Annotated in this window: 116 protein-coding genes and 2 pseudogenes (2 of these 118 cut by a window edge); 44 read left to right on the top strand and 74 right to left on the bottom strand. The window is 62.4% G+C overall.

All coding sequences use genetic code 11. From position 1 onward, the window contains the following. From BN2694_RS16630 to BN2694_RS16620, 3 genes are all read right to left on the bottom strand, one after another. Positions 1-1,211: the 5' portion of a signal recognition particle protein Srp54 gene (locus tag BN2694_RS16630; RefSeq protein ID WP_135667668.1), read on the bottom strand. It extends 181 nt beyond the left edge of the window; only the first 1,211 of its 1,392 coding nucleotides appear in the window; it begins with the start codon at positions 1,209-1,211; its stop codon lies off the left edge, out of view. Between the two features lie 90 nt (positions 1,212-1,301). After that, positions 1,302-2,372 (bottom strand): threonine synthase, encoded by a 1,071-nt coding sequence (locus BN2694_RS16625; RefSeq protein ID WP_135667666.1) that lies wholly within the window; start codon positions 2,370-2,372, stop codon positions 1,302-1,304. 44 nt (positions 2,373-2,416) lie between these two features. Beyond that, positions 2,417-3,520: a DoxX family protein gene (locus BN2694_RS16620; RefSeq protein ID WP_167880076.1), complete on the bottom strand. Its 1,104-nt coding sequence runs from the start codon at positions 3,518-3,520 to the stop codon at positions 2,417-2,419. A 384-nt stretch (positions 3,521-3,904) separates the two neighbouring features. On the opposite strand from BN2694_RS16620, the gene BN2694_RS16615 reads away from it, so the two are divergent. Next, a complete protein-coding gene (locus BN2694_RS16615) occupies positions 3,905-5,164 on the top strand; it encodes an ABC transporter substrate-binding protein (protein WP_135667662.1) in 1,260 nt (419 codons plus the stop codon). Further along, positions 5,161-6,948, top strand: coding sequence for a PDC sensor domain-containing protein (locus BN2694_RS16610; RefSeq protein WP_135667660.1), 1,788 nt, complete (start codon positions 5,161-5,163; stop codon positions 6,946-6,948). Before BN2694_RS16615 ends, BN2694_RS16610 begins: the two co-directional genes overlap by 4 nt. Positions 6,949-7,036: 88 nt before the next feature. On the opposite strand, the gene BN2694_RS16605 is transcribed toward BN2694_RS16610, so the two are convergent. Next, positions 7,037-7,993: a succinylglutamate desuccinylase/aspartoacylase family protein gene (locus BN2694_RS16605; protein WP_135667658.1), complete on the bottom strand. Its 957-nt coding sequence runs from the start codon at positions 7,991-7,993 to the stop codon at positions 7,037-7,039. A 100-nt stretch (positions 7,994-8,093) separates the two neighbouring features. Here BN2694_RS16605 and BN2694_RS16600 point away from each other — a divergent pair, with 100 nt between their 5' ends. Beyond that, positions 8,094-8,360, top strand: a complete 267-nt coding sequence (locus BN2694_RS16600) for a DUF7536 family protein (protein WP_135667656.1) — start codon at positions 8,094-8,096, stop codon at positions 8,358-8,360. Positions 8,361-8,394: 34 nt separating this feature from the next. Here BN2694_RS16600 and BN2694_RS16595 read toward each other — a convergent pair whose 3' ends face one another. Continuing rightward, on the bottom strand, positions 8,395-9,609 hold the full coding sequence (locus BN2694_RS16595) for a potassium channel family protein (protein ID WP_135667654.1): 1,215 nt from the start codon (positions 9,607-9,609) through the stop codon (positions 8,395-8,397). A 214-nt stretch (positions 9,610-9,823) separates the two neighbouring features. Here BN2694_RS16595 and citZ point away from each other — a divergent pair, with 214 nt between their 5' ends. Both citZ and BN2694_RS16585 read left to right on the top strand, forming a co-directional pair. Then, positions 9,824-10,963, top strand: a complete 1,140-nt coding sequence (citZ, locus tag BN2694_RS16590) for a citrate synthase (RefSeq protein WP_135667652.1) — start codon at positions 9,824-9,826, stop codon at positions 10,961-10,963. Positions 10,964-11,234: 271 nt separating this feature from the next. Next, complete coding sequence (locus BN2694_RS16585) at positions 11,235-11,732, top strand: hypothetical protein (protein ID WP_135667650.1); 498 nt, start codon at positions 11,235-11,237, stop codon at positions 11,730-11,732. Positions 11,733-11,754: 22 nt separating this feature from the next. On the opposite strand, the gene BN2694_RS16580 is transcribed toward BN2694_RS16585, so the two are convergent. Then, the gene (locus BN2694_RS16580) at positions 11,755-12,618 is read right to left on the bottom strand and encodes an aldo/keto reductase (protein WP_135667648.1); all 864 of its coding nucleotides are present in this window, start codon (positions 12,616-12,618) and stop codon (positions 11,755-11,757) included. A gap of 111 nt (positions 12,619-12,729) precedes the next feature. Between BN2694_RS16580 and ilvA the strand changes: the two genes are divergently transcribed. Further along, entirely contained in the window at positions 12,730-13,941 is a 1,212-nt protein-coding gene (ilvA, locus tag BN2694_RS16575; RefSeq protein WP_135667783.1) for a threonine ammonia-lyase, read from the top strand. Between the two features lie 47 nt (positions 13,942-13,988). Here the strand turns inward: ilvA and BN2694_RS16570 are convergent, their stop codons facing one another. The 3 genes from BN2694_RS16570 to BN2694_RS16560 all read right to left on the bottom strand — a co-directional run bounded on the left by BN2694_RS16570 (position 13,989) and on the right by BN2694_RS16560 (position 17,241). After that, positions 13,989-15,278 carry a response regulator gene (locus BN2694_RS16570; RefSeq protein WP_135667645.1) on the bottom strand — a complete coding sequence of 430 codons (1,290 nt, stop codon included), beginning with the start codon at positions 15,276-15,278 and terminating at the stop codon, positions 13,989-13,991. Positions 15,279-15,358: 80 nt separating this feature from the next. After that, complete coding sequence (locus tag BN2694_RS16565) at positions 15,359-15,706, bottom strand: hypothetical protein (protein ID WP_135667643.1); 348 nt, start codon at positions 15,704-15,706, stop codon at positions 15,359-15,361. A 332-nt stretch (positions 15,707-16,038) separates the two neighbouring features. Further along, complete coding sequence (locus BN2694_RS16560; protein WP_135667641.1) at positions 16,039-17,241, bottom strand: twin-arginine translocation signal domain-containing protein; 1,203 nt, start codon at positions 17,239-17,241, stop codon at positions 16,039-16,041. Positions 17,242-17,650: 409 nt separating this feature from the next. Between BN2694_RS16560 and BN2694_RS16555 the strand changes: the two genes are divergently transcribed. Then, entirely contained in the window at positions 17,651-18,766 is a 1,116-nt protein-coding gene (locus BN2694_RS16555) for a tRNA (guanine(26)-N(2))-dimethyltransferase (RefSeq protein ID WP_135667639.1), read from the top strand. 64 nt (positions 18,767-18,830) lie between these two features. Here BN2694_RS16555 and BN2694_RS16550 read toward each other — a convergent pair whose 3' ends face one another. Next, the gene (locus tag BN2694_RS16550) at positions 18,831-19,220 is read right to left on the bottom strand and encodes a hypothetical protein (protein WP_135667637.1); all 390 of its coding nucleotides are present in this window, start codon (positions 19,218-19,220) and stop codon (positions 18,831-18,833) included. 197 nt (positions 19,221-19,417) lie between these two features. On the opposite strand from BN2694_RS16550, the gene BN2694_RS16545 reads away from it, so the two are divergent. Next, positions 19,418-20,749, top strand: a complete 1,332-nt coding sequence (locus BN2694_RS16545) for a YhjD/YihY/BrkB family envelope integrity protein (RefSeq protein ID WP_135667635.1) — start codon at positions 19,418-19,420, stop codon at positions 20,747-20,749. After that, positions 20,746-21,600: a phosphatase PAP2 family protein gene (locus tag BN2694_RS16540; RefSeq protein ID WP_135667633.1), complete on the top strand. Its 855-nt coding sequence runs from the start codon at positions 20,746-20,748 to the stop codon at positions 21,598-21,600. Before BN2694_RS16545 ends, BN2694_RS16540 begins: the two co-directional genes overlap by 4 nt. Positions 21,601-21,624: 24 nt before the next feature. On the opposite strand, the gene glnA is transcribed toward BN2694_RS16540, so the two are convergent. Beyond that, positions 21,625-22,995 (bottom strand): type I glutamate--ammonia ligase, encoded by a 1,371-nt coding sequence (glnA, locus tag BN2694_RS16535; protein ID WP_135667631.1) that lies wholly within the window; start codon positions 22,993-22,995, stop codon positions 21,625-21,627. Positions 22,996-23,121: 126 nt separating this feature from the next. Between glnA and lrp the strand changes: the two genes are divergently transcribed. Continuing rightward, entirely contained in the window at positions 23,122-23,580 is a 459-nt protein-coding gene (gene lrp / locus BN2694_RS16530) for an HTH-type transcriptional regulator Lrp (RefSeq protein ID WP_135667629.1), read from the top strand. Between the two features lie 19 nt (positions 23,581-23,599). On the opposite strand, the gene BN2694_RS16525 is transcribed toward lrp, so the two are convergent. The 5 genes from BN2694_RS16525 to BN2694_RS16510 form a co-directional block, all read right to left on the bottom strand. Then, positions 23,600-24,067, bottom strand: a complete 468-nt coding sequence (locus tag BN2694_RS16525; protein ID WP_135667627.1) for a DUF7384 family protein — start codon at positions 24,065-24,067, stop codon at positions 23,600-23,602. Continuing rightward, complete coding sequence (locus BN2694_RS17295; RefSeq protein WP_167880074.1) at positions 24,054-24,230, bottom strand: hypothetical protein; 177 nt, start codon at positions 24,228-24,230, stop codon at positions 24,054-24,056. Before BN2694_RS17295 ends, BN2694_RS16525 begins: the two co-directional genes overlap by 14 nt. Positions 24,231-24,463: 233 nt before the next feature. After that, positions 24,464-25,147 carry a potassium channel family protein gene (locus BN2694_RS16520; protein ID WP_280176691.1) on the bottom strand — a complete coding sequence of 228 codons (684 nt, stop codon included), beginning with the start codon at positions 25,145-25,147 and terminating at the stop codon, positions 24,464-24,466. Between the two features lie 478 nt (positions 25,148-25,625). Beyond that, positions 25,626-25,772, bottom strand: a complete 147-nt coding sequence (locus BN2694_RS16515) for a rubrerythrin-like domain-containing protein (RefSeq protein WP_135667623.1) — start codon at positions 25,770-25,772, stop codon at positions 25,626-25,628. Positions 25,773-25,979: 207 nt separating this feature from the next. Then, positions 25,980-26,522, bottom strand: a complete 543-nt coding sequence (locus tag BN2694_RS16510) for a sensor histidine kinase (protein WP_167880073.1) — start codon at positions 26,520-26,522, stop codon at positions 25,980-25,982. A gap of 79 nt (positions 26,523-26,601) precedes the next feature. Between BN2694_RS16510 and BN2694_RS17290 the strand changes: the two genes are divergently transcribed. The 9 genes from BN2694_RS17290 (at position 26,602) to BN2694_RS16470 (ending at position 34,509) form a co-directional block, all read left to right on the top strand. After that, positions 26,602-26,739: a hypothetical protein gene (locus BN2694_RS17290; RefSeq protein WP_167880072.1), complete on the top strand. Its 138-nt coding sequence runs from the start codon at positions 26,602-26,604 to the stop codon at positions 26,737-26,739. 225 nt (positions 26,740-26,964) lie between these two features. Then, positions 26,965-27,891 carry a ribonuclease Z gene (rnz, locus tag BN2694_RS16505; protein WP_135667618.1) on the top strand — a complete coding sequence of 309 codons (927 nt, stop codon included), beginning with the start codon at positions 26,965-26,967 and terminating at the stop codon, positions 27,889-27,891. Between the two features lie 61 nt (positions 27,892-27,952). After that, positions 27,953-29,104 carry a sensor histidine kinase gene (locus BN2694_RS16500; protein ID WP_135667616.1) on the top strand — a complete coding sequence of 384 codons (1,152 nt, stop codon included), beginning with the start codon at positions 27,953-27,955 and terminating at the stop codon, positions 29,102-29,104. A gap of 59 nt (positions 29,105-29,163) precedes the next feature. Next, positions 29,164-29,544 (top strand): VOC family protein, encoded by a 381-nt coding sequence (locus tag BN2694_RS16495; protein ID WP_135667615.1) that lies wholly within the window; start codon positions 29,164-29,166, stop codon positions 29,542-29,544. A 145-nt stretch (positions 29,545-29,689) separates the two neighbouring features. Continuing rightward, positions 29,690-30,712, top strand: a complete 1,023-nt coding sequence (locus tag BN2694_RS16490) for a hypothetical protein (protein ID WP_135667613.1) — start codon at positions 29,690-29,692, stop codon at positions 30,710-30,712. After that, on the top strand, positions 30,709-31,080 hold the full coding sequence (locus tag BN2694_RS16485) for a type II toxin-antitoxin system PemK/MazF family toxin (protein WP_135667610.1): 372 nt from the start codon (positions 30,709-30,711) through the stop codon (positions 31,078-31,080). Before BN2694_RS16490 ends, BN2694_RS16485 begins: the two co-directional genes overlap by 4 nt. 148 nt (positions 31,081-31,228) lie before the next feature. Beyond that, positions 31,229-33,208, top strand: a complete 1,980-nt coding sequence (locus BN2694_RS16480; protein WP_210409009.1) for a DUF460 domain-containing protein — start codon at positions 31,229-31,231, stop codon at positions 33,206-33,208. A gap of 52 nt (positions 33,209-33,260) precedes the next feature. Further along, a complete protein-coding gene (locus tag BN2694_RS16475) occupies positions 33,261-33,896 on the top strand; it encodes an alpha/beta hydrolase (protein WP_135667606.1) in 636 nt (211 codons plus the stop codon). An 88-nt stretch (positions 33,897-33,984) separates the two neighbouring features. Beyond that, on the top strand, positions 33,985-34,509 hold the full coding sequence (locus BN2694_RS16470) for a hypothetical protein (protein ID WP_135667604.1): 525 nt from the start codon (positions 33,985-33,987) through the stop codon (positions 34,507-34,509). A gap of 4 nt (positions 34,510-34,513) precedes the next feature. Here BN2694_RS16470 and BN2694_RS17285 read toward each other — a convergent pair whose 3' ends face one another. Both BN2694_RS17285 and BN2694_RS16465 read right to left on the bottom strand, forming a co-directional pair. Further along, entirely contained in the window at positions 34,514-34,657 is a 144-nt protein-coding gene (locus tag BN2694_RS17285; protein ID WP_167880071.1) for a hypothetical protein, read from the bottom strand. A 316-nt stretch (positions 34,658-34,973) separates the two neighbouring features. Beyond that, positions 34,974-36,845 carry a S8 family serine peptidase gene (locus BN2694_RS16465; RefSeq protein WP_167880070.1) on the bottom strand — a complete coding sequence of 624 codons (1,872 nt, stop codon included), beginning with the start codon at positions 36,843-36,845 and terminating at the stop codon, positions 34,974-34,976. 273 nt (positions 36,846-37,118) lie between these two features. On the opposite strand from BN2694_RS16465, the gene BN2694_RS16460 reads away from it, so the two are divergent. The 3 genes from BN2694_RS16460 (at position 37,119) to rio1 (ending at position 38,823) form a co-directional block, all read left to right on the top strand. Next, positions 37,119-37,454 carry a hypothetical protein gene (locus BN2694_RS16460; protein WP_135667602.1) on the top strand — a complete coding sequence of 112 codons (336 nt, stop codon included), beginning with the start codon at positions 37,119-37,121 and terminating at the stop codon, positions 37,452-37,454. A 56-nt stretch (positions 37,455-37,510) separates the two neighbouring features. After that, the gene (gene eif1A / locus BN2694_RS16455; protein ID WP_135667600.1) at positions 37,511-37,798 is read left to right on the top strand and encodes a translation initiation factor eIF-1A; all 288 of its coding nucleotides are present in this window, start codon (positions 37,511-37,513) and stop codon (positions 37,796-37,798) included. Between the two features lie 86 nt (positions 37,799-37,884). Further along, entirely contained in the window at positions 37,885-38,823 is a 939-nt protein-coding gene (gene rio1, locus BN2694_RS16450; RefSeq protein ID WP_135667598.1) for a serine/threonine-protein kinase Rio1, read from the top strand. 174 nt (positions 38,824-38,997) lie between these two features. On the opposite strand, the gene BN2694_RS16445 is transcribed toward rio1, so the two are convergent. Continuing rightward, positions 38,998-39,828 carry a TrmB family transcriptional regulator gene (locus BN2694_RS16445; protein ID WP_135667596.1) on the bottom strand — a complete coding sequence of 277 codons (831 nt, stop codon included), beginning with the start codon at positions 39,826-39,828 and terminating at the stop codon, positions 38,998-39,000. Positions 39,829-40,095: 267 nt separating this feature from the next. Between BN2694_RS16445 and BN2694_RS16440 the strand changes: the two genes are divergently transcribed. Then, positions 40,096-41,103, top strand: coding sequence for a transcription initiation factor IIB (locus tag BN2694_RS16440; protein ID WP_135667594.1), 1,008 nt, complete (start codon positions 40,096-40,098; stop codon positions 41,101-41,103). Positions 41,104-41,184: 81 nt separating this feature from the next. After that, entirely contained in the window at positions 41,185-42,345 is a 1,161-nt protein-coding gene (gene nagA / locus BN2694_RS16435) for an N-acetylglucosamine-6-phosphate deacetylase (protein WP_135667592.1), read from the top strand. Between the two features lie 16 nt (positions 42,346-42,361). Here the strand turns inward: nagA and BN2694_RS16430 are convergent, their stop codons facing one another. Beyond that, the gene (locus BN2694_RS16430) at positions 42,362-43,636 is read right to left on the bottom strand and encodes an MBL fold metallo-hydrolase (protein WP_135667590.1); all 1,275 of its coding nucleotides are present in this window, start codon (positions 43,634-43,636) and stop codon (positions 42,362-42,364) included. A 142-nt stretch (positions 43,637-43,778) separates the two neighbouring features. Between BN2694_RS16430 and BN2694_RS16425 the strand changes: the two genes are divergently transcribed. From BN2694_RS16425 to BN2694_RS16415, 3 genes are all read left to right on the top strand, one after another. Beyond that, positions 43,779-44,465, top strand: coding sequence for a DUF502 domain-containing protein (locus BN2694_RS16425; RefSeq protein ID WP_135667587.1), 687 nt, complete (start codon positions 43,779-43,781; stop codon positions 44,463-44,465). 81 nt (positions 44,466-44,546) lie between these two features. Next, positions 44,547-45,713, top strand: a complete 1,167-nt coding sequence (locus BN2694_RS16420) for an alpha-1 4-glucan-protein synthase (protein WP_135667585.1) — start codon at positions 44,547-44,549, stop codon at positions 45,711-45,713. A gap of 143 nt (positions 45,714-45,856) precedes the next feature. Continuing rightward, a complete protein-coding gene (locus BN2694_RS16415; protein WP_135667583.1) occupies positions 45,857-46,078 on the top strand; it encodes a hypothetical protein in 222 nt (73 codons plus the stop codon). Here BN2694_RS16415 and BN2694_RS16410 read toward each other — a convergent pair. The 3 genes from BN2694_RS16410 to BN2694_RS16400 form a co-directional block, all read right to left on the bottom strand. Continuing rightward, entirely contained in the window at positions 46,032-47,012 is a 981-nt protein-coding gene (locus tag BN2694_RS16410; RefSeq protein WP_135667581.1) for a 5,10-methylenetetrahydromethanopterin reductase, read from the bottom strand. The genes BN2694_RS16415 and BN2694_RS16410 overlap by 47 nt on opposite strands. Further along, positions 47,009-47,761 (bottom strand): coenzyme F420-0:L-glutamate ligase, encoded by a 753-nt coding sequence (locus tag BN2694_RS16405; protein WP_135667580.1) that lies wholly within the window; start codon positions 47,759-47,761, stop codon positions 47,009-47,011. Before BN2694_RS16405 ends, BN2694_RS16410 begins: the two co-directional genes overlap by 4 nt. Before the next feature lie 333 nt (positions 47,762-48,094). Further along, a complete protein-coding gene (locus BN2694_RS16400; protein WP_135667578.1) occupies positions 48,095-48,589 on the bottom strand; it encodes a metallophosphoesterase family protein in 495 nt (164 codons plus the stop codon). Between the two features lie 100 nt (positions 48,590-48,689). Between BN2694_RS16400 and BN2694_RS16395 the strand changes: the two genes are divergently transcribed. Next, positions 48,690-49,931 (top strand): NUDIX domain-containing protein, encoded by a 1,242-nt coding sequence (locus BN2694_RS16395; RefSeq protein ID WP_135667576.1) that lies wholly within the window; start codon positions 48,690-48,692, stop codon positions 49,929-49,931. A gap of 139 nt (positions 49,932-50,070) precedes the next feature. Next, positions 50,071-50,415, top strand: a complete 345-nt coding sequence (locus BN2694_RS17475) for a hypothetical protein (RefSeq protein WP_210409008.1) — start codon at positions 50,071-50,073, stop codon at positions 50,413-50,415. Between the two features lie 48 nt (positions 50,416-50,463). Here BN2694_RS17475 and BN2694_RS16385 read toward each other — a convergent pair whose 3' ends face one another. From BN2694_RS16385 to BN2694_RS16360, 6 genes are all read right to left on the bottom strand, one after another. Next, complete coding sequence (locus tag BN2694_RS16385) at positions 50,464-51,015, bottom strand: DUF7342 family protein (protein WP_135667572.1); 552 nt, start codon at positions 51,013-51,015, stop codon at positions 50,464-50,466. Between the two features lie 416 nt (positions 51,016-51,431). After that, positions 51,432-51,725 (bottom strand): stress response translation initiation inhibitor YciH, encoded by a 294-nt coding sequence (gene yciH, locus BN2694_RS16380; RefSeq protein WP_135667570.1) that lies wholly within the window; start codon positions 51,723-51,725, stop codon positions 51,432-51,434. 152 nt (positions 51,726-51,877) lie between these two features. Beyond that, on the bottom strand, positions 51,878-54,091 hold the full coding sequence (locus BN2694_RS16375) for a transglutaminase-like domain-containing protein (protein WP_244605491.1): 2,214 nt from the start codon (positions 54,089-54,091) through the stop codon (positions 51,878-51,880). Positions 54,092-54,093: 2 nt separating this feature from the next. Next, positions 54,094-55,119, bottom strand: a complete 1,026-nt coding sequence (locus BN2694_RS16370) for a DUF58 domain-containing protein (RefSeq protein ID WP_135667565.1) — start codon at positions 55,117-55,119, stop codon at positions 54,094-54,096. Between the two features lie 3 nt (positions 55,120-55,122). Then, positions 55,123-56,085 (bottom strand): AAA family ATPase, encoded by a 963-nt coding sequence (locus tag BN2694_RS16365; protein WP_135667563.1) that lies wholly within the window; start codon positions 56,083-56,085, stop codon positions 55,123-55,125. Positions 56,086-56,256: 171 nt separating this feature from the next. Then, entirely contained in the window at positions 56,257-56,481 is a 225-nt protein-coding gene (locus tag BN2694_RS16360) for a hypothetical protein (RefSeq protein ID WP_135667561.1), read from the bottom strand. A gap of 34 nt (positions 56,482-56,515) precedes the next feature. Between BN2694_RS16360 and gfo6 the strand changes: the two genes are divergently transcribed. Next, positions 56,516-57,595: a D-xylose 1-dehydrogenase Gfo6 gene (gfo6, locus tag BN2694_RS16355; RefSeq protein WP_135667559.1), complete on the top strand. Its 1,080-nt coding sequence runs from the start codon at positions 56,516-56,518 to the stop codon at positions 57,593-57,595. Between the two features lie 145 nt (positions 57,596-57,740). Here the strand turns inward: gfo6 and BN2694_RS16350 are convergent, their stop codons facing one another. Genes BN2694_RS16350 through BN2694_RS16335 form a run of 4 tightly spaced genes read right to left on the bottom strand, consistent with a single transcriptional unit; the run spans position 57,741 to position 60,186 of the window. After that, the gene (locus BN2694_RS16350) at positions 57,741-58,364 is read right to left on the bottom strand and encodes a DUF1641 domain-containing protein (protein WP_135667779.1); all 624 of its coding nucleotides are present in this window, start codon (positions 58,362-58,364) and stop codon (positions 57,741-57,743) included. A gap of 34 nt (positions 58,365-58,398) precedes the next feature. After that, entirely contained in the window at positions 58,399-59,538 is a 1,140-nt protein-coding gene (locus BN2694_RS16345; RefSeq protein ID WP_135667557.1) for an NAD(P)/FAD-dependent oxidoreductase, read from the bottom strand. Then, positions 59,535-59,774, bottom strand: a complete 240-nt coding sequence (locus tag BN2694_RS16340; RefSeq protein ID WP_135667556.1) for a sulfurtransferase TusA family protein — start codon at positions 59,772-59,774, stop codon at positions 59,535-59,537. The genes BN2694_RS16345 and BN2694_RS16340 overlap by 4 nt, the downstream gene beginning before the upstream one ends. A gap of 10 nt (positions 59,775-59,784) precedes the next feature. Continuing rightward, positions 59,785-60,186: a hypothetical protein gene (locus BN2694_RS16335; RefSeq protein ID WP_135667554.1), complete on the bottom strand. Its 402-nt coding sequence runs from the start codon at positions 60,184-60,186 to the stop codon at positions 59,785-59,787. Between the two features lie 164 nt (positions 60,187-60,350). On the opposite strand from BN2694_RS16335, the gene BN2694_RS16330 reads away from it, so the two are divergent. Beyond that, positions 60,351-60,926 (top strand): magnesium transporter, encoded by a 576-nt coding sequence (locus BN2694_RS16330; RefSeq protein ID WP_135667552.1) that lies wholly within the window; start codon positions 60,351-60,353, stop codon positions 60,924-60,926. A gap of 1 nt (position 60,927) precedes the next feature. Beyond that, positions 60,928-61,488, top strand: coding sequence for a magnesium transporter (locus BN2694_RS16325; protein ID WP_135667550.1), 561 nt, complete (start codon positions 60,928-60,930; stop codon positions 61,486-61,488). 13 nt (positions 61,489-61,501) lie between these two features. Here the strand turns inward: BN2694_RS16325 and BN2694_RS16320 are convergent, their stop codons facing one another. The 12 genes and pseudogenes from BN2694_RS16320 to BN2694_RS17855 form a co-directional block, all read right to left on the bottom strand. Further along, the gene (locus BN2694_RS16320; protein ID WP_135667548.1) at positions 61,502-62,116 is read right to left on the bottom strand and encodes an HAD family hydrolase; all 615 of its coding nucleotides are present in this window, start codon (positions 62,114-62,116) and stop codon (positions 61,502-61,504) included. Next, positions 62,117-62,542, bottom strand: a complete 426-nt coding sequence (locus BN2694_RS16315; RefSeq protein WP_135667545.1) for an RNA-binding domain-containing protein — start codon at positions 62,540-62,542, stop codon at positions 62,117-62,119. Then, on the bottom strand, positions 62,539-63,135 hold the full coding sequence (locus BN2694_RS16310) for an AAA family ATPase (RefSeq protein WP_135667543.1): 597 nt from the start codon (positions 63,133-63,135) through the stop codon (positions 62,539-62,541). The genes BN2694_RS16315 and BN2694_RS16310 overlap by 4 nt, the downstream gene beginning before the upstream one ends. A gap of 668 nt (positions 63,136-63,803) precedes the next feature. After that, on the bottom strand, positions 63,804-65,084 hold the full coding sequence (gene nreA, locus BN2694_RS16305; RefSeq protein ID WP_135667541.1) for a DNA repair protein NreA: 1,281 nt from the start codon (positions 65,082-65,084) through the stop codon (positions 63,804-63,806). A gap of 145 nt (positions 65,085-65,229) precedes the next feature. Next, positions 65,230-66,220 (bottom strand): annotated as a pseudogene (locus BN2694_RS16300) (transposase). Between the two features lie 279 nt (positions 66,221-66,499). After that, entirely contained in the window at positions 66,500-67,012 is a 513-nt protein-coding gene (locus tag BN2694_RS16295; protein WP_135667539.1) for a hydrogenase maturation protease, read from the bottom strand. Beyond that, the gene (locus BN2694_RS16290; protein ID WP_135667537.1) at positions 67,009-68,628 is read right to left on the bottom strand and encodes a nickel-dependent hydrogenase large subunit; all 1,620 of its coding nucleotides are present in this window, start codon (positions 68,626-68,628) and stop codon (positions 67,009-67,011) included. The genes BN2694_RS16295 and BN2694_RS16290 overlap by 4 nt, the downstream gene beginning before the upstream one ends. Before the next feature lie 6 nt (positions 68,629-68,634). After that, a complete protein-coding gene (locus BN2694_RS16285; RefSeq protein ID WP_135667535.1) occupies positions 68,635-69,630 on the bottom strand; it encodes an NADH-quinone oxidoreductase subunit B family protein in 996 nt (331 codons plus the stop codon). A 312-nt stretch (positions 69,631-69,942) separates the two neighbouring features. Further along, complete coding sequence (twy1, locus tag BN2694_RS16280; RefSeq protein ID WP_135667533.1) at positions 69,943-70,935, bottom strand: 4-demethylwyosine synthase TYW1; 993 nt, start codon at positions 70,933-70,935, stop codon at positions 69,943-69,945. Between the two features lie 81 nt (positions 70,936-71,016). Next, a pseudogene (locus tag BN2694_RS16275) lies at positions 71,017-71,369 on the bottom strand (type II toxin-antitoxin system PemK/MazF family toxin). Further along, complete coding sequence (locus tag BN2694_RS16270; protein ID WP_135667529.1) at positions 71,366-71,737, bottom strand: MarR family transcriptional regulator; 372 nt, start codon at positions 71,735-71,737, stop codon at positions 71,366-71,368. The pseudogene BN2694_RS16275 and the gene BN2694_RS16270 overlap by 4 nt, the downstream one beginning before the upstream one ends. Before the next feature lie 13 nt (positions 71,738-71,750). Further along, on the bottom strand, positions 71,751-71,942 hold the full coding sequence (locus BN2694_RS17855; protein WP_244605487.1) for a hypothetical protein: 192 nt from the start codon (positions 71,940-71,942) through the stop codon (positions 71,751-71,753). A 101-nt stretch (positions 71,943-72,043) separates the two neighbouring features. On the opposite strand from BN2694_RS17855, the gene argS reads away from it, so the two are divergent. Next, positions 72,044-73,795: an arginine--tRNA ligase gene (gene argS / locus BN2694_RS16260; RefSeq protein ID WP_135667526.1), complete on the top strand. Its 1,752-nt coding sequence runs from the start codon at positions 72,044-72,046 to the stop codon at positions 73,793-73,795. 78 nt (positions 73,796-73,873) lie between these two features. On the opposite strand, the gene BN2694_RS16255 is transcribed toward argS, so the two are convergent. Continuing rightward, positions 73,874-74,698 (bottom strand): MinD/ParA family ATP-binding protein, encoded by an 825-nt coding sequence (locus BN2694_RS16255; protein ID WP_135667524.1) that lies wholly within the window; start codon positions 74,696-74,698, stop codon positions 73,874-73,876. Positions 74,699-74,822: 124 nt separating this feature from the next. Here BN2694_RS16255 and prf1 point away from each other — a divergent pair, with 124 nt between their 5' ends. Continuing rightward, the gene (gene prf1, locus BN2694_RS16250) at positions 74,823-76,076 is read left to right on the top strand and encodes a peptide chain release factor aRF-1 (protein WP_135667521.1); all 1,254 of its coding nucleotides are present in this window, start codon (positions 74,823-74,825) and stop codon (positions 76,074-76,076) included. Between the two features lie 266 nt (positions 76,077-76,342). Here the strand turns inward: prf1 and BN2694_RS16245 are convergent, their stop codons facing one another. Continuing rightward, a complete protein-coding gene (locus tag BN2694_RS16245; protein ID WP_135667518.1) occupies positions 76,343-76,735 on the bottom strand; it encodes a DUF6276 family protein in 393 nt (130 codons plus the stop codon). A gap of 200 nt (positions 76,736-76,935) precedes the next feature. On the opposite strand from BN2694_RS16245, the gene BN2694_RS16240 reads away from it, so the two are divergent. From BN2694_RS16240 to BN2694_RS16230, 3 genes are all read left to right on the top strand, one after another. Then, the gene (locus tag BN2694_RS16240) at positions 76,936-77,469 is read left to right on the top strand and encodes a GNAT family N-acetyltransferase (RefSeq protein WP_135667516.1); all 534 of its coding nucleotides are present in this window, start codon (positions 76,936-76,938) and stop codon (positions 77,467-77,469) included. After that, positions 77,469-78,053 carry a GNAT family N-acetyltransferase gene (locus BN2694_RS16235; protein WP_135667513.1) on the top strand — a complete coding sequence of 195 codons (585 nt, stop codon included), beginning with the start codon at positions 77,469-77,471 and terminating at the stop codon, positions 78,051-78,053. The genes BN2694_RS16240 and BN2694_RS16235 overlap by 1 nt, the downstream gene beginning before the upstream one ends. A gap of 132 nt (positions 78,054-78,185) precedes the next feature. Beyond that, entirely contained in the window at positions 78,186-79,463 is a 1,278-nt protein-coding gene (locus BN2694_RS16230; RefSeq protein WP_135667511.1) for an MFS transporter, read from the top strand. Positions 79,464-79,527: 64 nt separating this feature from the next. Here BN2694_RS16230 and BN2694_RS16225 read toward each other — a convergent pair whose 3' ends face one another. The 11 genes from BN2694_RS16225 to ahaH form a co-directional block, all read right to left on the bottom strand. Beyond that, the gene (locus BN2694_RS16225) at positions 79,528-80,199 is read right to left on the bottom strand and encodes a V-type ATP synthase subunit D (protein ID WP_135667506.1); all 672 of its coding nucleotides are present in this window, start codon (positions 80,197-80,199) and stop codon (positions 79,528-79,530) included. Positions 80,200-80,356: 157 nt separating this feature from the next. After that, positions 80,357-81,394 carry a Brp/Blh family beta-carotene 15,15'-dioxygenase gene (locus BN2694_RS16220; RefSeq protein ID WP_135667504.1) on the bottom strand — a complete coding sequence of 346 codons (1,038 nt, stop codon included), beginning with the start codon at positions 81,392-81,394 and terminating at the stop codon, positions 80,357-80,359. A 76-nt stretch (positions 81,395-81,470) separates the two neighbouring features. Then, a complete protein-coding gene (locus BN2694_RS16215; RefSeq protein WP_135667502.1) occupies positions 81,471-81,695 on the bottom strand; it encodes a hypothetical protein in 225 nt (74 codons plus the stop codon). Positions 81,696-81,741: 46 nt separating this feature from the next. Continuing rightward, positions 81,742-83,160, bottom strand: coding sequence for a V-type ATP synthase subunit B (locus BN2694_RS16210; protein ID WP_135667499.1), 1,419 nt, complete (start codon positions 83,158-83,160; stop codon positions 81,742-81,744). Next, positions 83,157-84,920, bottom strand: a complete 1,764-nt coding sequence (locus tag BN2694_RS16205) for an ATP synthase subunit A (protein ID WP_135667497.1) — start codon at positions 84,918-84,920, stop codon at positions 83,157-83,159. The genes BN2694_RS16210 and BN2694_RS16205 overlap by 4 nt, the downstream gene beginning before the upstream one ends. 2 nt (positions 84,921-84,922) lie before the next feature. Further along, a complete protein-coding gene (locus tag BN2694_RS16200) occupies positions 84,923-85,246 on the bottom strand; it encodes a V-type ATP synthase subunit F (protein ID WP_135667495.1) in 324 nt (107 codons plus the stop codon). After that, positions 85,243-86,316: a V-type ATP synthase subunit C gene (locus tag BN2694_RS16195; protein WP_135667493.1), complete on the bottom strand. Its 1,074-nt coding sequence runs from the start codon at positions 86,314-86,316 to the stop codon at positions 85,243-85,245. The genes BN2694_RS16200 and BN2694_RS16195 overlap by 4 nt, the downstream gene beginning before the upstream one ends. Then, the gene (locus BN2694_RS16190) at positions 86,313-86,909 is read right to left on the bottom strand and encodes a V-type ATP synthase subunit E (protein ID WP_135667491.1); all 597 of its coding nucleotides are present in this window, start codon (positions 86,907-86,909) and stop codon (positions 86,313-86,315) included. Before BN2694_RS16190 ends, BN2694_RS16195 begins: the two co-directional genes overlap by 4 nt. A gap of 17 nt (positions 86,910-86,926) precedes the next feature. After that, entirely contained in the window at positions 86,927-87,181 is a 255-nt protein-coding gene (locus BN2694_RS16185; RefSeq protein WP_135667489.1) for a hypothetical protein, read from the bottom strand. Between the two features lie 219 nt (positions 87,182-87,400). Next, entirely contained in the window at positions 87,401-89,575 is a 2,175-nt protein-coding gene (locus tag BN2694_RS16180) for a V-type ATP synthase subunit I (protein WP_135667487.1), read from the bottom strand. Next, entirely contained in the window at positions 89,562-89,894 is a 333-nt protein-coding gene (gene ahaH / locus BN2694_RS16175; protein ID WP_135667485.1) for an ATP synthase archaeal subunit H, read from the bottom strand. Before ahaH ends, BN2694_RS16180 begins: the two co-directional genes overlap by 14 nt. 169 nt (positions 89,895-90,063) lie before the next feature. Here ahaH and BN2694_RS16170 point away from each other — a divergent pair, with 169 nt between their 5' ends. Next, positions 90,064-90,684, top strand: coding sequence for a methyltransferase domain-containing protein (locus tag BN2694_RS16170; protein WP_135667483.1), 621 nt, complete (start codon positions 90,064-90,066; stop codon positions 90,682-90,684). Positions 90,685-90,701: 17 nt separating this feature from the next. Here BN2694_RS16170 and BN2694_RS16165 read toward each other — a convergent pair whose 3' ends face one another. Together BN2694_RS16165 and BN2694_RS16160 are read right to left on the bottom strand one after the other, a co-directional pair. Next, positions 90,702-91,166 carry a type IV pilin N-terminal domain-containing protein gene (locus BN2694_RS16165; RefSeq protein WP_135667481.1) on the bottom strand — a complete coding sequence of 155 codons (465 nt, stop codon included), beginning with the start codon at positions 91,164-91,166 and terminating at the stop codon, positions 90,702-90,704. Positions 91,167-91,321: 155 nt separating this feature from the next. Further along, entirely contained in the window at positions 91,322-92,527 is a 1,206-nt protein-coding gene (locus BN2694_RS16160; RefSeq protein WP_135667479.1) for a DUF7094 domain-containing protein, read from the bottom strand. 280 nt (positions 92,528-92,807) lie between these two features. On the opposite strand from BN2694_RS16160, the gene BN2694_RS16155 reads away from it, so the two are divergent. Then, positions 92,808-93,965 carry a helix-turn-helix transcriptional regulator gene (locus BN2694_RS16155; protein ID WP_135667477.1) on the top strand — a complete coding sequence of 386 codons (1,158 nt, stop codon included), beginning with the start codon at positions 92,808-92,810 and terminating at the stop codon, positions 93,963-93,965. A 94-nt stretch (positions 93,966-94,059) separates the two neighbouring features. After that, positions 94,060-94,902, top strand: a complete 843-nt coding sequence (locus tag BN2694_RS16150; RefSeq protein WP_135667475.1) for a polyprenyl synthetase family protein — start codon at positions 94,060-94,062, stop codon at positions 94,900-94,902. A gap of 114 nt (positions 94,903-95,016) precedes the next feature. Here BN2694_RS16150 and BN2694_RS16145 read toward each other — a convergent pair whose 3' ends face one another. Further along, the gene (locus BN2694_RS16145; RefSeq protein WP_135667473.1) at positions 95,017-96,366 is read right to left on the bottom strand and encodes an FAD-dependent oxidoreductase; all 1,350 of its coding nucleotides are present in this window, start codon (positions 96,364-96,366) and stop codon (positions 95,017-95,019) included. 179 nt (positions 96,367-96,545) lie between these two features. Further along, on the bottom strand, positions 96,546-96,713 hold the full coding sequence (locus BN2694_RS16140; RefSeq protein WP_135667471.1) for a ferredoxin: 168 nt from the start codon (positions 96,711-96,713) through the stop codon (positions 96,546-96,548). 439 nt (positions 96,714-97,152) lie between these two features. Here BN2694_RS16140 and BN2694_RS16135 point away from each other — a divergent pair, with 439 nt between their 5' ends. Together BN2694_RS16135 and BN2694_RS16130 are read left to right on the top strand one after the other, a co-directional pair. Next, positions 97,153-98,160, top strand: coding sequence for a sugar phosphate nucleotidyltransferase (locus BN2694_RS16135; protein ID WP_135667469.1), 1,008 nt, complete (start codon positions 97,153-97,155; stop codon positions 98,158-98,160). Positions 98,161-98,290: 130 nt separating this feature from the next. Continuing rightward, complete coding sequence (locus BN2694_RS16130; protein ID WP_135667467.1) at positions 98,291-99,340, top strand: glycosyltransferase family 4 protein; 1,050 nt, start codon at positions 98,291-98,293, stop codon at positions 99,338-99,340. Positions 99,341-99,443: 103 nt separating this feature from the next. Here BN2694_RS16130 and BN2694_RS16125 read toward each other — a convergent pair whose 3' ends face one another. The 10 genes from BN2694_RS16125 to BN2694_RS16080 form a co-directional block, all read right to left on the bottom strand. After that, the gene (locus BN2694_RS16125) at positions 99,444-99,947 is read right to left on the bottom strand and encodes a DUF7510 family protein (RefSeq protein ID WP_135667465.1); all 504 of its coding nucleotides are present in this window, start codon (positions 99,945-99,947) and stop codon (positions 99,444-99,446) included. Positions 99,948-100,010: 63 nt separating this feature from the next. Beyond that, positions 100,011-100,334, bottom strand: a complete 324-nt coding sequence (locus BN2694_RS16120) for a hypothetical protein (RefSeq protein ID WP_135667463.1) — start codon at positions 100,332-100,334, stop codon at positions 100,011-100,013. A gap of 84 nt (positions 100,335-100,418) precedes the next feature. Continuing rightward, positions 100,419-100,979, bottom strand: coding sequence for a DUF1684 domain-containing protein (locus tag BN2694_RS16115; protein ID WP_135667461.1), 561 nt, complete (start codon positions 100,977-100,979; stop codon positions 100,419-100,421). Between the two features lie 87 nt (positions 100,980-101,066). Further along, a complete protein-coding gene (locus tag BN2694_RS16110) occupies positions 101,067-102,311 on the bottom strand; it encodes an ABC transporter permease (protein ID WP_135667459.1) in 1,245 nt (414 codons plus the stop codon). Further along, entirely contained in the window at positions 102,308-103,024 is a 717-nt protein-coding gene (locus tag BN2694_RS16105) for an ABC transporter ATP-binding protein (protein ID WP_135667457.1), read from the bottom strand. Before BN2694_RS16105 ends, BN2694_RS16110 begins: the two co-directional genes overlap by 4 nt. A gap of 61 nt (positions 103,025-103,085) precedes the next feature. Next, positions 103,086-103,721, bottom strand: coding sequence for an IS6 family transposase (locus tag BN2694_RS16100; protein ID WP_135662690.1), 636 nt, complete (start codon positions 103,719-103,721; stop codon positions 103,086-103,088). Positions 103,722-103,793: 72 nt separating this feature from the next. Continuing rightward, the gene (locus BN2694_RS16095) at positions 103,794-104,771 is read right to left on the bottom strand and encodes a ParB/RepB/Spo0J family partition protein (RefSeq protein WP_135667455.1); all 978 of its coding nucleotides are present in this window, start codon (positions 104,769-104,771) and stop codon (positions 103,794-103,796) included. A gap of 6 nt (positions 104,772-104,777) precedes the next feature. After that, positions 104,778-105,680, bottom strand: a complete 903-nt coding sequence (locus BN2694_RS16090; protein WP_135667453.1) for a hypothetical protein — start codon at positions 105,678-105,680, stop codon at positions 104,778-104,780. A gap of 68 nt (positions 105,681-105,748) precedes the next feature. After that, on the bottom strand, positions 105,749-106,603 hold the full coding sequence (locus BN2694_RS16085; RefSeq protein ID WP_135667451.1) for a ParB/RepB/Spo0J family partition protein: 855 nt from the start codon (positions 106,601-106,603) through the stop codon (positions 105,749-105,751). Between the two features lie 3 nt (positions 106,604-106,606). Beyond that, complete coding sequence (locus tag BN2694_RS16080) at positions 106,607-106,831, bottom strand: hypothetical protein (protein ID WP_135667449.1); 225 nt, start codon at positions 106,829-106,831, stop codon at positions 106,607-106,609. A gap of 78 nt (positions 106,832-106,909) precedes the next feature. Between BN2694_RS16080 and BN2694_RS16075 the strand changes: the two genes are divergently transcribed. Further along, a complete protein-coding gene (locus BN2694_RS16075) occupies positions 106,910-107,866 on the top strand; it encodes a DNA-methyltransferase (protein WP_135667447.1) in 957 nt (318 codons plus the stop codon). Between the two features lie 31 nt (positions 107,867-107,897). Here the strand turns inward: BN2694_RS16075 and BN2694_RS16070 are convergent, their stop codons facing one another. Next, positions 107,898-108,392 (bottom strand): hypothetical protein, encoded by a 495-nt coding sequence (locus BN2694_RS16070; RefSeq protein ID WP_135667445.1) that lies wholly within the window; start codon positions 108,390-108,392, stop codon positions 107,898-107,900. Positions 108,393-108,560: 168 nt separating this feature from the next. Between BN2694_RS16070 and BN2694_RS16065 the strand changes: the two genes are divergently transcribed. Then, positions 108,561-108,782 (top strand): hypothetical protein, encoded by a 222-nt coding sequence (locus BN2694_RS16065; protein ID WP_135667443.1) that lies wholly within the window; start codon positions 108,561-108,563, stop codon positions 108,780-108,782. Between the two features lie 569 nt (positions 108,783-109,351). Here the strand turns inward: BN2694_RS16065 and BN2694_RS16060 are convergent. Next, positions 109,352-109,443, bottom strand: partial view of a hypothetical protein gene (locus BN2694_RS16060; RefSeq protein WP_135667441.1) — the end only. 1,831 nt of this gene lie beyond the right edge of the window; the window shows 92 of its 1,923 coding nt (coding positions 1,832-1,923); the start codon falls outside the window, past its right edge — the gene reads right to left on this strand; it ends in the stop codon at positions 109,352-109,354.

Below are 109,443 nucleotides of genomic sequence, written 5' to 3'. Positions count from 1 at the left end.
CCACGGGCGATGCGTTCGGTCCGGCTGCGACCGATCTGTCGGGGGTTCTCGAGTTCGTTCTCGGTCATCGAGTCCATGATGACCTCGAAGTCCCGCATTCGTTCCTCGGTGACGTCCATGGCGTCGTCGGGCAACTGATCCATCATGCCGCCGCCCAGCCCGGGGATCATGTCCATCACCTGATCGAGAGGACCCATCTTGTTCATCGCCTCCATCTGCTTGCGCATGTCTTTGAGGGTGAACTCCCCCTTCATCAGGTCCTCTGGTTCCCAGTCGTCTTCCTCCTGGGTCTCCTCCATCGCGCGTTCGACGCGTTCGGTGAGTTGCTGGAGGTCGCCCATGCCGAGCAACCGGGAGATAAAGCCCGATGGCTCGAAGCGTTCGACGTCCTTGACGGTCTCGCCCGTCCCGAGGAACGCGATGGTCGAGTCGGTCTCGTTGACGGCCACCAGTGCGCCGCCACCTTTGGCCGTCCCGTCGAGTTTGGTGATCACGACGCCATTGATCCCGACGGCGCCCTCGAAACGCCGGGCCTGTTCTTTGGCTTCTTGGCCGATCGCCGCGTCCAGTACCAGCAGATTCCGATCCGGGTCGACGACCGACTCGATCTCCTCCAGTTCGTCGATGAGATCGTCTTCGAGGGCGTGGCGACCGGCAGTGTCGACGATCCTGACGTCGGCGTCTTCGGTGGCTTCCAGGCCATCACGGGCGATCTGGACCGCGTCGTCGCTGTCCGGGTCGCCGTAGAAGTCGACTTCGGCGCGTTCGGCCATCTGCTCGGCCTGCTCGTAGGCACCGGGTCGCCAGGTGTCGGTCTGAATGACTGCCGGGCGTAGACCCTTCTTCGAAAACCACCAGGCGATCTTCGCCGCAGTGGTGGTCTTCCCGGCCCCCTGCAGCCCCGCCAGCACGATCGTCTGGGGTTCGAGCGGGATCTCAGTCGAATCGCCGACGAGTTCGACCAGTTCCTCGTAGACGATGCGTAGCACCCAGTCCCGGGCGGAGGTTCCCGAGGGCGGTTCCTCCTCTACGGCCCGGGACTCGATGTTGTCCGACAGTTCCATCACGAGGTCGACGTCGGCGTCGGCCTGGAGCAGCGAGCGCTGGATCTCCTTGACGACCGCCTGGACGTCTTCCTCGCTGATGCGGGATTTCCCCCGGAGGCCGTCGAGGGCCCCCCGCAGGGAGGATCCCAGATCGTCGAGTACCATTTGACCGCGGCTACGCTGTGGCGGCGGTAAAGGCTTTCCGTCGGGGGCTGACTCGAACGATTCGCCATCTCACACAGCTTTCATCCCGTCTCACGCCGACCGGTTCCGACCAGTCAGGGGAACGACCACGTCGGCGTCGTCGCCGATCACGCCACCCTCGACCAACCGGTCGAGTCCCGCGAGTGCCGTCGCGCTCGTCGGATCGAGATCCAGCCCCTCGCCGAGCAATCGATCGTGAGCGCGCTCGGTTTCCGCCGCCGTGACGGCCACCGCGTCGCCGTCGGTCGCGTCAGTGGCTTCCAGAATCCCCGTTTGCCGTACTGGATCGGCGATCTGAATGCCATCGGCAACGTCGTTTCGTAGGGCGTCCCGGTCGTTCCCGCGAGCGGCGGCGATCGGCGCGACGCCGCTGGCCTGCACGCCGCACAACCGCGGCACGTCGTCGATCCAGCCCGCCCGGTGGAGACGCTCGAACCCGCGGTAGGCACCCAGAAATAGCGTCCCGTGGCCCAGCGGCGTCACCACGGCGTCGGGTGCCTGCCAGCCACGCTGTGCAGCGACCTCCAAGGCGAACGTCGCCGTGCCCGACAGAAACAGGGGTTCCCAGGCGTGACTGGCGTAGTACCCCTCACTGTCTTCGACCGCGTCGATACACGCTTCGGTCACATCCTCACGCGTGCCCTCGATTCGCCGCAGATCCGCTCCAGTCCGCTCGATCGCCCGGAGCTTGCCCGGCTTGGCATCGTCAGGGACGAATATCTCGGCGTCGATACCGGCCCTGGCGGCGTAGGTTGCGATCGCCAGTCCGGCATTTCCCGAGGAATCTTCGAGGACTCGATCAGCGCCGCGTTCGAGGGCGTGAGAGACGACGACCGCCGCCCCGCGGTCCTTGAAACTCCCCGTCGGAAACAGGTGTTCGAGTTTGTACTGGAGGCCGTCGACTGCCCCCTCGATCAGCGGCGTCCACCCCTCGCCAAGTGTGACCCGCGGCTCGACGGGCAGGAAGTCCCCACAGGCCCAGAGGCCGTTCTCGCGGTCGAGAGCGGGCGGTTCTGCGGGCAGTGTGGGACGGTCTCGCAAGTCAAGCGGGTGGCCACAGTCACACCGCCATGGACCGTCGACCGGGTACGTCCGTCCGCAGTCAGCACAGACGCGTTCCATATCCCTGGTTCGGCGGCCAGACTCACGGATCTATCGCTCGTGAGTCAGTCGGCCGGGGTTTCGTGGCCTGCGGCGGGCTCGAACTCCGGATCGAGCCGACGGCGGAGAGCCGGTAGCAGTGACGCGTCGAGTGAATACCGACCGGCCCCGATCACCAGCAGTGCCGAGAGGAGCCCGAACAGCGTGATGTGAGCGAGTACCGGATCGTCGGGCAGCCCGAACAGCGTCGTCGTCAACATAAGAAAGCCAACCGCAGCACTCCCACGGGTGAACAGCCCAAGCAGGAATGCAACGCCGACGCCGGCTTCGACCAGGCCGGCACCGAACACCCACAGTTCCGGCGCCACTGGGACCACTGCCGTGAGGTTGTACTTCTCGACGACAGCCAGCCCGCCTGCCGGGTTGAGCCACTTCTGGGTGACGCCGAGATACAGGAAGTTCACTCCGACGAACAGCCGGAGGAGGGGTGCGACCGGCAATCGGTCGATGCCCGCCTTCGAGAACAGTTCGGCCGGCGTCGCCAGGCTGCGTGCGCGACTGGCGAGTGTGCCCTGGGTGACCACCAGGCGCCGGAGGAGCATGTCCGCACTCGGCTGGCCAGCCCCGACGATCATGATGCCCAGGAAGCCAGCGACGTACTCACTGGCCAGCAAGAGTGTGCTGTCAGTGGCCAGGAGACCGAGATAGACGACCAGCCCGACCGTCGCAACCACTCGCGTCGCCAGCCCGAACAGTAACAGAAAGCCGATGCCGACCTGCAGGAGCCGTGCCTCGACCGGGAGACTCGGCGTGAACAGGTAGCCGGCGAAACCGGCACCCACCAGCGGAAGCCCCACCGTCAGTCGCAACATCCAGGGCAGGTACGGCCGATAGGACTGCAACGTTCGGCTGGCGACAGCGAAGTCCGGGATCGAGCCCGCAAACCGGAGATAGCCCACTGCAAGTACGAGCACACCGATTGCACCGGCACCCAGCAGCGCGACACTCGCCGGGTCAGTGAACACAGCAGTGAAAAGCTCGGCCACGCTACCGGTGCTTTCCTCGTCAGTGACGTACTTGACGTGAGCGCTTGCCGACCCAGTGAAAATCACCGAAGCGAGAGCAGCCAGCAGGAAGGTCCCAAACGGGCGTTTTGAAGGTGTTCGCATAGGACTGATATGGCTGCAACGAACAATACGGTTGGCTTCCCGGAAGGACATGTCGTGGCCGAAACGAGCAATGAGTACTCGATGACACCTTTCGCCCCGATGTTCTGACACTAAAGCGACAATACAGTCCGGCAAGCTCGATCAGCCGATCGCACGCCCCGTGACGAACGTGAGGATCGCGGCGAGGATACCCGGTGTGAAACCCGTAGCTGGCGATCGGATCTGTGGGCAATCACGACGTACAGAGAGTCCTCGCGGCCCCGCTGTGATGTGAACTGACGGCGCTTGGCGGCCTCAAGTTCCGGGGACATGTGAAAGTTAATAATTATTTGAAAGTTAAACTACATCGACACACTCATATACCGGTGTAAGGCAGCAGAACATATGGGCGCTAGACCGACCCGTAGACAGCTCCTCTCGGGAATCTGTGGTGGCGGGGTAGCCGCTTTGAGCGGTTGCGCCGGTTCCATTCCTGGGTTCAGCTCGGGTGGGAGTGACGGACGCGACGGAATCGATCGGACAATCAAAATCGGGACGATGCTTCCGCTGAGTGGTCCTCGAAGTGCAATCGGGGAATCCGTTCGGGAGGCCGCCGTGCTACCGATCGATCAAGTTCGAGACGAAGTTGCTCTCACATTCAAGCAGCGATCTGTCGATACGGAGAGTGATCCGACTACGGCCGCCCGGAAAGCCAAATCGCTGGTCGAAGAGGGGTACCCGATGGTTACTGGTCCGCTCGATTCGGATATCGTCTTGCAAGCGACCCAGCAGGTGTTGATTCCATACAAAACCGTCTGCTGTTCTCCGGGAGCGACCACACCGACGCTCACAACGCTCAACGACCTCGGGTACGTCTTCCGGACCGCTATCTCCGATAGGATTCAGGGGAGCCTTCTGGCCGACACCGTGGCCAGGAGACTCGATTACGACACTGCGGGTACTCTCTACGTGAATAACGATTACGGATGGCAGCTAAGTCAGGCGTTTAGCCAATCCTTTCGCCGAGATTACGGCAGCACGATAACCGACCAGGTCCCCATCGAAAATACGTCAAATTCCTACATTGAGGCGATCGAACAGGCCACGGAGGGTGATCCCGACGCGCTCGTCCTCGTTGCGTATCCGGAGATGGGCGAGTCACTGTTGTCCGATGTGCTGTCTCGAACCGACGCAGATATTCTCTGTACTGACAGCCTACGGACCGGCGAGATGCACGACCGAGTCGAACGCTCACTCGATGGGGTCCGTGGGCTTGCACCCCTCGTCGACGGTCCGGGAAGCGAGACTTTCGCCAATCTCTACATGGAGGCGACCGGCAACGAGCCGGGTGTCTTCGAGTCGTATGCCTACGATGGGACGGCAGTGTTGTTGCTCGCAAACGCATATGCCGGGAAAAACGACGCCAAATCGATCCAGCATGCTATTCGACGTGTCACGAGTTCGGGTGGAACTGAGATTACGCCCGATACACTTGCCGACGGCCTCCGCCGTGCAGCACGGGGCCAATCCATCGAATATCGGGGAGCGTCTAACGAAACGCGGTTCGACGAAAACGGCGACCCGACGGATACGACCTTCGAGTATTGGGCGTACGACAACAGTGCTGATAGTGGAATTACGGAACTCGATCGAATCAAACCATGAATCTGTCTTCGATCCCATCGATGCTCGTTCCGGGGTTCATCAGACGCCGGTACCTCGCAAAGTTCGTCCTCGCCATCCTGTCGGTTGTCCTCGTGATTGCTGCGGTGGGAGCAGTCAGTTACGTAGAAATCAACGGGACGGTTCGGGCAGACGCCAATGCGCAGCTTGAAACGACTGCGGAAATGCAGGCCGAGCAAATCAGCTCCTGGGTCGAGTCTCTGACTGTCCAGACCCGCACAGCGTCTGCGTCTCCTGTCCTACGGGAAGGCAATACACAGGAGGTCCAAGGCCACCTCGTCGAAGAACAGGCCCGGATGGGCGTCAACGTCCGGGCGATACACTACATCGATGCCGCTACTGGGAAGATTGTCACGAGTACGAACCCGGTCTATCGAGACACGACACTGGAGAGTCTCGAAGAACCCTGGGCCGACAAAGAGTTCCGGAGTGGGTTCGATCTTGACGAGGAAGTGTGGACATCCCCGCAGGCCTACGAGTCACCGACGCTGGACGACCAAGTCATGGCCTTTGCCAGCCCGGTCCCGGATCGGCCCGACCGTGTCGTCGTGGTCATCGGGACACTGGAGTACCGTATCGAACAGTTACAACAAGAGAACACCTCACAGTCGACAGTCATCCTCGACGCAGAGGGGAACGACGTTTTCCAATCGGCCAACACATCGATCGACAGCGGTGGCGATGCACTCGAAGCCGCACTCGGTGGACGAGTGACCCGGACAAGCAACGGCGGGACCGTCCAGGCGTACGTTCCAGTCAGCAATACCCCTTGGGTCGCTGTCTCTAGAGTTCCCGCTGAGGAAGCCTACGGGGTGGCGACCAACGTTGGACACAACGTCATCTTAATGGTGTTGCTGAGCCTTGGAGCGCTGGGTATCGTCGCAGTCGTGCTCGGCCGTCAGACTGTCGCACCACTGACAACACTACGCGATCGGGCAGCAAAGATGGAAGCTGGTGATCTCGAGGTCGAGCTGGAGACAGACCGCATCGACGAGATCGGTCGCCTATACGATGGATTTGACAGTATGCGTAACTCGTTGCGCGAACAGATAACCGAGGCCGAGCAAGCTCGCAAGCAGGCGGAGGTTTCCCGGGCAGAAGCGATGGAGATGAACGAGTACCTCCAGGATAAAGCCGAGGAATACAGCCAGATCATGGGCGAGTGTGCAAGCGGCGATCTCACTCAACGGATGGAAACCGACGGCGAGAACGACGCGATGGACCGGATCGCCACCGACTTCAACGAGATGATCGAGGAACTGGAGAACACGACCGGCCAGCTCAGGCACTTCGCCAAGGAAGTCGAGCAGGCCGGTGAAAGTGTCGAAAGCTCGGCTGAAAGTCTTCGAGGTGCCTCAGAGCAGGTCGCAGAATCGATCCAACGTATCTCCGACGATGCCTACAAGCAGCGTGAACGACTCGACGATCTCTCGACGACAATCGAGAATATCGTCGATCAGCTCGAACCGATCGCACGGGAGACCGATGTCGACGTTCAGACGTCGCTCGACCAGCTCAGAGACGTGACTGAAACGGTCGAGGAACTCGCTGAGGCAGTCGAAGTGACCATGGCCGAATCCGAAAACGTCGCTGGTGCTGCAGAGGAGCAGACAGCTGAACTCTCGGAAGTATCACAGCGGGCACAGGACTTGACCCGGTATGCCGGACCGCTCAAGGACGTTCTCGATAGTTTCGAAACTGAATCGAAACACGAGTTCTACTTCCCGACTGGAGCGGGTTCGCCAACAGTAAACGAAGAAGAGTAACTCAGCCAACTGTCTCTCGGTGTAGGCTCGCAGAGATATTTTTCATTTCAAAGTGACAAAACGCGGTCGTTCGTTGGCGGTGGCGCTCTCAGTACGAATCCACGTCGGTTCCGACAGAGCAGACGTACTCGCCGGTCCCCACCTGCGGGAGTCGACGCGTTCGCCAAAAGATTCCCGAAGAGTCGGCACTGACCCGCTCTTTGACCGAGCCGAACACGTCGGTGACGGTAAACAGCGTCTCGCCCGATTCGACGCGGTCGCCGAGGTCGGGTTCGAACCTGATCAGCCCGCCAGCCGGCGCGCCGTACTGGTCGAACCCGCCCGCCCGTGTCTGGGCAGCCATCGTCGCCTGCTCGGCGAGGAAGTCGTAGTGTTTGAGTACGTTCCATACGCCGTCGAGTCCGGCCTGAATCGAGGATTCGTCCCAGCCAACTGCCCCGCCGAGTTCGGGGTCGATCGTCGGGATGCCCTCGTCGGGGGCCGCCCGCGCCAGCTGGCCGTCTGGTCCTTTCTGGTCGAGGACGTACCCGCAGCCGAAGGCCTTCGCGAGTTCGAGGCAGTCGTCGTGCAGGCGGTGGCGCGACCCACATCGGACGCGCGTCTCGTCGATCATCCGACTGGTCGACCCTTGGTGGAGATCCAAAATGAGGTCCGCCCGGGTGGCCGCCTCGAAGGTCGCCGCGGCGATGCGTTCGCTGGTCGTCCCGGTTTCCTCGCCCGGAAAAGCCCGGTTGAGCTTCGTATCGTCCAGCGGGTTGCGGTGTTCGGCCACCTGGAACCCGTGGTAGTTGACGATCCCGACGAGCAGGATCGTCCCTCGGAGCTGCTGGGGATCGAGTTCGGGGACGAGGCGGTTGAGGACGCCAACGCCGTTGAGTTCGTCGCCGTCGCTGGCCGCCTGGAGATAAAGTGTGTCACCGTCGTCGCGCCCGTTGACGACCGCGACCGGCAGGCCGACCGGGCTCCCGTCGCGCGTCTCGCCGACCTGTAGCCGTCCGGTGTCGATCTCGCCGGGATCGGCACTGGCCGTGCCCAGACTCGTCATTGTGGATGGTGGATAGGGCCATCACCTTGAGCGGTTCGATGTCTCCGAGCGTTGCCGGAAGGCCGGGACGTTCTTGACCCGGGCCCATCAACTGAATGCCGTGTCCGGACAATCAGACGGTAAAGCCCGGTTGCTCGACGCCCTCGATGTCCGGGGGCATCTCCGTCGGGGGATCGCGGTCGGGATCGTCGTCGCCGTGGCAACGTACCTGCTGTTCGTCGCGGGGAGCGGCCCGCTCGGGACGCAGGTACTGTACCTCTCGCTGACAGTCGTCCTCGCGCTGACCACGTCGGCCGTCGTGGCGACGATTCTGGTCGGGGCCGAGGCGTACAAACTCGCCCGCGAGGAGCAACCAGCCGAGTCGTAATTCAACGGACGGCCCGTGAGAAGTCGGGGCGACGTCACTCACCAGCCATCGCGGCCAGTCGTTCGGCCCCGCTACGAGTTCCCTTGGCGATCAGTACGTCGCCGGCCTCGATCCCGGTCTCGGGACCGGGCGAAAGTTCCCAGTCCGTCCGATGCTTGCCGGTCGGCTGATCGCTCGGTCGCCGGACTGCGATGACGCGCATCCCCGTCTCGGTCTTCACCTCGAGATCGCCCAGCGTCGATCCGGCGAGGGGACTCCCCGCAGCGACGCGCTCACGGACGATCACCTCGTCGCTTTCCTCGACCGCGGCCGCGACCACAGGGTGAGTGCCGAGCCCGCGGAGGACGCCTTCGCTGATCTCGAGAGCAGCGTCGGAGATAACCTCCGTCGAGCGCGCCAGGTGGACCAGCCCGCGCAACTGCACCGGCTCCTCGACCCGCCCGGCCGCCCGGAGCGTCCAGGCCTCGAAACGCGACTGCAGCGCGTCGACTTCGGCCTCCAGTTCCAGGACCTCCTCGGCGACGGCCTCGCTGTCGAACAGTACGGCGCCGTAGGCGAGATCGACAGCGAGTTCGCTCATATTCTTCATCAGGACGATCGAATCGACCGCGCGCTCTAGGTCCTCGATACCGCTTTCGGGCGGCGACGGTGGCTCGTACTCCTTGCCCGTCGTCGCCGCGAAGACCGCCGCGATACCGTCCTCTGGACCACGTGCCAGGAGCACGTCGTCCGTCCGTAGCGTCGTCCCGGCCGTCGGGTTGAGAAGCCACTCGCCAGCCCGCCGGATCGCAATGATTCGAACTCCCGTCGCGGTCTCGAGGTTGAGGTCGCCGAGCGTCTCCCCGGCGTACGCCGAGTCCGGCCCGACGGTGGTCCTGACGAGGGTCTCGATGGCCTCCGGGAGCGTCGCTCGCATCGCGGATGGAAGGCCGATGTCCTCGAGGACGACCTTGGCGATGTCGCCTGCCGCGTCGGAGATCTTCTCCGCCGCCCCGACCATCCCCAGGACCGGCGCCAGCGCCTCGGCGTCCTCCGGATTGCGGGCGGCCATCAGCAGGCTCATACGGGCCTGGAGATGGAGAACGTCCATGCGTTCCTCCAGAACGAGGACCTCCTCTGCGATCTCGTCGCTGCTCAACAGCACCGCCGAGTACGACAAGTCGATCAACAACTCGGCGGTGTCTTTCATCTCGGCCAGCACGTCTTTGACGCTGACCGGCTCGTAGCTGACGTCCTCGCCTGCGACCATCGGTTCCGGCTTCATCGCCGCGGGTCAAAAGCGTTGCCCGGCAGTTGACACGGGTCGTTTATGCCATGACTGTGAGACGACCCGGACTGGACGGATGGTCAACCGTGGCCGTCTATCGGCCTAAAACGGCTAACGAAGACCGCTTGAAGAGAACGACCGCGGCAGAGACGCCGGGAACGATAATATTTTTCCCCGACGGACTGGAGTTTACGGTATGTCTGAGCAGCTCCAGAAGGGACTGGAAGGTGTACTCGTCGGCGAGTCGTCGTTGAGCGACATCGACGGCGACGCGGGGCGGCTCGTCTACCGGGGGTACGCGATCGAGGACCTCGCCAGGAACGCCAGTTTCGAGGAAGTGCTGTATCTCCTCTGGGAGGGGCACCTCCCGACGACGGCGGAACTCGAGACCTTCAGCGAGCGGATGGCAAGCGAACGCGAACTCACCGACGCGGTACTCTCGACCGTCCGGGAACTGGCCGCGGCCGAAGAGAACCCGATGGCCGCACTCCGGACTGCCGTCTCGATGCTGTCGGCCTACGACCCAGACGATTCGACGGGAGAGGCCGGCGACGGCGAGATAGTCCGGCGGAAAGGGCGGCGAGTGACGGCGAAGATGCCGACGATCGTCGCTGCCTACAAGCGCATCCGGGACGGCGAGGAACCGATCGAGCCGCGCTCCGACCTCGCCCACGCCGAGAACTTCCTGTACATGCTCAACGGCGAGGTTCCCGAAGAGACCCTCGCGGACGTCTTCGACATGGCCCTAGTCGTTCACGCCGACCACGGTATCAACGCCTCGACGTTCGCGGCAATGGTCACGGCTTCGACGCTGTCTGATCTGCACAGTTCGGTCACCAGCGCCATCGGCGCGCTGAAAGGGGATCTCCACGGCGGCGCGAACCAGAACGTAATGCGCACCTTGCTGGAGATCGACGAGAGCGATCTCACCGCCGTCGAGTGGGCTCGAGACGCCCTCGAGTCCGGTGAGCGCATTCCCGGGTTCGGCCACCGCGTCTACAACGTCAAGGACCCACGCGCGAAGATCCTCGGCGCGAAGTCCAAGGCGCTTGGCAAGGCTGCCGACGAGTTCAAGTGGTACTCCTACAGCCGCGCCATCGAGGAGTTCATGAAAAAGGAGACTGGCATCGCCCCGAACGTCGACTTCTATTCGGCGTCGATGTACTACCAGATGGGGATCCCGATCGACCTCTATACGCCCATCTTCGCGATGAGTCGCGTCGGCGGCTGGGTCGCCCACGTGCTCGAATACCAGGACGACAACCGCCTCATCCGTCCCCGTGCTCGCTACGTCGGTCCCGACGATCGGGAGTTCGTCCGGATCGACCGGCGTTGATGGGTCGCCGGGCGGTGCCAGACTCGGCGAGAGAGCGTGCCGAACCACCGCGACGAAGAGGGTCCTCCCAGGCCTGTCGCATGCACGTCCACGGACGGCATCCGGTCGAAGACGCACCTCCTCTGAATCGGTCGCCAGGGAGTTCGTGATCGGCGCTTCGGTGATAGTGGTCGTCATCTACCCCGTAGGTTTCGGGTCGGTCTCGATGCCGGTGTGAAAACCGTCCTGTCAGCCCAAAACGTATGCCATCTCGACGAGCAGTGCTCGCCATATGAGCCGTCCGATCCCCATCCTCCTGGTCGTCGCCATCGTCGCGGTGGCGGGCTGTACGGCGACCCCTGCACCCGCCGAAACACGGACGCCGACCGTTACTGAAACCGCGACACCGACGGCGACTGCGGCAAGCCCGACGGCGACGACCCCGACCGAGACCCCATCGCCGACGCCTACGACGACGAGCGATCCCACGACGGTTCCGGATGGAGACGACGTCCCGGTCGTCATCAGCAGTATCGACGACAAGCGTCACACACTCCACGTTTCGATCACGAACGAATCGGCCGTCCTCTTCAACGAGACGGTCACGGTCAACGCCGAAGCAGAGCGGACGATCACGACACTCCGGGGACCGGACACTACCTACCGAATACAGGCGACGATGGACGGCAAGTCGATCGACGAGAACGTGACGCTGTATCCGGGCTATCTCGAGAGCCAGATCAGGATCAACGACGCCAGCGGACTCGAATACGCCAGTTTAGTCAACTAGGCCGGCGCCCGTCGCCGTCCGGCTACTGGGGATCGATCGCGTCCAGCGCAGCCCGATCCTCGTCGGTCAACTCGATCTGCGTGGCGGCGACGTTCGATTCGAGGTGCTCGACGCTCGACGTGCCAGGGATCGGCAGCGTCACGTCGGAGTGATCCAGCAGCCACGCCAGTGCGATCTGTCGCCGGGTCGCGTCGTGATTCGCGGCGACGTCGTCGAGCACGCCCGCCACGCCCTCGTCGTCGACGGTGTACATCGGCCCCCAGGGGATGAAGCCGACATGGTGTGCTTCGCAAGCTTCCAGAACTGCCTCATCGTCGCGGTTGCCGACGTTGTAGCGGTTCTGGACCGTCGCAATGTCGACGATGTCCATCGCCGTTTCGAGTTGCTCGACGGTGACATTCGAGAGGCCGAGGAGTTCGATCTGGCCGGCGTCTTTCATCTCGGCGAACGCCTGGACCGACTCCTCGAAGTCAGTATCGGGGTCCGGACGGTGGAACTGATAAAGGTCGATCTGATCGGTCCGCAGTCGATCGAGGCTGGCCAGCACCTGGTTGTGGAGGTACTCGGGATCGCCGTGTGGCGTCCACTCGCCGTCGCGGTGGCGCAGCAGGCCGGCCTTCGAGGCGACGAGGACATCGTCGTCCTCGGTGAGAGCTTTGCCGAGCAATCGCTCGCTGACGCCCGGCCCGTAGGAGTCAGCAGTGTCGATGAAGTCCACACCGAGCTCGACCGCGCGGCGGATCACGTCTGTGGCCGCGTCTTCGTCGGCGGGCGGGCCGATGATGTCCTCGCCGGTAAGCCGCATTGCGCCGAACCCGAGTCGGTGGACGGTCTTCTCGCCGCCGATATCGAAGGTACTGCTTTCGTTCGTCAGGTCGCTCGTCATACGTACAATAGGGAGGGGCGCCTGTCTCAAAGGTGTGGGGGGTCGGTTCCGGCAGTGGCAGGGTTCGCCGTCGTCCCGCAAAGTTACCACCGTCCGGTCGCAACTGCCGACATGCTCACGCGCGAGGATGTCCTGGCCGCTCGCGACCGCGTCACCGAGACGGCCAGACATACGCCCCTGGAGCGCTCGTACTCCCTCTCTGCGATGACTAGCGCGGATGTCCACCTCAAGTACGAGACCGTCCAGCGGACGGGGTCGTTCAAGATTCGCGGGGCGACCAACCGGATCTCGACGCTCACCGACGACCAGCAGGCGGCCGGCGTCGTGACGGCCAGTGCCGGCAACCACGCCCAGGGCGTGGCCCTCGCAGCCAGTCGCATGGGAGTCGATTCGACGATCGTCATGCCCGAGCGCGCGCCCGTCGCGAAGGTCAAGGCGACCCGGAGCTACGGCGGTCGTGTCGTCCTCCACGGCGAGGACTACGACGTTGCGGCCGAGCGCGCTCACGAGATCGCCGAGCAAGAGGGACGAACCTACGTCCCGGCGTTCGACGACGAGGCCGTGATGGCCGGCCAGGGAACGCTCGGCCTGGAGATCGCCGCGGACTGTCCCGAGGTTGACACAGTGGTCGTCGCGGTCGGCGGCGGCGGTCTGATAAGCGGCGTCGCCACGGCGCTGAAGGGGTGGAACGAAGACGTCCGCGTGATCGGCGTCCAGGCCGAGGGCGCGGCGAGTCTCCCCCAGTCGCTCGAACGCGGCGAGATCGTCGAGCGCGAGGGCGTCGAGACGATCGCCGACGGCATCGCAACGCGGAAAGTCGGCGATCAGACGTTTGACGTGATTCGAGACCGGGTCGACGAAGTCGTCACGGTCCCGGACTCGGCGATCGCCGTCGCGGTGACGACGCTGCTCGAACGCACCAAGACGCTCGTCGAAGGGGCTGGCGCGGTGCCCGTCGCTGCACTGCTGGAAGGGGCCTTCGAGTACGAGGACGGCGAAACGGTCGTGCCCGTGCTCAGCGGGGGAAACATTGACCTCAACGTGCTGACGACGGTCATCATGCGCGGGTTGATCGAGACGGGGCGGTATCTCCGGATCCGAACCGTCCTCGAGGATCGGCCCGGTGCGCTGGAGGAACTCGTCGAGGTGATCTCACGGGAGCGGGGCAACATCTACGCGATCGAGCACGACCGCGCCTCGCGGGACATTGCGATGGACGATACCGTGGTCGATCTGGACATCGAGACCCGTGGCCCCGAACACGTCGAGTCGTTGCTCGATGCACTCCGTAGCAGTGGGTACGAGGTCGACGTGCTGGTATAGGGCGGGCGACTATGAAGGAGACACCTGGCCTCCTTTGGTACCGTCGTCTACTGCTCCCGGCATTTCCGCCCGGTGATGTCTCGCATCGAACCGACGACGCCCAGGATCGTTCCCTCCTCGTCCCGCAACGGGTAGTCACGGACCGAAAACGTCCGTATCTCGCCGTCGGGCGCCGCCCGCGTCACCTCGTAGCTGAGGATTTCCCCCTCGAAGACGCGTCTCTCGCGAGCAGCCATCTCCGCATCCCACGTCTCACCCAGGACCTCCGGCAGCGATACCGCTCCCACGTCGCATCCGTCGATCCCGTGAAACTCGCGGTAGCGCTCGTTAGCAAACACGAGCGTGTAGTCGGTGTCGATGGCGGCTATCAGGTCGCTAGCTGACTCGACGGCCCGCTCGTACACCCGGAGGTCCGCCCGCTGTTCGCGCAGGCGCCGCTCGCTCTCGGCCCGGTGGATCGCGTGGGCGACATCCTCTGCCACCTCGATCAGCAAGTCGCGTTCGCGCTCGTCCAGAAATTCCGCACGCTCGCTGGCGACGCCCACCACCCCGTAGCAGAGGTCATCGTAGTTCAGTGGGGCGGCCGCGATTCCGTGGATTCCGTGGGTGCGGGCCGGGACACGCCACGATCCGGTCCCGTCCTCGCAGATTGACTCGACCGCAGTCAGTTCCCCATCTCGAAGCGCCCGGGCGGTCGGCTCGTCGCTGTCGGTTCTGACCGTCACCGCATCGAGATACCCCTCGGCCCCTCCGGCACTCGCCCGCGGCTGGACGGTCTCGCCCTCGCGTTCTCCCAGCCAGACCAGTCGGTAGGGCGCCTCGCGGCTGAGCACTGTACAGACACCCCGGTCGATCTCCGGACGACTCTCGGCGCGCACCAGTCGCTGATTGACGGCCCGTAGCACCCGCTGAATACGCTGCATGATGCGTGCGTGTTCCTGACTGTGATAGGTGGTGACCGCATTGGTCACCCGGTTGGCCAGCACTGCGTACTGGCTGGAGCCGGTACCCTTCTGGAGGTAGTCGGTCACACCGCAGGCGATCGCCTCGCTCGCGATTTCTTCAGAGCCCCTGCCAGTATAGAGGACAAACGGTAGTTCCGGGTCCATCTCGCGGACGGCCTCGAGAAAATCGATCCCGTCCATCCCCGGCATCTCGTAGTCGCTGACGATGCAGTCGACTGCTGAATCGTCGAGTATCTCCAGTGCCGTCTCAGCACTCGCTGCGGTGTCGACGGTCAACTGCTGATCCTCGCGTTCGAGGAGTATCGCGACCGTCTCCCGGATGGCGGGCTCGTCGTCGACGTGCAACACGACGATCTCATCACCCATTTCCATGTGTGTCGTTCACATTCAACACGAAGGGAAATAAAATACCTGCACGATTTACCGTTTGGGAAGGGGCAAGCCGCGATCCGCTACAGAAAGTCCCGGACCTCGCTGTAGTACATGTCGTGGTGGTCGACGGCGTCGATCTCGCGAGCGATCTTGACTGCGAGGACGTGCCAGCACAGGGTCGTGGGATCGTCGGGATCGAGGTTGTAGGCGGCGTCCTCGCAGGTACAGCCCTCCCCTTCGATGACGTACTCATCGCTGTGGCCGACGACTACCGTGAAGTCCTGATACTCTTTAACGCGGTTCTCGCCGACGGCTTCGATGGCTCGCACCCCGCGGGATCCGTGGACGGTTGTGATACGGTCGACTACGTCGGAGGTGAGTTCACCAGCCTCGGACAGGGCCGCCTGCCACTTTTCGACTGCCGTCACTGTCCGGGATTGGACGGCGGGCGCCTAAACAGTTCTGTGCGAAACCCGCCGACGCGACCCACAGGCCAGGGGGCCATAGTTCGATAGGGCCAACAGACACTTATATATGTATTTCAATATAAATGATCTTCGCTCATCTCGCCAGTAGGGAGGATAGTGAGAGACGAGCCGTCGTCGGTCGACGGCTCGGGGCTGGAGCGAAGACGGGGGAATCAGTATCTCAGCGGACGGTTGTGGACCCGACCGGAGTCAGCGGGTTAGTCGCCGTCCTCACCAGCCGGGTTGGATCGAAGGAGCGACAACAGTTCGCTGACGGCGGCCGACTTGGATGGTTAGCTGTTGAGCTCCGCCCAGACCATCCGGTGGTCGGATGCAGCCCGGACAGTCTCAATACGATCATCGCCCGGTCTGGGCCACACGACACCACTGTCCTCATAAGAGAGCGACGGCGACGGAAGGACTCGATCTAGCTGTGCGACGACTGTTTCACCATCACCGGACTGACCCGGCCTGGGCCCACGAATTCGGGTGGCATGTGGTTTGCCGAGGTTCTCGGCACCCGGACTACTCGGGAGTTCACCGGTGTAGAAGTCGTCGTTTTCGCGGAAGAAGGTCTGTCCCGGTTTCAGGATTCGGGCGGTCGATATCGCAGCGTTCTGGTCGCCCATGAGCACGTACTGGTCGTCCCAGAGGCCACCCTCGGTACCGTCGTCATCGTAGATGTAGTCGGCGTTGGCCACGTAGTCGGCCCAGAAGCGGACTTCGTCGTGATTCCAACGACCGTTGAAGTTGTTCGGTCCGTCGTACTGAGGCGGCGTTGGGTGTGAAGTGAGGATGTGAACGGATTCGCCGTCCATCCGAACCGGGACGTCGGCATGCGTCTTCGAGGAGAGACGGAACACCTCCGTCTCGTCAGGGTTAATGTAGCGCCCGTTCTTGTTGAGGTTCATCGAACCGTCGTTGATCGGCATCAAGTTGCCCGGCATATCCGCCCACTTGAACGTCTGGAAGGTCCGGATATCGTCCTCCATAATCGGGTTCTGGCTCGCAACAGCCAGCCCGTACTGTCCGGGGTAGACCCCGAAGCCATAGGCGTCACCGGGAGCCTCACCCGCAGATCCATCCTTGTTGAAGTCGTAGTCCTTTTCGGGGAGTACGCCAGTGTTGACGGGCGGCTGAAACGTGTACGGGAACGCGATCGGCTCCAGATCAGGCCGCTGGGGTTCCCGAAGATAGTTATCGATGAACGCCCGGATGTTGGTCGTGCCTGTCCGCTTGCCCTCCTGAATGTTGTTCGTCAACTCGTTGACTACCAGGACGTCCGGGCGCATCTCCTGGATGAGTTCTGCGGCGGCGCCAGCTTGGTCGTCTCCGGTCTTCTGGACCTGGGACGTTTGGAGGTCCTCGATATTGAACTGCGCAAAGCGCGTCGCGGAGCGATCCTCATATGCGCTTGCTGTGCCGATGATACCCGCAGTCGCTGCTGTCGCGCCAATCCCCTTCAAGAACGTCCGCCTGGTCGTATCGTGCAACATCGTTTATTTATATGCGTCTTTTATTTATAAATGACCGGGGTACCTAATGATATTTAAAGAAGATTGTTACGGGCGTCACTGGCGTGGCAGCGGCGAATCGTCACAACCGGCTGGCGCATTAATTCTCGTGAGACACCGGTGAAAAGTGAATTCAGACGCCGTCATCGCTGATTTCGTACTATCGATCGGATATTGGCCGTCGCGGATGCCGTGACGGCACAGTACTTGCGTCCCCGATATTTTTATAGAAGAAGTGATCGTCTGAAACGACCGCTTCCAGACTCGTTTATATAATCAAAGTATTAAGATATGAAAGGGGACGAGAGGACCTTTCAACAACCCTCACTGGTCATTCCGTCCGGGAGCCCGAGAGCGAGGGGCTTTTGCTCGCGGCTATCGCAGCGGAGATATGCGCGAACGTGAGGGCCGGGTCACGGTTGAGGTCCCCGAACAGTCCGGAGAGGGGATCGGTGACGACGTCTTCTTCAATCCCGTCCAAGAGCTGAACCGCGACCTGACCATCGCGACGATCCGGGCGTATCGCGAGCGGATCGACGACCGTGGCGAGCACCCGGTCGAAACCTACCTGGACGCGACCGCAGCTACCGGGATCCGCGGCGTGCGTGCGGCAGCCAACGGGTTCGACACGACGCTCTGTGACGTCGATAGTGACGCTGTTGAACGCTGTCGGGCCAATCTCGAGGCGAACGCTCTCGATGGAGAGGTGATCCACCGGGATGTAAACGCCCTCATGCACGAGAGACAGTTCGATGTCGTGGATCTGGACCCTTTCGGGACGCCGATCCCCTTCGCCGACGCTGCCATCCAGAGTGCGAGTCGCCTGCTCGCCGTGACAGCGACCGACCTCGCGCCGCTGTGTGGCGCGCACTTTCAAAGCGGTGTGCGCTCGTACAGTGCCGTCCCGCGCAACACCGAGTACCACGGAGAGATGGGCGTCCGTATCCTCCTAGGGTCGCTGGTCCGGACTGCCGCTCGCTACGACGTGGCCGCCGAGCCCATCCTCACCCACGCCACCGACCACTACGTCCGGACGTACCTCGAATTCGACTACGGCGCACAGGTGGCCGACGACGCTATCGGGGAACTCGGGTACGCCCACCACTGTCAGCACTGTCTCCATCGCTCGACGGAAGTGGGATTGATTGCCAATCCACCCGAGGCCTGTCCCCACTGTGGCGAACACCTCCAGACGGCCGGCCCCCTGTGGCTCGGACGGACCCACGAGAGGGCGTTTCTCGATCGAGTCGGGGATCACGTCGACGACGATATGGGGACGGCGGAGAACGCTTGCGAGTTGCTGGAGACGCTGGCGGCAGAACTCGACGAGCCGACGCACTACGATCAACACCGTCTGTGTAAGCGCTGGGAGCGCTCGGCCGCGTCAATGGCGGACTTCCTTGCGGAGCTACGGGCGGCGGGCTACGAAGCCAGTCGAACGCACTACGGCGGGACGACGTTCAAGACCGACGCCGATGTCCCCGAGATCCGCGAGGCGACGGCCTGACGCGTCGCTACAGAAGCTCACCCCTTCAGAGGAGGGAAGAAGTCAAGCGACACGGCAAGACGACTCACGCGAACGCGCTCGCCAGTCGCGAGACGACGTAGTTCCCGAACGCGTATACAGGCCGGAACAGGTGGTTGAGGAGCGCCAGCAGTCCGAGGACGCCGCCAAGCGTCTGGAGTTCGCCGGGCGATGCTCCGAGGAACAGTACCAAGACGACCCCGGCCAGCAACGGTCCCAGCGGGACCGACGCCAGATAGGTCGCGAACGCGGGGTGGTCGATCCACTCACGGAGCGTCTGGCGGGTGGCGATCCCCGCCACACCGATGGCGAAGACGCCCACCGCGAGGAGGGGCGTGGCCGACTGGCTCACAACCCCGAGAGCGATCAACAGCACGGCTGCGGTGAACCCCCCACCGGTCATCTGCCGGATCCAGCCGACCAGTCGCTGGTCCATGCACACCACTGTGGTGTGCTGACCTAATCAGTTTTCGTTCCGGGCACGGACGACGGTACCTCGGGAGATCGACACGTGACCGTCCCTCGCCGTCAAGAGTGGTGATGATTGGCGCTCTCCTTCGACGGCCTGTCGAGCAGTTCTGTCCGTGCGACGACCGGCCAAGCGGTTTTGTCGCCGGCACCCGGAACTCGGGCATGGCTTCGACCGCACGGACAGTTCTGGGGACCGGGCGCGAGATCGTCGGTCTGGCGCAGTCTTCCCGACTCTCCTTTCTCGCTGCCGCCACGGCCTACTACGCGTTCGTGTCGGTATTTCCCCTGGTTCTGCTGATCATCGCCGTCGGATCGCTCCTCGGCGGCGACGCGCTGGCAGGACAGGTCGTCGCCACGGTCGGTGGCGCCCTTTCACCAAGCGGGCGAGCGTTGCTCCGCGAGGCGCTCGTGAGCGGGGCCGGCCGAGGCGGGGCGACCCTCGTGGGCGTCGGCGTACTGCTCTGGAGCGGGTTACGCGTCTTCCGCGGCCTCACACTCGCGTTCGCGACAGTCTACGGTACCGACGACGAGACGACGTTCCTCGGGCAGATTGCGAGCGCCGCCCTCGCCCTTTTCGCGCTCGGCGTGGCAATCTTCGCAGTCGTGGCTGGGGCCGTTGCCCTCTCCCAGACGGGCGTCGTGCTAGTTGGCCTGGTGGGAACGATCGTGATTATCCTGTCGCTGTCGATCGTTCTGCTCCCGCTGTACGTCGTCTTTCCCGACGTTCGCGTCGAGTTTCGCGAAGCCGTGCCCGGGGCGATCACCGCGGCCGTCGGCTGGACGCTGTTGAGCGTTCTCTTTCGATTCTACGCCGCCAACGCGGGTCAGTTCGACGTCTACGGCGTCGTCGGGGGTGTGTTGCTGTTCGTCACCTGGCTGTACTTCGGCGCGAGCATCCTCCTGCTGGGGGCGGTCGTCAACGCCACCCTGGCCGGACGAGACCGGCAACTACAACTTGAGGGCGATCACAGAGAGAGCCAACCACTGACAATGACCGGGACGGACGGCACGGCCGGGGACGGGCCGGACGAGAGGGATGGGACCGAACGACCGGACGCCCCGGACGCCGGCGTGGACTCGGCGACTACCGAACGGGGTGACGTCACCGACTCACGAAACGGCGAACGCCGAACTGATGATACGGACGCGGACATCGGGGAGCTACGCGCGGAGATCGACCGCCTTGAAGCGGAGATTGACGACCGGACCGTCCACCGCGAGGATGTCGAGGGCGACCTCCGACGGTACGTCCGCCGTCGCGTCCGGCGCGGGCACGCCCACAGCTGGGGTCCCTACCTCGTGCTCCTCTACGGGACGGTCATGACGCTCGGGGCGTTTTACTTTCTTGGGGGCGGCTGGGCCGTCCTCGCGATGCTCGTGATCTGGCTGTCGACGCTCGGGCTGTACGCACTCATGGTCGTCGTCGGGGTGACGGTCAAACTCGTCGGCGCGCCGGGACGAGCGCTCGATCGCTTGCGGGACTGGCGGTCGTGACCGCGACAGCCGTCGAGGCAGCTGGCTGGTTCGGCGTCTCGCTGGTGTCGCTGCTCGGCGATCCGCTGGTGATCGTCGGCCTCGGGATCGTCGTCTACTTCTTCGGGGATTGGTTGCCAGTGATCGGCGACCGACTCGACGCCGACCGCGGTGCCCTGCTGTTCGCGTCGATCGTCGGCGCGATGGCGCTGTCGATCACGCTGAAAACGGGGTTCGCACTCGAGCGACCGCCGGGCGCGGCCGACTTGCCCGGCGCTTCGGGAATGCCCGAGTTCATCGAGGGACTGTACACCCGGATCGTCGGGCCGGGGGGTTACGCCTTCCCGAGTGGCCACGCCACGGCGGCGGCGGTCGGCTGGCTCGGCCTCGCGTTGGCGTTTCGAAAGCAGAAGCGTAACCGGCCACTTGTGCTCGCCGGAGGTATAGTCGCCGCGATCGCCGCCTCGCGGGTCGCACTCGGCGTCCACCGACCGATCGAAGTCGTTGTCGGGACCGCCGTCGGGCTGGCATACCTCCTGGTCGTGTTCGAGGTTCTGGAACGCCCCCGAGGCGCGTTCGGTCTTGCGGGCTTGATCGGCACATTCAGCCCCGTCGTGATCGAATTGTCCGGCGACGGTCTGCTGGCCGTGGGCGTCGCCCTCGGTACAGCTATCGGAGCGGCGGGAATCCGACAGCGTGATGGGGGAAGATGGATGCAGGCAGGCCTAGCAACCGCGGCGGTCGTGGTGGTGACCGCCGCCACGTTCGTCCGAACCGGCGGCAGCGAGACACTGGTCGCCCTCGTCGGGCTCGTCGCCGGCGCGCTTGTCGTGACTGTTCGTCGGTCAATACACGGCGTCGAAAACGAGTGAGTCGCGATCCGGATCCACGCGGCGTTAGTACTTCTCGAGGTACCGATCGAGCTCCCACTCCGAGACGTCGACCAGGTACTCCATGTGTTCCTGGCGTTTGGCCTGGACGAACTTCTCGCCGGTGTGGGGACCGAGAGCGTCGAGAATGACTTCGTCCTCCTCCAAGGCGTCGACGGCCTCGCCGAGGTTCTCCGGCAGCGTGTCGATGCCGTACTCCTCGCGTTTGGCCTCGTCAAATTCGTAGATGTTCTCTCTGACTGGGTCGGGACTGTCCAGGCCCTTCTCGATCCCGTCGAGACCGGCGTGGATGAGCGTCGCGAAGGCGAGATACGGGTTACACGACGGATCCGGGAAGCGAGCCTCGATCCGGCTGGCGGCGGGAACGCGGGCCGCGGGCTTGCGGATCAGTGCCGAACGGTTGCGGTCCGACCACGCGATGTAGACGGGTGCCTCGTAGCCCGGGACCAGGCGCTTGTAGCTGTTGACTGTCGGGTTTGTGACGGCAGTGATTGCGGGGGCGTGGTCAAGAATGCCCGCGAGGAACTGCTTTGCAGTCTCCGAGAGGTCGAACTCGTCGTTCTCGTCGTGGAAGACGTTCTCGCCGTCGTCGGTAAACAGCGAGATGTGAGTATGCATGCCCGATCCGTTGATTTTCGGGATCGGTTTTGGCATGAACGTCGCATGAAGGTCGTGTTCGGCCGCGATGGCGCGGACGACCGACCGGAAGGTAGCGACGTTATCCGCCGTCGAGAGGGCATCGTCGTAGGTGAAGTTGATCTCGTGTTGGCCCTCGGCGACCTCGTGGTGTGAGGCCTCGATGTCGAAGCCCATGTCCTCTAAGCCGAAGATGATGTCACGCCGGACGTCGCTGGCGAGGTCCTTCGGCGCGAGGTCGAAGTACCCACCGTGGTCGCCAGTCTCGGTCGTCGCGCGCCCCTCGTCGTCTTCCTCGAAGAGGAAGAACTCGGGCTCGGGGGCCATGTTGACCTCGTAGCCCATCTCGTTGGCCCGATCGATGGCGTTCTTCAGAATGCCCCGCGGATCGCCCTCGAAGGGCTCGCCAGTGGAAGTGTTGATCACGTCACAGATCAGTCGGGCCGCCGCACTCTCCTCACTCTGGCGCCACGGGAGCAACGCAAACGTCGACGGGTCGGGATCCAGGCGCATGTCCGATTCCTGGATACGGACGAATCCGTCGATGGAGGACCCGTCGAAATAGATCCCCTCGGTGAACGCCTTCTCGGCCTGATCGGCCGTGATGGAGACGTTCTTGACGGTCCCCAAGATGTCCGTGAACTGCAGTCGCAGGAAGTCGACGTTCTGTTCGTCGATCTCTTCGAGTACCGCCTCCGCCTCGGCGGAAAGCCCGCCATCAGTGAGCTGATCGTTTGTCATTTTTCACGTCACTCTGGAGGTGAACCCCTATTATAAAAACCCTGCCGTTCTGCGCAAATCTTCCGGTTGTGATCGAGAATTGGATGTTCGTAAAATTCTAATGGGAGGAACCCATCTTCGGTGGCAATGACGTACGAAAATCTCGATCGCAAACTCATCAACGAACTGCTCGACGACGGTCGTGCCAGCCTCCGCAGCCTTGCCGACGACCTGGACGTCTCGGTGACAACTGTCTCGAATCACCTTTCGGATCTGGAGGAACAGGGGATCATCAGCGGGTATACACCAAAGGTCGACTACGACCAGATCGGCTACGACGTCACTGCCATCCTCCAACTCAAAGTAGAGGGCAACGCCCTGCCAGAAGTGACTGATCGCCTGCGTGAACAGGAACAGATGATCAGCGTCTACGAGGTCACTGGCGACCACGACATTATCGCGATCGGGAAGTTCAACGACACTGACGACATGAACGCCCAGATCAAGAGTCTGCTCACAGATCCGGAGATCAAAGAGTCCAACACGAGCGTCGTCCTCAACGCCGCCGTCGAGCACGAGCAGTTCGGACTCGAACTCGAGGAGTGAGCCACTGGGCCGTCGAATCCTATTCTCGCGGATCGGCGTCCGGGCCAGGATACCTGTCGCCGACAAACCCCTCGTAGACCGCGGCCGGATCGAAGACGGTCGCGAACGCTGCCGGCGTGCGCACGCTGATCGCGTACTGCTGGAGAGAGACACCGGCTTTCGGACCCGTCAATCGGTCGTCGAACGTCAGGACGTGGCCCGCGTCGCCGGCGATGGCGGACGCAAGTGCCGGATGGTCGCCCGGAGGGTGTTCGACCCGGCACCGTTCGTCCTCGAAGCGCGCCCGCCAGGCCGCCGCGAGGTCAGTCTCGGCAAGCGTCCCGATGACGGCCTCCGCGTCAGCGACGAGCGGATCACTGGCCACAAGCATCAGCCAGTCGTGGCCCCGCACATGGTCGAGTGCTTCCCGGGCCGGGCCACCAACCAACAGGTCCGCCGCCAGCACGTCGGCGTCGGCGACGACTCGCGTGGGTTCACTCGTCGTCATCGTCCTGATATCCGCTGTCATCCCGGTTGCCGCTCTTGCTCCGATCGGGTCCCCCGTCAGGCTCACCCTCGTCGCCCCTTTGGGCGGCGAGTCGGTCGCGGATCGCCGGCACGTCGGTCTCGACAGTCACCGCGCGTTCGAAGAGAGTGCCCCAGGAGTCCATGAGTTCCGATCGGCTCGGCGGGAGAAAAGCGCTCGGATCACGCTGCAGTCATGCAGTTGTCTGACGCAATTTTATGTGTCAGCACGGGCATTTTCCATACGGGCGCGCACAGACGGCCTCGTCGTCTTTCCCATCCTCCCACAGCGCGCCCGGGCACCCACTTTCCTTCCGGGCCGAGTGACCACCGGCCCGGTTTCCAACAACTAGCGGCGTCACTGTCATCGCCACCGTCCTCAGGCAGGTTCTTCGGGCATGAGACTCGTCCGGATGTCCTCGATGGCTTCGGGCGGGGCGGTGACCGCGATCCGGTCGCCCGCCGCGATCGTATCGCGGGGCAGTGGAATCGACATCGGATCGTCGTCACGGCCGTGGGCGTACACCTGCGCATCCCCCGGCAGGTCCAACGTGACGACGCGCGTTCCGACTACCGGCGAGCCCTCGGGGATCCGGATCGAGGTGACCGTCAGGTTCTCCGTCAGGTCCGCGAGGACGTCGAAGTCGCCGCCGAGCATGGCCGTTTTCGCCCCAGCAGCACCCAGTCGCTCGGGATAGACCACTTCGTCGACCTCGCTGGCGTAGTTCTCGTACAGTTCCTCGCGGTAGTCCTCGTCGATGCGCAACACCGTCCGGCAACCGTGTTCGTTGCCGATCATGCAGGCCGCGAAGTTAGTGTTGAGGTCGCCGGTCAGCCCGGCGACGGCATCGGCCTCGGCGATGCCCGCCGCTTCGAGTATCGTCTCGTCGTTGCAGTCCCCCAGCACCGACTGAAACCCCTCCTCGCGGGAGCGCTCGATCTTCTCAGCGTCGCTGTCGACGATCGTGACGTCGTGGCCCTCCTCCTTGAGAACTCGTGCGGTCCGCATCCCGACGCGGCCGAACCCGACGATGACGAACTTCATACCTGTGAGATGTGCCACCACACCTAAAAACACTCCCCTCGCTGCAACATGGGTTCGTCGGTCACCCGAGAGATCACTCTGGCGGAACGGTACCGGTGACTCCTCTCTACCGACAACAAAACGCTGTACACATCAACGGCCGCAAAAAGCGTGATCGTCGGTGGACAGACGATCAGGTCCAGGCTGTGGCAGGTATCTGACAGGCTCTCGGCCTCGGTGGACAGCCACCCACGACGCTCGCCGCGGGAGACGGTGCGTCTTCTGGTCGGGACTGGACGAAATCATGTGGCGTGTTCACATCACCTCTGCCGATGCTCACTTTCGGCGGGATGGTAAAATAGTTTTGGTATGGTGCCATACTTGCACTCCAAAACCTGGATATGTATTTGATTAGTATCCATGTGCCAATACATATGTTTTGATATTTGACTAAAACAGCTATTTATTGATCTGAAGATTGCAGTTCCGGAGAGGTGAGACGTACCTCCCGCCAGTCTCACTCGCGTGGGACGGAGACGTTCTTCATTCGGCCGCCACACTCCGGACAGGTGCTGACGCGTTCCTCGGCGGTCACGACAGTCAAGCAGGACCGGCACTCGAATCGCCGGGACGTCGAACGTGGGTACGGATCAGTACGGACCATGCGAAATAATAACTCGGTATCCGGCTTATCGGTTACCCTAATATTCGCTAGAGAATATATACATTCTCACTACAATATAACGTGTGCCCGGAAAATAAGTCAAAGATGTGCTGTTATTTTCATCTACAGTGAACGCATACCCGTACTGTCGCCGCCGAAAGACGGGCGGGACCCCTGGCGAAGCATAGCCCCACAGGCCATCGGATCTCAGGATGGATCACGTACCGCACAGAGGCCTGACAGACACGATCGTTGTCCGCCCCGGCGTTCGTACCCGAGTCGGCCCCCGAACCCCTCGACGAGCCACTTCGCCAGCCATAGGCCCAGTCCGCTGTTGTACGAGAGCTGTGAGATGGGTCGGTCGTCGAAGACCGCGGCGCGCGCGTACTCCGGGATGCCCGGTCCGCCGTCAGTGATCGTGGCCACTCCCTCCTCGGCGTCGACCTGTGCCGCGACGCTCACCGTCACGCGGTCGTCGTCCGCGTCCGCAGAGCCGTGCTCGACGGCGTTCTCGACGAGCGCGTCCAGCGCGTCGAACAGCCGGCGGTCGCCGACCACCGGGAAGTCGGTCTCGAACCGCACCCTGTCAGTGCCCCGATGTCGACCGATCACGTCCCGGAGTGTCCGGCCAGGTCGACACCGTTTGTCCATCGGCGAGACCACGCATGACGTCGCTGACCGGTCGAGGAGCGTCCCCTCCCTCGTGTGGTCGTCCGGAACGAGGAACGCGTTGAGCGACTCGCCGCGCATCGAGGGGCCGAGTGGAGATAAACGGAAACTATCTCCGTCAACAACACTCATTTGTGTCGAGCTAGACCGTGAGAGTAAGATGGGTGACGAGGAGTCAGCCGACGATCGGCCCTACACCTTCGAGTGTGCCAAGTGCGGCTGGGAGACGACAGCCAATCGCCGCCCAGTAGCCTGTTCGGTCTGTGGCGGTCGGATGCTGGCGACACCCTCGGGGTGACTGGTAGTCCGGGGTGCTCCCGAGCCGACTCCATCATGCCTGAGTGCACTTTCGCTGATCCCGGTGGACGTTCGATCGGTTTTCCTGGCATGTCTTCGGCAGACTGTCAACGAGCAGTGGTGGAGGCAGATCCAGCCGCGTCTGCCGTCCCTGGCGTCAGCGTTGTTTCGTCGTCGGACGGACGATCCGAAGGGCGTTTAGCCGTCGGCGAGCGAGCGGGAGGTAATGCGCGTGACGTTTCTCGGGACGAGCGGCGCGGTGCCGACGACCGAACGCAATCCATCGGCCGTGATGGTCCGGCGGGACGGCGAGCGGCTGCTCTTTGACTGTGGCGAGGGGACCCAGCGCCAGATGATGCGCTTTGGCACTGGCTTCGACGTGGCACACATCTTCGTGACGCACTTGCACGGCGATCACGTCCTGGGGATCCCCGGCCTCCTGCAGACGATGGACTTCAACGACCGCGAGGCCCCGCTGGCGATCCACGCTCCCCACGGGACGCGGTCGCGACTGGAAGACCTCATCGGTGCGACCGGCGACCGGCCGTCCTTTCCGTTACGGATCACACAGAACACCCCGGGCGACGTGGTGCTTGCGGGAGAGGACTACGAGGTCCAGGCGATCGAGACCGAACACCGGACGCGCTCGGTAGGGTACGTTCTCGAAGAGGACGACCGGAAGGGCCGTTTCGATCGGCAAAAGGCCGAAGAAGAACTGGGCATCCCGCCGGGACCCAAGTACTCGAAACTCCACGAGGGCGAACCTGTCGAGCACGACGGCCGGACGGTCAGGCCCGAGGAAGTGGTCGGTCCGCCACGCCCGGGGCGGACCGTCGTCTACAGCGGCGACACGCGACCCACCGATGCCGTGCGCCGGGCCAGCGAAGGCGCAGACCTGTTGATCCACGAGGGGACGTTCGCCGAGGACCGCGCCGAACGGGCCGAACAGACGGGCCACTCGACGACACGGGAGGCCGCCGAGCTGGCGGCGGCGGCGGGAGCGAAGCGACTCGCACTGACGCACGTCTCGACACGCTACGCCGGGCAAGCCGACAGACTACAGCGGCAGGCCCGTGAGGCGTTCGGCGACGCCGCGTTCGTCGCCGCCGACGGTCAGACAATCGACGTTCCGTACCCCGACGCTACCACGTGATCTATCCCCACGCGAGTCGGATCCCAGAAAAGTTACCCCGCTGTGGGCAAACACAGACTCAATGGCGAAACAGCGGGCCGACGCGGCCGTAGCACGAGCGGTCGCCGGCATCTCGTCGTCGAGCGTCCGGGCCATCTGTGGCGGCCTCGTTGCAGCGACCGGCCTGGCTGGCATCCTCGTCCCAGTGGTTCGACTGTTCGGTGTCCCTGGTGGGATCTCGGGACCCGTCATCGGGGCGTTGGTCCCGGCGCTGTTCGGGCTTGTCGTCCTCGCGAGTGGTCTCTGGCTCGGCAGTAGTTCCCTCGAGGGTGCGTTCGCCGTTGCCGTCGTCGTGTGGTGGTTCCTCGGGACGGCCTTCGGCGGCTTCGCGGCGCTGGGACTCGTCGGCTATCAGATCGCTGCCGGCGTCAACGTGGCCGACGCCGCGATCGTGCTCTGCGGGATGGCGTCGATCGGCGGCGTCGGCGGGCTTCTGGTCGGCCGCTACGACGCCCGGAGTCAGCGCCGTCGGGAGGAACTCGAACGCGAACGCGAGCGACTCGCCGACGAGCGCGAGAAACTCGCGTTGCTCAACCGGATCGTCCGTCACGACATCGGCAACGATCTCCAGATCATCAGCGGCATGAGCGGGCACCTCGAAAATTACGTCGACACGGAGGGAACAGAATATCTCGACCGCGTCCAGCGAACGACCGAAGAAGCGATCCAATTGACCGAACAGGTCCGGGCGTTCGTCGCGTCGCTGGGCGAGAACGACTCGTCCGAACTGCGTCGGATCTCGTTACAGCGAATGCTCGAAACCCAAATCGAGAACACGCGAGAGGTCTATCGTGAGGCAACGGTCTCCCTCGAAGGGGAAATCCCGGACGTGGCAGTTCATGCCGACGAGCTTCTCTCGCCAGTCTTTCACAATCTACTGTCGAACGCTGTCGAACACAATGATCGGGACCATCCGCTCGTCGAAGTGGCGGTCGAACGCGACGACGAGACGGTCACTATCTCGGTGGCCGACGACGGCCCCGGCATTCCACCGACGGAGCGCGAACGGATTCAGAACATTGAGGACGGTCCGGACGCGCGAAACGGTTCCGGCCTCGGGCTGTACATCGTGGGGATGCTCGTGGACCGGTACGACGGGACAGTCTCGGTCGACGATCGGGAGCCGCGGGGAACGGTCGTCACTGTCGAGTTGCCGATCGCAGACGGTGAATGAGACGTCAACCCGGGTGTGTTTGTCGATGCCGTAAACTGTGACGCTCCCAAAAGGGAACTATGGACCTGGCACACGTCGCCCTCTGGGTGTCGGACCTCGATCGGTCACTCGCGTTCTACAACGCACTCGGTTTCGAACGGACGTGGTCGTTCACCGCCGACGGCGTCGAGAACGTTTACGTCGCTGCCGACGCGGGCGAACTCCAGTTACGGCACGATCCCGACCGGACGACGCCGATCGCCCCCTCGCGGGCCGATACGGACCACGTCGCCTTCGTCGTCGAGGACGTCGATGCAGTCCTCGAACGAGCCAGGGAGGCAGGGGGGTCAGTCGTCGCTGAGCCCCACGTCGTCGAGGCGGCCGATGCCTACGCCGGGTTCCTCGAAGATCCGGACGGGCACACCCTCGAGTTCCTCAGCCCGCTGGACGGAGAGTCGTGAGCGACGCGATCGCGAACGCCGCCGTCCGGTCGGTGCCGAACCCGCCGGGCACCGAACCGACGAACTCTATGTAGCCAGACACGATTGACGCCTAAGCTAAATACCATGAAAGAAATAAAGTGGTCCGGTGCGTAGATACACGCATATGCTTACTCCTGGGGACGAGGAATCCCTCCTTATGGATATAAAAGAGGGAATCCAACATGCGCTCTATCTCGGTAAGCAGGAGGGGCGATTTACCGAGGACGAAATTCACCTCGACAAGATTCGTCTGAACAAGCTCCAGTATATTGTTAACGAGGAACGCAACTTGGGACTGACCTTTGGCTGGTTTAAATATGGTCCCGCCCCTGAGGATGTTACCACAGACACCGAAGTACTGCTGGGCCCCCAACCGGGAGATGAAATTACACACTTGGACGAGAGTAGACTGCCAAGCAAAGACCACCTTTCGACAGAAGCATTTGCGTACTATTTTCTCAGAGAACTTGGTGACGAATTTGATAGAATCGTGACCGCAGAGGAGACGAAAGTCTACTTAGGAGAGTTCTACGACGAATATGCGCCAAAGGATAAACATGCCGCTCAATTTGCTGATTTGTATAAGGCCAGCGCTCGCCTTCAACAAACGCTCGACGAAATCGGTGACGGCCAAGAGTGGCATCAGAACTCGACAGAATTCTATTACGAACTGGACAAGAGATTCATCCCCGTGAGTGACGAAATAGCGAACCTTGTGTCACTGGAATACACTCTAGAACCACTTGAAGAGTACCGGAAGTTACTGACTAGTATTATTTCGGAAGCTGACACAGAGGATGAGCTGACATCAGGTCAGCAGGCATTCATTAATAATGCTGTTCGGAAGTTCTATAATACGGTTTGGGACTTTGTGGGTCAAGAGATCTCTCTCGAGACGATGCGAGGTGAGAACGTGAGTGAGCTTCGTCCCACAGTCGAAGCTAATGCCAAAAAATATCGGGAGGGATCGTGGAAACCCGAATTAGGATCTCTCGCAGAGAGAAGAAAGTCGGTGGGATTAGAGCCTGAAATAGAGGATATGGAGAAACTAGAGTCAGGGGGAAACGAAGAGGATGACGAGCAGTCCCTAGACGAGGAGATGGTTAAACGCGTTTCCGAGATGGGGGCAGAGGTGATTAGCGATTGAGATTCCCGGACTATGGGGACCTCATCCACGTTGATTTCACACCCTCTGAAGATTCTAAACCGGGTGAATTCGAGGATCCGCATCCCGCAGTTGTAGTTCAATATACCAACCCCGATGATAGAGCAGTGGTCGTTGCTCCCGTTTCATCCCGTGAGAAGCAAAGCCTCTCTCGTGAAGTTAGGCTGCCTGGAACGATCGACGGGTTAGACAGCGACTCAGTAGCTATCCTAAATCTAATAACTGCTGTATCATTCGAAGGGCGGGTGAGACTGGACGGTGACGATTCGAATTCATGGCATCTGGGAAAAGTTCCACCGCGGAAGATAGAAGAAATCCAAGCAAAACTCGAACGGCTGTTCCGAATCTAGCGACATCGCCAAATGTAGGGACGCTCCGATAAGGGCCTCCTTTTCCTGGGAATAGGTGTTGTGATCCCCTAGATAAAAGCGACCAGAACCACATCCCTGTACCGCCAGCGCCACGCTGTTTATAATCCCGACTCCCCTATCAATGCTCGTGCAACGGACGGCAGCCCTGGACGACGTGATCTTCGGCGTAGACGTCCAGAGTGGGGACGTACGCGGGGACGCGCCCTCCTACGCGCTGGTGATCTTCGACGGCGAATCTCTCGATCGGGACGTGGTGAGCCGCCGGAAACTCCGGCGGTTGATCGAAGACGAGGAGCCGGCGATCGTCGCCACCGACAACATGTACGAACTCGCCGCCGACAAGGACGCCCTCGTCCACTTTCTCCGGGAACTGCCCGATGGGACTCGGCTCGTCCAGGTGACCGGCGACGAACAGCCCGAGCCGCTCTCGCGTGTCGCCTCCCGCCACGGCGTGCCCTATGGCAAGGACCCGATGGAAGAGGCCGAAGCCGCCGCACGGCTGGCGGCGGGGAACGTCGGCTACGAGGTCGCGGCGTTCACCGACACGACCCAGGTCAAGGTCTCCCGTGGCCGATCGACGGGGGGTGGCGGCGGCTGGAGCGAGGACCGCTTCACCCGCCGGATCCACGGGTCGGTCAAAAAACGCACCCGTGAAGTCCAGCGCGAGTTGGATGACGCGAGTCTGGAGTACGACCGCGACGTGACCGAGAAGTACGGGGGCTTTTCGAACGCGATCTTCGAGGTGCGGGCCGCCCCGGATGCCATCCCCGTCTCCCGGGAACGCTCGGGCGATACGCGGATCGAGATCGAACGCGAGCGCCGGGACGGCATCGAGTTCGAGCCACTGGCCCAGCGGCGCGATCACGTCGTCGTGGGGGTCGATCCCGGGACGACCACTGCTATCGCCGTCGTCGGGCTGGACGGCGAGGTCCTCGATGTCCACTCCACCCGGACCGCAGACACCGCGGCAGTCATCGAGTGGATCGTCGAGCGTGGCCGGCCGATCGTCGTCGCCGCGGACGTCACGCCCATGCCAGAGACCGTCGAGAAGCTCCGCCGGAGTTTCGACGCGGCGGGCTGGACGCCCGACAGCGATCTCCCCGTCGACGAGAAACTCCATCGGACGCGTGAGGAAGCCTACGACAACGATCACGAACGCGACGCCTTAGCGGCCGCCCTCGAAGCCCACGACGATCATGCCGATCAGTTCGAACGCGTCGCCGCGAAGGTCCCACCACGCGAGGAAGTCGGGGCCGTCTTGGCGCGCGTGGTCGCCGGCGAGGAGTCAGTCGAGAGCGTCCTGACCGATCTCGAGGAGGACGGCGACGAGCCCACCGAGACCACAGAACATACGCCGCGGGAACTGACCGCCGAGGAGAAACGAATCAAGCGCCTCCAGGATCGCGTCGAGCGCTTGGAATCGCACGTCGAGGACCTCCGGGCGACGATCGACGAGAAAGACGAGACGATCGAAGAGTACGAGGACAAACTCGAAAAAGCCCGTAGCGAGCAGCGCGCGGAGACGCGCAAGCGACGGGAAGTGAACCGCCTCGAACGGGAGAACGACCGGCTCGAACGCGAACTCGAGAGCGAGCGCGAGCGAGTCGAGGACCTGGAGGGCAAACTCGAGCGCCTGAAGGCCCTCTGGAAGCTCGATCACTCGAACTTCGCCGACATCGAAGAGAAAAAAGAGGGACTGGTCCCCGTGAAGGTCGTCGAGAAGTTCACCACCGCGGCGATCGAAGACGCCGACGACCGTTTCGGGCTCGCGGAGGGCGATATTGTTCTCTTCCGGGACGCGACGGGTGCAGGCCGGTCGACGGCCGAGCGCCTCGCCGAGTTAGACCCCCGACTCGTCCTGCGGACCGGCGGCCTCACGGACGTCTCCGACGAGGTACTCTTCGAAGAGGGCGTACCGGTCGCGCCGGCCGACAGCGTCACCGTCCAAGAGGTTGACGAACTCGCCGTCGCCCGCGAGCGCGAGGTCGAGGCCGCGATCGAGGAGTGGCGCGAGTACCGCCGCGAGCGCGAGAAGGCTCGGACCGAAGAGATGGTCGACAAGTTGATCAGCGAACACCGGGCGTCGGGTCACGGCGGCAGCGTTTGAACCGGCACCTGAACCACTGCATATATCCCCCAGCCCTGACTGTTTGAGAGAGATGTCACGAGATGTGACACTCGAAGTCGGTGATCGGACGTATCCCGGACGGGTGAACACGCCTGAAGAGCCGTCAGACCGTGGGGTGTTGCTGGTCCCCGGTGCGGGACACGGACCGTTCGGCGACGTGTTTCTCCGCTTTTCCCGTACAGCGGCCACAGAGGGACACCACGTTGCTCGCTTTGAAATGTGGATGTCACCGAGTGACCTCGAAGAGAAATCTGACGCGGACTTCCGCGCTGACTTGGAAGCTGGAGTCGACTTCCTGCACTCGCAAGGATGCTCGACTATCACCGTGGTTGCCAAGAGCCTCGGGGGCCGGGTGGCCTTGGAGCACCTCCCGGACGGCGTGGATCGACTGGTGTTGTGGGCACCCGCGATCCTGGCCGAGGACGCCGAAAACGTCCCAGAAGACGCGTGGGAGCACCTTCCGGCTGTGACTCCTGGCGAGTTCGACATCGACGTTCCCACTCGAATACTCCAGGGTGACGACGACGGTATTCCTGTCGACAGCGCAAAGCGAATCGCCGAAGGGTTACCCCAGGGCGAGATCGTGGTTCTCCCCGACGAGGATCACTCGTTCCTGCGGGACTACGAACGAGTTATCGAGGAAACGATGGCGTTCTTGCCGGAGTAGCCCTCGTCGAACGGTTACCTGGCTGGACTCTCACGTCGCTCCCGGCTCGAAGAGAGGGTTCTTAGGATGCAGGAACCGACGATTCCGTATGGAGGAGTTCGTCGCCGAGAATATCGAACGGTACGAAGACACGCAAGGCGTGCTGCCGGAACGATTGGACGACGTCGGCGAGCAGTACCGTGAACAGGGCCACCTCACGCGCGAACAGTTGTACGAACTGGCCTACGAGACCGCGACCAGAAGTGCTTATCACGTCGAGTCCAATCCCGAAGCGCGCTGTATCGAGGTGACGGACAACGTCCGTCGCGTCGAGGGCGACTTCTCGAAAGTCCAGCTCCTCTCGGGGCTGTCGGGATTCAAGGCGGCCGTCGCCTCGGCCGTGTTGACGGCACTGGATCCTGATCGACACGCGGTCGTGGACACACGCGTTTGGGCCGCTCTAGAACGACTGGACTATCTCGAAGGGCGCAAGGAGAATTTCGACGCCGGCGATTACGTCGCGATGATCGAACCGATCCGCGAGATCGCCGCCGAAACAGGCTACTCACCTGCTGAGGTCGGCTACGCGCTGTTCGCTTACGACGAGCACGTCCGTGAAGGGACGCTCCACTGATTGGTCAGCCATACCGCTGTTCGATGGCTGGCATGAGGCCATTGGCCGTCGTGAGTTCACCGACAAGATAGGTGCTCTCCCGCGGCCGTCGGTGGTGGTTCCCGCAGTTGCTCTCAACCAGTCGGTCGGTTGCTCCCAGGCCAATCACTGGGTGGCGGTCGTGTCCCCCTTGACCTGATGGGCAGCACTGCTCTCCCAGATGAAGTCAAACAGAAAACGAGACGGCTAGTCGGGGAATGTTCTCCCGCGCGGATGATGCAAAGTCCCGCAGATAGCAAGTGTCCGTTGCCTGTCGAGCTACATCTACTGGGAGACTGTATCGCGACAATCCCGTCGTCGAATACCCCATTGTCGAGATGGCGACAGATCACACGACGTGAGTCAGAAACCGTAGTCGCGCTGAAACGTCGGCGGCGAACACGTGTTCACCGACTCGTTGGCCGACAGACGTCGTCAGGACCTGCTCAGCAGGACTTGACCTCTTTCCAGGGACCCCACCGGCTGGCTCCGGGCTCGTAATTCTGGTTCCACCACTTGGCCTCCCAGAGACTGCCGTCGTAGCTCACCTGATCACCCTCCGAGTAGGCTATTCTGTAATCCCAGGCCGGCGCATCACAGTTGCCATCGCCATCATCTCCGCCGTCATTGTCGTCACCGTCATCGCCGCAGTCCTTGACTTTCTCCCAGGGACCCCACTGATTAGCTCCGGGCTCGTAATTCTGATTCCACCACTTGGCCTCCCAGAGACTGCCGTTGTGCGTCACCCGATCGCCGCTCGTATATGTCGTTCTCGAGTCCCAGGCCGGCGCATCACAGCTACCACCACCGCCGTCGCTCTCGACAGAGACTGTGACGGATGCGGTGTCGCTTGCGCCGTCGTCGTCGGTGACAGTCACCGTGGCAGTGTATTCGCCAGCGGCACCGTAGCTGTGAGTGACAGCCGCGCCGTCGGCGCTGGCACCATTATCGAAGACCCACTCGTAAGACGAAATCGTGCCGTCGGGATCGGATGATCCCGAGGCGTCGAATTCGATCGATTCGTCGACCACAGCACTCGTCGGGGACGCGCTGGCCGATGCCGTTGGTCCCGTGTTGTCGTCGCCGCCATCGCCCGCAGCGTCGACGAGTGCGGCCGCATCGACGAGTCCGGCACCCTGCTGTTCATCGGACAGGCCGATATCTCTGGCCGTCTGTTTGAGGAGCTGTTTGAGCTCCTCTGCAGAGAGGGACGGATCAGCCGCCAGCCCGAGCGCGGCGACACCCACCGCGGCGGGACAGGCCATCGACGTGCCCGACATGTTCTGGTAGCTCCCGTTGGGCACGGTCGAGTAGACTTGTACACCCGGTGCTGCGACATCGATGTTCGGACCGTACTGGGAAAACCTGGCGAGGTTCTCGCTGGAATCCACTGCCGAAACCGCCACGACAGAGTCGTAGCCGGCCGGATAGGAGACGCCACGTGACCCGTTGTTGCCGGCTGCGGCGACTGGCAGGGCCCCGTTATTCAGAGCGTACTGACAGGCCGTTCGAAGGGTCTCGGTCGGGCCGCCCCCACCGAGAGACATGTTGATGAGGTCAGCGCCCTGATCGGTCGCCCACTGGATACCGTCCGCGATCGCGGCTAGCGACCCGCCTTCCGTCGAAAGGCAGCGACAACTCAACAGCGTGGAGTTGGACATCCCGGCGATGCCCGTCCCGTTGTTGGTGGTCCCGGATGCGATCCCCGAGACGTGGGTCCCGTGTGTTTCTTGACGGGGACGGTCCGGCATCGGATCGGAATCGTTGTTGAGGAAGTCCCGCCCCACTGTCGAGCCGAACTGATCGTTGAGATCCGGATGTTCGTAGTCGGCACCCTGGTCGACGACCGCGATCGTCACATCCGACGATCCGAAGGTCGTTTCCCAGGCTTCCGGTGCGTTGACCTGCTGTGGCGCATACTGCTGGTCGAAACGCAGGTCGTCCGGTTGGACGAGCGGCTTGTAGGTCGCGTTCGGTTCGACGTACGCTACGTCGCTGCGTGATTCCAGTGCCCGAGAGACTGACGCTTGCGTTCGCGCCTGATTGTCGGGCAACTTGACACTCATGAACCCGATCGGGTCGTTCTTCCGCGTGATCTCCGATCCCGATGGGAGTTCTTTCTCGATGTCTGGTTCCGCGTCCGCGACCGAGACGCGCGAGTCGATCCCGACGACGAGTTCACCGTCGTCAGACGGACCTCCAGCGGAGCCATCATCGGCTCCAGCCACCCCGAATAGTGCTGTACTTCCCAATACCCCAATCGCACGGAGGAAAGACCGTCGGCTACTTCCCTCCCCAGGGAGGTCACTATATGACATAGCGCATTCAAGCACACAAAGTGAAAACACAAATGTCTTTATAAACAACAATACGCACGTTTTCTGTAGAGGAGAATTGATCTTGGACAGAAAATATTAGATATTCATGTGTATATAATGGTTTTCAAACTACTTTTCGGCAGTCGTCCCGTTTTTGTATTCGAGCTCGTATGTAGTCTCCATGGGGTGTGGGCCACGGCGACAAGACGACCGAAGCGAGTTCGCGAAAGACAGTCGAACCGCCTGCCAGACAGACTCCCTGGTGGGGTTCCCATGACAGAGACGACATTTACCGTCACGGGTACGGACCACGGACTAGAGACAAACGAATCGACAGTCACCTTCGGCGATCAGATCACCGTCGAAGGGACGATCGTCGGCAGTGACGGGGGCAAGACAGCCGCGCTTTCGGCTGTTGTCATTGATGACGCGGGAACGCTCACAGTGACTATCGAAACTGTTCCCGACGAGAACGCGTCACCGTTCGTCACGCAGGCACTTTTGGGCATTCAGTACCGAATCGAGATCCAGACCGACCGGCAGGCCGAGCGCGTCCGTATCGAACACAGCGGGGTTGATGAGTGGACGGCGACATACACACAGGCCTGATCGGACGCCGAATCGACTCTGCAAGAGTTAAACCGATCCCTGCCGAACGATGGCGTATGAGCGATCAGGGACGGACGGACCTCCGGATGCCTGACGACGACGAGGTGTTCGCCGTCGTCACCAACATGCTGGGGGCCAACCGCATCAAGGTACGGTGTATGGACGGCGTCGAGCGGACCGCGCGCATCCCGGGCAAGATGCAAAAGCGCATCTGGATCCGTGAGGACGATGTCGTCCTGGTCGAACCCTGGGACTGGCAGGACGAGAAAGCCGACGTTACCTGGCGCTACGAGAAACAGGAGGCCGATCAACTTCGTGAGGAGGGACACATCCAGGAACCGTGACGGGTGAGACATGACGGTGGGACATCCACCGACCGGCCGCGTCGAACCGCTGACCAACCGTACGCACACTGTCTCGCGAGGCACTGATGACTGAGTTCGGCCTGATCGACGACGAGGGAGCCGAGGCTCCGGGCGACGAGTTCGCGGAGATCGAGGTTGAGGACACCGAGGCCGACCGGATCGCCCGCCGCCGGGACCGCGAGTTCAGTGAGTTCCGCAAGCGGATCAAAAACACCGAGCAGTTCAAAGTCGAGGCCTCTGTTTTCGACGACGCCACCTTCGCTGCGCTGTACAAACTCGTTCAGGACGGCCACATCGACGCCTTCGGCGCGCCGATCTCGACTGGCAAGGAGGCCAACGTCTATACCGCGCTGGCGAGCGAGGCGCGAAGCGCCTCGGCAAGGCCGAGCGGAGACGAGACGGAGCCGCGAGGCGATCACGAAGTTGCCGTCAAAGTCTACCGGATCAACGCCAGCGACTTCAAGGACATGCGGGGATACCTCGACGGTGACCCGCGCTTCGAGGGGATCGGCTCGGACAAAAAGAAGGTCGTCACTGCCTGGGTCCGCAAGGAGTTCGCCAATCTCAAACGAGCCCAGCAGGCGGGAGTCCGCGTCCCCGAGCCGATTGCGGTCGAGCGAAACGTCCTCGTGATGGAGTACATCGCCACCGACGAGGAGGGGCGGGCCAAGCGCCTCAATGAAGTACACATCGAGAACCCCCAGACGGCCTTCGAGGTATTGCGTGAGTACATGCGTCGGCTCTACGCCGCCGGCCTCGTACACGGCGATCTCTCTGAGTACAACGTCGTCTTTCACGAGGGAGAACTGGTCGTGATCGACCTCGGCCAAGCCGTGACGATTCACTCCCCGAACGCCGAGGACTTCCTCCGGCGGGACTGTGAGAACGTCGCGAACTTCTTCTCACGGCAGGGAGTCGAGGTGACGGCCGAGGGGTTGTACGAGTACGTCACCAGCAGCGACCAGCAGGACGACGATCCGTCGACGGACCCGAACGTTTCGTAGTGATTAGAAACCAGGGGTGTCGTGGCCCTCCCCCTACTGGTGCAGCCGTTTGCGTCCCAGACCTTATCTTAATGACTGGACCGACACAGCGAGGTCGATCACGTTCGGTCGGTCGGACCAGGAGGGGCTTCCGGACGACAGTGACCACAGACAATCCGACTGGAATTTGTCGGTTTAGACCGTCTGTCCCGCCCTGCTCCGGATCGCGTCGGCAAGTAGCGGCCGCATCATGCCGACCAGGGGTGCAGAGTCACCGTCAGTCCAGACCGCGCGGTGCTTGCGGACGCCCGGTAGCGACGTCTCGATGTCCGCACTCACCAACAGCCGCTGGCCGTCGACCATGAGGATAGCGCTGACGGCGCCGGGCTGGATCGGGTGTGAGTCCCACCAAGTCCAGGTTTCGAGGACCTGGGCCGCCGGGAGTTCCTCACGGAATCGCTGGCGGATCGGCGCGGCGGGTGACCCGATCACGATCTCGACGCCGCGGTCGGCCACGGCCTGCAGGGCCTCGAGTAACTCGCCGGTCAGGAGATCCTCGACGGCTGCCGCGAGCAACACCTCTTCTTGGGCGGTATCGAGCAACCCCTCCATGCGCTCGCTGACCTCGGCGTCGCCTTCCATGACCCAAACATCGCCGGCCGCCTTCTCGGCCTCGGGGGCTTGGAGTCGTCCGAGCAACTCGTCCAGTCGCTCGAGGATCTCGGAGACCCGCCGATCCAGCAACGAGATCGCTTCGCCGGGATCGGCCGCGCGAAACTCCCGGGGCGAACCCTGCTGGACGTCGACCAGTCCGTGTTCCTGAAGGCCGTCCATACAGTCATAGACCCGTGCCCGCGGGACGTCCGCGACCTCGCTGACTTCCTTGGCTGTCCCCTGCTGGATCCGGGTCAACCCGACAAAACACTTCGCCTCGTACTCCGTGAAGTCGAAGGTCCGGAGCAACTCGACGCTCTCTTCGACGATCGACCGGCCGTCGTCCCCCGTGGCTGACCCCTGGTCGGTCATGGCTGAACCATCGTTGAAATACCGTTAGATTCCGTTTGTCCCACACCCGAATAATCCTTTGGTTGTTTCTATGGAGGTTACAACGGATGCGTTCCCTTTCTATCCCACGAATTCGCTGGAATCGCTCGGCTCTGGCTTAGTGACTCTCTCAAAATCATTCTCCCTATCGTAACCATACTGTTTCTATCGTAGTGAAAAACTGTCGAAAGCCCTAAATAGACCGATCAGCTACGTAGAGATACCTACCGCAAAGGCGGCACTTCGACCATGTCAAAGACGAATTCGGTACGGACCGTGACCGAGCAACGAACGGGCGACCGACGCAGTGACGAGCGCACGGACGGACAGACGGTCGACACCTGTCCGGAGTGCGATGGAGCCGTCGTTACCGACGAGGAGCGCGGCGAACGGGTCTGTCAGTCCTGTGGCGTCGTTCTGGAGGAAGACGCGATCGATCACGGGCCGGAGTGGCGTGCGTTCACGCCGAGCGAGACAGAATCGCGAAGCCGCGTGGGTGCGCCGACGACGAAGCTCCTCCATGACGAAGGATTGTCGACCTCGATCGGCTGGTCGAACACGGACGCCAGTGGGCGGACGCTCTCGGCCAGTCAGCGCGAGAAGATGGGGCGTCTGCGAGTCTGGGACGAGCGGTTTCGTGCCCGCGACTCCCGGGACCGTAACCTCAAACAGGCTCTCGGCGAGGTCGACCGTATGGCGAGCGCGCTGGGGCTTCCCGAGGACGTTCGCGAGACCGCCGGCGTGATCTATCGACGGGCTCTGAAGGAGGACCTGTTGCCGGGACGCTCGATCGAGGGGATGGCGACGGCATCGCTATACGCCGCCGCCCGCCAGGCCGGCAACCCCCGTAGCCTCGATGAGTTCGAACCCGTCAGTCGTGTCCGCCGCCAGAAGTTCGCCCGCGCTTATCGCTATCTCGCCCGCCAGCTCGAACTCGGGATCGCGCCGGCCGATCCCGCGGAGTACCTCCCGCGGTTCGTCTCCGAACTGGAGGCGACCGAGCGGCTGCAACGACGGGCCCGCGAACTCCTCGAGACCGCGAAAGACGCCGGCATCCACAGCGGCAAGAACCCGACCGGGCTGGCAGCGGGCGCGATCTACGCCGCGGGGTTGCTCACCGAAGACCGGATCACTCAGGGTGAAGTCGCCAAGGTAGCCGACGTCAGCGAGGTCACCATCCGCGATCGCTACTCGGAACTCCTCGAACAACTGGAGCGGGGTAGCATCGACGCGCGGACCGAACGCGGTGCCGTCTGAAGGCCGAGCGCGTGCCCAGAAGATCGGCGGTCGGCGATCGCGCCGAATAGTTTTACAGGTCAGACCGGGTAGTACCGCACTATGACTGACAGCGAGACGGTCACCGTGGGTCGCGTGCTGACGCCACGCACTACCTTCGAGGACGCCGTCATCGCCATCGAGGACGGACACATTGCGTCGATCGACGAGCGCGCGGACGACGATGCCGGGGGGTCGCTTTCCGTCCCTGACGGGATCGCAGTTCCGGGGTTCGTCGACACACACGTCCATGGCTACGCCGGACACTCGGTCGAGGGCGACGCCGACGCACTGGTTGGGATGGCCGAAGGCGTCGTCGAGACGGGCGTTACTACGCTGTTCCCGACGACGACCTCGGAAGGGCGCTCACCCCTCGTCGCGGCGGCCGAAGCGACTGTGACCGCTGGCGAACGCGACCACGACGGCGCCGCGATCGCCGGGCTCCACCTCGAAGGACCGTATCTCAATCCGGACCAGCGGGGTGCTCAAGACCCCAACGCCCTCCGTGACCCGGATCTGGGAGAACTGCAAGAGATCGCGGCCGCCGCCGACGGACGGCTCGCACGGATCACGCTCGCTCCCGAATTGTCCGGCGCCACGGAGGCCGTTCAGTGGGCTCGCGAACGTGGGCTCGTCGTCTCGGCCGGCCACACTGCGGCTGACTACGAGACGGCGTCCCGGAGCTTCGACGCGGGCGTCTCGATCGCGACGCACCTCTACAACGGGATGGCGGGGTTCCACCATCGCGAACCGGGAGTTCTGGGGACAGCGCTCACCCGCGAGGATGTCACGGCCGAACTCATCGCGGATCTGATCCACCTCCACCCCGCCGCGATCGAACTCGCGCTGGCCACAAAGGGTCCGGAGGGATGCATGCTCGTCACCGATGCGATCGCCGCGACGGGGCTCCCGGACGGCGAGTACAGCCTCAGTGAACTGGACGTGGTCGTCGAGGACGGCGTCAGCCGCCTCCCGGACGGGACGCTCGCCGGTAGTACGCTCACGATGGACGACGCCGTCCGGAACCTCGTCGAGTCCGTCGGTGTGGGCCTCCCCACGGCAGTTCAGATGGCGAGTGCGGTCCCCGCCCGGGCGATGGGACTACGCGATCGGGGCCGACTGGCCCCTGGGCTGCGTGGAGACGTGACGATCCTCGATTCGGACCTGCAGGTCCAGGCGACGCTGGTCGGCGGAGAGATCGTCTACGAACGCGAGGGAGTGTGACAGACCTCGTCCATCGTCACAGCTCGATCGTGTCCCCGCGTTCCGGGGCCGCGGCGTCGAACCCGTCTTCGGACAGTTCTCCGGCGAAAGCCTCACAGCGGTCGCCGTGGACGACGAGAACCTGCGAGTTACGGTACTGATCGAGGAAGGCGAGCAGGCCGTCGCGGTCGGCGTGGGCCGAGAAGTCGTACTGTTCGACCTGGGCCGCAACAGGCATGACCTGGCCGTCGATCTCGGCGCGGCCGGTCTCCAGTAACTCCCGGCCCGGGGTCCCTTCGACCTGATAGCCGGTCATCGCGATCTTGTTCACCGGCCGATCGCGAATCTCGGGAACGTAGGTCATCGCCGGGCCACCCGAGAGCATTCCCGAAGTGGTGATGATCGCCGTGTTTTGGGCCGCAATGCGCTCGCGCTGGCCGTCGCGACCATCCACGAACCGGGCGTGAGATTTCGCCCGGCGCAGCGCTTCGGGATCGCGGACGAACTCCGGGTGACGACGGATCAGTTCAGTCACGTGCGTGCCCATTCCGTCGACGTAACAGGGTATGTCGTACGCGTCACAGATTAGCATCGCTTCCTGGGTGCGCCCGATCGCGAACGCCGGGATGACGACCGTCCCGCCCTCCCACAGCGTCGTCCTGACGCTCTCGGCGAAGCGTTCCTCGATCGCCGCCCGGGCTTCGTGGGTCACGTCCGAGTAGGTGCTTTCGGTGATCACCACGTCGGCTTCGGGGCGGGCAGTCGTTCCGGCGACCAATCGCTGATCGTCCGTATGAAAGTCCCCCGTATACAGTAGTCGCGTCCCCCCATCATCGGACTGCGTCCGATTTCCGGAGGCGCTTCGGGACTCGCTATCTTCGACCAGAATGTGGGCACTGCCGGGAATGTGGCCGGCGTCGAAGAAGGTGACCGCGTAGCCCGCCGCCTCGAACGTCTCGCGGTAGCCGTGGGTTTCCGAGACCTGTGTGACGCGTTTGACCTCCTGTTCGGTAAAGGGGCAGTCGTAGGTGCCCCCGTGGAGCTTCAGTGTGTCCCGCGCCAGCGTCAGTGCGAGCTCCCGTGTCGGCGGCGTCCAGTGAATCGATGGCCGGCGATCCCCCGACAACAGGGCGGGGATCATCCCGACGTGGTCGAGGTGCCCGTGGCTCACGACGACAGCCTCGGGGTCGGCATCCAGCGGAAACTGCGGGGGCGTGGCCGTCTTCATACCGAAGTCGATCAGCAGGTCGCCGTCGATCAACACCCCGCTGCGGCCGATCTCGCGGACGCCACCGAGAAACCGGACGTTCATCGCTATCCCGTAGCGGCCGGACTGGTTTGGGGGCGTCGATCCGATCGTGTCTTCGACCGCTGAGGCGCGACCGGACGGCAATCATCGGGTCGACACCGTCAGGCGCCGGGAGTTAAGACGTTCCCGTGGCTCGATATGGACGATGGTTCGGACCAAGACGATACGTCGAAGCTTCATCGCGGGGGTGTTCTTCGTGGCCCCGCTGATAGTCACCATCGTCGCGCTGCGGTTGCTGATCGGCTGGGCGTCGGGCTTCGTCAACCCTATCGTCGAAGCGACTGCGCTCTCACAGTACACTGCCAACATCACACTCGTCGCCCAGGCCATCACTGCGATCACGCTGGTCCTCGTCGTGACCATCCTCGGGTATCTCGCCCAGCGGTCGATCGGCCAGTGGCTGTTCGCGTGGTTCGACCGTGCCTTCGGCCTCGTGCCGGTGGTGAGTGTCATCTACACGAGCGTCCGTCAGATGACCCACGCACTGCGCAACCGGGAGAACCGCTACGAGAACGTGGTTCTCGTCGAGTATCCCCGCGACGGCGTCTACTCGATCGGGTTCGTCACCGCCGAGAGTCCCGAATCCGTCCAGACAGTCGCCGGCGAGGCGTTCAACGTCTTCGTCCCCACCAGCCCGAACGTGACCGGCGGGCGACTCCTGCTGGTCCCGAAAACCGACACCTACGACGTCGACATCAGCGTCCGGCGGGCGATTCGCCTGCTGATGACGACCGGTATGGCCGAAGACCAGACCGGGATCGAGCGCCTGGCCGAAGCGACTGACGTTGACCTTCCCGATGTCGACGATCTCGAGGCCGACAGGCCCGACTGACACGAAGATGGGATTGTCCGGGAGCGTCGCGAAGGGCCGGGACCAGCAACTTTTTAGGCTACCCTAAATAATCGTGCGATAATGCCGACCCAGGACGTCTGCATAATCGTGCCGACGATACGGGACTACGAGTCCGTCCGGGCGTACGCCGAGAACGCCCGCAAGCACGGGTTCGATCTCGAACGGTTGTTCGTCGTCCTCGTCACGGAGGACTTCTGTGACACCGAGGCGATGGAGCGGATGCTCGACGAGGAAGGACTCGACGGCGCTGTCTTCGACGGGAGCGCCCGCGAGCAGTGGTTCCGCGAGCAGGGGATCGAAGAGTACGACCACCTGATCCCGGCGGCCAGTCACGCCCAGACATCTTTCGGGCTGCTGTATCTCTGGGCATATGATCACTTCGAGTACGGCGTCTTCATCGACGACGATACGTTGCCACACGACGATGTGGACTTCTTCGGGACCCACCTCGCGAACCTCCACCACGAAGGGGAAGTCACCGCCGTCGAATCCGACGAGGACTGGGTCAACGTGCTCTATCAGTCCGAGTCCGACCTCTACCCCCGGGGATATCCCTACAGCGCCATGGACGAGGACTGGAGCGAGACGACCACGGATGTCGATGACGTCGTGGCCTCCCAGGGGCTGTGGACGAACGTCCCCGATCTCGATGCCGTGCGGATCCTCATGGACGGCGACCTGCAGGGGCAAGCCCAGACCCGCACCACGGCCGAGGACTTCGGCCGGGACTTCGTAGTCGCGCCGGACAATTATCTCACCGTCTGCTCGATGAATCTGGCCTTCCGCCGGGAGGTCGTTCCCGCGTTCTACCAGTTCCCGATGGACGACAACCCCTGGGATGTCGGGCGGTTCGACGACATCTGGTCCGGCCTCGTCCTCAAGCGTGCTGCCGACGTCCTCGGCAAGCAGATATACAACGGCGATCCCCTCTGTGAACACAACAAAGCCCCACGTTCCACGTTCGGCGACCTGGCGAACGAGGTCGCCGGACTGGAACTCAACGAACACGTCTGGGAACTCCTCGACCGCGCCGGAGAGGATGCCGATTCCTATCGCGAGGTCGCCGACGCAGTGGCTGCGGAACTGATCGGTGCCGACGCCACAGAGTGGGAGAACAGCGAGTTCCTCGCCTACTGTGGCGAACACCTGCAGGAGTGGCTGGACTGCCTGGCAGCTCTCGAGGGCGGGCAAGCGATCGAATCGCGGGCCGCCGCGACGACGGACTGATCGGTCTGGTGCTCCGGCAGCCGGTGTGATTGCCAACCGTCTCCGGGCCGGCTTTCACTTCCACGAGCCAAGTTTCACTTCCGCGGGCCAAGCTTCACTTCCGCTGTCCAAGCACCCAAGTACCGTGCCTGTGAACTAAACCCATGGCCACGTTCCTCACTAAGCTTCTCGATAGCATCGTCGAGATGCCGGCGAAGTTCGCCGACGTCGCGATGCACGATCCCATCGGCGCGGTTCTGATCGCGTTCGGCGCGCTGTTCGTCGGCCTGGCAGTGCTCGCGGGTGGCGTCCTCTCGCTGGGAGCGGTCCTCGACCTGTTCAGTCCGTTCCGGCCCGCGCGAGAGCATCGGCCGCGAGGTCGATAGCCCCCTCCAGATCGGGGCCCAGCGGCGACGCAACAACGAAACTGTCCACGTGCTCGCGAGCCGTGGCGATCCGCTCGGCGACGGTCTCGACGGTTCCGGCGATCGCGAATGCGTCGATCATCGCCGGAGTCACCGCTCCAAAAGCTTCCTCGAAGTCTCCACGTCCGATCGCCTCGCCGATCGTCGCCGCGCGGTCGTGATCGAGATCGTGTCTGTCCAGCACCGGCGGCGCGGCGCTGCCGGCGATGAACGCGACAGGTGGGCGGGCGGCCTCCCGTGCTGCCTTGCCGTCATCGGCGACGCTGACACTCGCGTATGCGGCCACGTCTACCGCCCCACGGTCCGCCGGACGCTCGGCGCGGCCCTCCTCGATCCGCTCGGCCGACCATTCCAGGTCCCGGGGATGGGCCGCGTTGACCAGCACGCCGTCGGCGTGTTTCGCGCTCATCCGGAGCATGTGCGGGCCCTGTGCGCCCACGTAGACGGGGATCTCCTCGACCGCGTAGTTCAGACTCGCGTCCGTCGCCTGGAACGTCCCGTCGTGGTTGACAGTCTCACCGGCCCAGAGGTCCTGTGCAACCTTGAACGCCTCCAGCACTCGGCGCAGCGGCGACTCGCGTTCGACGCCCAGGTTCGACAGCGTCGACGCGTCCCCGGCACCGATACCGAACAGGCCGCGACCATCGCTGACCTCCTGGAGGGTGGCCATCCGCGAAGCCAGCCGGACGGGATGGGTCTCGTAGGGGTTGACCACGCCCGGGCCCAGATCGATCGTCTCGGTCGCCCGGGCGATCGACGAAAGCGTCAGGAACGGGTCGCGGTTGTTGTAGTGGTTGCTGGCGAAGACGGCGTCGAAGCCCGCCGCTTCGGCGCGTTCCGCCAGCTGCGTTACCTCTTCGACCGGGTGTTCAGGGGTGAGTTCGATCGCGTTCATGGGTCGTATTCGTAGTCGGCGAGTGCCTGGCGGACGAAATCGCTCTCGCGGTCGCGAAACAGCGCGTCGTGTCCGGCGTGATCGCCGAACTCCCAGTCGCGAATTACCGCAACTGGGAGTCCGTCGCTTCCTTCACCAGTGACGAGGTTGGCTGTGGCCGCGAGTTCGTCGGCGACCGCCTCGACGGTCGCCGTCATCTCTCGTCCCTCCCGATCGTACTCGCCGCGCCAGTCCCGACACGCCGGCAGGCCGGCCCAGCCGACTGCGACGCCACGCTGGCCCTGGCGGAACGCCCGCCCCGACGTGTCCGTGACGATTACGGGAACGTCGAGTGCCTTGCATAATCCCGTCGCACTCGCCGTGGGATCCTCGGGCAGCAACAGCAGATCACTGCCGGGCACGTTCGAGCGGTCGATGCCCGCGTTGACGGTGATGTGCCCGAAGCGTGTGACCGCCAGGATGAACGGGGACGCGAGGATGATCTCTTCGCTCTGTTCGATGACCGCCTGCGCGAATCGGGGGTCCTTTCGTTCGCCAGCGACGTCGCCGATCCGGGCAGCGATCTCCCGCGCCCGGTCGCCGGGATCGAAGTCTGCCAGATCCGCGTGCCGGCCCTCGGCCTTCGAGACGATCGTGCTGGCGACGGTGAGGACATCGCCATCCTGCAGGTCGACGTGCTCGTCGATCAGCGCCGACAGATCGTCGCCGGGACGGACCTCCGGCAGTCCCTCGACCGCGAAGACCTCCATGCCGTCGACTCCGGTGGGACCCGCCAAAAGTCGCCCGGTCGTGGCCGGTTCGGCCGCCGTCGAAACCGCCCTATCGCTGTTCGCGGCATCTCTCAGATGCCGCTCGCCTGTGTCGAGGCCTCCCTGCGGTCGGCCTCGCTGTTCACGGCTCGCTACGCTCTCACGGCTTCGCCGTTCGAGATACCGAGGGCTCGCTTTGCTCGGTCTCACTTCTCGCGGTTCGTTTCACTCACCGCTCGCCTGTGTCGAGGCCTCCCTGCGGTCGGCCTCGCTGTTCACGGCTCGCTACGCTCACCGTTCACTTTCAATGAGACCTCGCTCCGCTCGGTCTCACTATCCTCGATGGACGGTCACATCGATCTCGCTGTCGGCGACTTCGGCGAGTAACATGGTCGCCTCCGTTGCCGGGGACGCGCCCGTGACGCTCCCGGGGTTGAGCAGGCGCACGCCGTCGACGACCTCGTCCAGCAGTTCGTGGGTGTGACCGGCGACGCCGACTGTCGGCCCTTCACCCGCGTGTTCGGCGACGATCCCAGCGACTCGGGGTTCGTAATCCTGACGCGAACCCGTTCCGTGCGTGACGACGAACTTGACGCCGCCCAGCGTCACGGTCTCGACCGTCGGCAAGCCCAGCGCTCGCGGGTCCATGTTGCCAGCGACGGCCGTCAGACGCTTGGCGGCGCCGCGGACGTCCGCGAGCGCCTTCGAGGAGTCGAAGTCACCGGCGTGGATGACGTGGTCCGCACCTCGCATGCGTTCGAGCGCCCAGTCCGGTATCCCGGGTTCCCTGGTCGGGACGTGTGAATCACTGACGATGGCGACGTCCATGTCGCGCCGTCGTGGACGGACGGCCTTAATTCCCGTGTCACTCCCGACTGTCGGGTCTCCGCGCCGTACCTTCTTTGGGACCCGCCCCCAACCCGCTGTCATGGAGAAGACCGACGTCGTCACCTGCTTCCTCCGGCACGACGCCGAAGTGCTGCTGTTACGCCGTAGCGAGGCGGTGGGCTCCTACCGCGGGCAGTGGGGAGCCGTCGCCGGCCACGCCGAGGGCGATCCCGACGCCGCCGCCCGAGAAGAAATCGCCGAGGAAACCGGACTGGCAGAGGCCGTCACACTCCGACGGCGTGGCGAGGCCTTCGACGTCGTCGACGACGAACGCGGGACACACTGGGTCGTCCATCCGTACCTCTTCGAAAGCGAGCACCGCGAGGTTGAGGTCGATTGGGAGACCAGCGAGTTCGAGTGGACCCATCCCACCGAGATCCTCCGTCGGGAGACCGTTCCGGACCTCTGGGGTTCGTACGATCGCGTGCGACCGACTGTCGAGACCGTCGGGGAGGATCGCGAACACGGCTCGGCATGGCTATCCGTCCGGGCGCTGGAAGTGTTGCGCGACGAGGCAGGACTGGCCGCGTGGGGACCGGACGGCGACTGGTCCGGCGTCGCCGATATCGCCCGGGAACTCCGCGACGTGCGCCCCTCGATGCCGGTCGTCACGAACCGCATCAACCGGGTGATGACGAGGGCACAACACACGCCGGAACGCATCGAGCAGTACGCCCGCGAAGTCATCGCCGAGGGGCTCTCGGCCGACGAGGCGGCCGTGAGCGCCGTTGCCGACCGCCTCCCGGAACGGATCGCGACGCTCTCTCGATCGGGTACCGTCCGCGCGACACTCGAACGGGTCGAACCCGACGCGGTCCTGATCGCCGAGTCCCGTCCCGGTCGAGAGGGGGTCGCCGTCGCCGAGTCACTGGCTGGGGAAACCGACGTGACGCTGTCGAGCGACGCGGGTCTCGCGTGGGCGATCCACGAGTGGGGCGCCGAGGCCGTCCTCGTCGGTGCCGACGCGATCCGTCCCGACGGGGCCGTCCTCAACAAGGTCGGCACGCGGGCAGCCGCGCTCGCTGCTGCCCACGACGGTATCGAATTTCTCGTCGTCGCGGCCGCCGATAAGGTCAGCCCCAATGGCGACCTTGTGATCGAGTCAGCCGGCCCCGAGACGGTCTACGATGGCCCGAGCGATCTGTCGGTCTGCTCGCCGCTGTTCGACGTGACGCCGCCGGACGTGATTGACGCGATCGCCACCGACCGTGGCGTGCTGGATCCGGCGGGTATCGAGACCGTGGCAGCGGACCACCGGGAGAACGCCGACTGGGCGGCCTGAGTCGAAAGTCGAGACGTTGGAATATACAGGCCCCGTCTCAGACGGGCGATTCTGGAAGTGAAGGCTGATTGTCTTCCCATCGAACAGCCGAAAGCACGACCGGAAGTTGCGTGAGGCGGTCTTCGAGGACAGACAGTGGATGTACGTCGAGAAAATCGGCCGCGTGGCGATCGACCGTCGTCCCCTCGTAGTCAACCTGGACGTGACACGGTCCGAGATCGGAATGGTCGGCGTCCCGGTGGAATCCGAGCATAAGATCTCGCTCGGGTTCGATCCAGTTCAGACGATAGAAGGCATAGTCGACGTCGCGGGGATACCAGAATCGTATTTCCAGCCGTGCGGTCCCGGGATCGTAGGAATCGCCGAAGAACACCGCCGTCTTGACGTCGGCAAGTACGTAACGCGGTCGTCGCCGAGATGGGCTATATCGAACGCTCTCACAGCCGGCATGTTTCGAAAGCCTGTCGTGGACCCTCCGGAGTAGCGTTCGTTGCGTGTAACGATCCCGGCCGGCGAGAAACAGCATCGAACGTTAACTCCTCGCTCGCTCGGCCATGGATCGCATCCCCTCGCGGGACGCTTCGACGTCGGCATACAGCGCCAGGGCGTGTTTGAGGATCTTTCGATCTGCCTCGTTCTCCTGCCAGAACGAGATGACATCGCGCCGTTCGCTGATCTCGGCACTCGACAGCGCGTCGTCGGCGAGGGTCTGCTCTAACCCTTCCCAGGAGTCCACGTCGTAGGCTTTCTGCCAGTCTTCGATCTCGGCGGTGATGGTCGCCAGTTCACTCCGGAGTTCCTCGCGCGTGTTCTCCTCGATCAGCGTCCGGATCTCGTCGAAGAACAACTGTGTCCGATCCGGCTGATACCGGGTTGCGTCGTCGCTGTCGATCCGCTGGAGTCGACCCTGTTCGAGCAGATCTTCGAGCGCCTCGTTTGCTGTGCTCCAGGCAACGTCCGCCTGCTCGCTGATCCAGTTAGTCGAGCGCGGTTCACGAAGCGTCTCCGCGACCGACTGGACCCGTTCGCGTGCGCTCGTCGCCGCTGTCCAAGACTGCGTGTCCTTGCGTGGATCGTCCGTCATTCCAGGCTCCTCTAGTCTGACGTTCGTCTTCCCCTCATTTAAAGTCATGGCCTCTTGAATATCTGAGAGTGCTGCGTCGGATCTAGTCGATCTCTCGGTCGCACGGAGAATACGTGTATTTTTCAGGATCGGTCCGCTACACCCTGACGGTGGCGATGACGAGCAGTTACCCCCACTGAGCCCCTTCTGATGAGAAGCTCATCCGAGCCACCGTCGATTCTCCTGGGCGAGCCCCCAGGACACAGCCGGCCCGATAGCTCCGACTATCGGTCCCGATTCGTGTCCTCAGCGGTCGATTCTCGATCGTAACGGTAGTCAGTCGCCCCTGTTCAGCGGGGTTTCGACCGTCGATCTTTCGTGACGAGAAAAGCACGAAGCTACCGGCGGGACTCGCGGCGCGCCCCGACAGCAGGGAGTCAGGCGACGTTGAACCCTTTCTCGCGGAGGAAATCCTCGACGCGCCCGGTGTGATTGCCCTGGAGTTCGATCTGGCCGTCCTCGACGGTACCCCCACACGCGAACTTCGATTTGAGGTCCGAAGACAGGCTGTCCATGTCGACGTCGCTCGGATCGAACCCTTCGATGATCGTTACCTCTTTCCCGTAACGGCGCTCGTCGATGCGGATGTTGATCTCCTGGGACTCCTTGGCGACGTCTTCACAGACGCAGAGCTCCTCAGGCAACCCGCACGTCGAGCAGACTTCCGACATTACAGTCCGTTGTTGGGAATCTTCCTATTAAACACTGTCGGGATTTGCCACGCTACTACCGAAAAGCGACCGCCAGCGCCCGCTTGACTGACGTTCTCACGGGACGTACGTCGAAATAGTTCTTCTCTGATAGCTACGCGACGGCGTCCCCGTCACTCCCTGGCGAGTTCGTCGACCAGTTCGACGGCTTCCTCGGCCGCCGCCTCGCTGACCGTCCCACCGTATATGGCTCGTTCCCGGATGGCTGCGACGCGCCGGGCACGGTCGTCGGCGTCAACCGCGTCGAGGTACGTCCGGACAGTCTCACCCTGTCGGCGTGGTCGATGTCGGCGTGCCAGCAACGCAGACAGTCGCTCGGAGGCGCGTTCGACGTCTGTTTCGGGGTCTCCCCGGGGTTGCCAGCGCAGCCAGACGGCCCGATAGGCCCGCCGACTCACCCCGGTTCGGTGTGCCATGCCGACGATCCCCAACAAGGCAAGCAGCCCCAGCGTTGCCTGTTGGGCCGTCGGCAACCCGACGGTCGTGATGCCCGTCTCCGTCCGGGTGTCCGTTCCCGAACCGGACTGGCCCGATGATTCGCCGTTCGGCGTCAGGGTGACGTCCACCGGCACCTGTTCGCCCTGAACCATCGGCGTGACGAACTGACTGGTCCCGTTGGCTGCGTCCGGTTCGTCACCCTCAGTCGTCGGCGTCGGCGTCCACTCGCCGCGCTGACTGTCGTTGGTGTCGACGTTCGCGCCCCCGCTCTCGCGGGCGGTCTCCAGATCGGTCTGTCTGACCGAGTCCCGCGGCCCCGACGGCGTCGGATCGAATCGGACCCACCCGATGTCCGTAAAGTACACCTCGACCCAGGCGTGGGCGTCGTGCCCGCGGACGACCCACTCGTTCTCGCTGACGCGCTGGCCCGGCCCGTATCCGACGACCATGCGTGCCGGGATGCCCTGGCTCCGCAACATAACCGTCATCGTCGTCGCGTAGTACGTACAGTAGCCCCGCTCCATCTCGAAGAGGAACGCATCGGCCACGTCACCCGACGGCTGGGAAACGTTCAGTGAATACTCCCGGTTGGATTCCAGCCAGTCTTCGATCACCCGTGCCGTGTCGTAGGGGTTGTCGGCGTTGGCGGTCAGCCGCCCGGTCCGGGCACCGACTCTGTCGGGTGTACTATCCGGCAACTGGAGGTACCGGTCCGCGATCGTCGCCGGGTAGTCCTGCTGGGCGGCCCGAAGTTCCGGCAGCGTCGCGACCGGGACGGCGCTCTCGACGCGGTAGGTCTCGTTGGGCGCAAGCGTCCGTGACGGTCGCAACCCGCCCAGGCTGGTAGCGCGTGCGGACTCCGCAGGCAAGCCAGTCACGGCCCGCGGCCGCCAGACAGCCGGCATCGTCCGGATCTCCGTCAACGGCCGGTAGGTCTGCTCGACGACGCGATCCCGGCCGGCCGGCGTTCCGAGCCGACGGTCAAGCGACCCGGTCGATCCCTGCCGGATCCATCCATCGCCAGTGTAGAGGTCGTAGGCGCCGACCCGCCAGTATTCGGATTCGTTGCTCCGGACACGATAGCGGACCGACGAGGAGAGTTCGAGACTCCCGAGAATCTGGAATTCGGAGTCGGCTTCGAGCAGGTTGCCCTCGATCGTGTCGGCCGTTCCGGATTCGCCAAACCCCGGCTTGTTGAGACCGGTATCGGGCGAGAACGTGTACCCCATCCCGGTCGGAACGAGCGTGATTGTCGCCGACGTGAGGATGACCAGGGCCACGACCGTCGCGACGATGTCGGCGTCGCCGACCGACGCCTCGAGTCGATCGAGTTCGCCGACGCCGACGAGCGCGACCACGCCGACGACCCCGAGCAGTGCCAATTCTGGCCCGGCATCGCCTGTCAGGACGAAAAACAGGGTCGTCGTGCCGCCGACGCCAGCGCCGGCGACGTAGCGACGCCTGACAGCGAGATACCACGTCAGGAACACGGGAGCCGGCGTCACTGCGAGCACCCACGTCTGGAGGTTGACGATCGCCAGCACGGACTGACCCGTCAGCAGGGCAATGGTGTAGCGGACGTGGGGCCACAGCTCAAAGCCGACGCGGGGCAGCCCGGTGATATACCAGCCCAGTCCGCCGACCAGCAGGAGCGCCGCCAGCACGACTGCCACCCGGTCAGTCAGATACCGGGCGAGCACCGTCGTCCCCACGAACGTCAGCGCGACGATCGTCAGGAACGTCCGGGGATCGCTGATCACGTCGACTACGTGATAGAGAACGCCGACGAACGAGCCGATCACTAACAGCGTGGCCCCCAATGCCAGCACTCGAAGCGGCGCGGGCACGGACACGCGCTCGAATACCGTACCGACACGCCCCTCGTCCATCCTCACGCGGCGGACACCTCCGTCCGGTCCGGTCCGCCCGACCGTGCCGGGAGGTCGATCGCCCGCTCGCCCGTCCGGATGGTCTCGAAAGCGAGCGTTCGGTCCGCGGTATCGACGGTAACGGCGTCGTCCTCACCGACGATCCGGACATCAGCGTCGTCCCAGGTGCGCTCGTCGAGCGTTCCCGGCCCGGTCTCGGCCAGCAACCTGAGCACGTCACCGCGGTGGGGCCGGCCGCTGCCCGCATCGAGGTGTCCGTCAGGAGCCGTCACTCCGACGTCCAGCCCCATCTCCAAGAGAAACAGGGCGATGCTGGCGGCGGCGCCCGCGGCATCGTCGATCCGCTCGCGGGTCGCAGAAACCGTGAGTTCGACGGTACCGGTCGACTCCTGGCCGGCGAACTCGACGACGACGAACTCCGGTAGCCGCTTGGCACTGGCCTTCCAGGCGATGTCGCGCAGCGGATCGCCCGGCACGTACTCCCGGAGCCGGTCGATCTCCTGTCGCTCCGACGTCCGGGCTTTCTGGACGATCGCCGACAGCGTTTCCGACCCGGAGACGTCGGAGACGGACGGATAGACGAGCACCGACGTCCGCTCCTCGAGGCGCTCCGCTCGCTCGAAGAGACCGAGTGCATCGCGCAGTCGAATCGTCGCCGGGCCAACCGTGTGTCGGCCCCGCTCTGCCAGCGTCAGTTCGTAGGCTATCTCGACCGGCAGCGTCCCCTCGAAGTCGTTTCCGGCCGCCCCCAGCCCGTCCGAGAGATCGTCCGTCACGTGGACGATCGTTCCACGGGTGCCGCTCGCGGCGAGCGTGACGGTCCGGGTCTCAGCCGGGAACCCGGGCGCGGGCGTCGAGCGCTCGATCGAGGGGCGATCGGCCAGCCGAAGCTGGACGGCGCCGACCGCGAGGGCGATCACCGCCGTGACGGCGACGGCGTTCAGCGCCCGACTCCCGAACACCCACGCCACGAGAACGGTGGCGAGGGCCGCCCCGACCACCGCCCACCCGCGTCGAGTCAGTCGCATGGATCACTCGACGGGGACTGCCTCGATCATTTCCTCGAACAGTCCGGCAGCCGTCGTCTCGTCGAGGCGCGTACGGAGTCGATGGGGGAAGACGACTTCGGCCTCCATCTGTACGTCGTCGGGGACGACGTAGCCACGTCCCTCGAGAACAGCCCGGCCCTGGGCCGCCCGGAGCAACAGCAACGACGCCCGCGGACTCGCACCGAGTTCGGCGTGTTCGCGCGTGTACCGCGCCAGTCGGGTCACGTACTCCCGGATCGGTTTCTCGACGGTCACGTTCGCGGTCACCTCCCGAGCCGTCTCGAGGTCCGACAGCGTCGCGACCGGATCGACCGCCTCGATCGGATGTCTCCCGACGACCCGTTCGAGCATCTCACTTTCCTCCTCCTCCCCGGGGTAGCCGAGTTCGAGTTTCTTCATGAAGCGGTCGAGTTCGGCCATCGGCAAATCGTAGGTTCGGTCGCGCTCGACGGTGTTCTGGGTCGCAATGACGGTGAACGGCTGTGGGACCGCGTGTGTCTTGCCGTCGACTGTGACCTGCTCTTCCTCCATTGCTTCAAGCAGCGCACTCTGGGTCTTCGGCGGTGCCCGATTTATCTCGTCGCCAAGCACCACGTTGGCGAAGATAGGGCCGGGCCGAAACTCGAAGGCCCCGGTCTCCTGGTTGTAGACGCTCGCCCCCGTCACGTCCGAGGGAAGCAGATCCGGCGTGAACTGGATGCGCTTGAACGAACTGTCGAAGGAGGCCGCAATCGCCCGCGAGAGCATCGTCTTGCCGACACCGGGGACGTCCTCCAAGAGAACGTGTCCCCGGCCGAGCATCGCCGTGAGAATGTGTTCGACGACCTCGCGGTGACCGACGATGACCTCCCCGACGGACTCGATGACGCGCCCGACCGTCTCCCCTACCTCCTCGACTGCCTCGTCGTGGGACCGACTTGCCGCGGTCGGTTCAGTCCCCGTCATGGTTCGTCTCGACCCACGGCGTGTTGGTGTCTGCCCCTGTCCGCCCGCCTAGCCCTCTCGTCGGCCGACGTGACTCCGATCGTTCGCCGCGGCACTCGCGGGACTGACTGTTGATTGTGGGCGCGTCCCATGGATACACGGCACAATATATGTGACTGGCGTACTTGTGGGTCACGGTAGTTGATGTCTGTGTGGGACGACGGCGATCTGCCGATCGACTGCGTGATCAGCGACGATTGGATGGCTGGCCTCGACGGACTCGAACTGCACGACCACGTCACCGAGCGCCGTCCGACGGGAAGCGACCAGACCGGTCCGGACGCCGGGCTGAAGACGATCCGCCGTCCGTTTCGCCAGCCGAGACTGGCGCGTCGACCACGCACCTGCGGGACCCACAGCGTATTTCCTCGGATACGCCGTAAATAGCGGCGTGAATCTCACCGAGCATTTCGAGGACTTCGGCCGCCGGGACTGGGAGACTGACGACCTCGAGGGGACGGTCCGGTTGGCGCTGATCGGTGCCGGGTGGTTCACCCGCGAGTGGGCGCTACCGGGGGTCGAACGCGCCGCCCACACCGAGCCGACGGTGATCGTCGACGTCGATCCCGAACGTGCCGAGGCACTCGCCGACGAGCATGGCATGACCCACCTCACGCCCGGGGAGTTCCACGACGGTGTCGCCCAGACCGAGTACGACGCCGTCTACGTCTGTACGCCGAACGCGACCCACCTGGAGTACGTCGAGACGGCGGCCGCGACCGGCACAGACGTCCTCTGTGAGAAGCCGATGGAAGCCGACGCCCGACGGGCGGCCCAACTCGTCGAGGTCTGTGAGCGGGCCGACGTCTCGCTGATGATCGGCTATCGGATGCACCTCGATCCCGTCGTCAGGCGAAGCAAGGAAGTGATCGAGGCGGGTGCGATCGGCGAAGTCGTGCAAGTACAGGGCAACATGTCCCAGCGGATGATCGCCGAACTCGAGGGCGACGCTGGCGAGCAGTGGCGACTGGACCCCGACCTCGCCGGTGGCGGCGCGATGATGGACATCGGGATCTACCCGCTGAACACGACGCGGTTCCTGCTTGACGCCGATCCCGAGCGAGTCTCCGCTTCGATCGGGTCGACCCACGAGGCGTTTGCCGATGTCGAAGAGCAGGTCGCCGTCCGGGCGACCTTCGAAGGTGACGTCCCCGTGCTGTTCACGGCCAACCACAATGCCTACCACGACAGCTTCCTCCGGGTGACCGGCACGGATGGACAGGTCATCATCGACCCGGCGTTCTTCGAGCGTGAGGACCGTGGCCTGGAGATCCGACGCGACGGCGAGCGGATCGACATCGACGTCAGCCAGGTCCACCAGCTCGAAGAGGAGTTCGCGTACTTCGCCGAGTGCCTGCTGTCGGGTCGGGATCCCGGACCGGATGGCGAGCACGGCTGCCTGGACATGCGAGCCATCGATGCGATCTACGAATCCGCCGAGACGGGCGAGACAGTACCCGTCGACAGGTGAAGGCGCGAAGGAGAGTGCACGACGTCTTCCGGATGGGAAACCGTCGGTTCACGAAGGAACGAGCAAGGCAGAATCACCCTCGCTCACTGAATCGAGGGTGGCGTTGTGATGAGTACACCATGCCGGTCGGCCGACACGGGCGGAGTTAGGCCTCGGACGGGTTGTGGGTCTGCTGGCCGAGCGCCCGGGCCAGTGCGATCACGACGCCCAACCCGGCCTTGACGTCGGGGTCTCGAGTGGCCTTCAGCAACCCGATCGCGCCGACTTCTTCGGGTTCCTCGCTGGTCGCCTCGCCCAGCGCCGCCAGTGCGTCTTCCAGTCCGCGCGCGATGTCGTCGTCCGCTGCGGTGTCGGCGACCTCGCCAAGTCGCGTTCCGGTCGAAGCAAGCGACATGACCATCTCGTCGTCCATCGCAGCGCTCGCCAGCGAGGCGAGTTCGGCCAGGTCGAGTAGATCGTCGAGCGTGCCCGTCCGCTGCAGCTCGGCGACTTTCTCGACACCGTCGGCGAGGTCGTCGGCGTTTTGCCCGACGGCTTCGCCCAACTGAACGGTCTCGTCGGTGGCAATTTCGTTGGCGGCCAGCCCGAGATTCGTTCCCGTTCCGGCCAGCGACTGGATCATCTCGTCGTCCATCGCCGAGGTGGCGACGTCGGCGGCGTCCAGCAGATCGTTGACCAGCCCGAGGCGTTCGAGCAGACGGGCGACCTCCTCGGGGTTGTCCGCGACCAGCGATTCGAGGTCGGCCGGCGCGTCGGTCTCGTCGTCCATCGCCGCGGTTTCGGAGTCGCTCACGCGAACCACCTCACAGGAGCCCTCTGGCGGTCAACCAGTAGGACTCGTTGTAGCCCAGTTTCGCCCAGTGGACGGGTTTGGAGGGTTCGCGCATGGTCGGTTCGTCACCGTACGCGAACTCGACGAACGTCGCCTCGTCCATGCCGGTCTCGATGAAACAGACCGTCTTGCCTTCGTATGCGGATGTCGGGGTTTCCCCACGAACGCGGCTGGCGATCCGGTCGGCGACGACGCCCGCCTCGTAGTGGGCGACGCTGCCGGCCTTGCTCGTCGGGACGTCGGCCACGTCGCCGATCGCGTAGACATCGTCGGCGTGTTCAGCTTCCAGTGTCGCCCGGTCGACGTCGATCCAGGTGTCGCCCAGTCCGGATTCACTGACCAGCTCGCTGGCAGTGTGGGGCGGGATCGCCACGAGCAGATCGTACTCGAGTTCGTTGCCCTCCATCGTCTCCAGGACTCTCTCGTCGGGATCGACCGTCTCGGCGTTGAAGAACGTCTCGACGTTGATGTCCCGTTCCGCGAGTTTCGGCGTCGCCCAGTCGGCGACCGACTGCAGGCCGTGGGCGCGCTGGATCGGGTACGTGTAGGTGATTTCGACGTCCTCGCGGAGTCCGCGACGGCGCAGCCAGTCGTCGGCCATGAAGACGAACTCGAGGGGGGCCGCCGGACACATGTGGGGCACGCCGATGACCGATAGCACGAGATGGCCCTCCTCGAAGTCGGCCAGTTCGTCACGGAGAGCCTCGGCGCCCGCAGGTCCGTAGAAGTGGTGGCCCCCTTCAGCGAGACCTGGGACTTCCTCTGGGGCGAGGTTCGCGCCCGTCGCCATCACGAGGTGATCGTAGCCGAGTTCGCCGCCGTCTTCGAGCGCGACGGACTTCCCGTCGGTGTCGATCCCCGTCACGCGATCGACGCGAAGATCGACCCGGCGGTCCAGCAGATCCGACAGGGGCCGCCGTGCCTCCTCGACGGTCTTCTTGCCGAAGGGGACGTAGAGGTAGGCGGGTTTGTACTGCTGGTCCTCGCCGTCGTTGATCACGGTCACGCGGGCGTCGCCGGCGTCGATCGCCGACCCGAGTCGCTCGGCGAGTCGGTTCGCCAGGACAGTGCCGCCGGTGCCGCCACCGACGACGACGATCTCTTCGGTCATGTGGTCTCGACGTAGATGGCCCAGTGGTCGTCGTGTTCTTCGATCGTTACCAGTTCGTGCCCTGCCTCTTCGAGCCACTCGGGCACGTCGTTCTTCGAACCCTCGTCGCTCGTCAGCAGTTCGATGACGGTCCCGGCTTCGACCTCTTTGACCTTCCCGATGAGGTCCATCAGCGGGCCGGGACAGGTTGCGCCGCGCGAGTCGAGTTCGATATCTGGGGTTGGTGTGTCACTCATGGTGGTCACCTCAGACGAACAGCACCTGCTTGTCCGATGCACGTTTCAGGAAGCCGGCGACACCAAGCGTGTCGTCGAAGACGTCGACGTAATCGTCGAGATCCGTATCCATGATGTCCATCACCATCTCGCAGGCGTAGACCTCGAGCGGACCGATTCCCTTTGCGCGTTCGAGTTGCTCGAAGAACAGCGGGACCTCGTCGCCACCGCCCTGGAGCATCGCTTCGCCGGCCGGCCCGGCCACCTGGAAATCACCGCTCTCGATGCGGTCTTTCTCGAAGGCCGAAAGGCCGTTCATCGTTACGAATACCTGTACTGGCGTGTCCGAGGACGCCGCGATCGAGCTGATCATGCTGACTGCCTGTACACGCTCCAACTCTCCGGATGCGAGGACCACTGCGTATCCTGTCATAGCTGTCTCACACATTCGGATTGGTTCCCGGACGTTATAGTATTTCGCAATCATTCCAAGATAGTGAGAAAACAGATCAGTCGTCGCGTGGCTATTGGGATACGTCGACACGGAAGGAGTACCCACTCGGTCGTTTTTTGAGGCGGCCGGTCATCTGTCCGGCAATGACCGTCCGCGAGGTGGCCGCCCGGGCCTACAGGGAGGGGCTGCCGGCACTTTCGGCCAGCCTCGTGGGCGGCTTGCTCGCTGGTGTCGTCCTCGGCGGGATGCGGGCAGAACTGACTGCGATCGACGGGTTGCTCGTCCTGGTCCCGGCGTTGCTCGCCACACGAGGGAACGTCTACGGGTCGCTAGGTGCGCGGATCGCGACCGCGCTCCACCAGGGGTTGCTCGAACCGCGCGTGAGTGAGGCCGACGATCGCCTGCTACGGGCGGTCGCGGCGGCGATCGCCAACGGCCTGCTCGCCAGCGCCTTCGCGGCCGTCGTGGCGACAGCGGCGCTCGCCTGGCTGGCTCGACCCGCTGCCAGTCTGGCGATTCTCGTGGTTGTCGCCGTCATTTCCGGGTTGCTCTCCGGACTCGCGCTGGCGACGACGGTCGTCCTGTTCGTCTTCGCGGGCTTCCGTCGCGGGTACAACCCTGACACGCTGGTGGGGCCGCTGGTCACGACTGCGGGGGATGTCTTCGGGATGGGCGCCCTGCTGCTCGCCGCCAGGCTCGTCATCTGGGGGGTCGGCTGACGTGGCCCGAACCGACTGGACGGTCCGGGCGATCACGCGAGCGATGTTGCCAGTCTTGCTCGTGTTGACTACGATCGAGATCGGCAGCGGGCTCGTCCTCGGGAGTTTCCAAGCCGATCTGCTAACCTACCCCTCGCTGTTGATCCTCGTACCCGTCACAATCGGGACGGCAGGCAATCTCGGGTCCATGCTGGCCGCGCGACTCTCGACGGCGTTTCACCTCGGGACGCTCTCCTTTGCCGTCGACGACGATCGACTGCTGGGCAATGCCGTCGCTACGGTCGCACTGGCGGTGTCGGTCTTTCCCGTGATCGGCGTTGGCGCATGGGGCTTAGGTGTGCTCACTGGCGGGCCAGCCCTGTCAGTGACGACGGTGCTCGCCGTTGCCGTCACCAGCGGCGCGGTGCTGTCGATCCTGGCGATCGTAGTAACCGTCGTAGCGACGTACGTGGCCTATCGGCTGGAACTCGATCCCGACGACGTGGTGATCCCCGTCGTCACGAACGTCTGTGACGTGCTTGGCGTGGTGGTGCTGTTCGTCGTCGTCCAGATACTGGTGTAGGACAGTCGGAAAATCAGACCAGCGCTCGCAGCGTCGACCAGAAGTCCGGCATGTCCTCGCCGTGCTCGACGCGGACCGGAACGAACCCGGCCTCGCGAGCACCTTCGACGTCGGCGTCGGTGTCTCCCACCATGACGTACTCCTCGGCGTCGATCGACTCGCGCGCACGATCGAACATCGCCGCGTCTGGTTTGTGTGCGCCGATGTCGTCGGAGACGATCACAGTCTCGAAGTGGTCCAGTAGTCCGTGGTGTTTCAGTTTCGCGCGCTGGAAATCGCCGACGCCGTCGGTCAGCACGCCCAGGGCGTTCTCTGCGCCGAGTGCCACAAGACTCTCACGGGCGTCCTCGCTCACAGTCGTTCGCTCACATTCGGCTCTGCGTAGCGCACCAACCAGTTCGTCCGGCTTGGCGTCGAGGCCCTCACTCTCACAGACCGCCTCCATTCCGGCCAGGTAAGGGTCCGGTTCGAGTGCGTCGAAGTGCTCGCCGAAGGTCGAGAGGAACCGCTCGCTCGCGGCGGCCGGATCGGCGACAGTCCCGCGCAGAACGTCCGCGACGATCTCCTCGTAGGGTTCCTCGAACGTGAGCAGGGTTCCATCGAGATCGAAGAAGATTGCCGTCGACATTCAAGCGTTCCCGTTGGGATCGATCGGGCGGCCGTCCTCGGTCGGCGGCGCGACGTGATCGATGTACGATTCCACGTCGGGTTCCGCAACGCGGACGCTGACGTGGATCTCGCCGAGTTCGTCGGGTTCGCCCACCGAGAACGTCACCACGCTCTCGAAGGCGGCCTGTTTTTTCAGCGTGAAGGTGAAGCGGTCTCCCTGACGAGTGTCGAAGAAAACACCCCTGGCCGTATCGAGGATCTCCCGGCGATGCAGCAGTTCCGAGAAGTGTTCGAGGTCGTGGGTCTCGGCGTGGAGTTCGCCCGGCCGGTGTTCGACCTCGGCGTTCGGGAAGATATTCGTGATCGCGTCGGCGACCCGGTCGGTCACTTCGGTATCGTAAACCGGGGCCGTGATCTCGACGTCGACACTGTAGACGCCGCTCATGAGTTCTCCCTCGCGAGTTCGACCCGCTCGTCCGCAAGCAGTGTCGACGGGCCGTCAGTCAGCAGCGTCTCGACGCGCTCCTGGAAGTCCGTGAGGGTATCGACGTTCTCGATGGTCACGTCGGCCATGTCCATCGCCTCGCCCATGCCGAAGCCGAGTTCGCGCTCGTCGCGCGCTTCGAGACTCTCGCCGCCCTCCGAGACCGCGGCGTCGCGCCCCCGGAGGTCGAGTCGCTCAGCCCGCGTCTCGAAGGGAGCCTCGACGCTCACCAGCAGGAAGTCCGCGCCGAAGGCTTCCTGAAAACACTCGACCTCCACGTCCGAACGGATCCCGTCGACGACGACGTGTTCGCTCGTTTCGAGTCCATCCTCGATGTGGGAGAGCGAGGCTTCGGCGATCGCGGCCGGGCCGTTCTCGTCCCGCAACGCTCTGGCTACCTCCCCGTGGTGGGTCGACGGGTCGAGTCCGCGGTCCCGACACGCCTGCCGGATCACGTCACCCATCGTGACCACCGGCACGTCCAGTTCGCGGGCCACTGCGGCGGCCTCGCTCTTGCCGCTGCCGGGCAGACCCACGATTCCGTAGACAGTCATTGGCGAGGATTGGCCGACGGCAGCCATAAGAACTGTGACTCCCGATTCCCGGACGCTCGTCCCCGAACTGTGGCAAACGCGGGTCCCCCCAGTCGTGAGGTCCATCCCCGACGAATATCATTTTACATCCGTCCAGATTTCTTCGATACTGTCGCCTGTTATCAAACATTCAAAGCGAGAAACTCGTACTTAGATTGTTTGAGAGATGGTATCACGATGTTTGTGGATTGTTACCAAATCATAATAAACGATTATTAGGGACTAGCCCTATCGTCCGAATATGGCGACAAGCCAGCAACCCGAGCCGGGGTATCACACGTGCAGTTGTGGTGAGTCCTTCGAGACGACGGAGGACCTCATCGAGCACGCACAGGACGCCCACGGCCTCAGTGTATTCTGAGGGGCGCTGGCGGTTCGATCCTGCGGAATCGAAAGACGAGCAGCGAGTCGTCTCCCGGGTGGCAGTCGCGATTCACGACGGGATTCTATCGCACGGAGGTGACCGCCGAGCCAATCGAGCGAACGGCCGAGCGCACCCGAGACGTCATCGAGGGACTCCCGGACGCTGACGCGCCCGAACTGGTGGCGCGGATCGCCCCGTCGACGCTGGAAACGACGTGTTCACCGTCAGCGAAGTCAGAGGGACACGCCGACGCGGGGGACCAGTCTCAAAAGTCCGAGAGCGTCGCTTGCAGACCGGCGACCATCTCGGACTTCCGGCGGAGCGCCCCCAGTGAGACCGGGAGTTGCTCGGTAACGTTCGTCACCGCGTCCCGGAAGGTTTCGGCGACACCGTACCGGCCCGCAATGTCGTCGGCCAGTCCGCCGGGGTCGTCGAAGGCGTTCCGGACGCCCTCCCGGACCTGCCAGACGCCGACCGGCGCCCAGTAGTCGTCCGTGACCTCCCGCAACACGAGACACTTTGCCTGCCGACCCAGGTCAGTGAGGTGTTCGAGCACGCCCACTCGTGAGGCATAGTAGGCCCCGGCAGTCTCCTTGACGTAGCTCGATCGCCCCTCGTAGCCCTCGTGAGCACTGGCGAGATAGTGGCTCTCGCCGACCGGATTCCAGACGCTCTCGGGGGCTTTCATCTCGACGAGTTCGAACTCCCAGTCGCCGGGTGTGAGGACGATCCAGTATCTGTTGCCCATGTACTCGTTGTACCAGACCTGGGTCTCGTCGATGGTGGGTGCGTTGCGGATCTGGCCTCGGAGGTACTGGCCAACGGTGTCGTCGACGGCAGTGATCGACCACCGCGTCGGGACGAGCCGCCGATTGGCGCCCTGTCCGAGCGCACCCGCCGAGAGGATATTGTTCACGTCGTAGACGTCGAAGCCCTTCCGGTAGAGGTAGGTCATCGCCCCCTCGGCCCGCCAGTCGTCGTCTTCGAGGGTCTTCTCGACGGCGCGGGGGACGTGGGGATTCTCCGCGAGATCGGCCGACTCGGCCCGGGCACGGGGGCCGGTGGGCGTGCTGATGTCGTCGACGCTGAGATCGACATCCGGCGTCGAATCGAGGCCGACCTCGACGTCGACTGGGCGATCGGCGATCGCCACCTCGCGCTGGGTGCCGACGAACCCGTCCCAGACGTCCTCGACGTCGACCTTCGCCGAGCGCTGGGAGTTGAGCAGCCCCGTCCGGCGCTGGAGGACGTCCTCGATCCCGAGTCCGTTCGCGTACCAGTCGCCGCTCGTCGCGAAGTCCGTCGGATCGTGATCGTCGGTGACCGGCGAAAGCACGCCGGAGTTGACCTGCGGGTAGCCCGAGCGCCCCACGAAAATCTCCGGGGCGGTCGAGCCAAAGAGGGCGTCACCCGACAGCGTCTCCTCCAGTTGGCGCTCGACGTCTTCGAGGTGGTCGGTGATCGCGTAGGACTTCTCCTTTGCGAGGCGGCGCTTCTCGGCGGCCTCGTCCCGTTCGAAGCCCTCGATGTAGTCGTCGAGGCGCATCTGTCGGTCCCTACACGGGAGAGCAGTATGAATGTACGGACCGCGAGTCGAGACGCCGTCACGGCCCCCTCCCGGTGCCCACAGCCAAGCCCCAACTACCCCATGCGGGGCTCTCTTGATATGGGGCGGTGGTGCAGAACTGTTCTCACAGGGAGATGGTTGGGCTGGCGACATCGGTTCCTCGATGGTGAGTAGCGAGTGCAGCCTCCAATCGCAGACAAAGAGCGATGAAGACGTGTGCTTTGACGCGTATTCGGCCTCGGACCCGCGGGCTCCCGAGGCCGAGATCCTTGCAGACGCCAATCGTTGTTTCAACCCGTGAGCGTTCTGTACACGTTTCGTCAAGCTGGCGTTGCCAGAGACGAACGGTATCGCTGTGTTCTTTGATTCGTTCTTCGACGCGGTATTCTATGTTAGTAGGATTGTCTGTATTCCGTGGGTTGTACGGCGATATCGGCACGACTGACTGCTCCAGCAGCCAGTCGTGCCACCCCAGCATATCGAACTCGGAATCTCCGAGGAACCAGCGTGGAGTGTCAACGGTGAGCGCGTGACGCGCATCGCCGTCTCCTCATCGACCTTCTTCGCCGGAGTGAACGCTGCTGCGACCGGAATGTTGTGTGCTGCGGTGACGACCCAGCAACCGTAGCCGTAGTAGTAGTCGTCTTCTGCGTGATCGTAGTTCCAGTCAGCGTCCTCGTCACGCTGATCAACCGGGATATCTGTCCCATCGATCCGGAAGAGATTGCTGAGCGGTACCTACTCGGCAAGCTCGTGGACTAACTCGATGAATACGTCTTCTGCGACGAGTTCGAAGTCAGTGATGAACCGTGAGAGTGTCCGCCGGGACGGCGGACTCTCGAAGCTACACTGTCGCCAGACATCCTCATTGTGGAGTTCCCGCGCCATCGGACGAGGGCCATAGATGTCGGGATAGAAGCAGTGAAGGACGCCTTTCAGGAGTTCTGGTGGCTCGTGAACCCGTGTTCGCCCCCCGGATCGGGGGTGAACACGGGATAGTCGGTAAGAACCGACAGATCAAGCTGTACGAACAGTGCCGTTGTCTCGGTGTCCAGTGTTTTGAAGACCTGTTCGACCGTAGCGTTATCTGGTAGGACGGAGCTGGTCGTAGACACATCAGATTCGTCCTACCGCTTCCTTGTGAGGTCTTCTGCACCACCGCCCAACGTATAAGCAATCGCTGTTATGTGGTTGTTCCCTTAGCTAAGGCGGATGGTACTGTCGCAGGTTCCACACGATGCCGTGGGTTGGGATCGGCATGCTCGCGTTCTGACTCATCATCTCATTGACGATCGGCTACTTGCGGTTGTTGAAGGCCGACCTCCACAGTGTCGTCGAGTCGAGTACGGGAACGTCCCCTACCGTCGTCGATATCTGTCAATACTGATTTTCTCTCACAGCCGGGCTACCGTCCCTTCGGTGCCCGTCTCGCGATCCAGTTCCCGGAGGATCAAGTCGACGATGTCGGGCACCTTTTTGGCAACGGCCTTGCTCAACTCGACGGACATCTCGATGCGTGCGGGTTCGACACCGATCACCAGGATCTCCCCAGGCAAATCATAGGCTTTGCGGCCGGCTGAGAGCCCTTCAGCGAAAGAGATGTCGTGCATCGAAACCGGCGGGGATTCCCCGTCGAAGCTCCCGTCTTTGAACTCGTAGCGGTAGATCGATCCGGGCTCGCCGTCGGCGCTGATGGCGTCAACGACGATCCCCCGCTCGCAGCCGCTCATCGCTTCCAGAGCGAGCAGGCCAGTCGTGCCAGCGTCATACAGCCGGACTCCCTCTGTCCGTTCGTCGGAGCGGTCCTGTAGTGCGTGGATCACCTGCTCGCCGACGCCGTCATCACCCATGATCGCGTTACCGACGCCGATGACCGCCACGTCCGTCTCCTCGTCGAGCGTCGTCATCGTTCGTCCGTAATTTCGTCGTTACGGTCGTTCGTCGTGTTCGATCCCGCGGACCCAACCACCGAATCGGCGTTGTCACACGTGTTGGTCGTCCCCTCGCCGACGGCCCCTGGCGTGGCTGGTTCGAGAGTCGTCTCGTACTCGCCGGCCGGCGTCTGGAGGTGAACCGAACAGGCCAAGCACGGATCCATCGACCGGATCGTCCGCATTACGTCGAGGGGCGTCTCCACATCTGTAATCTCCATGCCGACCAGCGCCGTTTCGAGCGGACCCGGCGTATCGTCGCCGTCGCGGGGACCCATGTTCCACAGCGTTGGCGTGATGATCTGGTACTGATTGATCTGTCCGTTTCGGATATCGGCCCAGTGTGAGAGTGCGCCCCGAGAAGCTTCGAACAGACTGACGCCCTTCCCGTCAAAGTCGTCGTCCCACTCTGCCGTGAACGGCTTTCCAGGCTCGATCGCATCAAGCAGTTTCAGGACATTGTCTCGAACGATCAGGATCTCCTGAGTGCGGGCAATGAGGCGATTGAGCGTGCTACTCGCCGCGCTCCCCCCACCCAACTCCGCCCGCAAGTCGAAGGGATCGAGATCCGAGACCACGAGCCGTGCCAGGGGACCGACTTCCATGGTCTGGCCCTCGTAGCGCGGTGCCTTTCCCCACGAATACGCGCCGTCTTTCTCGGGAGCGGGCTCGGGAGGCTTGGCCTCTGCAGGATGGCCAGCCGAGTCAGCGGTGTACCAAGAGTAGGCTGTACTCTCGGTGATCCCGTCGAGGATCTCCGCTTTGGTCTTTGGTTCGACCGACCCATCGCGGTAGATCCCGCGTTCGAAGAGGAATTCCTCGCTTTCGGGGAGGCGGAACACGCCGTTAGAGTAGTACCGACCGGGACCCACGCCGTACTCTGCGGCACCTGCCTCGGCGGCAGTGTACAACATCCCGACGAGATCGTGGAGTCCGGAACCGAGCGACGGATCGAACTCCCCGTTTCGGACGTTCTCGATCACCGCAGGGACAGCATCGGTCGGGCCGATCCACTCGCTTACCGTTCCAACGTAATCTTTGATCGACTGAATGGTCGAGGCGTCGGGATCGGCGGACATCCCGCCAGGCACGTACGTCAGCGAATTCGGAACGCGACCGCCGAACTCGGTAAAGGCCTTCATCAGCGTGCGCTGGTGGTCCATCGCCTCCATATAGCCGTCACCTTCTATGGGGTCAAGGCGCGTCAGGCCGGTCTCTGCGACGGCATCGCTGTAGTCCGGCCCGGCCAGCGCATAGAGGTGGATCGTGTGATTCCACAGGTAGAATATCCCCTCCATCGCGTCCCGAAGCAGTACTGCGTTCCGCGGGACGCCGTCGAAGACGCCGGCCGCCATCGCGGCGTCCTCGACCGCCCGCGAAGAGGTTAGTCTGTGACAGGTGAAACAGACACCACAGACCTTCCCCGTGAGATCCGGGACAGCTGACGGCGGGCGTTCGAGCGTGACCAATTCGACGCCCCGGAACATCTCCATGTGGCTCTTTGCGTCCTGTACCACACCGTCCTCCACGTCGAGCGTCGTGGCGTGATGTCCCTCGATACGCGTCGTCGGATCGATCGTTATCTCTGGCATATGAGATCACCTCGTTTCGCCGTCGCCGTTCAGACAGGCGTTAGTCCCGCCGTTCGGTGGCTGCTCTCTGCCGTCGCGGTAGGTGGCGGAATTGGCACGGCCGTCCTCCTGTACAGGACCTTCATCGTGGGCTTTCTCGGCCGACCTGGGGCGGTGGAAGTGCCCACGTCCCGAGCGGCCGTGGCGACCGGACGAACCACCGCGATCGGAATGTCTTCGTCGCGAGCAGCCGTCCTGGCTGGGCGACTCGTAGAACGTCACCGGCCGGTTGTACTCATCGAGTTCCGGCGGGTTCCCATTGAGAAGCATCGTCAACGTCAACAGAATGGTGTCGGGTTTCGGCGGACACCCCTGGAGGTTCACGACCGGCAATCCGGCCCCGGAAGTAAACGCCGGATCGAGGACCCCATCCCGATTGCGGCCCTGAAACTGAAGGCCGTGGGCACCCGTGACGTTGTCACCCCTGTCGTACCTTTTCCGCCCGTGACCAGCCGCTAGCCATCCGCCAAAGGCGGCGCAGTTGCCGACGGCAACCACGTACTCGGCCCGTGGGGCCAATCTTTCGACCCAGTCGAGAATGGGTTTACTGTGGCCATCATCAGTGTGACCGACGGTAGCAGCCTGGGGCATGCCGGCGGGAACTGCCCCCTCCATGATTAGCACGTCCGGTTCTTTGCTCATTGCGTCGAGAGCGCTCTCGCCCGTCTCGGTCATGAGCGTGGGATGAAACGTCACCGCCAGCCGGAACTCGCTGAGTACGTCCTCCAGGGCCGGGTGCTGACCCTGAAGCATCGAGATGGTACACCCGGTGCAGGACTGCCCCTGCAGCCAGACCACCTCAACGTCACCCCCTGTCACTTGCCGGATGGCGGCTTCGACTTCCCCGACATGTTTGGAAATGAGTGTTCCGGCCGAAGCCCCTCCGGCGAGTTCCAGGAAGCCCCGGCGTGTCGTCGACTCACTAGTCACGTCATCTTGCGTTTCAGGGTTCGTATTCGACATATATTCCCCATTCCTTTTGGTTTGTCTTTACAACCAATATGGTTTTTCATAGTGAATGGCGCCCCATCTTCCGGAGTGGGTTGTCGATCAAGGAACGCTGCCGCTGTGAATCGCCTCGGGGTCAGTGATTCGAGAGACTCCCTCTCTCGTAATCTGCTCGCGGCCCACAGCGCCGCGAACTCGAAGCCATGAACCCGTTACCCCACCCGCTCGCAGCTTAATCTATCGGTGGTTTGTCAGAATGTCCTTTGAGAGGTCTGAAGCCGCCGTTAACCGGCGGCAAACAAGGCTTGACTCTGATAGGTTATTGACTCAGGATTGGCCACCCTTCGGCGTCCAATCGGCTGTCGTCTCTTGCTCCCAGAAGTCACTTTCCGGGGCGAGTTCCTCGACCCAGGTGTCTTTCTCACGGGCGAGCATTGTGACCCGGGAGTCGGCCGAGTCCTTCAGCACGTCGTGGTCGGGCAGGTACTCGCCGACCGCCTCGGTGAACTCGATCACGTCCTCGTGGTCGGGCATCGCTGACCGGTCAAGACGACCCCGCGAGTGGCCGACGTGCATGTAGGCCTTCAATTCGTAGAAATCGACATCCGCGCGGGCGGCCATCCCGGCGTACCACGCCGGCCGATGCATGTTGTAACCGTCGATCAGCGTTGTCCGCAAAACTGTCCGAGTATCCTCTTTCTCGGCGAGGACATCGAGTGTCTCGATGAGGCGATCCCAGGCATCCTCGTCGACTGCTTTGACGACGTCGTCGAACGTTTGTCGGTCAGCAGCGTCGACGGAGACGTACAGCTGTGTCGGTTCACATTCCGCCAGCATCTCGGGATCGGTACCGTTCGAGACCAGAAAGGTCGTAATCGACCGATCGTGGAAGGCCTCGATGAGTTCGGGCAGGTGAGGGTACAGCGTCGGCTCGCCGTCCAGCGAGATGGCGACGTGACGGGGTTCCATCGCCTCCTCGAAGCGCTCGCGTGGGACCGCGTCGTTGCCGCCGTATCCCGAGAGGAGCTTGCGCTGGAGGGCGATTGAGGCGTCGACGACCGCCTCGGGGTCGTCCCACTCGACATCGTCGAGTTCGTAGGTGTGGCCGGCGTGATCGCGCCAGCAGAAGACACAGCGCTCGTTACACCGGACGACGGGCGTCATCTGGATGCAGCGATGGGAACGAATGCCGTAGAATGCGTACTTATAGCAACGCCCCTCTCCCTGGAGGGCGTTGTCGGTCCACCCGCAGGTCTGGGCGGCGGTGTGGCCCTCGCTGTGGTAGTCAGGATCGGTGACCTGGCGGGCGTCTTCAGTCATCGACGGTTCGTACCCTGTCGAGGGTCAAAAGCGTGCGGAAAGCGACACTGCGGATCGACATGGCGTCCCGTTGGAGGGGCGCTACCGGAGTTCCTCGACGAGCGTATCGACTGCTTCATCGACAATATCGCGCTCCAGGCGGCCCTGCCAGAAGTCGATGTCCGCGTGATCGATCGATTGCACTCCCCACGGAACGGTCCGGCTCGTTTCTGGAGTTCCCCCGCGAATCCAGCTTTCCTCGGGGACCTCGATGAGTCCGTCCAACCACGATTTCGTCGTTAACGTCACTGCAATGTACTGCTCGCCGTGGAACGGACGACCTTCGTGATTGGAGAGGACCAGCCACGGTCGTGCGGCTTTCTCACCTTTGAATGGGTCGTCGCCGAACACCACGTCGCCCGTTCGAAGATCGAGGTGGCTTCCTCGTCGGTCACTGTTCGTTCTCCGTGTTCGGATGCGGTTCCCTCGGCGCGTGTTCGCGCCAGGCTTCTTTCTCTTCTGCACCAAACTGCTCGTTGAACAGGGCCGTCGCTCGCTCGTAGCCACCGTACCCGTCAAGTCGATCAGCGTCGTCTGTCACCGCCCAGTACGTCGCCTTGTGTTCGACGAGGTCGCGATGCTTCAGGCGCGACAGTGCGGTACTGACAGCACCGTCGTCTATTCCAGTCCGGGAGGCGATCTCGCTCGCCTCGAACGCACGGTCCTCGTGGGCCACGAGGAATCCGAGGACCTGGTCCGGAACGGATAGTTCCTTGAGTTCGTCCTCGCGTGTGTTCTCGAAGGTCTCCCGGTCGATAGACATGGATGAGACGATGTCAGCCACTGTAAAGAGTGTTAGGAATGAAATTAATGAAAATAATGTGAATAGGAGCCATCACGGAGGGATGGCGCTGTATTGCAGAGCATTTCGAGAATATGGTGTCGTCGTCATCGCGGGCACGCTCGAAGGCGGCCTGGACGTTTTCCAGCGGTTCGGTGAAGTCGGCCTCGTCGGCGAGACCGATCATTACGACCGTCCCGCCGCGGCGGGTGGAGGCCTCACCACAGATCGAGGGCGTTCGTCTCGCCATCTCGTAATCCCTATGGTCGCCGGTGGAATATCGTGGGTATGTTCCTGACACTCCGCGACGAGGTCGAGACCGCGCTCTCGAGGGCGCTTGCGGCGCTCGATCTGCCGACCGACGATCTGGGGATCGAACGCCCCCCGGAGGACGTCCCGGCAGTCTTGGCCTCGAGTGCTCCCTATCGACTCGCCGATGTGGCTGGCGCGCCGCCACCGGAGATCGCTGCCAATCTCGCCAGTGAGATCGATCCCGACGAGTACGAGTACGTGGGGAGTGTCGAGACCCAGGGGCCGTACGTCAACTTCCTCCCGAGCGACCGTTACTTCGAAGCGACACTGACGGCCGCCCAGGCTGACGACTACGGCACGCTCGAAGCCACAGGGGAGTCGGTCGTCGTCGAACACACCAGCGCCAACCCGACCGGACCGGTCCACGTCGGCCGAGCGCGCAACCCCATCGTCGGCGACGCGCTGGCCCGAGTTCTTGCCTACGCCGGTAACGACGTCGACGTTCACTACTACGTCAACGACGCTGGCCGCCAGATCGCGGTTTTCACCTGGGCCTACGAAACCTTCACAGAGGCGGCCCTCCCCGAACCGGAACGCGACGCTCCGGAATACAAAATGGTCCGGTACTACCGGAAGGCCAACGAGTACCTCGAGGCGGCGGACGAGCCTGAACGCGAGGCCGCCGAAGACGAGATCCAGGCGATCCTCCAGGGCCTGGAGGCGGGTGAGGAAGAGACCTACGAGCGCGTGAGCGAGGTCGTCGATACCGTTCTGGGCGGGATGTGCGACACTCTCGGACGATTGCCAGCCGAGTTCGACGAGTTCGTCAAGGAGACGCGGTTCATGCGCGACGGGTCGACCGACGATGTGGTCGATCGCCTGCAGGAACTTGAGGCGGCCGTCTTCGAGGAGGATGCCTGGCAACTCGACCTGCCGGACTTCGAGAAGAACCTCGTCTTCCTCCGGTCGGACGGCACGTCCCTATACACCACGCGGGATCTCGCTCACCACGAATGGAAGTTCGAGCACTACGACCGCGCAGTGACGGTGCTGGGTGAGGACCACAAACTCCAGGCCGATCAGCTCTCGGCGACGCTGGAGCTGCTTGGCCATGACACCGACCGGCTCCAGCAGGTCTTTTACTCGTGGGTCAATCTGCCCGAGGGCGGCATGAGCACTCGGGAGGGGACGGGCGTCGACCTCGACGACCTGCTCGACGAAGCCATCGATCGCGCACGCCAAGAGGTCGAGGACCGCCTGGAGGGCCGCCAGCGGAGCGACGATCTCGATTCTGCGGACGTCGAGCGCATCGCCCATCAGGTCGGGATCGGGGCCGTCCGGTACGACGTGGTGGCCAAACAGCCGACGAAAGGCATCACCTTCGAGTGGGACCGCGCGCTGGACTTCGAGGCACAGTCCGCGCCGTACGTCCAGTACGTCCACGCTCGTTGCTGTGGGATCATCGAGGAGGGGAATGCAGCTGGCTACGAGGTGCCCGAGAGCGTGAGCGCGGAGACGCTCACCACCGACGAGGAACGCGACTTGCTCCGGGAAATCGCACGATTTCCGGGTGTGATCGAGCAGGCAGCCGACGAACTTCGTCCGCACGTAGTCGCGACGTACACCCGCGATATTGCCGAGGCGTTCAACGTCTTCTACCGGGAGTGTCCCGTCCTCGATGCCGACGACGAGACACGGGCAGCGAGATTGGCGCTGGTCGCTGCCGCCCAGACGACCGTCGCGAACGCGCTCGATGTGCTCGGCGTCGCTGCTCCTGAATCGATGTGAGTCGTCGCGCGCACTGAACACACCCGAAACGGCGTCGCGTATTGGAAAAGCGGGACCGGCACCGTCAGGGGTTGAGCGTCACCGACCGAAGACGCCGAAGACGCCACCCGATTCGTCATCATCGTCCGTGTCTTCCTCGGCCGCGTTCTCGCTTTCTTCCTCGCTGGGGAACCACTCGGTCTCCTCGTCAACGACGGTCTTGGCCGACTCGCCCTCGAGGATGCGAACGAGCGACGCCGCCAGCCGACGGTACGCTTCGGCGGCCGGACTGTCCGACGAATGCAACACGAGCGGTTCGTCCGACGTCGCCTCGGCATCTTCCGGGATCACGGCCAGGAGGTCGTGTTCGAGGTCGGAAGCGACGGCCTCGATGTCCTCGGGGCCGTTCGCCCGCGTCAGGACCGAGCCGATAACCGTGCCGTCGACGCGCTTTGCGAGCCCGGCGGTCTTGTTCGCGTCGCCGACGGCGACCTCGTCGGGCGTGGTCACCAACAGGACGCTGTCGGCCAGCCCCAGCGGGACGGTCGCCTCGTGACTCAGGCCGGCACCCGTATCGATTAACACCACGTCGTAGGCGTTGACCAGCGTCTTGACGACCTTCCGGAGTTTGGCCGGGTCGGCGTCGGCGAAGGCCTCGAGGCTCTGCTCGCCCGGCACGACCGTGAGTCCGCCTGGCCCCTCGGTGAGCGTGTCGCTGATCGCCGACTCCTCGGCGAGTACCTCATGGAGGCTGTTGTCGAACTCGACGCCGAGCATGGCTGCCATGTTCGCCATGCCGAGATCGGCGTCGACGGTCACGACGTCGTAGTCGGCCTCCTGTAAGGCCGCACCGACGTTGACGGCCGTCGTGGTCTTCCCAACCCCGCCCTTACCGCCCGCGATAGTGAAGACGTGTCCCGACATCCCTTGCCGTGCGAATACTCACATGGCTCCCATATAAAGGCGTTTGTCCGTCTTACTCCTGGGTGACGAGTCAGGAACCCCGCGGTCAAAGCATACTTATCCGTCATCCGGCTAGACAGACGTAATGAGTAGTCAGGAACAGGACGGAGAGCAGACCGACCGGCAAAAGTACGAGTTCCGGAAGGTCATCGAGGAGCTGGAGGACTACCGAGGGTCGGGGACCCAGCTCGTGACCATCTACATCCCGGATGACACCCTGATCAGCGAGGTGGTCGCCCACGTCACCCAGGAACACAGCGAGGCCAGCAACATCAAATCGAAGGAGACCCGGACGAACGTCCAGGACGCCCTCAAGTCCATCAAGGACCGACTCAGATACTACGACACCAGGCCGCCGGAGAACGGTCTGGTTCTCTTTTCGGGCGCGATCGACACTGGCGGCGGCCGCAGCGACATGATCACTCGCGTCCTGGAGAGTCCGCCCGACCCCATCCAGTCGTTTCGCTACCACTGCGACTCGGAATTTCTCACCGAACCTCTAGAGGGGATGCTGGCTGACAAGGGCCTGTTCGGGCTGGTCGTCCTCGATCGCCGGGAGGCCAACGTCGGCTGGCTCAAGGGCAAGCGCGTCGAACCCGTCAAATCCGCTTCCTCGCTCGTCCCGGGCAAGCAACGGAAAGGTGGCCAGTCCGCCCAGCGATTCGCCCGCCTGCGTCTGGAGGCGATCGACAACTTCTACCAGGAGGTCGCTGGCATGGCCAATGACCTGTTCGTCCCGGAGCGCCACGACCTCGACGGGATCCTCGTCGGCGGTCCCTCTCCGACCAAAGACGAGTTCTTAGACGGTGACTACCTCCACCACGAACTCCAGGACATGGTACTTGGGAAGTTCGATGTGTCCTATACCGACGAGTCAGGGCTGTACGATCTCGTCGACGCCGCCGAGGACGTCCTGGCCGAACACGAGATCCTCCAGGACAAGCAGGTCATGGAGGAGTTCTTCTCGGAACTCCACGACGGCGAGAAGGCGACCTACGGGTTCGACCAGACCCGCCAGAACCTCAACATGGGATCGGTTGAACAGCTCCTCATCAGTGAGGACCTCCGGAAGGACGTCGCCACCTACGACTGTTCGAACGGACACACGGAGTACGAACTGCTCGGTCGAAACGCTGAGGTTCCCGACATCGCCTGCGAGACCTGCGGAGAGGACATGGCTCTCGATGAACGCGAGGACGCCATCGAACACCTCATGGAACTGGCCGGCCAGCGTGGGACCGAGACCGTGTTCGTCTCGACGGACTTCGAGAAGGGCGAACAGCTGTTGACGGCCTTTGGCGGTATTGCGGGTATCCTGCGGTACTCGACTGGCGTGTGACCCCTCTCGGTGCGTGTCGGTAACCGGATGAGTGATCGCCCGAAAGGGGGCCAGATCGCCGGAATTCCGGCGATCGGCTGTCGAAACGCCAGTGGGAAATGGTTGGGGGATACACCGGACGTGTCCGGGCGTTCGATGATCAGCAGTGGCAAGGCCACTGCATACGTATGGTATACTGCCACACACTTGAGTTTGGTACCCAACTAGTTCGGTATCCCACACTCCCGCGGCGGGCGGCCCATTTCTTCGGGTATTGCTTGCTGTTCTCAGCGTAGTTGTTCGAGCTGTCGGCGTCGCCCTTCGAGGTCGATCGGCGTCTGGACGCCGTCGGCGACTGCCAGCCGGTCGACGACCAACAGCGGGTCGACGCCCGCCCGTTCGACCTCGGAGAGCAGCATCGAGATCTCCTGGCGATGGATCGCTAGCGACGAAAGCAAGCCCAGCGCGAGTGCCATCGGGATCGCTGCCTCCGCCTGGGCCGGGAAGGCGTCGTCGATGGCCCGGAAATCGGGGAGGTCCGCGGGTGGCTTCCCGACCGGGATGAGGTGGAGACATTGGGGACAGATCGCTACGCCCGGCTCGTCGCCGGGCAGGTACTCCCGCTGATCGGCCGGAACTCGGAAGGCGAGTAGTTCCGCACCGCAGTCCGGACAGTCCATGTCCGATCTGGATCGTCCGTGTACAAAAACTCCCGTGCAGTCGAAACGGGAACGACCGACGCTACGGCGGAACGTCGGGTGACAACGGGACATTTTCAGGACGGTCAGTGGGCCTGGCAGCCTCATCAGTCACCGTCCGTTGGCGAGTTTCGCACACGCGTCACACAAACGATTTGACGGGACCCGTAGAACACAGTGGCATGCCCGGCCCCGTTTTCCAGTCCGGCGACCGCGTCGACCTCCACGTTGTCGCCGAAACCGATCTCGAAGCGTTCACACGCGCCCGAACGGATCCCGACGTTCGACTACCACTCGGTATCGATTCTCCCGGAAACAGCGACACGGTCGAGGAGTTCTACGAGGAGTCGGTATCTGACGACGACAGCTACTGGTTTACCGCTGGCGTGGACGGCGACCTCGTCGGTGCCGTCTCTGTTCCCGAGGTGGAGCGAACGCCCGGCGTGGCTGACCTCTCTTATTGGATCTTGCCGGAACACCGGCGCGAGGGGTACGGCCGTGAGGCGGTCTCGCTCCTCCTCGAGTACGGGTTCGAGGAACTCAGACTCCATCGCGTCCAGGCGGACAGCTACGCGACCAACAGCGCCTCACGAGGACTGCTGGAATCGCTCGGCTTCACCGAAGAAGGACGGATGCGCGACGCCGCCTTCCGGGATGGGAGACACGTCGACATCGTACGGTACGGATTGCTTGCGACCGAGTGGAGGGACGCCTGATGCCGGGTCCAGCGTTCCGTCTGGGGGACACCGTCGCCCTGCACCCGTGGGAGGACGAGGATGTCGACTTTTATCACGAAAACCGCAACAGCGCGGCGGTCCGCCGTCCGCTCACCGACGTCAACCCGCGGACTCGCCACCAGGTGACCGAACACTTCGAAGAGGAAGTCTACGACGGCGACGGCGACGACGATGACATGGACTTTCTCGTCTGTACGGGATCACCCGAGGCGTTGCGGACCGGTGATACCGACGCGGTGACCCGCGTCGGTCAGGTCGCCATCTCGTGGGTCAACCGCCCCCACGATGTCGGGATGCTCATGTACTGGGCCGCCCCGTCCCAGCAGGGCAACGGGTACATTTCCGAGGCGACGCGGCTGTTGCTCGATCACGCCTTCGGCGAGCGTCGCCTCCACAAGGTGTGGGCGATGGTCGTCGAACCCAACAGGGCCTCCCAGGCCGTTCTCGAGAAACTCGGCTTCCAGCAAGAGGGCCACTACCGCGAGGAAACGTTCTACGAAGGCGAGTACGTCGACGCCCGTCGGTACGCCGTCCTCGCCGAGGAGTGGCTGGACGGGCGCTGACGAGACGGTCAATGCCTCCCTCGACGGTTGTAAGCGATGATCGAGGCCCGCGGGCAGTCCTACGCGGTGGCGAGTTCGCCGCTCCCGACATATTGAAATATCGGGCACTGAAACCGGCAATTCGGTCCTCTCATGGTCGAAGCGTCCAGAACTGTCCTGAAGTACTATTTCTATCGAGCGACGAGCGGCCCGGGATTCACCTATCCGATCTACACGCTATTCCTGCTGTTGAACGGGCTCACTTTCACCGAGATCGGAATCATCGCGACGGTCCAGTCTCTGGTCGTGGTCGGCGGAGAGATTCCGACAGGCTGGATCGGCGACCGGATCGGCCGGCGCAACAGCCTCGCGATCGCGGCCGTGTTGTTCCTGATCTCCAACGCGGGCTACCTCGTGGCGACGGACCTCTGGGGATTTCTGTTCGTCTTCGGCACGCTATCCTTTGGTCACACGTTCGTCTCGGGGAGCGCAAGCGCCTGGCTGTACGACACCCTTGAGGAACACGACATCACCGACGAGTTTACGCGTATCAGCGGCCGTGCCGGAGCGGTCAGCAAAACCGTTCGGGCGGTCACCATGATCGTCGGCGGCCTCCTGTACGTCGTCGACCCGCTTTATCCGTTCTACGCGGCTGTCGCGTTCAGTCTGGTGAACGTCGCGTTCGTCTTCGTGCTTCCGAAAAACGCCGCCTACGCGGCCGATCGCGAGAGTGACGATGAGGACGGATCGCTCCCTCTACTCGAGGCCCTGCCGACCATCCGAGACCGGATCACGTCGCGGGAACTCCGGTGGTTCGTCGTCTACATGGCGCTGTTTTCCGGTGCGGTATTGACCGCTGATATGTACATTCAACCAGTCGTCCGTGATACGCTGGAGCAGACCTACGGCGCGGTCCTTTCGAGCCAGGGGATCCCGGAAGCTGCGACGCTCGGATTCCTCTATGCATCGTTCATGATCGTCTCGGCTATCGGGAGCGACTACGCCGCCGAGGTCGAGTCCGTCCTGGGGATCAAGCGTGCGATGTACCTCCTCCCGCTGGGGATCGCCCTCTTCTATCTCGCCCCGCTGGTTGTCCCCGTCGCCGTCTTCCCCATGTTTTTCGCAATGAAAGCTTCGAACAGCCTCATCTTCCCGATTTCGAGTCGATATATCAACGATCAGATCGCCTCGGTCGGCCGGGCGACCGTCATCTCCGCCATCGCGATGGTCCGTGCCGTCGCGGGCGTCCCGTTCCGCGTCGGGAGCGGAGTGTTTGCGGATCTATTTTCGCCCGTCGCCGCCGTCGCTGTGCTGGGAATCGTCTTCGTCGTCTGTGCCCTCCCGCTGTTCGCGCTCGCGCCGCCGATCCGTGACGACGACGTTCCTGCAGACGGTGTCGGATCGGCGTCACCGTCCGAACCGCCGGACTGACGACAGTGTTACAGCGAGGGAAAGGGAACTGCCCAATGAGCACAAAAACGATCTGCCGGACGTCTCAGGCGGAACCGGTCGCCTCGTCGGCTTCCCGCTCGGCCTTCTCGGCGGCCTCCTTGTTGGCCTTGATCTTCTTCATCCGGAAGATCTCTTCGCGTTCCTGCTCTTCGAGTTTCTGTTCGATGTACTCCTTGTTCTCGTTGAGTTGGGGGAGCAACGTAAATTCAAGCGCATTGACTCGTCGCTTGGTCGTTTCGATCTCCTCAAGCATTTCTTTCATCGCGGTCTCGACTTCTGCGGCGAGAATGATCTGCTCTAAGAGTTCCTCGTAAGCTTCGGCGACTTCGTCGATCCGGGCGCTCGTCCCGAGAACGCCGTACCCTCGCTCGTCGAGACTCTTGCGGACCTTCGTCGACTCGATCTGTGGGACGACCACGCCCATGATGTTCTTCGACTGGGTGGTGATCTCAGGATGTTCTTTCAGTGCTGCCGCCGCGCCACGGACAGCTACGTCCCCCTCCATCGCCCGCGCCATGTCGATCCGGTCTTGGGCGCGGTCGTAGGTATCCTCTAGGTCCGCCCGGACATCCTGGGCCTGATCGAGGATGTCCATGAACTCCATGATGAGGCCGTCTCGTTTCTTCTCTAAGGTGTCGTGGCCCCGCTCGGAGAGTTCGATCCGGTCCTCGATCTGCATGAGGTTCTTCCGGGTCGGTTTGACGTCCTGTGCCATTACCCGGGTCTATCCGATCCATCCAGTTAATCTTTTTCAGTCGGCGAGCCAGCGCCGGAGAAACCCGTTCCCGGCATCGATTGCCGGTCACAGTCAGTCCCGGCCGGCAGGATCGCCCGCGAGCGCGATCGGACAGTCAGCGACTATCGATCGCCGGTCACAGCCACAGCCCCTGCCGGCGGTCGATCCACGTGACGATCGCCGTGTGTGGGAGGGTCAACACGGCGATCCCGACGAGGTAGAGGCCGGTCGCCCCCGCGACAGTCGTTGCCGGCAACGCCACGAACAGGCCGCCGATCAACGCCAGGGCAGCGACCGTCGGCGGCGCGGCTTCCAGGGTGACCCGGCCGACAGCCCGTGGCCACCGTCCGTCCGCGAGTGCCGACCGGACGCGCCCGTCGAGCCAGCCGACCCGTCCGAGGTGACGGACCGAGTGCCACAGACAGAAGTAGACGCCGATCGCCAGGACCGGCTCGACGACGAGGAAGGCAACCCACAGCAGCGCGGTCTCGCTCGCATCGAGTCGCCAGGCCTGTTTTGCTCCGTCCCTTGCGAGCCGACGACCGCGCAACAGCGTTGTGACCGTTATCGTGCCGAAGACCATCGCCAACACGAGGCCAGCGCCGGGATCGAACAACGGCCACCCCCCGACTGTCCCGCCGAAGGGCGCGACGAACGTCTCGAGGACCGCCCGATACCGGTCCGGGAAGCCAATCAGCGGGACGAGCATCGGCAGGCCGCCGCGGACGACGATCGTCAGAACCTGCTGGATTCGATCGAGATAGGTTGCGCCGAATATGTCTCGGAGGACGTACAGTTCTCCCTGTCCCCAGTGGAACCAGGTCAACGCGATAAACAGGATTGCGGCCGGCAGCGGCGCGAGCCACCACAGCGCCAGGTACCCAACACCCAGGACCGCATAGAGGGCGCCGACGATGCCCAGTCCCCGCACCGTGACTCGGTCGTCCAGCGCCCGCGGCAGCGCCACGTAATCCAGCGCCCCGTGTGGCAGTCCGAACGCGCCGACGCTCGCGAGCAAGGGCAGATACCGGACGCGATCGGACAGGGGGGCGACGAGCGGATAGACAATCGCCAACCCCAACAGCGCCAGCCAGCCCGTCCACTGGACGAGGCTGGCCAGCCGACGCGGATCGTCAGTACGGTTGGCGGTCGAATCGGTGACCACGGGATCCACAACTCTCGGTTGGGGGTCGGTCGGCAGGAAGGTTTCGACGTCGCGACTGTCGATTGTGAACACGACGCGGCCGCGTTCAGTTGTCGGACTCGTCTTTCGTGTTGCTCCCCTCGCCGTCCGTTCGGCGATAGTAGTACTGCGAGCCGTAATAGATGAGTACGGCGACAATCCAGGTCGCTGCGATCGATGTCCGTACCGTGCCAATCGTGGCGAACTGGTAGCCACCGATCGAGACTAACAGCACGACGGTGGCGAGAAACCCGTTGCGCGCGCCGCGCATGACCGGATCGGCTTCGACCATTGAGGTGAGATCGGAGCGCAGTCACTTACTCCCTTGGATCGCCGGTTCAGTCGTCGGCCTCGGCGGCCTCGACCGTCGCGTCCGAACCCGCGCCGTAGTAGGTTTCGATGAATTCCTCGTCGATGCGGTTGAGTTCTTCCTCGGGCAGCATCGAGAGGAGGTCCCAGCCGATCGAGAGCGTCTCCTCGATCGTTCGATCGGTGTCGTAGCCCTGGTCGACGAACTCGCTCTCGAAGCGGTCGGCGAAGTCCAGGTACTTGTTGTCCCGTTCGCTGAGGGCCTCGCGACCGACGATGTTCACGAGGTCCCTGAGGTCTTCCCCCTCCGCGTAAGCGGCATAGAGCTGGTCGGAGACGTCGCCGTGATCCTCGCGGGTCAACCCTTCGCCGATTCCCTCGTCCATGAGCCGCGACAGCGAGGGCAGCACGTAGATCGGTGGCTGGGTCCCCTGGCTGTTGAGGTCCCGGTCGACGTAGATCTGGCCTTCCGTGATGTACCCCGTCAGGTCTGGGATCGGGTGCGTGTCATCGTCGCTGGGCATCGTCAGGATTGGGATCTGGGTGATCGACCCCTCAACGCCCTCGATCCGACCGGCCCGCTCGTACAGCCCTGCCAGGTCGGTGTACATGTACCCGGGGTAGCCCCGACGACCCGGGACCTCCTCGCGGGCGGCCCCGATCTCTCGCAGGGCCTCACAGTAGTTGGTCATGTCCGTCATGATCGTCAGGACGTGATACCCCTTCTCGAAGGCCAGGTATTCGGCGGTGGTCAGCGCCAGCCGCGGCGTGATCGTCCGCTCGACGGCCGGGTCGTCCGCAAGGTTCAGGAAGACGACCGAGCGTTCCAGGGCACCAGTCCGCTCGAAGTCGTCCATGAACTCGTTGGCCTCCTCGGCGGTGATCCCCATCGCCGCGAAGACGACGGCGAACTCGCTCTCCTCGCCCTCCTCTTGCTCTTCAGGCACTTCCGCCTGGCGGGCGATCTGGAGCGCGAGTTCGTTGTGGGGCAGCCCCGACGCCGAGAACAGCGGGAGCTTCTGGCCCCGGACCAGCGTGTTCATGCCGTCGATGGCAGAAATGCCGGTCTGGATGAACTCTCGTGGATACTCCCGGGAGACTGGATTGATCGCCTTCCCGACGATGTCCTGGCGTTCGTCGGGGACGATGTCCGGCCCGCCGTCGATCGGCCGACCAGTGCCATCGAGCACCCGTCCGAGCAGTTCCTCTGTGACGGGCATCTTCATCGTCTCACCGAGGAACCGGACCGAGCACTCCCGATCGATCCCCTGGGTACTCTCGAAGACCTGGACCGCGACGTGGTCGCTGGTCGACTCCAGCACCTGGCCGCGGCGGGTCTCGCCGTCGCCGGTCTCGATCTCGACGATCTCGTCGTACCCGACCGGCTCGTCCGTCTCGACGAACACCAGCGGACCGCTGATCTCGGTGATCGTCTGATACTCTTTCATTGGTACATCCCCCGTAGTTGCTCGGCGAGATCGTCCTCGATCTCCCCGATGAACTCCTCGTAGTCCTCGGTCGTCCCGATCCGGTTGAGTCTCGGTGCAGCCTCGACGTCGGTAATCTCATCAACCGGCACGCCGGCATCCAGCGCGTCGAAGGCCTCGTCGTTGAACGTCTTGATCGCTTCCATCATCCGGTAGGTCTTCTCGGGCCCACAGTAGGTGTCGACGTCGTGGAGGGCGTTTTGCTGGAGGTAAGCCTCCCGGATGTACCGGGCGACCTCAAGGGTTAGCTGCTGGTCGGCCGGCAACGCGTCCTGGCCGACCAGTTGGACGATCTCTTGGAGTTCGCTCTCCTCGTCTAACGTGTCGATGACCCACTGGCGGATCGTCGGCCAGTCGTCGGCGACCTCGGCCTGGAACCACGGGTCAAGCTGGTCGCGGTACAGCGAGTAGGACTCGTCCCAGTTGATCGCCGGGAAGTGCCGACGCTCGGCGAGGTCGGCGTCCAGCGCCCAGAACGTTTTGACGATCCGCAGGGTGTTCTGCGTGACGGGCTCCGAGAAGTCACCGCCAGGCGGTGACACTGCGCCGACTACTGTGACTGACCCCTCGGTGCCGTTGTGGTTCTGGTAGTAGCCAGCCCGCTCGTAGAACTCGCTCAGACGCGCGCCGAGATACGCGGGATACCCCTCCTCGCCGGGCATCTCCTCCAGTCGCGAGGAGATCTCGCGCAGGGCCTCGGCCCACCGAGAGGTCGAATCGGCCATCAGCGCAACGTCGTAGCCCATGTCACGGTAGTACTCGGCGATCGTGATGCCGGTGTAGACCGACGACTCACGCGCCGCGACGGGCATGTTCGACGTGTTGGCGATGAGGCTCGTCCGGGACATGAGGGGTTTGCCGGTCTTTGGATCCTCCAGCTCGGGGAAGTCCTCGATGACTTCCGTCATCTCGTTGCCCCGTTCGCCACAGCCGACGTAGACGACGATGTCCGCGTCGGCCCACTTCGCGAGCTGGTGCTGGGTCACCGTCTTTCCGGAGCCAAAGGGTCCCGGAATTGCGGCCGTCCCGCCTTTCGCGACCGGGAACAGGCCGTCGAGGATCCGTTGGCCGGTCACCAGCGGATCCGTCGGCGTCTCCTTGTCACCGGCGGGCCGGGCCTGACGGACCGGCCACTCCTGGTGCATGGTGATCTCTTCGCCCGTGTCGAGTTCGACCACCGTCTCGTCGACCGTGAAGTTACCCGTCTCCGTCCCGACGACCTCGCCGCCCTCGAAGTCGGGCGGCACCATCACTTTGTGTTCGATACTCTCGGTCTCGGGAACGGTCCCGACGATGTCGCCCGGGACAACTTCGTCGCCTTCCTCGACGGTGGGCGTGAACTCCCAGGTCTTCTCGACGTCGATCCCGGGGGCGTCGACCCCGCGATCCAGGAACGCCGAGTCCATCTTGTCTTCGAGGCCTTCGAGGGGACGCTGGACGCCGTCGTAGATGTTGTCCAGGATCCCCGGGCCGAGGTCGACGCTGAGTGGTGCACCTGTACTCTCGACGGGACCGCCCGGCGCGACGCCTGAGGTCTCCTCGTAGACCTGGATCGTCGTCAGGTCGCCCTCGATCTCGATGATCTCGCCCATCAGGCCCTCTTCGCCGACGTAGACCACGTCGTTCATCCGGGCCTGCAGGCCCGTCGCCGTGACGACGGGACCGCTCACGCTCTCGATGACGCCGTCTTCACGGACGTCTGTACTCGTTGCTTGACTCATAATTACTCTTCCTCCATCAGGTCGATGCCGATGGCGCGTTTGATCTGCTCGCGTAGCCCGCCGCTGCCGGCGCCGCCACCCAGTGTCACCAAGACGGGATCGACGCTCGTCTCGACGCGCTCGCGGACCTCACGCGAGAGGTGGTCGAGGTCCGGCTCGTGCATGACGACGATTCCGACGTCGTCGTCCTCGAGCAACTCAGTCACAGCCTCGTCCATCTCGACTTGATCCGGATCGGCCGAGACGTTGGCGAACTTTCGAACGCCGGCCAGCCGAAACCCGGTCGTGAAGTCCCCACTGCCGATAACCGCAATCTCCTTGCTCATAGCATCACCAGGTCCCGTTCGATCTCATCCGGTTCGAGGCCGCTCTCGCGGCCGCGAGCGATTGCGCGAATGTTGTCGATCTCACGTTCCTTCGCCAGAATGTACGACAGGACGGCCGTGATCGACACGGGATACCGGTAGGACAGCGTATCGGCATATTCGAGCAGCGCCGCGTCCAGTGCGTGTTCGAAGCCGATCAGGTCCTCGGCCGTCTCTAGTTCCTCGAGGGCAGCCTCGAGATTCTCACCGTACTCGCTCTCCCGGACGTGTTCGACGAGCTGGTCCTTGTCGCCGGCCAGTCGTCGGACTTCCTCGGCATCGAAGAGATTACCGCCCTCGATGTAGTACTCCGAGGGGTCGATGTCGGCACCACTGCGTGCGATCCGTAGCGCGTTCCGGAGGTTTCGGAAGTCGATCTCCGCCCGGAGGAACTCCAGATACAGCTGGGTCGCCCGGTCGGCGGACTGCTCTTCGGGCACCCCCTCGATCAGGTTCTCGTAGAACGTCCGGTCGACCGCGTTCTCGAGAGGGACGAGCAACTCCTCGGCCTCGAAGTCATCGAAGGCACCGAGCAGCGGCTCGTAGAAGATCGTCCCTTCAAGCCCCTCGATGACGCCATCGATCGACTCGGCGGCCGCCAGCCGATCCAGCGTTCCCTCGGTGAGTTCACCAGCCTGGATCAGGTCGGACTCGATGGCTTCGGCGTCGGCACCCGAGTAGATCCCGCGTAGTACCGTCTTGACGTTCCAGGCGTCGAACCGTCGGAGGTACCGGGCGATATTTTCGTATAGCTCGCCTTCGGCCCACCGGAGCATGTCCTCGAAGTGCTTTGCCATGTTCCGAGTGAGAGCGTACTCGATCAGGTCGACGCCCGAGTAGCGGGCACCGAGTGCATTCATCTCCCGTTCGTACTCGGTCTCCTCCATGAACCGGGCGATCTCGCCGGGTCCCATCCGGACTAACTTGCGGTAGTCGTCTTCATCGAACAGCGCGGCCCGACGGGCCCGGACTCGCGCGACTACGTACTCGTAGTTGCTTGAATCGTCCGTGCTGGTGATACTCGGACTCATTGCTCGCGTTCGTTTTCGGCCTCGTCGAACAGGTGATCACTGATCTCGCGAACCTCGTCCTCCCAGACGTCTTCGACGAGCGCATCGAAGGTATTGTTCACACGGACCCGTGAAGACGAACTCTCGACGACGACACCGCCGAGACAGTCTCGCTGTCCCGCAAGCGACGCGTCGTACTCTTCGAGGATCGTTTCGAGTAACGCCTCGTCCTCGGGTCGACAGTACACGTCAACGTTGCTGCTGTCGAGCTCTTCGAGGGCCGCATCCAACAACTCGCGTGTGAGTGTCTCCCGGCGATCGTCCTCGAGGGTCGCGAGACGCTCTTCGACACGTTCTCGAACCGATTCGAGCGCGGTTCGTCGCGCTTTCAGGCGCTCCTGTTTGGCCTGGAGGGTCGCGCTGGAGAGGCGCTGTTCGCGCTCCTGTTCGATCTGGCGCTGTACCTCCTGCTCACGCTCGTCGCGGATCTCCTCGGCGTCGCTTTCGGCGTCGCCAAGGATCTCTTCGGCCTCCTCCTCGGCCTCAGCGCGGATTTCTTCCGCGCGCGTGCGTGCTTCCTCTCGGATGTCTTCGACGACCGTTTCGAGGCTCATACCTGAGAGAACCTCGCTTATAGCGTCAAGAAGACGACGACCAGTGCAAGGATGACCAACGTTTCCGGAATGACCGTCATGATGAGGCCGCGACCGAACAGGCTTTCGTCCTCGGCCATGGCACCGACCGCCGCGGAACCGATACCGCGCTCTGCATACCCTGCACCGAACGCCGCCAGGCCGACTGCTATGGCAGCGCCGGCAAGCGGGGGAATTGCGTATGCTGGTTCCGTCTGGAGTACAACGTTGGTAAGGGCTTGTAGTACACTCATGGTTGCGTGGGTTGTCTGAACAGTAATAGCTTCACCCTACGATGTTCATAAAACTTCCCAAACCCACCGACCTCTCGGATTTTGCCGGTTTTCAGCCCGTTACCTGCCATTCTGATCATTTTCCGGTCGTCTTCTGCGAGAACGAGACGGACGATTGGCAGCGCGTCGTCACGCGGCCTGCAATGCGTCAAGGGCAGTCCACGTCTTCGAGAGGGAACGTTACCCCTCGGCTGTGTATTCGCGAACGTGGCCGAATGGGTCGTAGGGTTTGCCGCCACCCTCGTAGAACTTGCCGAAGAACTCGACGTATTCCAAACGGATCGCTTGCAGGCCGGCGGATGTGACCCCGAGCACTAGCACGAGCAGGTGTCCCAGCAGGAGGATCACGATCCCGGCGAGCCACCCGAGCGCCAGTACCACCGGCTCGCTCCCGTTGACCACGCCGGCAAAAATGACGCTCTCGCTGTGTTCGGGGAAGCCATTGAAGAAGATGAGGTGGAACTCACCGTCGTGGGCGTAGGCGCCAAACACCAGCAGGTTCACCGCCAGGGCCATGCCGGCCTTCGCCAGCAGGACTGCGGCCAGCCGGCTGTACGAGAGGACGTGACCGAACGCCTGCGTGATACTCTCGACCAGCGCGATAGCACCTTCGGCATAGATTGCCAACACGAGACCAACGGCTGCCAGGGCAAGTCCAACCGTCCCAACTGTTGGCGAAAAGCCCGTAAACCCGAGTGGGATCGCGGCGCCCTCGCCGGAGCTGAAGACGGTGTACATGAACTCGGGCTTGGGCCCACGGGCCTGCGTGCTGAACACCCACAGCCACAGTCCGACGGTCAGCATGATCCACGAACCGCTCTCGACGAACGCCTCGCCGATCCCGTGATCGAGGTTGTTTGCGAAATCCATGGCTCGTCCCCAGACCAGATGCGCCGTCCCGGCGACGACGCTACCCAGTAGCCACGCCTGGGCGAACGTGAGGTAGTGCGGCTGCAGTCCCTTGTGAATCGGCGGATGGCCGTTCCAGACGATCTCGCCGAGCTGGTGGAGTCCGAAGAACTCCCCGTAGAGGACGCCGAAGACGGCAGTGAAACCGCCGGCCCACATGCCGACGCCGCCGAGACTCCGGAAAATATCGCTCTCCATCCGGGTGTACATCACGTACCCAATGAGGAAGTACAGGGTTCCGTAGCCCAGATCCCCGATCATGAACCCGAAGAACAGCGGGAACGTCAGGAACAGCGCGACCGTCGGGTCCAGTTCCGTGTACTTCGGGAGGTTGATGACTTTGACCAGCGATTCGAAAGGACGAGACGGCCCGGGGTTCTCCTGAACCACGGGCGGCATCCCCGTACTCATCGGCAGGATCCCGCTCGTGCCCCCGTCGGTGGCCACCTCGCCAGCCCCCTCGTTCGCGTCGCCGGTCGCCTCCGCGACCGATTCACGCTCGGTCGGGTACCCGTCCCCGTCGTAGTCGGCTCGTTCGAGTTCGTCGACCTCGACGTGGTCGTCGACGGCGCTTCGGAGGCCGTCCTCGAATGTATCGACCTCGTCGGTCGGAATCCACCCTTCGGCGACGAACGCGTTCTCACTCGTCGCAAACGACAGCGGGGCCTCTCGCTTTTGAACCTCGATGGTGAGTTTCTCCTCGGCCGCCAGCAGGAACCCGGCGACGTCGAGTTTCACCTCTTCGAGTTCGTCCTCGACTGTCGTGAGCTGGGACTGGAGCCGCTGGCGGCGGTGTCGGAGTTCTTCGAGGTACGTCTCGGGGTCGCCCTCGCCGTCGGGCAACTCGACGGCCGCGAACTCCACCCCGACCATGGCGTCGTCGAGCGCCTGGTCGTCGGCGGGATGGGCGAAGGCAGCCAGCGCGGCCCCCTCGGCGAACACCTCGAAGTTTTCGATCCCGTCGGCGTCGGCGAGTGTGTCCCGTATCGCGTCCGCGTCTCCCTCCCCGACGGCCACCGACAGGGAGTCATAGCCCGACAGCAGGTCGAGGTCGATTCCGAGCCGGACGAAAAATTCCATGCGCTCGATCCCGTCCTCGACCTCCTGAAGCTCTTGTTGCAGTTCGTCGCGTCGGTCGTCGAGTTCGTTGACGTCCTGACGAATCTCCTCGAGTTCGTCCTCTAGGGCGTCGTCAGTCACCAGTCGCGTTGGACCGGCGTCTTCGGGTTCGACCCCAAGCGTAGACTCCAGGGCCCGTACAGTCACTAGTTTGTCCGACGCTTCGTCGGCCCCTTCCGTCGGGTCGCCTGGATCAAACCCATCGAAAGTGCCATCGTACTCGGTGATGTGAAACAGGTCCATATCGTGGACGGTCTCGATCACGTCGGCCATGACGGCCTTCGAGCCGGTCACCGAGACCCGGCTCATCCGCTCAGGTCTGAGCATGTACCGCCTCCTCGAAGGCATCGACGACGTATTCGACTACCTCGTCGACGCGTTCCTCGGCCTGCGATTCTAGGCGATCGCGCGTCTCGCGGCCTTCAGCCAGGATCTCCTCTCGTTCAGATTTGATCTCCTCGCGAGCCGCTTCGAGACGCTCCTGTGCCGTCTCCTCGGCTTCCTCGTGTGCCCGCTCGCGGATCGTTTCGGCCTCTTCACGGGCCTCCTTGAGGCGCCGGTCGCGTTCCTCCTCGGCGTCAGCGACGATCTCCGCCGCCTCCCGCTCGGCCTCCTTGACACGGTCGAGAACCTCGGGCCTGGGCATCTATCACACGTCGGTTGTCAGAGCGCCTATTTGGGCGTTGCGAAGTGTTCGTGCCCTCGAACCCTCTGCTCCGGCAACCGTTGCCCGATCCGGCCGAACTCTCAACACGAGTCAGGAGATATCCAACCGATCCATGGAATTATGCCCCCGAAGGCCCAACGAGGCCACGATGGGTGTTCTGGAAGACAAGTCGCGTGCGCGGCTGTTCTACAAGTACCTCTCGACAGTCTACGACCGAATCAATCCGTTCATCTGGAACGAGGAGATGCGTGGCCAAGCCCTGGAGTTGCTCGATATCGAGGAAAGCGATCGGGTACTCGACGTCGGCTGTGGGACCGGCTTCGGGACCGAGGGAATCCTCGAACACACTGAGAACGTCTACGGCCTCGATCAAAGCCCTCACCAGCTCGAACAGGCTTTCGAGAAGTTCGGCACTCGTGGCCCGGTACAGTTCTGTCTGGGTGACGCCGAACGTCTCCCCTTCGAGGACGACGCGTTCGACGTCGTCTGGTCGTCGGGATCGATCGAATACTGGCCCAACCCCGTCGCGGCTCTAGAGGAGTGTCGCCGCGTCGCTCGTCCGGGCGGGCAGGTGCTCGTCGTCGGTCCGAACTATCCCTCCTCGACCATCTTCCAGAAACTCGCTGACGCGATCATGCTGTTCTACGACGCCGAGGAGGCCGACCGGATGTTCGAGGCTGCGGGCTTCGAATCGATCGAACACGTCACGATGGGGCCGTCGTACAACCCCGAGGTCGCCATCACGACCGTCGCCACCGTCCCGCGCTGATCTCGGCTTCTGATCGCTCATTCTGCTGTCGTCTCGACGGTGACGAGTCCGTCCTTGCCCTCCAGTAGGGTGATCTCGACGCGGTCGTCGGCACGCAGGGCCGGTGCGTTCGTACTCGCGAGCTGAATCGAGCCGGTTTCGCCGGCTGTCCACTCGCTGCCCGTCGCCGCGTTGAACGGACCGGTCGGGCCGCTACGGAACCCCTTCGCGGCGAAAAAGGGAACGGGCGGCTGGTACTCGAGCGCCGTACCATCGATCGTCACCCGGAGTTCGAGCGTTTTCGGATCTATCGCGTCACCGCCCTCGTGCGTGAGCGTGATGCGGTCGGCCGTCGCGTCGGCACTGGCACTCACCCGGAGCGTTGTCGGTTCCGAACGGATGTCGGAGCCGAGCATGACGGTCCCCATACTGGCCACGAGAAGGACCGTCAGTACGACGAGCAGACACGTGCCGAGGACGGGCGAGATCCCACGTCGATCCATTGCCGGTCGTGGCGACGCTCCCCTACTTCAACTACCGGCGTCTCGGAGGCACCCCATCGCGAGCCCGTCCGGCCCTTCGAGACCAGCGCGACCGAGAGGCTTCCGACGTTGCTCGAATTCCCGGCTAGTCGATACGACACGCGAAGGCTGACCGATCAGCCGGACGCCGTGACCGAGACGTTCTCCGCACCGGCACTCGCAGTGATCGTCGTCGAGTCCGCTACCGGGAGCATCCACAGGCGGCCGTTAGCCCCGGTCGTCCCGATCGTCTCGTTGCCGACGGTGACGGTCGCCGAGACCGGATCGTCGGTGTCCACGTCGACGATGTCGACGGCTACCAGTCCCCGTTTGGTCGTCTCGGTGAGTTCGATCGATAGCGATCCGTTTCGCTCGCTCGCTACCGTTGTGGTCGGGAGCGACGACAGGCTGAGACGCTGGACCTCGAAGAAGACATCCGTCGTCCGTCCGTCGAAGTACGTCTCGAGTTCACCGTGGGCGTGATTCAGACGAACCGGGTAGATCGGCGAGTCGCCGAATCCGCTGATACTCGGATTTGATACGAGATTCTGGAACGCCCATGGATAAACGGACTGTGCCCGCTCGTGAACGGCGACCAGCGTTCCGTCGGTCCCGAATTCATTGCCGCCCATCTCGGCTCTGGCACTCCAGTCGGTCGCCTCCCGGAGGTAGGTCTCGCCGTCGACCGTCCCCATGACGATCCCGTCCGCACTGGTTTGCAGGGAGAACCGCCCCGGGGCACGGTCAGCACGGGTCGTCTGTACGACGCGTTCGATCAGCGGCCCGTCGAGGGAGACCACTTCCGCCTCGACACTGGAGAGGCGGGCGGCGACGTCAGGCGGCATCGAGAATTCGCTGCGATCCACTGTCGCCTCGATGGCCGTCACCCGCTCCCGGATGCCGCTAGCCGATGCGCTGATTCGTGCGAGTTTCCGGAACAGTTCCGTGGTACTGTACTCACCCTGGGTGTACGCCCGGATCGCCTCACTCCGGCGCTCGCGTAACTCCCGACTCTCGATTTCGACTGCATCGAGCGTTCGCTGGACGGTCTCGATCCGACTCGATCGATTGGGGCTCGCTTGGAAGGCTCGCTCGAAACCACCAGCGTCGATTGACATCAGGAGTCGCTCACGGTCGGTCGCGAGCGTACTCGAGAGGTCACCGTCGACCAGTGTTTGCTGTTCGGTGGAGACGTTCCCGTCGGGCAGATCGAGTTGACTGACGGTTCCATTTCGCGGTTCGACTGAGAGGGCAGCCGTCGAGGGCCCGCCGGTCGCGACTGTGCCGGCGGTGACCGAGCCGAGGACCAGGAGGGCGACGAGGGCGGCCACGCGACGTTGCATCTGCTGGCAGTTAGACAGGGTTGGTAAAAAACCCAGCGACAAGTCGATAGTCCGACACGAGTGCCCTTCCCGCCGCGGTCAGATCGCTGCCCCGTCAGTGACTCGTCTCGGTATCGTCGCTCGCGTCGTCGACCGCGGCGTCCGGCAGCGAGGCAGGCCGGCCGTTCGCGGAAACAGTTCGGTGTGTACACTCGTCTATCGGTCCCTCCTCGAACCTCGGAGTTGACAACTTCTGTGGATGGAAAGGGTTTTTCATCCTGCCCGTGGACATTTCCACGACATGCCCCCGCTGTCGCGCGTCGCCGCCCTGGCGCTCGGCGCTGCCCTCCTCGTCCTCCTCAGCGCCGGACTCGTGGTCGGCGGTGCCTCTCCCCAGCAGATGACGGGTGACGCACCGACGACCAGCCCTCAGCAGGTCTCCGGAGAAGAACCGACGACTAACACCACGATAGCCATCGCACTTGAGGCCACCGGTGACGCACGGTGGACGGTTTCGATGACTGTTCCCCTTGACGACGAGACGGATGTCGAAGCGTTCCGATCAACGGGTGACACCTTCGAGGCCGGCGAGAGCGATGCCCTCTCGATCGAGACGTTCCGACGGTTCGCCGACCTCGCCAGCCAGGCCACCGGGCGCGAGATGACGCTCCGGGACGTCACGCGTAACGCGACCGTCAGCAACGAGACGGGCCGTCTCGAACTCGGGTTCACGTGGGGGAATTTCTCCTCTCGTGATGGATCATCCCTGGCGGTCGGCGACGCGTTCGCCTCGCCCAGTGGGACCTGGCTGGACGGATTGACGGCGACTCAGCGCCTGGTGATCCAGTCGCCTCCGTCTTCCGAGATCACGAGCGCGCCCAAGGAGTTCTCGAACCGGACGATCTTCTGGACCGGGCCGACGTCGCTGGATCCGTCCGCTCTCTCGATCACGTACCGACTCGAGACGACGCCGTCGGGATCCGGCGGTGGGTTCTCTTTGCAGGCGATGGCGCTCGTGGTGATGGCCGTCGGGGCTGTCGTCGGTATATACCTGTTCCGACAGCGGTCGCCGACCGACGTCGACGATGCGCGTTCGGCGTCCGTGCCCGACTCGTCCGATGAAATCGACGACACCGGATCCGAGCCGGACCGTCCGGAGGCCGGAAACGAGTCCGTTGGCGCGGATGCCGTTCCGGCAGGCGGGGCGGTCTCCGAAACCGACGACGACTCGCCGGCAATCGATCGGGAACTCCTGAGCGACGAGGAATACGTCGAGGCGTTGATCGAGCACAACGGCGGGCGGATGAAACAGGCCGCTATCGTCGAGGAGACCGGCTGGTCGAACGCGAAGGTCTCTCAGTTGCTCTCGTCGATGGCCGATGACGGACACATAGAGAAACTCCGGATCGGTCGAGAAAACCTGATCTCCTTCCCGGACGAGGACGACCAGGAACTCTGAGCGGGATCGGCGTCCCCACGAACGTCGAATCGGTATTCGGGTCCCGGTGACCCCTTCGTCACGTACTTGTCCGTCCGGGCCCCTAGAACGCACGATGGATTACCTGGAGCGACGGCGGGATCTCGTCGAGGAGCGACTCGAGGATCTCCTCTCGTCGGTCGAACCCGGGGAACTCGAACGCGAACTCGAGGATGTTGTCCTTGCCGGGGGCAAACGAGTGCGACCGACGGTGACGCTGCTCGTCTGTGAAGCGGCCGGTGGTGATCCGGAGGACGCTGTCGACTTCGCAGTCGGGGTCGAACTCGTACACAACGCCTCGCTGGTCGTCGACGACATCATCGACGAGTCGGAACTCCGCCGCGGGTCGCCCAGCGCGTGGTCGGCGTTCGGTCACGGACCGGCGATCGTCGCCAGCGACGGGCTGCTCGGGGAGGCGTTCGCCCTGTTTTCGAGTGACGAACGGGCGATGCGGGCCGTCTCGGAAGCGATGGTCGATCTCGGCGAGGGTGAGGCGACGGAACTGGTCGCTAGCCCCGAAAACGAGAGGGAGTATCGCGGGCTCGCCCGTCGCAAGACCGGTGCGCTGTTCCGGGCGGCGGCGGAACTCGGCGCGATCGCGGCCGACGCCGACGCCCACATTATCGAAGCCTACGGGGAATACGCCGAGCGTGTCGGGATCGCCTTCCAGATGCGCGACGACGTGCTCGATGCAACGAGCGACGCCGAACAACTCGGCAAGCCCGCGGGGCACGATCGCCAGATGGAACGCCCTTCGATCGTCCAGGTCACCGACCTCTCGCCGGCGGAGGCCGACGAGCGGGCCCACGAGGAGTCCGAGCGGGCACTCGATCGACTCCGAGCCCTTTCCGCCGAGAACGATCGGGCACGGGAATACCTCCAGGACCTCGCGAAGTTCGTCGTCGCGCGCGAGCGCTAACTTGCCCTGTCGGGGCCGTCGAGCCCGGTGTTACCGGGCTCCTCGTGGTGTTCGAAGATACCGGGATACTGTTATGCTCGGGGCTCCCGGACGGTCGCGATCGCTCTCGACCGATCACGACAGCTTGCCGCCGAGAACTTTCGCCGCCGTGAGCACGGGGTCCCACGTCGGCCCGAACGGCGGGGCATACGAGAGATCTAGATACGCCAGGTCAGTGACGCTCATATCCCCCTGGATGGCAGCTGCGACCGTGTCGATCCGCTTTGCGACACCCTCTTTACCGACCATGCTCGCGCCGAGGACGGCCCCCGAGTCGGCGTCCCCGACGAGCGTGATCTCGACTTCCGAGCCGCCCGGATAGTAGTGGGCCCGCGAGGCCGCAGTGATCGACACCGAGACGGGATCGAACCCGGCCTCGCGTAGTCGTTCGTCTTCGAGTAGCCCGGTCCGGGCGACTTCGAGATCGAAGGCCTTCAGGACGGCCGTGCCGGCGATCTCGCCGACCGGTGTGGGCTCGCCCGCGACCGTGGCGCCGACGGCGCGTCCGGCACGGTTGGCTGTCAACGCGAGCGGAACGTGGGCCGGATCGCCGGTGACCGCGTGGATTATCTCCGCGCAGTCACCCGCGGCGTAGACGCTCTCGACGTTCGTCCGCCCGTACTGGTCGGTGGCAAGCGCTCCCGTCGGGCCGACGTCGATCCCGGCCGACTCGGCGAGTTCGACCCGCGGCTGGACGCCGGCCGCCACGAGGACGGCGTCGACCGGGAACTTGCCGTCCGGCGTGATCACGGTCCTGACGCGATCGTCACCGGCGACGCGGTCGACCCGGGTATCGGTGTGGACGGCGACGTCGTTGTCTCGGAGTTCGCTTTCGACCGTCTTGGCGACCTCCGATCCGAACGGCTCCAAAACGTGTGAACGCATCTCGAACAGTTCCACGTCGAGGTTCTGGCCCCGGAAAGCCTCTGCCAGTTCGATACCGATGTAGCCACCGCCGATGATCCCGACGGTATCCCCCGCTTGGGCGTCGACGTACTCTTTTAACTCCCGTCCCGCCTCCATCGTCTGGAGCGTAAACACACCGTCACGGTCTAGGCCGTCGATCGGCGGGGCGATGGCGCGTGCACCCGTGGCGACCAACAGTTCGTCGTAGGATTGGGTGTATGTCCGCTCGTCCGTTTCGACGGTCACCGTCTGGTCTTCGGGGTCGATCGCGGCCGCTTCGTGGCCTGTCCGGAGGTCGATGTCACGTTCCTCCTGAAAGCGCTCGGCCGGGATCGCGACGAGGTCCTCAAGGTCGTCGATCTCGCCCTTGACGTAGTAAGGGAGTCCACAGGCCCCGTAGGAGACCCATTCACCGCGTTCCAGCACGACGACTTCCCGATCGGGATCGTCCCGTTTGGCCTTGCTCGCCGCACTCATTCCGGCGGCGTCGCCACCGACGATCAGAAACGTCTCTGTCATGGGGGAGACTTCGTCGCTGCATTGCTAAAGTATTGTGGGGATATAACAATCTCAATCGCCGAGTCAGCGACCGCACTCCGGCCGGTGATGGTCGCCAGAGAAATACGGGTAGCGTATTCAATAGGCGGTTATGTCGCTACATCTCGATCCACGAAAAATTCCGTTGAAAACCGGACGGGCTACAGCGAAATTGCGTCGACGGGGCACTGCTGTTCGGCCTGTTCGGCTTCCGGCGTCACTTCATCGCTGATGGCGACGGCCGTGCCGCCGTCCATCTCGAACGTTTCCGGCGCGACGCTCGCGCAGATCTCACAGCCCGTACAGAGGTTTTGGTCTACTTCTACCATCGTTTTACTTCCGTTTCCACATTCATCGCCCGCCAGTTTAGTTTGAGCGGGCGTTCCCACACGCTGGAAACGGGAGTGAACATCCGGGAAGAATATCTGACGAACAGATTTCCGGACGGGTCTCGACTGATCGACTCCAGAAGAGCCAAGACAGGTCTGTGATTGTACCAATAGTCTGCCTCTTCACGGGAAGTAGTACCACGCGAATCAAATGACTAATTTATAATATGTCCAAAGAACTAGAAATAAGGGCCAGTTTCTTCGTGGGTGGAGTTCACAACCGGTAATGTGTGTAGCAATACGAGTTACGTGACGACCTTTTAGACACGACGAACCGCGGTGACCCGGCTGAGTCGGGGCTGTGTACACTCTGTATCCCGGACTGATCCATTTTGACCCGATCGACACATCAAAGAGGATTGGTGTGCTACCTCTCCGCATGGACGCGATTGTCCTCGCTGGTGGGTTCGCGACGCGCCTGTGGCCAATCACGCGGAATCGGCCGAAAATGTTCCTGCCGATCGGCGACACGACCGTGATTGACCGGATCTTTCGCGAACTCGAGGATGACGACAGGGTCGAGAACGTCCACGTCTCGACGAACCAGGAGTTCGCCGGGGAGTTCCGCAGCCATCTCGCGGACTCGCCCTTCGAGAAGCCGACTGTGTCGGTCGAGGAAACCCGCGCGGAGGACGAGAAGTTCGGCGTCGTTGGTGCGCTTGGCGAACTCGTCGAGCGGGAGGGCATCGACAGTGACACGCTGGTGATCGCCGGGGACAATCTGATCAGCTTCGACATCTCGGCGTTCATCGACGCCTTCGAGACCAACGACGGACCGACACTGGCCGCCTATGACGTCGGCGATCTGGAGAGTGCCACGCAGTACGGTGTAATCGACGTCGAAGACGATCGAGTCATTGAGTTCCAGGAGAAGCCCGACGAGCCGCCGAGCACGCTCGTCTCGATCGCGTGTTATGCGTTCCCCGCGGAGACGGTCGGCCTCTTCGAGACGTACCTTTCGGGAGAGAACAACCCGGACGAACCCGGCTGGTTCATCCAGTGGCTTATCGATCGCGAGCCGGTGTACGCCTTCCCCTTCGAGGGTGCCTGGTTCGACATCGGCACGCCCGACGGATACCTCGATGCCGTCTCGTGGTACCTCGACGGCGGGACACTCGTTCATCCCGAGGCAACGGTCGAGGAGTCGGACCTCGGCGAAAACGTCCACGTCATGGAGGGCGCGACAGTCGTCGATTCGAAACTCGAACGGTCGGTCGTCTTCCCGGACGCGAGACTGGAGAGTTGTCGGATCTTTTCCTCGCTCGTCGACGAGGAGACCGAACTAGAGGATGTCAGCATCTCGAACGCCCAGATCGGGGCCCACACCTCGCTCACACAGACGCCACCGGACCCGTGGGTGTGGGATCAGTACCGCGACTCCGAGTAGGCGACCAGTCGTCTTCGAGGTGGTGTCGACGTCGTTTCCGAGGTGGTATCGACGTCGTTTCCGAGGTGGTATCGACGTCGTTTCCCGGAGCGAACAGTCAAGTACGATCCGCCGCAATCACCGACAACGCATGGTTCCGAAGGTGCTGATGCTCGGCTGGGGGTTTCCGCCGAACGTGAGCGGCGGCCTCGATACGGCCGTCGGCGAGTTGTTCGAACAGTTCGACGCTCGGGCGGACGTTGAGATCGAACTGGTATTGCCCGCCGAGTACGCGCCGGATCGCGAGGGGATCCACGGCGTTCCGACCGGCGAGGGGAGTGTCGCCGACCGGATCGATCGGCTATCCGGGGAGTTCGTCGAGTACGCCGCCGACGCCGACATCGTCCACTCCCACGACTGGTTCGGCTACGGGCCCGGTTCGCAGGCCCAGGCCGCCCACGATCTCGAGTGGGTAACGACGTTTCACTCGCTGACGAGTGACCGCAATCGGTACCCGCCGGATCGAGAGATCCGGACCGAACAGCAGGTTGTCGACCAGACAGATCACCTGATTGCGGTAAGCGAGGTCACTCGTCGGGCCGTCCGCGAGCACTACGATGGCGACGCGCAAGTGATCTACAACGGGTTTTCCTCGGTGCAGACGACGGGACGGGACGTCGCCGCGGAACTGGGTATCGGCGGCGAGATGCTGTTTTTTGTCGGTCGACACACCCACCAGAAGGGGATCGACCACCTCGTCTATGCCATGGATCGCCTCGATCGCGAGGAAGTGACGCTCGTGGTCGGCGGGACTGGCCATCTGACCGGGCGGCTGAAGCGCTTCGTCGAGATACTGGGCGTCGAAGACATGGTCGAGTTCGTCGGCTACGTCCCGGAGTCGGAACTGGGTGACTATTACGAAAGCGCCGACGTGTTCGTCTCGCCGTCGCTGGCCGAACCCTTTGGCATCACGATCGTCGAGTCACTGTCCGCCGGCACGCGGGTCGTCGCCTGCGAATCCGGCGCGGCCGAGGTCCTGCCGGAGGGCTGTATCGTCGAAGTCGAACCGAACTCCCGTTCGATCGCGACCGGGATCGGACGTGCGCTCGACGCCGGCCCACTCCCCGACTACGAGCATCGATCTTGGGAGACAGTCGCCGACGAACACGTCGAGTTCTATCGAGAGATTCTCGACGGGTGAAGCCAACTCCTGTCGGGAGCTACTCGACGGGGACGGTCGATTTGTGCCGTCGCCTGCTGACGAACAGGAGCGGCTTCTGCTCGAAACATCCCCGGGGTCTGACTCAACGCAGGAATCGGACGTCACTCGCCGGTTCGGGGTGGACGATCCGGAAACCGTCTTCGGTCGGGACGACGCCGAAGGTGGTCTCCGGCGTGTGGCCCGACTCGTAGGGGCTGTCGCTCGGAACACCTTCGTAGGGACTGTCTCCCTGATTCCCCTCGTAGGGGCTGTCGCTGGGAACTCCTTCGTAGGGGCTGTCGCTCGGTATCCCTTCGTAGGGGCTGTCGCCCGGTATCCCTTCGTAGGGACTGTCGTCCTGAAGGCCCTCGTAGGGACTGTCGCTGGGGACTCCCTCGTAAGGACTGTCCTCTCGTTCGTCCGATCGCGAATCAGTGTCACTCACCGCTTTCTCGGGCGGCAGGTAGACGCGCTCGCCCGACGCCGAGTTGACGACGACCGCGACGTCTGTTGTGCCGTCGACGACGATCACCGTTCGATCGTCGATGATCTCTGCCCTGACGCTGACGTCCGTCTCGGTCTCGCTCCCAGGAACACCCGACGTCATGTGTTCACATCTGGCGAGTCGGGACTTAAGCGTTCTGACGGCTGAGCCCCGTCGCATCGTCTGTCACTCCTGGCTCCAGGGGGGCTTGGCACCGCGGTATTCGCCATCGTCTTCGAGTGGTTCCGTCTCGCTTTCGGTGTCGCCCATGTTCGAGTCTGTATTTGCCTCGGACTTGTCGTCCGGGATAAGATCACCCGTCCGGATGTCCTCAAGCAACGACGCCATACTCACGTGGTAGTAGACCGTCCAGGCGAATCCGAGGCCGATTGCGACCGGGAGCATGACCATCGTGTCTTCGATACCGATCGTGATCGCCACGTACGCGCCCGACATCACAGTCGCAGTGTTGTAGACGAACATTGCAATATCGGCACGTCCGATGTCCATGCACGACCAGGGGGCCCACGCTCAAAGGAACTATTGGTACTCATCCCATCCGAACTCAAACACCTCGGAGACGCCGGGGACAAATCAGTGCTCGTGACCGATCGGTTCGCCCGGATACTCCTTCTCGCCGGCCTCGACGGCCACGTTCAGCCAGTTCTCTGTCGGGATCAGCGGGCACTCGTAGGCTCCATTGTACGCACACGTCGGGTTGTACGCCAGGTTGAGATCGAGAATCCACGTTCCGTCGTCCGTCCGGTGGTGGTCGGGTTCTAGATCGACGTATCGACCGGCCCCGTAGGTCTCTTCGCCGTTGGTCTCGTCCCGGAACGGAACCCAGAACCGATCCTCACCCGATGCCGGCTTGTAGGCCTGCAGGGTCACATTCTCACCGTCGATCTCGAAGGTGAACTCGCCCCGGCGGATGTACTCCTGGGACCCCTCGGCGGTCGTCTCGACCGTGATCCGTTCTTTCTCGTCGTATTCGGACAGCGGGAGTTCGTACCGGTAGGCGGGATCGACCTCGTAGTAGTCCAACCCCGCGAAGTCGGCGTGCCCGGGGATCGGCGACTGCGGATGTTCGGCGAAGTACGTCTCCTTCTCTTCGCGCTGCTCTCGAATCTGTTCGACGTATTTTTCGTCAGTCATCGTCGACCGTAGGGTGTCCGGACACATAACAGTATTGCGTGAGATGGGCAAAACCGAATGGGGGTGTGGACCGATCCGATCGGCCGCTCAGCTCTGCAGGCGGCCCAGTAGCCGACCAAGCCGGCCGGAACTGCCCGTGATGAGTCGGTCAGAGTTGAAGACGCGTATCGCCAGCCAGATCATCCCTGCGGCGAAGATCGCCTCGTAGACGATCCCGCCAAAGACCATCGTGGTGTCATCGAGCAGGAGTCGTTTGGGCGCAATCGCGGGGTGCGTAAAGGGGATTGCAAGCAGAATCACCCGGATCGGCAGGGACAACTGGGCGACGTCGGTGAACATCGTCGCGAACATCGGGACGACTGCCAGAATAGAGATCGGGAACAGCAACATCTGGGCACCCTGGCGATCGCTGGCGAAAATGCCGAGGATGAGTGCCAGCGCGAGGACACCGACCAGCGAGAGGAACAGCGAGACGCCGACGATAGCGTAATCGACGAGTCCCAGACTCAACGCTGCACTCGCCGCGCCGTTGGTGAACGACGACTGGTAATAGTAGATCGAGACGGTGTACAGTGCCGCGCCGAGCAGTCCGATCGAGGCACTGCCGATCAGTTTGGCAGCGACGATCGTCGACCGCCGGACGGGCATCGTCAGCAAGGTTTCGAGGGTCTTGTTCTCTTTTTCGGCGCCCATCGAGTTGATGACCATCTGTCCGGAGAAGATGATGACGAACATGATCACCACGGGAATGAAGATGAACTGCGTGGCGAACGATCCCGAGAGGGCACCGGGCGAGGTCTCGACAGTCCGCTCTTCGAGGTAGGTAGTGTATTCCGGCCGGATCGGTTCGAGCATCGCCGGCGTCGTCCCTGTGACGTTCAGCGTGAGGACGGTGCCCGCCCGCTGGATCCGGCTATCGATCTGTGCCGAGGAGGTGATCCCCGAGAGGCTGAGCGAGCGCACGACCGAGTGGACGCCGACGCTGCCGGCCGTCCGATCGCGGATGCGTTCGGTGAAGCCGTCGGGGATGACGATCAGGGCCTCTCCCCCGCGGTCGGAAACCGTCTCGACGGCACTCGCGGGGTCGCCGGACTCGGCGTAGTAGACGACCGACGCGTTCCGTGTGAGGGTATTGTTGACCAACTCGCCGTACTCGCCGTCGTCCTGGTTGATGATCCCGATCGTCGGTTGGCCGTCGGTCGCGTCGTCGATACCGCCCATCCCCTGTCCCAGTGCGAGGAAGATGATCGGGATCATCAGGATCGGCAGGAGATACCGCGGGCGGAGTAACTCGCGGGTCTCCTTCCAGACCAGTCGCCAGAAGTGATTCATGCGACCGCCTCCAGAAATGCCTCTTCGAGGTTCTCGACGCCGTACCGCTCGACCAGTTCGCCGGGCGCCCCCTCGGCGACGATCTCCCCCTCGTTGAGCAACCCGATCCGGTCGCAGAGATACTCGACTTCGAGCATGTTGTGGCTGGACAGCAACACGCCCCGGTCAGTCCCGGGGAACTCCTTGACGATCTCCCGGATCGCTCGGGCGTTCTCGACGTCCAGTCCGGAGGTCGGCTCGTCTAAAATCGCCAGATCGGGTTCGGTCATGATCGTACTCGCAAGCAGGAGCTTCCGGGTCATCCCCTTGGAGTACTCGCTGGTCTTGCTGTCGATGCGCTCGTCCAGATCGGCGATCTCGATCCCGCGTTCGACGAGTGCGTCGGGATCGTCGCCGTAGAAGTCTGCGATGAACGCCAGGTACTGCCGGCCGGTGAGATTGTCGTACGCACCGGCGTCTTCGGGGAGATAGCGGATGCGTTTGCGCACCGCGTTGGGCTCGCTCTCGACGTCGGCACCGAAGACACTCACGTCGCCACTACCGACGGTCAACAGTGTCGACAGCGTCCGGAGGGTCGTGGTCTTGCCCGCGCCGTTCGGGCCGACGAGTCCGTATATCTCTCCCGGCTCGACCGTGAACGACACGCCGCGGAGGGCCTGTACGTCACCGTATCCCTTTCTCAGGTCGGCGACCTGCACCACTGGTCCACCCATGTTTCAGCGGGACGTTCGGGTCGGACCTAGTCATTGTTTTGGTCCGACTCCACGGTAGTGTTCAGATAAGCTGGTTCCATGCAAATGCGAAAGATCTGAGCCAGTCGTCAGCTGTTTCCGCAGCGGCGTGACTGAAACAGTTTGAAAACGAAGATGTTCTACGTTTTACCTCACGAAAGACACGTTCGACGCTGTTCCGATTTCCAGCGCGTTCGTATCTGAAATCGAGGCCGTGTCGGTTGCAAGCGTCTTTCAAGGAGTGCGACCCATCGATGAGAAACATCGCGTCGTCAAGATCGTGTTTCTCGCGGAGTTCGCGAAAGAACGCGTGAGCAAGAGCTGAATTTGTAGTTGGTTCAAGCGTTGTATGGAGCAATTCGTTTGTATCGGGATCGACGGCAGCGTACAGCCAGTATCGCTCGTTGTCGAGTCGGATCACGGTTTCGTCAACCGCAACGTGATCCGGGCTCCGTCCAGTTTCGGGCTGTAGATCGGCCTTGTGAACCCAGTTGTGGACGGTTGAACGAGCGCGTTGGACACCGAATACCTCAAGAATTGAAACAGTATTCGAAAGCGATAGTCCAGCAAGATGCAACTGAATACTGAGCTTCATCAAAAATCGCGGTGTCGCTTCTCGCTCCACAAACTCTAAGTCGATCTGGTCGATACTACCGCTGAGGCGTGCGTTTTCGGGCATAGACACTTTGAAAACGCCACGCCTCATCCTTCAATCCTTATCTGAACACTACCGATAATCCAGAGAGCAAACTTAATTTAGCCGATCTTCAACAATCTTCCGGCATAGAACATTTACTGAGACATCGCTCCCAGAAGTCAACTCTTTGGCCTTTTCGGAGGGTCCCTTCGGTAAATGGAATTCGATGAGTTCGCCATCTTTGGAGCTTGAGATTTTTTTCAATCGTTCTCTGACCAACATTTTGATAGCTTCTCTTTCGTGCACACCTCTGTCTTTCATGACCTCATCAAGCTTCTCAGCCTCATCGCCCGAAAAAGTAATCTTCTCGTTGATTGTTTGGACATTTGAATTTAGTTTTTCAATTATTTTTGATATTTCTTCTCCAAATTCAATAGGGGTGTCTGCAACAGAATGTGCTTCTCTCACTAACTCTACTTTTACATTGTTTTTGATAATCTTCTTTGCAATTTTCTCGGCTTGATCGCTACCATCAGTTGCTTCCCTGATCAACCGCATTGAAGTTAAAGAAAGCTCGTCAAGTAGAGACTCCTCCTCCTCCTCCTCCTCCTGATCTGGGTCCGGTTCGAACTCTGTATCTTCCCAATAGTCGCGAGCAGGTTCGAGCCATCTTTCGACTGTTGGCTGAGAGCAACCCATTTGACGAGCTATTTGAGAGATATCGACCCCATCATCTATAAGTTTTTTAATGGTTTTAGCCCGATCACCAGGTGGCACATCCTTTTGATATTCGTCCGCATTTTCTGTAATTGACAAAAGCCTAGCTTCTTTATCATCCAGATCTCGAATATTTGCTCTTATTTCATCGAGACCTACCTGTTGTGCCGCTAACGTTCGTCTTTGTCCGGCTACTACCCGATATTCTCCATCAACTTCACGAACTACAATAGGATTAAGTACTCCATTCTCCCTTATGCTTTTCAGAAAAGCTTCATCTTGTTCTGAATGAAAGCCTGTATTTGATACCCGTTCATTTACTGGATCAATAACCAGTTCATCTGGATCGAATTTTTTGCTACCTAAATCGTTCATACGAAATTAATTCTGCAGCATCCACTCCTCTTCGTCGTCCCATTCAAATGTTTTAAACGAGGTATAATCGTGGTTCTGGCTGTTAGTCATAACGTCTCTCCACCGGTTCATGAGGGCGCTATCTCGTATCATGCCAGTATACTGTTCTTCCGGTTCGAAGAAATTCATAAGACGCTGTTCAAGCCTGTGTGGGGTCCAGTTCCCCCCACTTTGTCGGTCAGACCAAGCCTCTAACTGAGGATCGGATCTTTCCGTCCAGCCCCGGTGTGACCAAATACTATCAAGATCGAGAATCCTAGGCGACCATCCCAGACCTGGCTTCCCATTAGATGTTGTATTGGATTTGGGCATGAAATACCGATTTTCATGGTCATTCTTTACTTTTTGACGGGCATCATTGTCAGGAATGCCAGTTTCTAAAACAGCGTAAAAAGGAGGCTCAACCCAACTAGTTGGGAAGTTGGGATCATCTATAGCATCATCGAGCTTGTCGATCCACATTTGCTTGAACTCTTCATCTTCAAATCTAACTACAATTCTCTGGATAGGAAGATCATAAACAGTCTCAGGTTGATCGAGTAACGGTCGAATATCGGACCAGGGTAGCGGATCTCCTTGTTGCTCTGCACGGTCATATTTGACAGACACACGAACTCCCTCAAGCTTGACCGCCTCCATAACATCTGAAGCAGGAGATTGAGCTACAGAAGAGACATCTGTTTCATCGTTTATCTCCCGGCGTTCTGCATTGAGTTCTTGAATATTATCTGGCTTATCAATCCAGCCCATAGCAACCCTCAGACCATAAGTTGAAGAGTATGCTACGAATTTTCGACTTGCCTGTGGACCCTGCTCATCGATGAAATTTTGGCGAACTATGTTCGCAATGTCAAATGAAGTTGAGCTCATAAGTTATTATTCACTCCAGAAGAGAGTATAACGCGAAGATAATTTAAATTTCGGGTAAGTTAGTAAAACTACACGTATCCATTCGACTTAAGATATTCTTGAATGGCGTTTCGAACTACCTCCTCTTCAGATGTTCCTAGATCCTTCGCAGCGTCTTTCAGTCCGTCAGCTTGATTTCCAGTAAACGTGACCCTTGTGCGGACCCTAATTTCACCCTCACTGTCCGATTTCTGACTATTCATCTCCTTGATGACTTCTTTCAAATCCGTCTCCTCATCACGACGTGCCTGCTTTGTTGCCTCAAGCACATCACGCTGACTAAGGTCAGATTGCGACAGCGTTTTAACAATCTCTTCTCGCTCTTCTTTTGACTCAGTATTTGCGCGAATACTCGCTAACTGTTTGTCATCGACCTCATCGACTGATTCGCGAATTTCGTCTGGAGCTTCATCTGCTCCATTAACATGGACAACAGTGTCTTCCCACTCAGGGTTTGTGCGTTCCAGCCATTCCCGTACGGTGCTAGGATTAACTCCTAATTCCTCAGCAACGTCATTTGCATTCCAATCGTTCACTTCCATCAATCTTTGGACTGCCGCAGCACGGTCTGTCCTCGATACAGATTTTCGGAAAGCGTCAACGTTCTCTGTTACACTTGCCGCGAGAGCGTCCGAATCATCCCAGTCCATAATGATCACTGGAATCGATTCCACACCGACATTCTGTGCGGCAAGTGTTCGTCGTTGACCAACTACGATTTTATAATTTTCACCTTCCAGACGTGCAACAGGGGGCTGGATTACGCCTTGCTCTCGAATGCTTTCTTCCAGTGAATTATCATCTTTATCGGGCCCGATATTTTCCTTCCTTTCGTTTACAGGATCGATCTCTAATTCATTTGGATCAATTTGCTGTACTTCCATAGATTATTCCCCCATCAATTGGAGAGCAATTGTCTGCCACGACATCTCAGCTATTGTCCAATCATCATCTTCAACAGACACTTTAATAATATTCACGTCGCTGGATTCTGCTTCCAATCCATCAGCCTGCTGTTGGAGTTGTGAGATAGCTTCTTCTTTTGTTTGGTGGAGGGTCTTACCTTCGGGGAGTTGGACCATAAAGAACGTATCATCGTTGACATCCATCATTTGTGTTAATTACCCTTCATTGGACCCCATCACGTAGAGAAGGGAAAAGCATTTTGCTCGAGCCAATAGGTTTCTAATATGGTCGAAAAAGATGAGTTAGTGGATTTTATCCCAGACTCTTGTAGTCATCTTTTGGACAAAAATAACCAAGAATTGAGGACAGAGATTCCTGAATTGGCTAGAGATTGGGAGAAAATGATAGAAATAGAAAATACCATCTATAGACTGCCGACAAATCATTCATTCATTAATTCAGATTCGAGAGAGTTAAATGATATCGAAGATGGTTCTGTAGATCTAGTTGTCACAAGCCCGCCTTATTTCAATATTAAAAACTATAATGATGAAAATGGGCAGTTGGGGTTGATCGATGAATATGAAACATTCATCGATGAGCTTGAGGATGTCTGGGAAGAGTGTTATGATAAGTTAATTCCTGGAGGTAGAATGTGCGTAGTCGTGGGAGATGTACTCCAGTCACGACGGGAAGCAGGCCGTCACAGAGCACTACCGTTGCATTCCTCAATTCAGGAACAATGCAAAAGTGTCGGATTTGACAACCTAGCGCCAATAATTTGGGCAAAAATCGGGAATGCGGCATTAGAAGCAGGAGGGAATGCCAGATTCCTAGGAAAGCCCTACGAACCAGGAGCAGTAATAAAAAATGATATAGAGTATATTCTGTTATTCCGTAAGCCGGGAAAATACCGTTCACCATCTACCGCCGAACGAGTTCTCTCCACAATTCAGGTCGATGACCACAATCAGTTCTTTCGACAGATATGGACGGATATTCAAGGGGAGAAATCAGGAAATCATCCTGCCCCATATCCGGAAGAACTAGCAGAGCGTCTAATTAGAATGTATTCCTTTGTTGGCGATACTGTGATGGACCCCTTTGCTGGTATTGGGACAACCACAATTGCGGCATCAAGAAATGGACGAGATTCAATAAGTTTGGAAGTTGATGAGGAGTACTTAGAGATGGCCAAAGACCGGCTTGAGGATTTGAAGCCACAGCAAAGAATATCTTGATGATCACATATTCATATTTCAAATAGTATATTCATTCGGGCATCTCTTTTCGTCCCTCGATGTAGCAGTCAGCGCAAGGAAAGTCTCCGTGGAGATCGTCGCAATCACAGTCGGAGTGTTCCGGTGCATTGAGCGGGGGAGAGTCGTCGGTAGATTCTCCGGTGATACCTCCATCTGTTGCCGCGCGGACCGGGTCCGAATCGGTGTGGGTCCCGAGCTGATCGTCTATCGCACTGGGATCAGCCCATTCTGGGATGGAGGTTTCGCCGGTCGCGTAGTTGACTCGGCGTTCGTGCTTGCATTGTTCCTCTGCATCGAGGTTGTGGTGAGCGTCGGGACAGTCACAGCGGCTTTCTCGGATGTCCACAAGGTACTCAGAGCCGCTTTCCGAGATAACGAGGTACCGGCCATCCGCGTCTTTGACCCACCCCGTGTTGGGCAGGACGGTCATTTTCTCGGTTAATGCGCGAACGGCACGCTTCGGTAGGTCGGTGGGGTTTTCACCCGTCAGAGTGTATTCGGTCATGCTTCTGTAGCCCAGAAGCGCGGTCGGTGTTGGCGCACCGGCCATTTCCTGAATGGCGACACCGCGCTTCGTACTCAACAGTACGGACCCTACCCACTTAGTACTTCCCATATGCGGGAACGTTGCCAAATGCGGTGAATTAAGTCACCCGCGTACGTGGGCAATCACATGGCACGCCGCGCACTGTTGACTGATCGAGAACGAGAACTCATCGAGGGAGAGGAAAGAGTCGATGAAGATCTGCGCTATCAAGCTATCTCACGGGTCCGTCGTAAGATCAAGGACGAACTGACGACCGACGTTGAGATACTCCGGGCCAACCATCCCGATCTCTACGCAGAGCTTCAAGACACCGTGTGTAACAGCACAGAGGAGAACGATTCGACATAACAACCCTCCGAGTCGGGATAAGATTCGCCGTCCTCAATAAAGGGAAACCGCCGGTTGGAACATTAGTCGGCGCGCGATCTACGAATGTAGGTAACTCTCTCAGAACAATTTCCGACTGAGAGTCAGGTATTTCCGAGTCGGTAAATCTCAGGTGTTTTCCACTTCTTGCCTTTACTGTCGAAATTCACGGGTTTTGAGTGTCCTAAATGCGGGTGTATGGGGGATTCGGTCAGAGCTACGATCCATAATTGGCTCAGGAGACTCCAGCGCACAGAGGGTTTTGAAGACTCTCGTGTTCCCTCAATATGTGCGTTTGATGGTTGGATTTTCGTCCTATTCTATTCCTTACTTAAGTTAAGATACTGCGGGAAGTTTACCTCTCCTCTGAGGTTTTAAACCCTACAGTTAAAACCTGCCGCAAAATTGCTGTAGTATTTAAACTCTTTAAAAAATACTGCAGAAAGTTTACCTCTCCTCTGAGGTTTTAAACCCTAAATAGAACAATCTCATACTCTGTAGGTCATAGGGTTGTCCACATAAAAGTTTATCATGTGAGTAACCCAATGACCTCATTGGTCGAATTCAACATAGTTTTCAGTTACACTACCGCACCACTGCCATTCGTCGGCACCCTGATACCCCGAACCCTCGGATTTTAGTA

It is taken from the genome of Halorhabdus rudnickae, from assembly GCF_900880625.1.
GTDB classification, from domain to species: domain Archaea; phylum Halobacteriota; class Halobacteria; order Halobacteriales; family Haloarculaceae; genus Halorhabdus; species Halorhabdus rudnickae.
This window is presented reverse-complemented; position numbering and strand designations above follow the sequence as displayed.

What these genes read in the sequence shown, in the direction of transcription:
- BN2694_RS16625 (WP_135667666.1), bottom strand. Translation starts at nt 2,372, where the DNA reads ATGGAACGCGTCTGTGCTGACTGCGGACGGACGTACCCGGTCGACGGT.
- BN2694_RS16620 (WP_167880076.1), bottom strand. Translation starts at nt 3,520, where the DNA reads ATGCGAACACCTTCAAAACGCCCGTTTGGGACCTTCCTGCTGGCTGCT.
- BN2694_RS16615 (WP_135667662.1), top strand. Translation starts at nt 3,905, where the DNA reads ATGGGCGCTAGACCGACCCGTAGACAGCTCCTCTCGGGAATCTGTGGT.
- BN2694_RS16610 (WP_135667660.1), top strand. Translation starts at nt 5,161, where the DNA reads ATGAATCTGTCTTCGATCCCATCGATGCTCGTTCCGGGGTTCATCAGA.
- BN2694_RS16605 (WP_135667658.1), bottom strand. Translation starts at nt 7,993, where the DNA reads ATGACGAGTCTGGGCACGGCCAGTGCCGATCCCGGCGAGATCGACACC.
- BN2694_RS16595 (WP_135667654.1), bottom strand. Translation starts at nt 9,609, where the DNA reads ATGGTCGCAGGCGAGGACGTCAGCTACGAGCCGGTCAGCGTCAAAGAC.
- citZ (WP_135667652.1), top strand. Translation starts at nt 9,824, where the DNA reads ATGTCTGAGCAGCTCCAGAAGGGACTGGAAGGTGTACTCGTCGGCGAG.
- BN2694_RS16585 (WP_135667650.1), top strand. Translation starts at nt 11,235, where the DNA reads ATGAGCCGTCCGATCCCCATCCTCCTGGTCGTCGCCATCGTCGCGGTG.
- BN2694_RS16580 (WP_135667648.1), bottom strand. Translation starts at nt 12,618, where the DNA reads ATGACGAGCGACCTGACGAACGAAAGCAGTACCTTCGATATCGGCGGC.
- ilvA (WP_135667783.1), top strand. Translation starts at nt 12,730, where the DNA reads ATGCTCACGCGCGAGGATGTCCTGGCCGCTCGCGACCGCGTCACCGAG.
- BN2694_RS16570 (WP_135667645.1), bottom strand. Translation starts at nt 15,278, where the DNA reads ATGGAAATGGGTGATGAGATCGTCGTGTTGCACGTCGACGACGAGCCC.
- BN2694_RS16560 (WP_135667641.1), bottom strand. Translation starts at nt 17,241, where the DNA reads ATGTTGCACGATACGACCAGGCGGACGTTCTTGAAGGGGATTGGCGCG.
- BN2694_RS16555 (WP_135667639.1), top strand. Translation starts at nt 17,651, where the DNA reads ATGCGCGAACGTGAGGGCCGGGTCACGGTTGAGGTCCCCGAACAGTCC.
- BN2694_RS16550 (WP_135667637.1), bottom strand. Translation starts at nt 19,220, where the DNA reads ATGGACCAGCGACTGGTCGGCTGGATCCGGCAGATGACCGGTGGGGGG.
- BN2694_RS16545 (WP_135667635.1), top strand. Translation starts at nt 19,418, where the DNA reads ATGGCTTCGACCGCACGGACAGTTCTGGGGACCGGGCGCGAGATCGTC.
- glnA (WP_135667631.1), bottom strand. Translation starts at nt 22,995, where the DNA reads ATGACAAACGATCAGCTCACTGATGGCGGGCTTTCCGCCGAGGCGGAG.
- lrp (WP_135667629.1), top strand. Translation starts at nt 23,122, where the DNA reads ATGACGTACGAAAATCTCGATCGCAAACTCATCAACGAACTGCTCGAC.
- BN2694_RS16525 (WP_135667627.1), bottom strand. Translation starts at nt 24,067, where the DNA reads ATGACGACGAGTGAACCCACGCGAGTCGTCGCCGACGCCGACGTGCTG.
- BN2694_RS17295 (WP_167880074.1), bottom strand. Translation starts at nt 24,230, where the DNA reads ATGGACTCCTGGGGCACTCTCTTCGAACGCGCGGTGACTGTCGAGACC.
- BN2694_RS16515 (WP_135667623.1), bottom strand. Translation starts at nt 25,772, where the DNA reads ATGGTCCGTACTGATCCGTACCCACGTTCGACGTCCCGGCGATTCGAG.
- BN2694_RS16510 (WP_167880073.1), bottom strand. Translation starts at nt 26,522, where the DNA reads ATGCGCGGCGAGTCGCTCAACGCGTTCCTCGTTCCGGACGACCACACG.
- BN2694_RS17290 (WP_167880072.1), top strand. Translation starts at nt 26,602, where the DNA reads ATGGGTGACGAGGAGTCAGCCGACGATCGGCCCTACACCTTCGAGTGT.
- rnz (WP_135667618.1), top strand. Translation starts at nt 26,965, where the DNA reads ATGCGCGTGACGTTTCTCGGGACGAGCGGCGCGGTGCCGACGACCGAA.
- BN2694_RS16500 (WP_135667616.1), top strand. Translation starts at nt 27,953, where the DNA reads ATGGCGAAACAGCGGGCCGACGCGGCCGTAGCACGAGCGGTCGCCGGC.
- BN2694_RS16495 (WP_135667615.1), top strand. Translation starts at nt 29,164, where the DNA reads ATGGACCTGGCACACGTCGCCCTCTGGGTGTCGGACCTCGATCGGTCA.
- BN2694_RS16490 (WP_135667613.1), top strand. Translation starts at nt 29,690, where the DNA reads ATGCTTACTCCTGGGGACGAGGAATCCCTCCTTATGGATATAAAAGAG.
- BN2694_RS16475 (WP_135667606.1), top strand. Translation starts at nt 33,261, where the DNA reads ATGTCACGAGATGTGACACTCGAAGTCGGTGATCGGACGTATCCCGGA.
- BN2694_RS16470 (WP_135667604.1), top strand. Translation starts at nt 33,985, where the DNA reads ATGGAGGAGTTCGTCGCCGAGAATATCGAACGGTACGAAGACACGCAA.
- BN2694_RS16465 (WP_167880070.1), bottom strand. Translation starts at nt 36,845, where the DNA reads ATGTCATATAGTGACCTCCCTGGGGAGGGAAGTAGCCGACGGTCTTTC.
- BN2694_RS16460 (WP_135667602.1), top strand. Translation starts at nt 37,119, where the DNA reads ATGACAGAGACGACATTTACCGTCACGGGTACGGACCACGGACTAGAG.
- eif1A (WP_135667600.1), top strand. Translation starts at nt 37,511, where the DNA reads ATGAGCGATCAGGGACGGACGGACCTCCGGATGCCTGACGACGACGAG.
- rio1 (WP_135667598.1), top strand. Translation starts at nt 37,885, where the DNA reads ATGACTGAGTTCGGCCTGATCGACGACGAGGGAGCCGAGGCTCCGGGC.
- BN2694_RS16445 (WP_135667596.1), bottom strand. Translation starts at nt 39,828, where the DNA reads ATGACCGACCAGGGGTCAGCCACGGGGGACGACGGCCGGTCGATCGTC.
- BN2694_RS16440 (WP_135667594.1), top strand. Translation starts at nt 40,096, where the DNA reads ATGTCAAAGACGAATTCGGTACGGACCGTGACCGAGCAACGAACGGGC.
- nagA (WP_135667592.1), top strand. Translation starts at nt 41,185, where the DNA reads ATGACTGACAGCGAGACGGTCACCGTGGGTCGCGTGCTGACGCCACGC.
- BN2694_RS16430 (WP_135667590.1), bottom strand. Translation starts at nt 43,636, where the DNA reads ATGAACGTCCGGTTTCTCGGTGGCGTCCGCGAGATCGGCCGCAGCGGG.
- BN2694_RS16425 (WP_135667587.1), top strand. Translation starts at nt 43,779, where the DNA reads ATGGTTCGGACCAAGACGATACGTCGAAGCTTCATCGCGGGGGTGTTC.
- BN2694_RS16420 (WP_135667585.1), top strand. Translation starts at nt 44,547, where the DNA reads ATGCCGACCCAGGACGTCTGCATAATCGTGCCGACGATACGGGACTAC.
- BN2694_RS16415 (WP_135667583.1), top strand. Translation starts at nt 45,857, where the DNA reads ATGGCCACGTTCCTCACTAAGCTTCTCGATAGCATCGTCGAGATGCCG.
- BN2694_RS16410 (WP_135667581.1), bottom strand. Translation starts at nt 47,012, where the DNA reads ATGAACGCGATCGAACTCACCCCTGAACACCCGGTCGAAGAGGTAACG.
- BN2694_RS16405 (WP_135667580.1), bottom strand. Translation starts at nt 47,761, where the DNA reads ATGGAGGTCTTCGCGGTCGAGGGACTGCCGGAGGTCCGTCCCGGCGAC.
- BN2694_RS16400 (WP_135667578.1), bottom strand. Translation starts at nt 48,589, where the DNA reads ATGGACGTCGCCATCGTCAGTGATTCACACGTCCCGACCAGGGAACCC.
- BN2694_RS16395 (WP_135667576.1), top strand. Translation starts at nt 48,690, where the DNA reads ATGGAGAAGACCGACGTCGTCACCTGCTTCCTCCGGCACGACGCCGAA.
- BN2694_RS17475 (WP_210409008.1), top strand. Translation starts at nt 50,071, where the DNA reads ATGTACGTCGAGAAAATCGGCCGCGTGGCGATCGACCGTCGTCCCCTC.
- BN2694_RS16385 (WP_135667572.1), bottom strand. Translation starts at nt 51,015, where the DNA reads ATGACGGACGATCCACGCAAGGACACGCAGTCTTGGACAGCGGCGACG.
- yciH (WP_135667570.1), bottom strand. Translation starts at nt 51,725, where the DNA reads ATGTCGGAAGTCTGCTCGACGTGCGGGTTGCCTGAGGAGCTCTGCGTC.
- BN2694_RS16375 (WP_244605491.1), bottom strand. Translation starts at nt 54,091, where the DNA reads ATGGACGAGGGGCGTGTCGGTACGGTATTCGAGCGCGTGTCCGTGCCC.
- BN2694_RS16370 (WP_135667565.1), bottom strand. Translation starts at nt 55,119, where the DNA reads ATGCGACTGACTCGACGCGGGTGGGCGGTGGTCGGGGCGGCCCTCGCC.
- BN2694_RS16365 (WP_135667563.1), bottom strand. Translation starts at nt 56,085, where the DNA reads ATGACGGGGACTGAACCGACCGCGGCAAGTCGGTCCCACGACGAGGCA.
- BN2694_RS16350 (WP_135667779.1), bottom strand. Translation starts at nt 58,364, where the DNA reads ATGGACGACGAGACCGACGCGCCGGCCGACCTCGAATCGCTGGTCGCG.
- BN2694_RS16345 (WP_135667557.1), bottom strand. Translation starts at nt 59,538, where the DNA reads ATGACCGAAGAGATCGTCGTCGTCGGTGGCGGCACCGGCGGCACTGTC.
- BN2694_RS16340 (WP_135667556.1), bottom strand. Translation starts at nt 59,774, where the DNA reads ATGAGTGACACACCAACCCCAGATATCGAACTCGACTCGCGCGGCGCA.
- BN2694_RS16335 (WP_135667554.1), bottom strand. Translation starts at nt 60,186, where the DNA reads ATGACAGGATACGCAGTGGTCCTCGCATCCGGAGAGTTGGAGCGTGTA.
- BN2694_RS16330 (WP_135667552.1), top strand. Translation starts at nt 60,351, where the DNA reads ATGACCGTCCGCGAGGTGGCCGCCCGGGCCTACAGGGAGGGGCTGCCG.
- BN2694_RS16320 (WP_135667548.1), bottom strand. Translation starts at nt 62,116, where the DNA reads ATGTCGACGGCAATCTTCTTCGATCTCGATGGAACCCTGCTCACGTTC.
- BN2694_RS16315 (WP_135667545.1), bottom strand. Translation starts at nt 62,542, where the DNA reads ATGAGCGGCGTCTACAGTGTCGACGTCGAGATCACGGCCCCGGTTTAC.
- BN2694_RS16310 (WP_135667543.1), bottom strand. Translation starts at nt 63,135, where the DNA reads ATGACTGTCTACGGAATCGTGGGTCTGCCCGGCAGCGGCAAGAGCGAG.
- nreA (WP_135667541.1), bottom strand. Translation starts at nt 65,084, where the DNA reads ATGCGCCTCGACGACTACATCGAGGGCTTCGAACGGGACGAGGCCGCC.
- BN2694_RS16295 (WP_135667539.1), bottom strand. Translation starts at nt 67,012, where the DNA reads ATGACGACGCTCGACGAGGAGACGGACGTGGCGGTCATCGGCGTCGGT.
- BN2694_RS16290 (WP_135667537.1), bottom strand. Translation starts at nt 68,628, where the DNA reads ATGCCAGAGATAACGATCGATCCGACGACGCGTATCGAGGGACATCAC.
- BN2694_RS16285 (WP_135667535.1), bottom strand. Translation starts at nt 69,630, where the DNA reads ATGTCGAATACGAACCCTGAAACGCAAGATGACGTGACTAGTGAGTCG.
- twy1 (WP_135667533.1), bottom strand. Translation starts at nt 70,935, where the DNA reads ATGACTGAAGACGCCCGCCAGGTCACCGATCCTGACTACCACAGCGAG.
- BN2694_RS16270 (WP_135667529.1), bottom strand. Translation starts at nt 71,737, where the DNA reads ATGTCTATCGACCGGGAGACCTTCGAGAACACACGCGAGGACGAACTC.
- BN2694_RS17855 (WP_244605487.1), bottom strand. Translation starts at nt 71,942, where the DNA reads ATGATCGGTCTCGCCGACGAGGCCGACTTCACCGAACCGCTGGAAAAC.
- argS (WP_135667526.1), top strand. Translation starts at nt 72,044, where the DNA reads ATGTTCCTGACACTCCGCGACGAGGTCGAGACCGCGCTCTCGAGGGCG.
- BN2694_RS16255 (WP_135667524.1), bottom strand. Translation starts at nt 74,698, where the DNA reads ATGTCGGGACACGTCTTCACTATCGCGGGCGGTAAGGGCGGGGTTGGG.
- prf1 (WP_135667521.1), top strand. Translation starts at nt 74,823, where the DNA reads ATGAGTAGTCAGGAACAGGACGGAGAGCAGACCGACCGGCAAAAGTAC.
- BN2694_RS16245 (WP_135667518.1), bottom strand. Translation starts at nt 76,735, where the DNA reads ATGGACTGTCCGGACTGCGGTGCGGAACTACTCGCCTTCCGAGTTCCG.
- BN2694_RS16240 (WP_135667516.1), top strand. Translation starts at nt 76,936, where the DNA reads ATGCCCGGCCCCGTTTTCCAGTCCGGCGACCGCGTCGACCTCCACGTT.
- BN2694_RS16235 (WP_135667513.1), top strand. Translation starts at nt 77,469, where the DNA reads ATGCCGGGTCCAGCGTTCCGTCTGGGGGACACCGTCGCCCTGCACCCG.
- BN2694_RS16230 (WP_135667511.1), top strand. Translation starts at nt 78,186, where the DNA reads ATGGTCGAAGCGTCCAGAACTGTCCTGAAGTACTATTTCTATCGAGCG.
- BN2694_RS16225 (WP_135667506.1), bottom strand. Translation starts at nt 80,199, where the DNA reads ATGGCACAGGACGTCAAACCGACCCGGAAGAACCTCATGCAGATCGAG.
- BN2694_RS16215 (WP_135667502.1), bottom strand. Translation starts at nt 81,695, where the DNA reads ATGGTCGAAGCCGATCCGGTCATGCGCGGCGCGCGCAACGGGTTTCTC.
- BN2694_RS16210 (WP_135667499.1), bottom strand. Translation starts at nt 83,160, where the DNA reads ATGAAAGAGTATCAGACGATCACCGAGATCAGCGGTCCGCTGGTGTTC.
- BN2694_RS16205 (WP_135667497.1), bottom strand. Translation starts at nt 84,920, where the DNA reads ATGAGTCAAGCAACGAGTACAGACGTCCGTGAAGACGGCGTCATCGAG.
- BN2694_RS16200 (WP_135667495.1), bottom strand. Translation starts at nt 85,246, where the DNA reads ATGAGCAAGGAGATTGCGGTTATCGGCAGTGGGGACTTCACGACCGGG.
- BN2694_RS16195 (WP_135667493.1), bottom strand. Translation starts at nt 86,316, where the DNA reads ATGAGTCCGAGTATCACCAGCACGGACGATTCAAGCAACTACGAGTAC.
- BN2694_RS16190 (WP_135667491.1), bottom strand. Translation starts at nt 86,909, where the DNA reads ATGAGCCTCGAAACGGTCGTCGAAGACATCCGAGAGGAAGCACGCACG.
- BN2694_RS16185 (WP_135667489.1), bottom strand. Translation starts at nt 87,181, where the DNA reads ATGAGTGTACTACAAGCCCTTACCAACGTTGTACTCCAGACGGAACCA.
- BN2694_RS16180 (WP_135667487.1), bottom strand. Translation starts at nt 89,575, where the DNA reads ATGCTCAGACCTGAGCGGATGAGCCGGGTCTCGGTGACCGGCTCGAAG.
- ahaH (WP_135667485.1), bottom strand. Translation starts at nt 89,894, where the DNA reads ATGCCCAGGCCCGAGGTTCTCGACCGTGTCAAGGAGGCCGAGCGGGAG.
- BN2694_RS16170 (WP_135667483.1), top strand. Translation starts at nt 90,064, where the DNA reads ATGGGTGTTCTGGAAGACAAGTCGCGTGCGCGGCTGTTCTACAAGTAC.
- BN2694_RS16165 (WP_135667481.1), bottom strand. Translation starts at nt 91,166, where the DNA reads ATGGATCGACGTGGGATCTCGCCCGTCCTCGGCACGTGTCTGCTCGTC.
- BN2694_RS16160 (WP_135667479.1), bottom strand. Translation starts at nt 92,527, where the DNA reads ATGCAACGTCGCGTGGCCGCCCTCGTCGCCCTCCTGGTCCTCGGCTCG.
- BN2694_RS16155 (WP_135667477.1), top strand. Translation starts at nt 92,808, where the DNA reads ATGCCCCCGCTGTCGCGCGTCGCCGCCCTGGCGCTCGGCGCTGCCCTC.
- BN2694_RS16150 (WP_135667475.1), top strand. Translation starts at nt 94,060, where the DNA reads ATGGATTACCTGGAGCGACGGCGGGATCTCGTCGAGGAGCGACTCGAG.
- BN2694_RS16145 (WP_135667473.1), bottom strand. Translation starts at nt 96,366, where the DNA reads ATGACAGAGACGTTTCTGATCGTCGGTGGCGACGCCGCCGGAATGAGT.
- BN2694_RS16140 (WP_135667471.1), bottom strand. Translation starts at nt 96,713, where the DNA reads ATGGTAGAAGTAGACCAAAACCTCTGTACGGGCTGTGAGATCTGCGCG.
- BN2694_RS16135 (WP_135667469.1), top strand. Translation starts at nt 97,153, where the DNA reads ATGGACGCGATTGTCCTCGCTGGTGGGTTCGCGACGCGCCTGTGGCCA.
- BN2694_RS16130 (WP_135667467.1), top strand. Translation starts at nt 98,291, where the DNA reads ATGGTTCCGAAGGTGCTGATGCTCGGCTGGGGGTTTCCGCCGAACGTG.
- BN2694_RS16125 (WP_135667465.1), bottom strand. Translation starts at nt 99,947, where the DNA reads ATGACGTCGGGTGTTCCTGGGAGCGAGACCGAGACGGACGTCAGCGTC.
- BN2694_RS16120 (WP_135667463.1), bottom strand. Translation starts at nt 100,334, where the DNA reads ATGGACATCGGACGTGCCGATATTGCAATGTTCGTCTACAACACTGCG.
- BN2694_RS16115 (WP_135667461.1), bottom strand. Translation starts at nt 100,979, where the DNA reads ATGACTGACGAAAAATACGTCGAACAGATTCGAGAGCAGCGCGAAGAG.
- BN2694_RS16110 (WP_135667459.1), bottom strand. Translation starts at nt 102,311, where the DNA reads ATGAATCACTTCTGGCGACTGGTCTGGAAGGAGACCCGCGAGTTACTC.
- BN2694_RS16105 (WP_135667457.1), bottom strand. Translation starts at nt 103,024, where the DNA reads ATGGGTGGACCAGTGGTGCAGGTCGCCGACCTGAGAAAGGGATACGGT.
- BN2694_RS16100 (WP_135662690.1), bottom strand. Translation starts at nt 103,721, where the DNA reads ATGCCCGAAAACGCACGCCTCAGCGGTAGTATCGACCAGATCGACTTA.
- BN2694_RS16095 (WP_135667455.1), bottom strand. Translation starts at nt 104,771, where the DNA reads ATGAACGATTTAGGTAGCAAAAAATTCGATCCAGATGAACTGGTTATT.
- BN2694_RS16090 (WP_135667453.1), bottom strand. Translation starts at nt 105,680, where the DNA reads ATGAGCTCAACTTCATTTGACATTGCGAACATAGTTCGCCAAAATTTC.
- BN2694_RS16085 (WP_135667451.1), bottom strand. Translation starts at nt 106,603, where the DNA reads ATGGAAGTACAGCAAATTGATCCAAATGAATTAGAGATCGATCCTGTA.
- BN2694_RS16080 (WP_135667449.1), bottom strand. Translation starts at nt 106,831, where the DNA reads ATGATGGATGTCAACGATGATACGTTCTTTATGGTCCAACTCCCCGAA.
- BN2694_RS16075 (WP_135667447.1), top strand. Translation starts at nt 106,910, where the DNA reads ATGGTCGAAAAAGATGAGTTAGTGGATTTTATCCCAGACTCTTGTAGT.
- BN2694_RS16070 (WP_135667445.1), bottom strand. Translation starts at nt 108,392, where the DNA reads ATGACCGAATACACTCTGACGGGTGAAAACCCCACCGACCTACCGAAG.
- BN2694_RS16065 (WP_135667443.1), top strand. Translation starts at nt 108,561, where the DNA reads ATGGCACGCCGCGCACTGTTGACTGATCGAGAACGAGAACTCATCGAG.